The organism is Enterococcus casseliflavus NBRC 100478, from assembly GCF_001544095.1.
GTDB classification, from domain to species: domain Bacteria; phylum Bacillota; class Bacilli; order Lactobacillales; family Enterococcaceae; genus Enterococcus_D; species Enterococcus_D casseliflavus.
The window spans coordinates 1-113,710 of sequence record NZ_BCPT01000009.1; the positions used below are offsets into that span (position 1 = coordinate 1).

Annotated in this window: 134 protein-coding genes, 1 riboswitch and 1 other annotated feature; of the genes, 25 read left to right on the forward strand and 109 right to left on the reverse strand. The window is 41.6% G+C overall.

The features are described 5' to 3' along the window. Positions 1-48 precede the first annotated feature (48 nt). The 9 genes from ECA1_RS08850 to rpsB all read right to left on the reverse strand — a co-directional run bounded on the left by ECA1_RS08850 (position 49) and on the right by rpsB (position 12,718). The gene (locus ECA1_RS08850) at positions 49-4,398 is read right to left on the reverse strand and encodes a PolC-type DNA polymerase III (protein WP_060792266.1); all 4,350 of its coding nucleotides are present in this window, start codon (positions 4,396-4,398) and stop codon (positions 49-51) included. Between the two features lie 118 nt (positions 4,399-4,516). Next, positions 4,517-6,226 carry a proline--tRNA ligase gene (locus tag ECA1_RS08855; RefSeq protein WP_005229438.1) on the reverse strand — a complete coding sequence of 570 codons (1,710 nt, stop codon included), beginning with the start codon at positions 6,224-6,226 and terminating at the stop codon, positions 4,517-4,519. 69 nt (positions 6,227-6,295) lie between these two features. Further along, positions 6,296-7,564, reverse strand: coding sequence for an RIP metalloprotease RseP (gene rseP / locus ECA1_RS08860; RefSeq protein WP_060792267.1), 1,269 nt, complete (start codon positions 7,562-7,564; stop codon positions 6,296-6,298). A gap of 149 nt (positions 7,565-7,713) precedes the next feature. Continuing rightward, a complete protein-coding gene (locus tag ECA1_RS08865) occupies positions 7,714-8,520 on the reverse strand; it encodes a phosphatidate cytidylyltransferase (RefSeq protein ID WP_010749318.1) in 807 nt (268 codons plus the stop codon). Next, a complete protein-coding gene (gene uppS, locus ECA1_RS08870) occupies positions 8,517-9,317 on the reverse strand; it encodes an undecaprenyl pyrophosphate synthase (RefSeq protein WP_015510051.1) in 801 nt (266 codons plus the stop codon). The genes ECA1_RS08865 and uppS overlap by 4 nt, the downstream gene beginning before the upstream one ends. Positions 9,318-9,508: 191 nt before the next feature. Beyond that, entirely contained in the window at positions 9,509-10,066 is a 558-nt protein-coding gene (frr, locus tag ECA1_RS08875) for a ribosome recycling factor (protein ID WP_005229434.1), read from the reverse strand. A 1-nt stretch (position 10,067) separates the two neighbouring features. Next, positions 10,068-10,790 carry a UMP kinase gene (gene pyrH, locus ECA1_RS08880; protein ID WP_005229433.1) on the reverse strand — a complete coding sequence of 241 codons (723 nt, stop codon included), beginning with the start codon at positions 10,788-10,790 and terminating at the stop codon, positions 10,068-10,070. A 147-nt stretch (positions 10,791-10,937) separates the two neighbouring features. Beyond that, positions 10,938-11,819 (reverse strand): translation elongation factor Ts, encoded by an 882-nt coding sequence (tsf, locus tag ECA1_RS08885; RefSeq protein ID WP_005229432.1) that lies wholly within the window; start codon positions 11,817-11,819, stop codon positions 10,938-10,940. A 110-nt stretch (positions 11,820-11,929) separates the two neighbouring features. Beyond that, positions 11,930-12,718 carry a 30S ribosomal protein S2 gene (rpsB, locus tag ECA1_RS08890; protein ID WP_005229426.1) on the reverse strand — a complete coding sequence of 263 codons (789 nt, stop codon included), beginning with the start codon at positions 12,716-12,718 and terminating at the stop codon, positions 11,930-11,932. A 302-nt stretch (positions 12,719-13,020) separates the two neighbouring features. Between rpsB and ECA1_RS08895 the strand changes: the two genes are divergently transcribed. Further along, entirely contained in the window at positions 13,021-13,491 is a 471-nt protein-coding gene (locus tag ECA1_RS08895) for an arginine repressor (protein WP_060792268.1), read from the forward strand. Between the two features lie 78 nt (positions 13,492-13,569). Here ECA1_RS08895 and argS read toward each other — a convergent pair whose 3' ends face one another. From argS to ECA1_RS08945, 10 genes are all read right to left on the reverse strand, one after another. Then, positions 13,570-15,261 carry an arginine--tRNA ligase gene (gene argS, locus ECA1_RS08900; RefSeq protein WP_005229423.1) on the reverse strand — a complete coding sequence of 564 codons (1,692 nt, stop codon included), beginning with the start codon at positions 15,259-15,261 and terminating at the stop codon, positions 13,570-13,572. A 127-nt stretch (positions 15,262-15,388) separates the two neighbouring features. Further along, positions 15,389-15,582, reverse strand: a binding site (T-box leader). Positions 15,583-15,662: 80 nt separating this feature from the next. After that, the gene (gene argF / locus ECA1_RS08905; RefSeq protein WP_060792269.1) at positions 15,663-16,676 is read right to left on the reverse strand and encodes an ornithine carbamoyltransferase; all 1,014 of its coding nucleotides are present in this window, start codon (positions 16,674-16,676) and stop codon (positions 15,663-15,665) included. A 136-nt stretch (positions 16,677-16,812) separates the two neighbouring features. After that, complete coding sequence (gene tsaD / locus ECA1_RS08910; protein ID WP_060792270.1) at positions 16,813-17,832, reverse strand: tRNA (adenosine(37)-N6)-threonylcarbamoyltransferase complex transferase subunit TsaD; 1,020 nt, start codon at positions 17,830-17,832, stop codon at positions 16,813-16,815. Then, positions 17,825-18,298, reverse strand: coding sequence for a ribosomal protein S18-alanine N-acetyltransferase (rimI, locus tag ECA1_RS08915; protein ID WP_005229417.1), 474 nt, complete (start codon positions 18,296-18,298; stop codon positions 17,825-17,827). The genes tsaD and rimI (ECA1_RS08915) overlap by 8 nt, the downstream gene beginning before the upstream one ends. Then, on the reverse strand, positions 18,291-18,833 hold the full coding sequence (gene rimI / locus ECA1_RS08920; RefSeq protein WP_060792271.1) for a ribosomal protein S18-alanine N-acetyltransferase: 543 nt from the start codon (positions 18,831-18,833) through the stop codon (positions 18,291-18,293). Before rimI (ECA1_RS08920) ends, rimI (ECA1_RS08915) begins: the two co-directional genes overlap by 8 nt. After that, positions 18,817-19,542, reverse strand: a complete 726-nt coding sequence (gene tsaB, locus ECA1_RS08925; RefSeq protein WP_060792272.1) for a tRNA (adenosine(37)-N6)-threonylcarbamoyltransferase complex dimerization subunit type 1 TsaB — start codon at positions 19,540-19,542, stop codon at positions 18,817-18,819. Before tsaB ends, rimI (ECA1_RS08920) begins: the two co-directional genes overlap by 17 nt. A gap of 263 nt (positions 19,543-19,805) precedes the next feature. After that, a complete protein-coding gene (locus ECA1_RS08930) occupies positions 19,806-20,786 on the reverse strand; it encodes a LacI family DNA-binding transcriptional regulator (protein ID WP_060792273.1) in 981 nt (326 codons plus the stop codon). A 32-nt stretch (positions 20,787-20,818) separates the two neighbouring features. Next, complete coding sequence (gene galT / locus ECA1_RS08935; protein WP_060792274.1) at positions 20,819-22,303, reverse strand: UDP-glucose--hexose-1-phosphate uridylyltransferase; 1,485 nt, start codon at positions 22,301-22,303, stop codon at positions 20,819-20,821. A 3-nt stretch (positions 22,304-22,306) separates the two neighbouring features. After that, complete coding sequence (galE, locus tag ECA1_RS08940) at positions 22,307-23,305, reverse strand: UDP-glucose 4-epimerase GalE (RefSeq protein WP_005229400.1); 999 nt, start codon at positions 23,303-23,305, stop codon at positions 22,307-22,309. Between the two features lie 41 nt (positions 23,306-23,346). Further along, a complete protein-coding gene (locus ECA1_RS08945) occupies positions 23,347-24,504 on the reverse strand; it encodes a galactokinase (RefSeq protein WP_060792275.1) in 1,158 nt (385 codons plus the stop codon). 150 nt (positions 24,505-24,654) lie between these two features. On the opposite strand from ECA1_RS08945, the gene ECA1_RS17115 reads away from it, so the two are divergent. After that, complete coding sequence (locus ECA1_RS17115; protein WP_017144401.1) at positions 24,655-24,822, forward strand: DUF3042 family protein; 168 nt, start codon at positions 24,655-24,657, stop codon at positions 24,820-24,822. Positions 24,823-24,877: 55 nt separating this feature from the next. Here the strand turns inward: ECA1_RS17115 and ECA1_RS08950 are convergent, their stop codons facing one another. From ECA1_RS08950 to ECA1_RS08990, 9 genes are all read right to left on the reverse strand, one after another. Next, complete coding sequence (locus ECA1_RS08950; protein WP_016610725.1) at positions 24,878-25,234, reverse strand: DUF488 domain-containing protein; 357 nt, start codon at positions 25,232-25,234, stop codon at positions 24,878-24,880. A gap of 148 nt (positions 25,235-25,382) precedes the next feature. Next, positions 25,383-25,784 (reverse strand): rhodanese-like domain-containing protein, encoded by a 402-nt coding sequence (locus ECA1_RS08955; protein WP_005229396.1) that lies wholly within the window; start codon positions 25,782-25,784, stop codon positions 25,383-25,385. A gap of 83 nt (positions 25,785-25,867) precedes the next feature. After that, positions 25,868-26,839 carry an ROK family glucokinase gene (locus tag ECA1_RS08960; RefSeq protein WP_005229395.1) on the reverse strand — a complete coding sequence of 324 codons (972 nt, stop codon included), beginning with the start codon at positions 26,837-26,839 and terminating at the stop codon, positions 25,868-25,870. After that, positions 26,839-27,048 carry a YqgQ family protein gene (locus ECA1_RS08965; protein ID WP_005229394.1) on the reverse strand — a complete coding sequence of 70 codons (210 nt, stop codon included), beginning with the start codon at positions 27,046-27,048 and terminating at the stop codon, positions 26,839-26,841. The genes ECA1_RS08960 and ECA1_RS08965 overlap by 1 nt, the downstream gene beginning before the upstream one ends. 30 nt (positions 27,049-27,078) lie before the next feature. Continuing rightward, complete coding sequence (locus ECA1_RS08970) at positions 27,079-27,747, reverse strand: rhomboid family intramembrane serine protease (protein WP_060792276.1); 669 nt, start codon at positions 27,745-27,747, stop codon at positions 27,079-27,081. Between the two features lie 12 nt (positions 27,748-27,759). Then, positions 27,760-28,299 carry a 5-formyltetrahydrofolate cyclo-ligase gene (locus ECA1_RS08975; RefSeq protein WP_010749307.1) on the reverse strand — a complete coding sequence of 180 codons (540 nt, stop codon included), beginning with the start codon at positions 28,297-28,299 and terminating at the stop codon, positions 27,760-27,762. 90 nt (positions 28,300-28,389) lie between these two features. Next, the gene (locus ECA1_RS08980; RefSeq protein WP_060792277.1) at positions 28,390-29,367 is read right to left on the reverse strand and encodes a FecCD family ABC transporter permease; all 978 of its coding nucleotides are present in this window, start codon (positions 29,365-29,367) and stop codon (positions 28,390-28,392) included. Continuing rightward, positions 29,367-30,347: a FecCD family ABC transporter permease gene (locus ECA1_RS08985; protein WP_060792278.1), complete on the reverse strand. Its 981-nt coding sequence runs from the start codon at positions 30,345-30,347 to the stop codon at positions 29,367-29,369. Before ECA1_RS08985 ends, ECA1_RS08980 begins: the two co-directional genes overlap by 1 nt. After that, positions 30,344-31,135, reverse strand: a complete 792-nt coding sequence (locus tag ECA1_RS08990; protein WP_060792279.1) for an ABC transporter ATP-binding protein — start codon at positions 31,133-31,135, stop codon at positions 30,344-30,346. Before ECA1_RS08990 ends, ECA1_RS08985 begins: the two co-directional genes overlap by 4 nt. A 202-nt stretch (positions 31,136-31,337) precedes the next feature. Between ECA1_RS08990 and ECA1_RS08995 the strand changes: the two genes are divergently transcribed. From ECA1_RS08995 to ECA1_RS09030, 8 genes are all read left to right on the forward strand, one after another. Continuing rightward, a complete protein-coding gene (locus ECA1_RS08995) occupies positions 31,338-32,297 on the forward strand; it encodes an ABC transporter substrate-binding protein (protein ID WP_060792280.1) in 960 nt (319 codons plus the stop codon). Between the two features lie 137 nt (positions 32,298-32,434). Next, entirely contained in the window at positions 32,435-32,584 is a 150-nt protein-coding gene (gene rpmG, locus ECA1_RS09000) for a 50S ribosomal protein L33 (protein WP_005229384.1), read from the forward strand. A gap of 342 nt (positions 32,585-32,926) precedes the next feature. Next, the gene (locus ECA1_RS17695; protein WP_172462577.1) at positions 32,927-33,133 is read left to right on the forward strand and encodes a hypothetical protein; all 207 of its coding nucleotides are present in this window, start codon (positions 32,927-32,929) and stop codon (positions 33,131-33,133) included. 246 nt (positions 33,134-33,379) lie between these two features. Next, on the forward strand, positions 33,380-33,631 hold the full coding sequence (locus ECA1_RS09010; RefSeq protein WP_005229381.1) for a hypothetical protein: 252 nt from the start codon (positions 33,380-33,382) through the stop codon (positions 33,629-33,631). Between the two features lie 70 nt (positions 33,632-33,701). Continuing rightward, on the forward strand, positions 33,702-34,112 hold the full coding sequence (gene fosX / locus ECA1_RS09015; protein ID WP_060792282.1) for a FosX/FosE/FosI family fosfomycin resistance hydrolase: 411 nt from the start codon (positions 33,702-33,704) through the stop codon (positions 34,110-34,112). Between the two features lie 64 nt (positions 34,113-34,176). Further along, a complete protein-coding gene (locus ECA1_RS09020; RefSeq protein WP_060792283.1) occupies positions 34,177-34,563 on the forward strand; it encodes a VOC family protein in 387 nt (128 codons plus the stop codon). A 254-nt stretch (positions 34,564-34,817) separates the two neighbouring features. Next, positions 34,818-36,212: a Y-family DNA polymerase gene (locus ECA1_RS09025; RefSeq protein ID WP_060792284.1), complete on the forward strand. Its 1,395-nt coding sequence runs from the start codon at positions 34,818-34,820 to the stop codon at positions 36,210-36,212. 143 nt (positions 36,213-36,355) lie between these two features. Next, positions 36,356-36,631 (forward strand): hypothetical protein, encoded by a 276-nt coding sequence (locus tag ECA1_RS09030; protein WP_005229370.1) that lies wholly within the window; start codon positions 36,356-36,358, stop codon positions 36,629-36,631. A gap of 35 nt (positions 36,632-36,666) precedes the next feature. Here ECA1_RS09030 and ECA1_RS09035 read toward each other — a convergent pair whose 3' ends face one another. From ECA1_RS09035 to ECA1_RS09050, 4 genes are all read right to left on the reverse strand, one after another. Further along, the gene (locus ECA1_RS09035; RefSeq protein WP_005229368.1) at positions 36,667-37,125 is read right to left on the reverse strand and encodes a hypothetical protein; all 459 of its coding nucleotides are present in this window, start codon (positions 37,123-37,125) and stop codon (positions 36,667-36,669) included. 67 nt (positions 37,126-37,192) lie between these two features. Then, positions 37,193-37,561: a thioesterase family protein gene (locus ECA1_RS09040; RefSeq protein WP_005229366.1), complete on the reverse strand. Its 369-nt coding sequence runs from the start codon at positions 37,559-37,561 to the stop codon at positions 37,193-37,195. Positions 37,562-37,568: 7 nt separating this feature from the next. Continuing rightward, positions 37,569-38,783 carry a CCA tRNA nucleotidyltransferase gene (locus tag ECA1_RS09045; RefSeq protein ID WP_005229364.1) on the reverse strand — a complete coding sequence of 405 codons (1,215 nt, stop codon included), beginning with the start codon at positions 38,781-38,783 and terminating at the stop codon, positions 37,569-37,571. Continuing rightward, positions 38,770-39,120 carry a nucleotide pyrophosphohydrolase gene (locus ECA1_RS09050; RefSeq protein WP_005231912.1) on the reverse strand — a complete coding sequence of 117 codons (351 nt, stop codon included), beginning with the start codon at positions 39,118-39,120 and terminating at the stop codon, positions 38,770-38,772. The genes ECA1_RS09045 and ECA1_RS09050 overlap by 14 nt, the downstream gene beginning before the upstream one ends. Before the next feature lie 137 nt (positions 39,121-39,257). Here ECA1_RS09050 and ECA1_RS09055 point away from each other — a divergent pair, with 137 nt between their 5' ends. Beyond that, positions 39,258-40,163: a YitT family protein gene (locus ECA1_RS09055; RefSeq protein ID WP_060792285.1), complete on the forward strand. Its 906-nt coding sequence runs from the start codon at positions 39,258-39,260 to the stop codon at positions 40,161-40,163. A gap of 44 nt (positions 40,164-40,207) precedes the next feature. Here the strand turns inward: ECA1_RS09055 and ECA1_RS09060 are convergent, their stop codons facing one another. The 8 genes from ECA1_RS09060 to ilvD form a co-directional block, all read right to left on the reverse strand. Next, positions 40,208-40,765, reverse strand: coding sequence for a YpiB family protein (locus ECA1_RS09060; protein WP_005229358.1), 558 nt, complete (start codon positions 40,763-40,765; stop codon positions 40,208-40,210). Between the two features lie 9 nt (positions 40,766-40,774). After that, positions 40,775-42,034 (reverse strand): tetratricopeptide repeat protein, encoded by a 1,260-nt coding sequence (locus ECA1_RS09065; protein WP_060792286.1) that lies wholly within the window; start codon positions 42,032-42,034, stop codon positions 40,775-40,777. Next, on the reverse strand, positions 42,035-43,084 hold the full coding sequence (locus tag ECA1_RS09070; protein ID WP_005229354.1) for a hypothetical protein: 1,050 nt from the start codon (positions 43,082-43,084) through the stop codon (positions 42,035-42,037). A gap of 163 nt (positions 43,085-43,247) precedes the next feature. After that, the gene (ilvA, locus tag ECA1_RS09075) at positions 43,248-44,501 is read right to left on the reverse strand and encodes a threonine ammonia-lyase IlvA (protein WP_034695989.1); all 1,254 of its coding nucleotides are present in this window, start codon (positions 44,499-44,501) and stop codon (positions 43,248-43,250) included. An 11-nt stretch (positions 44,502-44,512) separates the two neighbouring features. Further along, positions 44,513-45,502 (reverse strand): ketol-acid reductoisomerase, encoded by a 990-nt coding sequence (ilvC, locus tag ECA1_RS09080; RefSeq protein ID WP_005229350.1) that lies wholly within the window; start codon positions 45,500-45,502, stop codon positions 44,513-44,515. A 50-nt stretch (positions 45,503-45,552) separates the two neighbouring features. Beyond that, positions 45,553-46,029, reverse strand: coding sequence for an acetolactate synthase small subunit (ilvN, locus tag ECA1_RS09085; protein ID WP_005229349.1), 477 nt, complete (start codon positions 46,027-46,029; stop codon positions 45,553-45,555). A 4-nt stretch (positions 46,030-46,033) separates the two neighbouring features. Continuing rightward, positions 46,034-47,734 carry a biosynthetic-type acetolactate synthase large subunit gene (gene ilvB / locus ECA1_RS09090; RefSeq protein WP_010749292.1) on the reverse strand — a complete coding sequence of 567 codons (1,701 nt, stop codon included), beginning with the start codon at positions 47,732-47,734 and terminating at the stop codon, positions 46,034-46,036. A 2-nt stretch (positions 47,735-47,736) separates the two neighbouring features. Continuing rightward, a complete protein-coding gene (ilvD, locus tag ECA1_RS09095; RefSeq protein WP_010749291.1) occupies positions 47,737-49,425 on the reverse strand; it encodes a dihydroxy-acid dehydratase in 1,689 nt (562 codons plus the stop codon). Positions 49,426-50,234: 809 nt separating this feature from the next. Here ilvD and ECA1_RS09100 point away from each other — a divergent pair. The 6 genes from ECA1_RS09100 (at position 50,235) to ECA1_RS09120 (ending at position 52,362) form a co-directional block, all read left to right on the forward strand. Continuing rightward, positions 50,235-50,525, forward strand: a complete 291-nt coding sequence (locus ECA1_RS09100; RefSeq protein WP_060792287.1) for a DUF5960 family protein — start codon at positions 50,235-50,237, stop codon at positions 50,523-50,525. A gap of 1 nt (position 50,526) precedes the next feature. Continuing rightward, on the forward strand, positions 50,527-50,793 hold the full coding sequence (locus ECA1_RS18075) for a hypothetical protein (protein WP_370447895.1): 267 nt from the start codon (positions 50,527-50,529) through the stop codon (positions 50,791-50,793). Then, a complete protein-coding gene (locus tag ECA1_RS09105) occupies positions 50,714-50,986 on the forward strand; it encodes a hypothetical protein (protein WP_060792288.1) in 273 nt (90 codons plus the stop codon). Before ECA1_RS18075 ends, ECA1_RS09105 begins: the two co-directional genes overlap by 80 nt. A 118-nt stretch (positions 50,987-51,104) precedes the next feature. Next, the gene (locus ECA1_RS09110) at positions 51,105-51,518 is read left to right on the forward strand and encodes a DUF6941 family protein (RefSeq protein ID WP_060792289.1); all 414 of its coding nucleotides are present in this window, start codon (positions 51,105-51,107) and stop codon (positions 51,516-51,518) included. 9 nt (positions 51,519-51,527) lie between these two features. Beyond that, positions 51,528-52,079, forward strand: coding sequence for a hypothetical protein (locus ECA1_RS09115; RefSeq protein ID WP_060792290.1), 552 nt, complete (start codon positions 51,528-51,530; stop codon positions 52,077-52,079). Further along, positions 52,060-52,362 (forward strand): hypothetical protein, encoded by a 303-nt coding sequence (locus ECA1_RS09120; protein WP_060792291.1) that lies wholly within the window; start codon positions 52,060-52,062, stop codon positions 52,360-52,362. Before ECA1_RS09115 ends, ECA1_RS09120 begins: the two co-directional genes overlap by 20 nt. A gap of 575 nt (positions 52,363-52,937) precedes the next feature. Here ECA1_RS09120 and ECA1_RS09125 read toward each other — a convergent pair. The 32 genes from ECA1_RS09125 to ECA1_RS09265 form a co-directional block, all read right to left on the reverse strand. Next, the gene (locus tag ECA1_RS09125; RefSeq protein WP_081091725.1) at positions 52,938-53,717 is read right to left on the reverse strand and encodes a peptidoglycan recognition protein family protein; all 780 of its coding nucleotides are present in this window, start codon (positions 53,715-53,717) and stop codon (positions 52,938-52,940) included. A gap of 38 nt (positions 53,718-53,755) precedes the next feature. Then, positions 53,756-54,001, reverse strand: a complete 246-nt coding sequence (locus tag ECA1_RS09130; protein WP_010749286.1) for a phage holin — start codon at positions 53,999-54,001, stop codon at positions 53,756-53,758. Position 54,002: 1 nt separating this feature from the next. Then, on the reverse strand, positions 54,003-54,296 hold the full coding sequence (locus ECA1_RS09135) for a hypothetical protein (RefSeq protein WP_010749285.1): 294 nt from the start codon (positions 54,294-54,296) through the stop codon (positions 54,003-54,005). Positions 54,297-54,332: 36 nt separating this feature from the next. After that, the gene (locus ECA1_RS09140; RefSeq protein WP_060792292.1) at positions 54,333-54,533 is read right to left on the reverse strand and encodes a hypothetical protein; all 201 of its coding nucleotides are present in this window, start codon (positions 54,531-54,533) and stop codon (positions 54,333-54,335) included. 15 nt (positions 54,534-54,548) lie between these two features. Next, positions 54,549-56,840 (reverse strand): hypothetical protein, encoded by a 2,292-nt coding sequence (locus ECA1_RS09145; protein ID WP_060792293.1) that lies wholly within the window; start codon positions 56,838-56,840, stop codon positions 54,549-54,551. After that, positions 56,841-56,993: a hypothetical protein gene (locus tag ECA1_RS17465; protein ID WP_155642943.1), complete on the reverse strand. Its 153-nt coding sequence runs from the start codon at positions 56,991-56,993 to the stop codon at positions 56,841-56,843. Further along, positions 56,990-58,105, reverse strand: coding sequence for a hypothetical protein (locus tag ECA1_RS09150; RefSeq protein WP_060792294.1), 1,116 nt, complete (start codon positions 58,103-58,105; stop codon positions 56,990-56,992). Before ECA1_RS09150 ends, ECA1_RS17465 begins: the two co-directional genes overlap by 4 nt. A gap of 13 nt (positions 58,106-58,118) precedes the next feature. Continuing rightward, positions 58,119-59,876 (reverse strand): phage tail family protein, encoded by a 1,758-nt coding sequence (locus ECA1_RS09155; protein WP_060792295.1) that lies wholly within the window; start codon positions 59,874-59,876, stop codon positions 58,119-58,121. Next, entirely contained in the window at positions 59,873-61,330 is a 1,458-nt protein-coding gene (locus tag ECA1_RS09160) for a phage tail family protein (RefSeq protein WP_060792296.1), read from the reverse strand. Before ECA1_RS09160 ends, ECA1_RS09155 begins: the two co-directional genes overlap by 4 nt. Beyond that, complete coding sequence (locus ECA1_RS09165) at positions 61,327-65,652, reverse strand: phage tail tape measure protein (RefSeq protein ID WP_060792297.1); 4,326 nt, start codon at positions 65,650-65,652, stop codon at positions 61,327-61,329. The genes ECA1_RS09160 and ECA1_RS09165 overlap by 4 nt, the downstream gene beginning before the upstream one ends. Before the next feature lie 204 nt (positions 65,653-65,856). Next, complete coding sequence (gene gpG / locus ECA1_RS09170) at positions 65,857-66,234, reverse strand: phage tail assembly chaperone G (protein WP_060792298.1); 378 nt, start codon at positions 66,232-66,234, stop codon at positions 65,857-65,859. A 61-nt stretch (positions 66,235-66,295) separates the two neighbouring features. Beyond that, on the reverse strand, positions 66,296-66,907 hold the full coding sequence (locus ECA1_RS09175) for a phage tail protein (RefSeq protein WP_060792299.1): 612 nt from the start codon (positions 66,905-66,907) through the stop codon (positions 66,296-66,298). Between the two features lie 32 nt (positions 66,908-66,939). Further along, complete coding sequence (locus ECA1_RS09180) at positions 66,940-67,359, reverse strand: hypothetical protein (RefSeq protein WP_060792300.1); 420 nt, start codon at positions 67,357-67,359, stop codon at positions 66,940-66,942. Beyond that, positions 67,356-67,754 carry an HK97 gp10 family phage protein gene (locus tag ECA1_RS09185; protein WP_060792301.1) on the reverse strand — a complete coding sequence of 133 codons (399 nt, stop codon included), beginning with the start codon at positions 67,752-67,754 and terminating at the stop codon, positions 67,356-67,358. The genes ECA1_RS09180 and ECA1_RS09185 overlap by 4 nt, the downstream gene beginning before the upstream one ends. Then, complete coding sequence (locus ECA1_RS09190; protein WP_060792302.1) at positions 67,751-68,122, reverse strand: hypothetical protein; 372 nt, start codon at positions 68,120-68,122, stop codon at positions 67,751-67,753. The genes ECA1_RS09185 and ECA1_RS09190 overlap by 4 nt, the downstream gene beginning before the upstream one ends. Further along, entirely contained in the window at positions 68,112-68,390 is a 279-nt protein-coding gene (locus ECA1_RS09195; RefSeq protein ID WP_060792303.1) for a hypothetical protein, read from the reverse strand. Before ECA1_RS09195 ends, ECA1_RS09190 begins: the two co-directional genes overlap by 11 nt. 3 nt (positions 68,391-68,393) lie before the next feature. Continuing rightward, on the reverse strand, positions 68,394-68,516 hold the full coding sequence (locus ECA1_RS17125) for a HeH/LEM domain-containing protein (RefSeq protein ID WP_071859285.1): 123 nt from the start codon (positions 68,514-68,516) through the stop codon (positions 68,394-68,396). 17 nt (positions 68,517-68,533) lie between these two features. Further along, positions 68,534-69,712, reverse strand: a complete 1,179-nt coding sequence (locus tag ECA1_RS09200) for a phage major capsid protein (protein WP_060792304.1) — start codon at positions 69,710-69,712, stop codon at positions 68,534-68,536. A gap of 3 nt (positions 69,713-69,715) precedes the next feature. Then, positions 69,716-70,420, reverse strand: coding sequence for a head maturation protease, ClpP-related (locus tag ECA1_RS09205; protein WP_060792305.1), 705 nt, complete (start codon positions 70,418-70,420; stop codon positions 69,716-69,718). Next, entirely contained in the window at positions 70,407-71,579 is a 1,173-nt protein-coding gene (locus ECA1_RS09210) for a phage portal protein (RefSeq protein WP_060792306.1), read from the reverse strand. Before ECA1_RS09210 ends, ECA1_RS09205 begins: the two co-directional genes overlap by 14 nt. A gap of 361 nt (positions 71,580-71,940) precedes the next feature. Continuing rightward, positions 71,941-73,623 (reverse strand): terminase TerL endonuclease subunit, encoded by a 1,683-nt coding sequence (locus ECA1_RS09215; protein ID WP_060792307.1) that lies wholly within the window; start codon positions 73,621-73,623, stop codon positions 71,941-71,943. Beyond that, positions 73,620-73,931 carry a P27 family phage terminase small subunit gene (locus ECA1_RS09220; RefSeq protein ID WP_010736761.1) on the reverse strand — a complete coding sequence of 104 codons (312 nt, stop codon included), beginning with the start codon at positions 73,929-73,931 and terminating at the stop codon, positions 73,620-73,622. Before ECA1_RS09220 ends, ECA1_RS09215 begins: the two co-directional genes overlap by 4 nt. A 138-nt stretch (positions 73,932-74,069) precedes the next feature. After that, positions 74,070-74,336 carry a hypothetical protein gene (locus tag ECA1_RS09225; protein ID WP_081091727.1) on the reverse strand — a complete coding sequence of 89 codons (267 nt, stop codon included), beginning with the start codon at positions 74,334-74,336 and terminating at the stop codon, positions 74,070-74,072. Next, positions 74,333-75,112 (reverse strand): hypothetical protein, encoded by a 780-nt coding sequence (locus ECA1_RS17700; RefSeq protein ID WP_249023859.1) that lies wholly within the window; start codon positions 75,110-75,112, stop codon positions 74,333-74,335. Before ECA1_RS17700 ends, ECA1_RS09225 begins: the two co-directional genes overlap by 4 nt. After that, complete coding sequence (locus tag ECA1_RS09235) at positions 75,063-75,383, reverse strand: HNH endonuclease (RefSeq protein ID WP_060792308.1); 321 nt, start codon at positions 75,381-75,383, stop codon at positions 75,063-75,065. Before ECA1_RS09235 ends, ECA1_RS17700 begins: the two co-directional genes overlap by 50 nt. After that, positions 75,380-75,709: a hypothetical protein gene (locus ECA1_RS09240; protein ID WP_060792309.1), complete on the reverse strand. Its 330-nt coding sequence runs from the start codon at positions 75,707-75,709 to the stop codon at positions 75,380-75,382. The genes ECA1_RS09235 and ECA1_RS09240 overlap by 4 nt, the downstream gene beginning before the upstream one ends. A 70-nt stretch (positions 75,710-75,779) precedes the next feature. Then, complete coding sequence (locus ECA1_RS09245) at positions 75,780-76,529, reverse strand: hypothetical protein (protein WP_060792310.1); 750 nt, start codon at positions 76,527-76,529, stop codon at positions 75,780-75,782. Positions 76,530-76,820: 291 nt separating this feature from the next. After that, positions 76,821-77,291: a hypothetical protein gene (locus ECA1_RS09250; RefSeq protein ID WP_060792311.1), complete on the reverse strand. Its 471-nt coding sequence runs from the start codon at positions 77,289-77,291 to the stop codon at positions 76,821-76,823. A gap of 181 nt (positions 77,292-77,472) precedes the next feature. Next, positions 77,473-77,610: a hypothetical protein gene (locus ECA1_RS17470; protein ID WP_155642944.1), complete on the reverse strand. Its 138-nt coding sequence runs from the start codon at positions 77,608-77,610 to the stop codon at positions 77,473-77,475. A 3-nt stretch (positions 77,611-77,613) separates the two neighbouring features. After that, positions 77,614-77,814 (reverse strand): hypothetical protein, encoded by a 201-nt coding sequence (locus tag ECA1_RS09255; RefSeq protein WP_060792312.1) that lies wholly within the window; start codon positions 77,812-77,814, stop codon positions 77,614-77,616. Beyond that, positions 77,804-78,253 carry a YopX family protein gene (locus ECA1_RS09260; RefSeq protein WP_060792313.1) on the reverse strand — a complete coding sequence of 150 codons (450 nt, stop codon included), beginning with the start codon at positions 78,251-78,253 and terminating at the stop codon, positions 77,804-77,806. Before ECA1_RS09260 ends, ECA1_RS09255 begins: the two co-directional genes overlap by 11 nt. 154 nt (positions 78,254-78,407) lie before the next feature. Further along, the gene (locus ECA1_RS09265; RefSeq protein WP_060792314.1) at positions 78,408-78,968 is read right to left on the reverse strand and encodes a DUF1642 domain-containing protein; all 561 of its coding nucleotides are present in this window, start codon (positions 78,966-78,968) and stop codon (positions 78,408-78,410) included. 49 nt (positions 78,969-79,017) lie between these two features. Between ECA1_RS09265 and ECA1_RS09270 the strand changes: the two genes are divergently transcribed. Both ECA1_RS09270 and ECA1_RS09275 read left to right on the forward strand, forming a co-directional pair. Then, positions 79,018-79,278, forward strand: coding sequence for a hypothetical protein (locus tag ECA1_RS09270; RefSeq protein ID WP_029487098.1), 261 nt, complete (start codon positions 79,018-79,020; stop codon positions 79,276-79,278). 402 nt (positions 79,279-79,680) lie between these two features. Next, on the forward strand, positions 79,681-80,154 hold the full coding sequence (locus ECA1_RS09275) for a lipoprotein (RefSeq protein ID WP_060792315.1): 474 nt from the start codon (positions 79,681-79,683) through the stop codon (positions 80,152-80,154). A gap of 71 nt (positions 80,155-80,225) precedes the next feature. Here ECA1_RS09275 and ECA1_RS09280 read toward each other — a convergent pair whose 3' ends face one another. The 16 genes from ECA1_RS09280 to ECA1_RS09360 form a co-directional block, all read right to left on the reverse strand. Next, positions 80,226-80,678 (reverse strand): class I SAM-dependent methyltransferase, encoded by a 453-nt coding sequence (locus ECA1_RS09280; RefSeq protein ID WP_060792316.1) that lies wholly within the window; start codon positions 80,676-80,678, stop codon positions 80,226-80,228. Positions 80,679-80,713: 35 nt separating this feature from the next. Further along, positions 80,714-80,905 (reverse strand): hypothetical protein, encoded by a 192-nt coding sequence (locus ECA1_RS09285; protein WP_060792317.1) that lies wholly within the window; start codon positions 80,903-80,905, stop codon positions 80,714-80,716. A gap of 141 nt (positions 80,906-81,046) precedes the next feature. Beyond that, complete coding sequence (locus tag ECA1_RS09290; protein WP_255209322.1) at positions 81,047-81,178, reverse strand: hypothetical protein; 132 nt, start codon at positions 81,176-81,178, stop codon at positions 81,047-81,049. A 49-nt stretch (positions 81,179-81,227) separates the two neighbouring features. After that, positions 81,228-81,824 (reverse strand): hypothetical protein, encoded by a 597-nt coding sequence (locus ECA1_RS09295; protein ID WP_060792319.1) that lies wholly within the window; start codon positions 81,822-81,824, stop codon positions 81,228-81,230. After that, positions 81,817-82,161 (reverse strand): hypothetical protein, encoded by a 345-nt coding sequence (locus ECA1_RS09300; RefSeq protein WP_060792320.1) that lies wholly within the window; start codon positions 82,159-82,161, stop codon positions 81,817-81,819. Before ECA1_RS09300 ends, ECA1_RS09295 begins: the two co-directional genes overlap by 8 nt. Before the next feature lie 16 nt (positions 82,162-82,177). Next, positions 82,178-82,381 (reverse strand): hypothetical protein, encoded by a 204-nt coding sequence (locus ECA1_RS09305; protein ID WP_060792321.1) that lies wholly within the window; start codon positions 82,379-82,381, stop codon positions 82,178-82,180. Then, positions 82,381-82,842 carry a DUF1064 domain-containing protein gene (locus ECA1_RS09310; protein ID WP_060792322.1) on the reverse strand — a complete coding sequence of 154 codons (462 nt, stop codon included), beginning with the start codon at positions 82,840-82,842 and terminating at the stop codon, positions 82,381-82,383. The genes ECA1_RS09305 and ECA1_RS09310 overlap by 1 nt, the downstream gene beginning before the upstream one ends. Positions 82,843-82,845: 3 nt before the next feature. After that, positions 82,846-83,685, reverse strand: a complete 840-nt coding sequence (locus ECA1_RS09315) for a DnaA ATPase domain-containing protein (RefSeq protein WP_060792323.1) — start codon at positions 83,683-83,685, stop codon at positions 82,846-82,848. A 12-nt stretch (positions 83,686-83,697) separates the two neighbouring features. Next, positions 83,698-84,492, reverse strand: a complete 795-nt coding sequence (locus ECA1_RS09320) for a phage replication protein O (RefSeq protein ID WP_060792324.1) — start codon at positions 84,490-84,492, stop codon at positions 83,698-83,700. Positions 84,493-84,505: 13 nt separating this feature from the next. Beyond that, positions 84,506-85,336 (reverse strand): PD-(D/E)XK nuclease-like domain-containing protein, encoded by an 831-nt coding sequence (locus ECA1_RS09325; protein ID WP_060792325.1) that lies wholly within the window; start codon positions 85,334-85,336, stop codon positions 84,506-84,508. Continuing rightward, positions 85,299-86,315 (reverse strand): recombinase RecT, encoded by a 1,017-nt coding sequence (locus tag ECA1_RS09330; RefSeq protein ID WP_060792326.1) that lies wholly within the window; start codon positions 86,313-86,315, stop codon positions 85,299-85,301. The genes ECA1_RS09325 and ECA1_RS09330 overlap by 38 nt, the downstream gene beginning before the upstream one ends. A gap of 2 nt (positions 86,316-86,317) precedes the next feature. Beyond that, positions 86,318-86,512: a hypothetical protein gene (locus ECA1_RS09335; RefSeq protein WP_060792327.1), complete on the reverse strand. Its 195-nt coding sequence runs from the start codon at positions 86,510-86,512 to the stop codon at positions 86,318-86,320. Beyond that, the gene (locus tag ECA1_RS09340; protein WP_060792328.1) at positions 86,505-86,861 is read right to left on the reverse strand and encodes a hypothetical protein; all 357 of its coding nucleotides are present in this window, start codon (positions 86,859-86,861) and stop codon (positions 86,505-86,507) included. Before ECA1_RS09340 ends, ECA1_RS09335 begins: the two co-directional genes overlap by 8 nt. Positions 86,862-86,872: 11 nt before the next feature. Continuing rightward, complete coding sequence (locus ECA1_RS09345; protein ID WP_060792329.1) at positions 86,873-87,097, reverse strand: hypothetical protein; 225 nt, start codon at positions 87,095-87,097, stop codon at positions 86,873-86,875. A 614-nt stretch (positions 87,098-87,711) separates the two neighbouring features. After that, positions 87,712-88,014, reverse strand: a complete 303-nt coding sequence (locus ECA1_RS09355; RefSeq protein ID WP_060792330.1) for a hypothetical protein — start codon at positions 88,012-88,014, stop codon at positions 87,712-87,714. Positions 88,015-88,025: 11 nt separating this feature from the next. Next, positions 88,026-88,208 carry a hypothetical protein gene (locus ECA1_RS09360; RefSeq protein WP_060792331.1) on the reverse strand — a complete coding sequence of 61 codons (183 nt, stop codon included), beginning with the start codon at positions 88,206-88,208 and terminating at the stop codon, positions 88,026-88,028. 290 nt (positions 88,209-88,498) lie between these two features. On the opposite strand from ECA1_RS09360, the gene ECA1_RS09365 reads away from it, so the two are divergent. The 4 genes from ECA1_RS09365 to ECA1_RS09380 all read left to right on the forward strand — a co-directional run bounded on the left by ECA1_RS09365 (position 88,499) and on the right by ECA1_RS09380 (position 91,237). Continuing rightward, a complete protein-coding gene (locus tag ECA1_RS09365; RefSeq protein ID WP_060792332.1) occupies positions 88,499-88,819 on the forward strand; it encodes a helix-turn-helix domain-containing protein in 321 nt (106 codons plus the stop codon). Between the two features lie 18 nt (positions 88,820-88,837). Further along, positions 88,838-89,305 carry an ImmA/IrrE family metallo-endopeptidase gene (locus tag ECA1_RS09370; protein WP_060792333.1) on the forward strand — a complete coding sequence of 156 codons (468 nt, stop codon included), beginning with the start codon at positions 88,838-88,840 and terminating at the stop codon, positions 89,303-89,305. An 88-nt stretch (positions 89,306-89,393) separates the two neighbouring features. After that, the gene (locus ECA1_RS09375) at positions 89,394-89,990 is read left to right on the forward strand and encodes a DUF4352 domain-containing protein (protein WP_060792334.1); all 597 of its coding nucleotides are present in this window, start codon (positions 89,394-89,396) and stop codon (positions 89,988-89,990) included. A 101-nt stretch (positions 89,991-90,091) separates the two neighbouring features. Further along, positions 90,092-91,237, forward strand: a complete 1,146-nt coding sequence (locus ECA1_RS09380) for a tyrosine-type recombinase/integrase (RefSeq protein WP_060792335.1) — start codon at positions 90,092-90,094, stop codon at positions 91,235-91,237. 94 nt (positions 91,238-91,331) lie between these two features. On the opposite strand, the gene hbs is transcribed toward ECA1_RS09380, so the two are convergent. The 7 genes from hbs to ECA1_RS09415 all read right to left on the reverse strand — a co-directional run bounded on the left by hbs (position 91,332) and on the right by ECA1_RS09415 (position 98,582). Further along, entirely contained in the window at positions 91,332-91,607 is a 276-nt protein-coding gene (hbs, locus tag ECA1_RS09385; RefSeq protein ID WP_003126821.1) for a non-specific DNA-binding protein Hbs, read from the reverse strand. Positions 91,608-91,842: 235 nt separating this feature from the next. Further along, the gene (der, locus tag ECA1_RS09390) at positions 91,843-93,153 is read right to left on the reverse strand and encodes a ribosome biogenesis GTPase Der (protein WP_005231911.1); all 1,311 of its coding nucleotides are present in this window, start codon (positions 93,151-93,153) and stop codon (positions 91,843-91,845) included. Between the two features lie 163 nt (positions 93,154-93,316). Further along, positions 93,317-94,531, reverse strand: coding sequence for a 30S ribosomal protein S1 (gene rpsA, locus ECA1_RS09395; protein WP_060792336.1), 1,215 nt, complete (start codon positions 94,529-94,531; stop codon positions 93,317-93,319). A gap of 212 nt (positions 94,532-94,743) precedes the next feature. After that, positions 94,744-95,415: a (d)CMP kinase gene (cmk, locus tag ECA1_RS09400; protein ID WP_010749236.1), complete on the reverse strand. Its 672-nt coding sequence runs from the start codon at positions 95,413-95,415 to the stop codon at positions 94,744-94,746. Positions 95,416-95,520: 105 nt separating this feature from the next. After that, on the reverse strand, positions 95,521-96,138 hold the full coding sequence (locus ECA1_RS09405) for a LysM peptidoglycan-binding domain-containing protein (RefSeq protein WP_010749235.1): 618 nt from the start codon (positions 96,136-96,138) through the stop codon (positions 95,521-95,523). 72 nt (positions 96,139-96,210) lie between these two features. Next, a complete protein-coding gene (locus ECA1_RS09410; RefSeq protein ID WP_010749234.1) occupies positions 96,211-97,593 on the reverse strand; it encodes a RecQ family ATP-dependent DNA helicase in 1,383 nt (460 codons plus the stop codon). Continuing rightward, the gene (locus tag ECA1_RS09415; RefSeq protein WP_060792337.1) at positions 97,587-98,582 is read right to left on the reverse strand and encodes a helix-turn-helix domain-containing protein; all 996 of its coding nucleotides are present in this window, start codon (positions 98,580-98,582) and stop codon (positions 97,587-97,589) included. Before ECA1_RS09415 ends, ECA1_RS09410 begins: the two co-directional genes overlap by 7 nt. A 26-nt stretch (positions 98,583-98,608) precedes the next feature. Between ECA1_RS09415 and ECA1_RS09420 the strand changes: the two genes are divergently transcribed. Further along, positions 98,609-98,824: a ferredoxin gene (locus ECA1_RS09420; RefSeq protein WP_005229322.1), complete on the forward strand. Its 216-nt coding sequence runs from the start codon at positions 98,609-98,611 to the stop codon at positions 98,822-98,824. 59 nt (positions 98,825-98,883) lie between these two features. Here the strand turns inward: ECA1_RS09420 and ECA1_RS09425 are convergent, their stop codons facing one another. The 14 genes from ECA1_RS09425 to tuf form a co-directional block, all read right to left on the reverse strand. After that, positions 98,884-99,477, reverse strand: coding sequence for an ECF transporter S component (locus tag ECA1_RS09425; RefSeq protein WP_081091729.1), 594 nt, complete (start codon positions 99,475-99,477; stop codon positions 98,884-98,886). 150 nt (positions 99,478-99,627) lie between these two features. Beyond that, positions 99,628-99,752: riboswitch (FMN riboswitch) on the reverse strand. Between the two features lie 79 nt (positions 99,753-99,831). Beyond that, positions 99,832-100,548 carry a pseudouridine synthase gene (locus ECA1_RS09430; protein WP_060792339.1) on the reverse strand — a complete coding sequence of 239 codons (717 nt, stop codon included), beginning with the start codon at positions 100,546-100,548 and terminating at the stop codon, positions 99,832-99,834. A 2-nt stretch (positions 100,549-100,550) separates the two neighbouring features. Beyond that, positions 100,551-101,135: an SMC-Scp complex subunit ScpB gene (gene scpB / locus ECA1_RS09435; protein WP_005229316.1), complete on the reverse strand. Its 585-nt coding sequence runs from the start codon at positions 101,133-101,135 to the stop codon at positions 100,551-100,553. Next, positions 101,128-101,877 carry a segregation/condensation protein A gene (locus ECA1_RS09440; RefSeq protein ID WP_010749229.1) on the reverse strand — a complete coding sequence of 250 codons (750 nt, stop codon included), beginning with the start codon at positions 101,875-101,877 and terminating at the stop codon, positions 101,128-101,130. Before ECA1_RS09440 ends, scpB begins: the two co-directional genes overlap by 8 nt. 14 nt (positions 101,878-101,891) lie before the next feature. Continuing rightward, the gene (gene xerD / locus ECA1_RS09445) at positions 101,892-102,782 is read right to left on the reverse strand and encodes a site-specific tyrosine recombinase XerD (protein WP_015510075.1); all 891 of its coding nucleotides are present in this window, start codon (positions 102,780-102,782) and stop codon (positions 101,892-101,894) included. A 234-nt stretch (positions 102,783-103,016) separates the two neighbouring features. Next, entirely contained in the window at positions 103,017-103,466 is a 450-nt protein-coding gene (fur, locus tag ECA1_RS09450; RefSeq protein WP_010749227.1) for a ferric iron uptake transcriptional regulator, read from the reverse strand. Positions 103,467-103,575: 109 nt separating this feature from the next. Beyond that, positions 103,576-104,439 (reverse strand): CvfB family protein, encoded by an 864-nt coding sequence (locus ECA1_RS09455; protein WP_060792340.1) that lies wholly within the window; start codon positions 104,437-104,439, stop codon positions 103,576-103,578. 34 nt (positions 104,440-104,473) lie between these two features. Beyond that, the gene (locus tag ECA1_RS09460; protein WP_015510078.1) at positions 104,474-104,791 is read right to left on the reverse strand and encodes an AzlD domain-containing protein; all 318 of its coding nucleotides are present in this window, start codon (positions 104,789-104,791) and stop codon (positions 104,474-104,476) included. Beyond that, on the reverse strand, positions 104,784-105,491 hold the full coding sequence (locus tag ECA1_RS09465) for an AzlC family ABC transporter permease (RefSeq protein WP_060792341.1): 708 nt from the start codon (positions 105,489-105,491) through the stop codon (positions 104,784-104,786). Before ECA1_RS09465 ends, ECA1_RS09460 begins: the two co-directional genes overlap by 8 nt. 118 nt (positions 105,492-105,609) lie before the next feature. Next, positions 105,610-107,505 (reverse strand): cell division site-positioning protein MapZ family protein, encoded by a 1,896-nt coding sequence (locus ECA1_RS09470; protein ID WP_060792342.1) that lies wholly within the window; start codon positions 107,503-107,505, stop codon positions 105,610-105,612. A 308-nt stretch (positions 107,506-107,813) separates the two neighbouring features. Then, on the reverse strand, positions 107,814-108,920 hold the full coding sequence (gene rpoD / locus ECA1_RS09475; protein ID WP_005229298.1) for an RNA polymerase sigma factor RpoD: 1,107 nt from the start codon (positions 108,918-108,920) through the stop codon (positions 107,814-107,816). 23 nt (positions 108,921-108,943) lie between these two features. Then, entirely contained in the window at positions 108,944-110,779 is a 1,836-nt protein-coding gene (dnaG, locus tag ECA1_RS09480) for a DNA primase (RefSeq protein WP_060792343.1), read from the reverse strand. A gap of 158 nt (positions 110,780-110,937) precedes the next feature. Further along, positions 110,938-111,567, reverse strand: coding sequence for a lysozyme family protein (locus ECA1_RS09485; protein ID WP_005229291.1), 630 nt, complete (start codon positions 111,565-111,567; stop codon positions 110,938-110,940). 212 nt (positions 111,568-111,779) lie between these two features. Continuing rightward, entirely contained in the window at positions 111,780-112,967 is a 1,188-nt protein-coding gene (gene tuf, locus ECA1_RS09490) for an elongation factor Tu (RefSeq protein WP_005229289.1), read from the reverse strand. 246 nt (positions 112,968-113,213) lie between these two features. Between tuf and ECA1_RS09495 the strand changes: the two genes are divergently transcribed. Beyond that, positions 113,214-113,573, forward strand: coding sequence for a YxeA family protein (locus tag ECA1_RS09495; RefSeq protein WP_060792344.1), 360 nt, complete (start codon positions 113,214-113,216; stop codon positions 113,571-113,573). The last annotated feature ends 137 nt before the right edge of the window (positions 113,574-113,710 follow it).

Genomic DNA, 113,710 nt, shown 5'->3' on the forward strand with positions numbered 1-113,710 from the left:
AAGATGCTGCGATGATGGGCTTATTTTTTTAAGTGAACAGCCGTTGGCTTACAACATATCGAACAACGACAACTGATTTTCATCTGGTAGATCTTTTAGAACACCGTTATCCGTCATGTATTCAATCAAGGTCTTAGAAACTTTCCCGCGATTGGCGAGGTCTTCTTTCGATAAGAAGGGACCATCTTTTCGTGCTTCCACGATTTGTTTCGCTACGTTCAGCCCTAAACTCGGTACTGCTCGGAACGGTGCGATCAATTTTTTCCCATCGATCACGAAATTTTCTGCATCGGATTTATACAGATCGATCATCCCGAATTCATAGCCGCGCTCCAGCATTTCATTGGCTAATTCCAGAACTGTCAACAGATTTTTTTCTTTCGTTGACGCATCCATTCCTTTGTCATTGATTTCTTGCATCCGTTCTTTTACGGCATCTTTTCCTTTTGACATAGCAATCAAATCAAAGTCATCCGCCCGGACAGAGAAATAAGCACAGTAATAGAGAATTGGGAAGTACACTTTAAAGTAAGCCACCCGCAACGCCATCAAGACATACGCCGCCGCATGGGCTTTCGGGAACATGTACTTGATCTTCGAACAAGAATCGATATACCATTCAGGGACATTGTTTTCCCGCATCGCTTGCAAGTAAGTATCTCGCAAGTCGTCAGGGATCTTGTTCCATTGTCCTTTACGGACCGTCTCCATGATTTTAAAGGCCATCCCGTCATCTAAACCAGCATGGATCAAATACACCATGATATCATCCCGACAGCCGATTACTTCCGCTAGGCTGGCATCTCCACGACGGATCAATTCTTCCGCATTGCCCAACCATACATCGGTACCATGGGAAAGACCAGAGATCTGCAGGAGTTCAGCAAAGGTTGATGGATGGGTTTGATCCAGCATCCCCCGCACAAAACGGGTACCAAATTCTGGGATGCCTAATGTGCCGGTTTTCGAATAGATCTGCTCTTCGGTCACACCTAACACATCCGTGCCGCCAAAAATACGCATCACTTCTGGATCATCGGTAGGGATCGTTTTAGGATCGATGCCTGATAGATCCTGCAGCATCCGAATGACCGTCGGATCATCGTGTCCGAGGATATCCAGCTTCAAGATATTGTCATGAATCGAATGGAAATCAAAGTGGGTCGTTTTCCACTCCGCATTTTGATCATCCGCTGGGTATTGGATCGGGGTGAAATCATAAACATCCATATAGTCGGGAATAACGATAATCCCCCCCGGGTGCTGACCAGTCGTTCGTTTGACGCCTGTGGCACCTTTTGCCAGGCGATCGACTTCGGCTGCTCGATAATGAAGATTATGATCGCGCTCAAAGCCTTTTACGAAACCAAAGGCTGTTTTATCGGCTACGGTACCGATCGTTCCTGCACGATAGACGTATTCTTCACCGAAGAGTACTTTCGTATAGTTATGGGCTTCTGGCTGATATTCCCCTGAGAAGTTCAAATCGATATCGGGTACTTTATCGCCGTGGAAACCAAGGAACGTTTCAAAGGGAATATCGTGGCCATCTTTGTTCAGACGGGTGCCGCATTTTGGACATTTTTTCTCTGGCATATCATAACCAGAACCATACGAACCGTCTTCGTAAAACTCCGAATACTGGCAATCGGGACAATAATAATGAGGAGCTAATGGATTGACCTCAGTGATCCCCGTCATGGTTGCCACGAAACTAGAACCGACTGATCCCCGTGACCCTACTAGATAGCCGTCTTCATTGCTTTTATGAACGAGTTTTTGTGAGATCAAATAGATCACGGAAAAGCCGTTCCCAATGATCGAATCAAGCTCTTTTTTCAAACGTTTTTCCACGATCTCTGGTAATGGATCGCCGTATAACTCTTTGGCACGGTTGTAACTTAAGTCGGTGATCTCTTGTTCTGATCCGGGAATCTTTGGTGTATACAGATCATCTTTTACCGGAATGACTTTTTCACAAAGATCGGCGATTTTATTCGGGTTCGTCACCACGATTTCTTTCGCTGCTTCTGGACCTAAAAATTGAAAAGCGGTCAGCATCTCATCCGTAGTACGGAAGTGCACGTCTGGTAGGCTATGACGATTCAACGGATTGGCGCCTCCCATTGAATTGATCAAGACCTTGCGATAAATGGCGTCTTCTTCGTTTAGGTAATGGGCATTCCCAGTAGCCACAACGATTTTCCCTAACTCTTCCCCCATTTTTACCAGATTCCGAATGATGTCTTCTAGGTCTTTTTCACTTTTCACGAGTTCCGTTTCCAAAAGATGGGCATAAACTGCTTTGGGCATGACTTCGATGTAGTCATAAAACTTGGCAAGTTCTCGTGCTGCATCGACCCCTTTTTGCATCATTGCGACAAAGACTTCTCCTTTATCACAGGCGGTTCCGACTAACAATCCTTCCCGCAATTTCACCAATTCTGAACGTGGGATTCGTGGGACTTTATCATGGAAGTACTTCACATTCGACATCGAGATCAACTTGAATAAATTCTTCAATCCTGCCTGTGTTCGAGCCAAGATCGTGGCATGGAAAGGTCGAGCTGCTTTGTAGGAGTTCTCGCCCCCCACGTGTCGGTTCAACTCTTCGTGCAGCAGCATCTCATGTTTTTCCATTGCTTCTTTGACAAAGATCCATGCTAAATGACCGGTTGCCTCCGCATCGTAGATCGCTCGGTGATGTTGTTCTAAGCTGACACCGAATTTTTTGGAAAGGACACCTAAACCGAATCGCTTAAACTCTGGATACAAATAACGAGCGAGTTCCAATGTATCAATGACGGGATTTTCCGCTTCTGGAATACCGTATTTTCGATAACTGGTATTTAAGAAGCCCATATCAAATGACGCATTGTGGGCAACTAAAATGGCTCCTTCAGAAAACTCACGGAACAAACGTAAGACTTCTTCTTCTGATTTTGATCCGCGAACCATTTCATCGGTGATTCCCGTCAGTTCTACGGTCGTTCGCGATAACGGATGACCTGGATCGATAAATTCATCAAAGGATGCCTCCACGTTGCCTTTATGCATCCGCACAGCGGCCAACTCAATGATGGTGTCGTATACTGCAGACAACCCAGTGGTCTCCACGTCAAACACGATATAAGTAGCATCGGTCAGTGGAACAGGCTGAGGATTGTAGGCAACCGCTACGCCGTCATCCACGATATTGGCTTCCACACCGTAAAGAATTTTAACACCAGCCTTTTCTCCTGCATGATGGGCATCAGGGAACCCTTGCGCTCCACCATGATCGGTGATCGCAATCGCCTTATGGCCCCATTTGCCTGCTTGAGCGACAAAATCCGCCACGTTGTTGGTGGCATCCATCGTACTCATATTGGAATGCAGGTGGAGTTCGACCCGTTTCTCGCCTTCAGGTGCATAGTCTTTGCGGGCTTCGTGTTTGACTTCCAGCAAATCTTGCGCATTCATAACGAGATCTCGCATGAAGGTATCTTCTTGGACGCTACCGCGTACTTTGACCCAACTACCTTTGGCGATGGCATCAAAAACTTGTTCATCTTTTTCATTGTTGGAGAATTTTTTCACACTAAACGATGACGTATAGTCGGTGATTTTCAAGATCAAAATCTTCCGTTTTGAACGCAATTCGCGGACTTCTTTATCAAAGACATACCCTTGGATCGTAACTCGGCGTTCTTCCTCGATGATATTGATCATCGGTGTCACAGGTTCATCGGCAGGAATATTACGTCCCAAGGCGATTGGTCCGTCAAATTCGACTGTTTTGACTTCTTTTTTGCGTTGCTCGTGCGCCATTAAGTTCTCAGCAGCTTGTTGTTGGAACGCTGCTGTTTGCTCTTCCTTGCGTGCTTCAAGTTCTTTTAAGGCCGCCTCCGCTTGCTCTTGGTCTAGCCGCGGCAAGATCCGAAATTTTTGAAAGCCGAAGGTACTATAATTTTCCTCAATGATCGGCAAGTACTGCTGCTGCAAAATCGTGATGACCGCATCATTGTTGACTGGCAAAATCACTTTGTTCTCTTGCAGCACAGGCATTTGGTTTTTGATCACTTGATGAACCAATGGTCGATCACAATTTTGATTGGCTAACGCTAATGGCCAATATTCTTGAATGAATTGCTCATCAAAGGAACCATCTTGAGCTTCAATGATGATACGAACTTCCGCAATCTCTTTAAACGCCAATTCAATATGTTGTTTAAAGGACTGATACACCATCACCGGTAATAAACGTTCAAATTGGAAATAAAACGTCCACGCTTTTGATTGTCGATGCACGGTCACTTGTTTGATTTGGGCAGTCTGCATCAACGGATGCTGCCGAAGATTTGGGGCAGCTGCAATTTGGTCTAATAATATCTCAAAGGTCTCTCTTTCTTTTGACAATTGAAGATCCTCCTTTTCTCAGTACTCACTAGTATACCTCTTTTTGCCCTCATTTTCATTAAAAAATCGAGAAAGGATTTCCTCTCTCGATCTGCTATTCATTCTTGTTCGTTCCTGTTTATTCCTGATTGGCTAACAAAATCGTCAGGGTCGAAGCGACTTCTTCTTTTCTCACTTCAACGGTCGCACCAGTATGCTTGATTTTGATCTCTACGATGCCTTCTACGGCTTTTTTACCGATAGTCAAGCGAATCGGACAGCCAATCAAATCGGCATCTGCAAATTTGACCCCTGCACGTTCATTGCGGTCATCTACCAGCACTTGATAGCCGACTTGGTTCATCATTTCTTCTACTTCTTCACTTAAGGCATTTTGATAGCTATCTTCAATCGACGTTTGAATGATATGCACATCAAATGGGGCAATTTCTTGGGGCCAATCGATCCCAAATTCATTGCCGTATTGTTCGACGATCGTTGAAAGCAGCCGAGAAACCCCCAGCCCATAACAGCCCATGATGATTGGTTGCTCATCGCCGTTTTCATCGACAACCGTCGCTTCTTGCGCCTCACTGTACTTGGTTCCTAACTTGAAGATATGGCCAACTTCGATTCCTCGCGTAAAGGTTAAGGTTCCTTTTCCATCTGGGGAAGGATCACCTTCTTGAACCAAGCGAAAATCGGCAAAGGCTAATGGTTGAAAATCACGCCCCACATTCGCATTGAGATAATAGCTTTGTTTTTCTGCCGCTGGAACGATCAGATTCGCCATATCTTGGACATGCTGATCGGCGTACAACTGGATCGAATCAGCAAGCGCAATGGGACTGCGCAGCTGCGTCTCACTCGTCAGATAAGACTCCGCTTCCTCAACAGTCAGCACCTTCACTTGATCAGCGGCTAAGTAATGCTTGACCTTTGTTTCATTGAGGCTGTGATCGCCTCGTAATAACACCATAATGACTTGCTCGTCAACGAGTAATAAAGATACTTGAACGATTTTTTGCAAGTCTGTTTCGTATGCCTGCGCCAGCTCCTCTAACGTTAAAGGCTCATCCTGAACGACTTTTTGTAATTCTAAATAGGTCTCGTGAGATTTTTTGGCGATGTATTGACTGGTTGCTAATTTCCAATTGGCGACATAATCGCTTTCGGTCGAGTAGCAGATCAGCTCTTCGCCGATCCCCGACAATGCCAAAAATTCTTTCGAATCTCTGCCACCCATCAAGCCATTGTCCCCGACCACTGCCCGATACTCGATACCACAGCGTTTCAATATTGCATGATAAGCCATTTCGTAACGATTATAGGTTTGATCTAAGCTGGCTTCATCGGCATGAAAGGAATAGCCATCTTGCATGATAAATTCGCGGCTGCGGATCAATCCAAAGCGCGGCCGCTGTTCGTCCCGATATTTCGTTTGGATCTGATACAAGCTCAATGGCAGCCGTTTATAAGACGTGATCTCGTTTTTGATCAATGTCGTAAACGGCTCTTCATGAGTAGGTCCTAAAACGATCTCTCGTTCGTTTCGATCTGTTAATCGATACAAGGATTCACCATACAATGAGGCACGTCCTGACTCCTTCCATGGCTCATACGGAAGCAAAGAAGGCATCGCCATCTCTACGGCATCGATTTGTGCCAATTCTTCACGGATGACCCGCTTGATCTTTTCTAACACCCTTTGTGCTAGCGGCAAGTAAACATAAATGCCTGCCGCCACTTGTCGAATATACCCTGCCCTAACTAACAGTTGATGACTTAACGTCTCCGCATCGCTGGGGGTTTCCCGCAATGTCGGAATCAAACATTTTGACTGTTTCATTTTTTTCTCCTTTGCTACAAAAAATCATGTTCACCCGATCAACAATTGATTTGCTTGTGCGTCTTATTTTTAAAAGAAGAAACGTTGGATATCATTCCAGGTAACGAGAACCATCAGCAGCATCAAAAACCCAAACCCAATCAGAGTAATGATGCCTTCTTTTTCTTGGCTGATTGGCTTGCCTCGCAAACCTTCTAAAATATTTAAAACCAGCTTACCGCCATCCAATCCAGGAATCGGTAATAAATTAAAGATCCCCAAGTTGATAGAAATCATCGCCATCATCGCGATCACCGTTGTTACCCCTTGCGATGCAGCTTGAGAAGACAGTTGGAAAATCGCTACCGGTCCACCCAATTTATTGATATCTGGTTGGGCAATCAAGTTGCCGACTGCTCTAAAAATCACCAGTGAATTGTCAATGGTCGTTTGCAAGCCGCCCAGTAAGATATCTCCGATCCCAGTTTTTAAGGAAGCGGTGATCCCTAAGAAACCAATCGTGGTCTCCCCTGATTCTTGACTCGCAGGAGTTGCCGTCAAATCAAGTGTTTCTGATCCTCGTTTGACTGCTAGAGCAATCTGAGTATCCGGGTACTTTTGGATCTCAGTCGTTAATTCTGACCAGTTAGAAACATCGACACCTTCGACAGCTAAGATTTCATCGCCATTTTGCAGCCCTGCTTCAGCTGCCGGTGTTCCTGCTTCGATTCCTGTCACGATGGTTGCATCTTGATTCGCAACACCACCTTGTGCAAACACCAACCCAGTGAATAAGACCAAGGATAAAATAAAGTTGTTCATCGGTCCAGCAAAATTCGTCAGCATTCGCTGCCAAAGCTTTGCGGACTGGAATTGAACGTCTTTAGGTGCGATCCGAACTTCAACGCCATCTTCATGGATGATCGTTGCATCATGATCCACAGCGTACGTCATCGCTTCTTGTTCATTGCCATTGATGAACCCTGTGATCGTCAACTTCTCCTCCAAGTCAAAGTCGGTCACTTCCATAGGGATCGCTTGCGGCAATTGGATCTTTTTGCTCGTATTGATTTTGATAACTTTGCCAGTTGCATCTTGAACCAAGGAGACTGGCATACCTGGTGTTAATTCTGTTTCATCTTCACCCCAGCCCGCCATTTGGACATACCCGCCTAATGGAAGCATCCGAATCGTGTAGGTCGTCCCATCTTTCGCTTGATGCGCGAACAATTTAGGCCCCATACCGATGGCAAACTCTCTTACTAAAATACCTGCCCGTTTTGCAAAGAAGTAGTGTCCAAACTCGTGAATCACTACCACTACGGAAAAGATAATGATAAATACAAGTATCGTTTTCATGCTCGTTCCTCTCTTTCACAGCATCCCTCTCATTCAGGGCAGCCTTTCCTTATTTTATCACACCGATTCCCGTTGAGGAACTCACATTCCCGTTGTAACAAGAATTTAAAAAAAGAAGCGCAAGCCAAGCCTGCACTTCTAAATAATTTCTAAAAAACACCGAATAAATACATGATTGGAAACACAAACAGCATGCTATCGAAGCGATCCAAGATCCCGCCATGTCCTGGCAAAAGATTGCCTGAATCCTTCACGCCATAATGACGTTTGATTGCCGATTCCACTAAATCCCCGAATTGACCAGCGATCGAAAAGAGGACCGTCAATAAGATCATGATGGCACTACCATGTCCAAAATAATCTTTCCCTGGAAATGCTAGCAGATACAGACCGGCTACGACCACCGCAGCAGCAATCCCACCTAGCGCACCTTCGATCGTTTTATTAGGGGAAATCTCTGGCCATAATTTTCGTTGACCGTAACGCCGTCCCACCATGTAAGCCCCAATATCTGTTGCCCACACGATAAACAGACCGAAAACTAAAACGACTAAGCCATCTGTTGCTGAACGTGCCGTCAAGAAACGTTCAAACCCGACACCCGTATATAAGCTGACGATCACTGGAAAACCAGCTTCATCGATAGTATACGTATTTTTAGAAATAACCGCGATCCCTAGTAATAAAAGGACGATTACATAATACAAGGCACTTTTATCTGTGCCCTCTGGCAAAAAGAAAAACCAGCGTTCTTGAGGTAAAACTAAAATCACCGCACCGATGATTGAAAGAATTCCTTCAAAACTGAAAACAGCTAGTCCTTTCATCCGAAATAATTCATAAACACCAATCCCTGCCATCGCTGCTGCCAGCAATTCGACGGCAATGCCGCCAACGTAAATAATTGGCAGGAAAAAGGCTAATGCGACGACCGCAGTGATTACACGTTGTCTCACTCTTCTTCCTCCTTCGTTTTCAAACCGCCAAAACGCCGGTTTCGTTGTTGAAAGCTCCCGATCGCATCTTCTAGTAAAGCAGCATCGAAATCAGGCCAGAGCGCTTTCGTAAAGAATAATTCGCTGTAAGCAATCTGCCATAACAAGAAGTTGCTGATACGTTCTTCGCCACTCGTGCGAATCACCAATTCAGGATCACGTAACGCGTTTGGCAAAAAACCAGTCATCAAATGTGTCGCCAGCATGTCTTCCGTGAGCTTGGGCAGGGCTTCCTCCGAAGCTGCAAGCTCTTCATAAAGGGCTTGGACCGCAGTCAAAATTTCTGCGCGGCTGCCGTAATTTAAAGCAAAATTCAAGATCATCCCAGTATTATCTTTGGTTTGGTCAATCGCTCGCTTGACCGCTTCTTGTGTGTGTTCGGGTAAAGATTCCGTGAACCCCATCACTTTGACTTGAACATTTTCTTTGATCAGCTCAGGAACAAACGTGTCGAAAAAGTCGACGGGCAGTTGCATCAAAAAGTCCACTTCTTCGTTTGGCCGTTTCCAATTCTCTGTTGAAAACGCATAAAGAGTCAATACTTTCACACCAAGGTGTGAAGCATGTTTCGTGATCTTTTTTACCGTCTCCATGCCTTCTTTGTGACCAGCTACTCTTGGCAAGCGCCGGTTTTGCGCCCATCTGCCATTGCCATCCATAATGATCGCGATGTGTTGGGGAATCGGCAGTGATGGATCAAATTCATGTTCAGCCGCTTCTTTGATATATTTGTCTTTTTGTGGAAAAAAACGCAGCATCGTATTCGCTCCTCTTCCAATTCTTGAAATTCATCTTTTACATTATAACAATAATCAGATTTCTTGCCTATGAAAACCAAGAAAAGATTTCCATATTAAGAAAAAACAAAAAAACAGTCGTGATATTCAAGTACATACGGCACTTTCGACCATAAAAAAAGAGCCGCTGAAGCGACTCTTCGTCATTCCTTTTAAACCTCAAGTAGCTCTTGCTCTTTTTCAGCTGCGATCGCATCGATTTCTTTGATGCTGTTATCTGTAGCAGTTTGCACTTCTTTTTCAGATTCACGCAAATCATCTTCTGTAATATCGCCAGCTTTTTCTTGTTTCTTGTAAGCTTCCATCGCATCACGGCGAATGTTACGGACCGCGATTTTCGCATTTTCAGCTTCTTTTTTCACGTCTTTGGCTAATTCTTTACGACGTTCTTCCGTTAATTGAGGAATCACCAAACGAATGACGGTTCCGTCATTGGCAGGCGTGATACCAATATCACTTTGCATGATAGCTTTTTCTACTTCTTGGATCATTGTTTTGTCAAAAGGTGTGATCATCAAAATTCTTGCTTCTGGAATCGTAATTGAAGCCATTTGGTTCAAGGGTGTTGGTACACCATAGTAAGTAACCATTACGCGGTCTAAGATGCTCGCGTTCGCGCGGCCAGCACGGATTTGTCCTAATTCCCGCTGCAAGTTTTCTGCTGCTTTTTTCATTTTGTCTTTTGCTTCTGTTAAAATTTTGTCAGCCATGTTATTTCCCCCTTACTGTCGTTCCAATATGTTCACCTAAAATGGCGCGGCGAATGTTTCCATGCTCATTCAAGTTGAATACGACTAATGGAATATCGTTGTCCATACTTAATGAACTTGCGGTTGAATCCATTACTTGCAATCCTTTAGAAATGACTTCTAAATGGGTCAATTCTTCAAATTTCACAGCACTTTGGTCCGTTTTAGGATCTGCTGAGTAGACGCCATCAACATTGTTTTTCGCCATCAAAATGACATCAGCGTTGATTTCAGCTGCCCGTAAGGCTGCGGTCGTATCAGTTGAGAAATAAGGGTTTCCGGTTCCGCCTGCAAAAATGACGACCCGCCCTTTTTCTAAGTGACGTTCTGCTCTGCGACGAATATAAGGCTCTGCGATTTGACGCATTTCGATCGAAGTTTGGACACGCGTTGGTACACCAGCATTTTCTAGCGTGTCTTGTAATGCTAAAGCATTCATCACAGTCGCTAACATGCCCATGTAATCAGCTTGTGCTCTTTCCATCCCCATTTGCGCGCCGATTTGTCCACGCCAAATGTTTCCGCCGCCGACCACGATCGCCATCTGTACGCCTAATTCGTGGACTTCCTTGATCTCTTTAACGATCTCTTGGATCGTCGGTGGTTTGATCCCAAAGCCTTCGTCACCCGCTAATGCTTCACCACTTAATTTTAATACAACACGTTGATATTTTGGTTTGCCCATCATGATTCCTCCGTACATTCTCCAATACTATTGTAGCATATTGGTGCTCTTTCGTTGAAAATTATCTACACTATTTCTTTAAAAACCGTTTTTGCTTAAAAAAAGGGAGCGCACTTCCATGCGTTCCCATCTGTTCGAGGAACAGAATTATTTTTTCACTTGGCTCATTACTTCTTCAACGAAGTTGTCTTCGCGTTTTTCGATACCTTCGCCGACTTCAAAGCGGACAAAAGATTTCACAGTTGCGCCTTTTGATGCAACATATTTTTCAACCGTCATATCTGGGTCTTTAACGAATGGTTGGTCAACCAAAGCGATTTCTGCTTTAAATTTCTTCAAGCGTCCTTCAACCATTTTTTCAACGATGTTCGCTGGTTTGCCTTCGTTCAATGCTTGTTCTGTCAAGACTTGTTTTTCATGATCCAATTCTTCTTGAGAGATTTGTGCTTCGTTCACGTAGCGAGGGTTGATCGCTGCAACGTGCATTGCAACATCTTTCGCAACTGATTCGTCAGTTGTTCCTTCAAGAACAGTCAATACAGCAATACGTCCGCCCATGTGTAGGTAACCGCCGAAAGCAGCATTGTCATCTTTTTCAACAACTTCAAAACGACGGAAGCTGATTTTTTCTCCGATTACTTGTGTTGCTTCGATCAACGCAGCATCCATTGTGCCTTTAGAAGTTTCTAATTTTAAAGCAGCATCCATATCAGCTGGTTTGTTTGCTGCGATTACTTCAGCGATTTCTTTTACTAAGTCTTGGAACATTTCGTTTTTAGAAACGAAGTCAGTTTCTGAGTTCACTTCAACGATTGCTGCTGTGTTGCCGTTGATCGCTACAGATGCTAAACCTTCAGCAGCAATACGGTCGTTTTTCTTCGCAGCTTTTGCCATACCTTTTTCACGTAATAAGTCTACGGCTTTTTCGATGTCGCCTTCTACTTCAACTAATGCACGTTTTGCGTCCATCATTCCTACACCAGTCATATCGCGTAATTCTTTTACTAATTTAGCTGTTACTTCTGCCATTTTTTGTTTCCTCCTAAATGTTTTTAAACAAGATTGCTTGTCTTTAAAAAAAGCTGTTTCAAAGGAGAGTGAGGCTTGGCGCCTAGCCTTTGAAACAGCTCCATCATTTATTATTCAGCTGATGCGTTGTCGCCTTCGACAACATCAACGATTTCTTCGATTGAAGTTGCGTTTTCTGTTGATTCAGCAGCAAAATCTTCTTCTGCTACTTGGTCTTCGCCTTGGTTACCTTCGATGAAAGCATCTGCCATTTTCGCAGTGATCAATTTAACGGCACGAATAGCGTCATCATTTGATGGGATAACAACATCGATTTCGTCTGGATCACAGTTTGTATCGACCATCGCTACGATCGGGATATTTAATTTGCGTGCTTCTTGGATCGCGATACGTTCTTTACGTGGGTCAACAACGTACATTACATCTGGAATTCTTGGCATATCAGCGATACCGCCTAAGAATTTTTCAAGACGTTCGCGCTCTTTGTTCAAGCCAACGACTTCTTTTTTAGGAAGAACAGCAAATGTGCCATCTTCTTCCATTTTGTTGATTTGTTTCAAACGAGCAACACGTTTTTGGATTGTTTCCCAGTTTGTCAAAGTTCCACCTAACCAACGATGGTTAACATAGTATTGACCTGAACGGATTGCTTCTTCTTTGATTGCTTCTTGTGCTTGTTTTTTAGTACCTACGAACAATGCAACGCCGCCTTCTTCAGCAACATTTTTCATGTAGTCGTAAGCTGCGTCTACTAATTTCACTGTTTTTTGCAAATCAATGATGTAGATGCCGTTTCTTTCTGTGAAGATATATTTCTTCATTTTTGGGTTCCAGCGACGAGTTTGGTGACCAAAGTGTACGCCGGCTTCTAGTAATTGTTTCATTGAGATTACTGCCATGTTGTGTTTCCTCCAATTTGGTTTTTTTGTTTTCCTCTCTTGCTCTTTTACTCCTTGAAGAACTGAATCGATCAGCACCGCTTCGCAGATGGAACAAGATGTGGGATTGACGTGAAAAACTCACGCCTTAAACAGTATACAGTAGCTAAAAAAGAAATGCAACTGATTCAAATGAAAAACTACGATTCGTGGTCCAGCTTTTTTTTAACGTTCTAATTCTTTTCTTATTATATCTAGGTTTTTTCGGCTTTATCTGCTATGATAAGGCTGACTTAATCAATCATGCTTAAAGGAGTTTACCTATGCGAAAAGCTGATCGCCATTTACTTATTAGACAAATCATTACTGAACATACTGTACGCACGCAAGAAGAATTATTGCAGCAATTGGAAGCCCAAGGCGTCTCCGCCACGCAAGCGACCATCTCTCGCGATATTCGTGATTTGAAAATCGTGAAAGTGCCCGATGAAACAGGTCAGACGAAGTTTGTCATTTTTCAAGGAATGCAATCGTCAGAAGATGAAAAAGAAGAAGAGCAGCGTTTGATACAGATGATCGAAGACGTTGTCACTAAAGTAGATCGTGTGCAATTCATGACGTTGATCCATACCGTTGCGGACAATGCGCCTTTGCTTTCGGCTGCGATCGATGAAGTGACTATGCCAGAAAAAGTTTGCTCGTTGGCGGGCTTTGATACAGTAGCGGTGATTTCCCGCAGCGACGAAGATGCCGAAATTTTTTATCAATTTATCAGAAACCACGCGGTCTTATAAGACACCGAACATGACCTATCTGTATTTTTACTACAAAAAAGCTGTGTCCTTGTCGAAACAAGGACACAGCTTTTTTTGTTACATTTTGTCGGGTGCATGTAAACCAAGCAACCGTAAATCTTCTTTTAATAAGGTCGTTACTGCATAAACTAGAGCCAGACGTGCGTCTTTTTCCGCATCTTCAGCCAAGATTTTCACATTGGCGTAATACTTATTAAAGGCCTGTGCCAATTTGATGGCATGTTTAGCAATGACGGATGGTTCATATTTTTCTGCTGCTTGCAGCACGGTTTCTGGGTAGCGCTGAATCAATTTGATGACTTCCCAGCTCTCAGTATCTGCCAATGACAAACTGCTGACAGCAGCAGGATCAAAGTCGGCTTTTTCAAGAATGCTCATGGCACGGGCATGAGAATATTGCACATAGGGTCCGGTCTCTCCTTCAAAACGGACAACTTCTTCTAGCGTAAAGTCGAAATTATTCAAACGGTCATTTTTCAAGTCGTGGAAAACGACTGCCCCGACACCGACTTGTTTTGCAACTTCTTCTTTGTTTTCAAGCGTTGGGTTCTTTTCAGTGATTTGTTCTTTCGCTGAATCGATCGCTTCATTCAATACTTCTTCTAAAAGAACGATCTTCCCTTTTCTCGTAGATAATTTTTTCCCATCTTTGGTGATCAATCCAAATGGTACGTGGGTCATATCATCTGCCCACTCAAAGCCCATTTCCTTCAAAACAGCTTTTAATTGCTTGAAGTGATAACTTTGCTCATTTCCTACCACGTACAATGATTTAGCAAAATTGTAGGTCCGTTTGCGGTACAATGCAGCAGCCATGTCCCGGGTGATGTAAAGGGTCGCACCATCGGATTTGCGGATCAAGGCTGGATTTAAGTCATACGCAGCCAAATCAACGATTTCTGCCCCTTGGTCTTCTTTCAGCAAGTGTTTTTCCTCTAATAATTCCACGACTTCTGTCATTTTATCATTATAGAAAGCTTCGCCATTCAATGAATCAAAGGAAACTTCCAACATATCATAGATTTTATTGAATTCTTTTAATGATTCATCACGGAACCATTGCCATAAATCCATTGCTTCTTGGTCACCATCTTCTAGTTTCTTGAACCAAGCTCTCGCATCATCTTCTAATTGTTTATCTGTCTCGGCAGCTTCATGAAAATCAACATACAAACGCAACAGTTCGTTGATTGGTTCCGCTTTGACCGCTTCTTCTGACCCCCATTTTTTATAGGCCACGATCAATTTCCCAAATTGTGTGCCCCAGTCGCCTAAATGGTTGATGCGAATTGGCTGGTAACCGATTTTTTCTAAAATAAAGCCGATCGAGTTACCGATCACAGTGGAACGCAAATGCCCCATTGAGATGGGTTTGGCAATATTGGGTGAAGACATATCGATGGGTACTGCTTGCTGATTGCCGATGGTTTGATCGCCAAAATGATTTTTTTCTTTGAGAACCATCTCTAAGACGTGGGCAGAGATTGCTTTTTTATCCATAAAGAAGTTTAAATATGGACCCACCACTTCAATTTTTTCAAAAGACGCTTGATCGATTTTTTCTGCTAAGTCTGCGGCAATTTGCTGCGGCGCTTTCCGATAGACTTTTGCTAGCGAGAAGGCTGGGAATGCCACATCCCCATGGTCGGCTGACTTTGGATTTTCCAGTAATTGCTGAACTTGTTCGATCGATAGATCTTCTTTTACTACTTGATGGATCGCTTGTGCGACGATTTCTTTGTTATTCATAGTATCCCTCCTATAATGACTGAACCCATTTTTTGATGAAACGTTGTTTGAAGCAAGCAAACAGTTGTATGTTTTTCATGCAAGAAATGATTGATAAAAACAAAAAAGCCTCTAGCGCATAACATGCACTAGAGACGAGATTTCCCGCGGTACCACTCTGATTGTCCTTTTCGGACCTACTTTTTTCTGATAACGGCAGAATTCCGTTTGCTTGGCAAATTCTCACAAGTGCGTTTCACAATCTGATCAATTCGGCTTCCACCACCCCGAACTCGCTAACTGATACTCGAATCGCTACTTCTCTTGTTTCATCAAATCAAGGCTATTTACTTCCCAGAAAGTATAGCAAAGAAATGTTTGTTTGGCTAGCGAGATTTTGGCATTTTCAAAAAAAAATTATTTTATACTTTAGGAATAAATAGATCTCCAGCAGTCACTGCCATGATCGCTTTGATTGAGTGCAAACGATTTTCGGCTTGATCAAATTGACGGGCATACTTGCTACGAAAGACCTCATCAGTGACTTCCATCTCAGAAATTCCATACGCCTGCGCTGCTTTTTTGCCATACGTGGTCTGATCATCATGAAATGCTGGCAAACAATGCATAAAAATCACTTGATCGTTTTGTGTTTTTTTCATCAACGATTGGTTGACTTGATACGGCAGCAGCTGTTCAATCCGCTCTTGGAATTTTTCTTCTTCACCCATTGATACCCAAACATCGGTATACACGACATCAGCGCCTAGAACACCTTGATCCACATCATCAGTCACCAAAATCTTTGCGCCCGATTGCTTGGCATAGGCTTGTGCCTGTGCGATGATGGTTGCTTCTGGCTGCAAGACTTTCGGAGTGACGACATGAATATTGACCCCTAAAATCGCACTGGTCACTAATAAAGAATTAGCGACATTGTTGCGCCCATCCCCACAGTATGCGATGGTCAAGCCAGTCAGCTCACCGAAGTTTTCTTGAATGGTTAAAAAGTCAGCGATCATTTGCGTTGGATGCCATTCATCCGTTAAACCATTCCAAACAGGTACGCCTGAATAGTTGGCCAGATCTTCGACAACCTGTTGGCTAAAGCCGCGAAACTCGATCCCGTCAAACATACGGCCGAATACTTTGGCGGTATCTTCAACGGATTCTTTAGACCCCAACTGAATATCATTGGCCCCTAAAAATTCCGGATGTGCCCCCAGATCCACCGCTGCAACCGTAAAGGCTGCTCGCGTCCGTGTCGAATTCTTTTCAAACAAAAGTGCAATATTTTTTCCTTCTAAGTAGCGATGTGGTTGATTGTTGGCCTTCATCTCTTTCAAGTGCTGGGAAAAATCAATCAAATATTGTAGTTCTTCTTTTGTAAAATCCTTTTCTGCTAAAAAACTGCGTCCTTTAAAAACCGATGTCATTGCATACCCGCCCTTCAATTAACTAATAATTATACATGATAATATCAAATTATGAAATAAAATACAACAAGATCTTCTATTTGCTCATAAAGAAACCAAAAAAAACACCTAAGAACGGATCTTAGGTGCAATCATCTTAAGAAATCGTATGGGCAAAGCTGACACTTGGATCAGCATTCAATGAAAGATCTGCTAAGCGCTGCTTTTTCAACGCAACATGGGCATAAGCTCCAATCATGGCCGCATTATCTCCGCAAAGACGCAACGGTGGAATCAACAATTCCACTTCCGGCAATTCCTGCATCGCTTTTTGTAAAGCGTCACGCAAGCCTTGATTCGCCGCGACTCCCCCAGCAACGATCAGCTGGTTTACAGGATAAGCTTGGCATGCCCGCAACGTTTTGTGAACCAATACTTCGACAACGCTGGCTTGGAAACTAGCTGCTAGATTTTCTACTGACAAAGCTTCCTCTCTTTGCTGTGCATTATGCACAAAATTGATAAAGGAACTCTTTAAGCCGCTGAAACTAAAATCAAAATTATCTTCTTGTATCATTGCTCGAGGAAAGTGATACGTATCACTGCCTAGATGCGCAAGGCGATCAATTTCTTTCCCACTAGGATAAGGCAACCCCAGAACACGACCGACTTTGTCATAGGCTTCACCAGCGGCATCATCTCTCGTTTCACCGATGATCTCAAAAGAGCCATCTTCTGCCATATACACCAATTCGGTGTGGCCACCGCTGACCAATAATGCCATTAAAGGAAAAACCAATTGCTTCACTAGGCGAGCTGCATAAATATGTCCTGCCATGTGATTGACCGGAATCAGCGGTAAGCTGTGGGCCCAGGCAAAGGCTTTTGCTGCAGAAAGCCCAATCAACAGTGCCCCAACCAACCCTGGACCATAGGTAACAGCAACAGCTGACAACTCTTCAGGTTGGGTGTCGGCCTGTGTCAATGCTTCCTCGATGCATAAAGTAATCTGTTCGACATGGTGACGACTAGCGACTTCTGGTACGACACCGCCGAAGCGCTGGTGGCTCTTGATCTGCGAAGCAACAATGTTACTTAAAATGGTGTCGCCGTTTTTAATCACTGCCACACTGGTTTCATCACAACTGCTTTCAATGGCTAAAATCAATTCATTCATTTGATTTTTGTCCGCCTACTTTCTTTTCCATAATCAACGCATCCTCTTCTGGATGACTGTAATATTTTTTTCTACGACCGATGACTGTATAGCCCATACGTAAATAAAGAGCTTGTGCTTGCAAATTCGATACACGCACTTCAAGATAGATCCGCCGACCATCGGTTTGTTCCACGAGCGATTCCATTTGTTTCAACAATTCTTTCGCCAAACCACGACCTTGATACGCTGGTAAAACCGCTACATTAAACAGCTCTGCTTCATCCAGCACTTGCTGAAAACAGAGAAACCCAATCAGCTCTTGATTGGTTTTTCCATAACGGAACAAATAGCGACTGTTGCTGTTTTGCAAATCTTGTTGAAATTGCTGCACATTCCAAGGCGAGCCAAAGGGATAGCTCTGATCTGCCAATGACCAGAGCATTTGCGGTGTCGGGATCGTTTGATCTGCTTGTTCGTTAGTCATTTAAAAATTTCACCATATCCAATGCGTCTTCATTGCCTTCGGTGTAGTACGCCGTTTTGATCGCCTGTGAAACAAACCCGAGGGTCCGATACAAACGTTGCGCATCACGATTGCCCAGGCGAACTTCTAATGTCAAACGGTCGCATTTGTTTTTCCGTGCATAACGTTCGATTTCTCCTAGCAAGAAAGAACCGATCCCTTTTCCTTGATAATCAGGAATGATCGCGATATTGGTGATATGGGCATCAGCGCCTAAAATCCGCACCCCGATAAACCCGATCATCCGCTCATTATGCAAGATGCCCAAATAAAGATGTTTGACCCGTGAATAAAGCTCTGACAAAAAGGCGCTCTTGGTCCAAGGCAGTTCCCCCGCATACACGAGACGCTCCACCTGCAGCAGCTCTTTAATGTCTTCACCGACTAATTCACGAACAACGTACGTTTCCCCTCGTATCTCTTTTTTACGCTCTGGGTATTGAATCTGACGGAAAAGAGCCAGCTTTCCCGTCATCGTTTTAAATTTTTTCAACATAGGCATCCACTCCCGGTTCATGCGAGGCTAACCATTTTTCTTCGGCTTCAACTAATTTTAAATAGTCTGGTACAAAATCATGGATCGAAGCGACCGGCGCTTCTTCTTTCGCAATAGCAGCTAAAACAACGCCATTGGGGTAATTCCATAACGACACTTGATTGATACGGGCTGTCGGCAGTTCCGCCTCGATCATGTCTTTAAATTTGACGGTATCGGCGCCGACAAATAGCACTTCTTGACCATCGACTGCTTTTAGCTGGGCCAATAACTCAGACAGTGAGATATGCTGATCTTTGATCCTTGTTTCTAAGGTCCCATTATGCCATTGGTAGGCACCTGCGTAGACATTTTGACGGCGAGCGTCAAACAACGGCACGACCACTTGCGATACGCCCACACAATTGGCAGCGACTGCTTTCAAACTAGAAACACCAATCAGCGGGATGTTCAATGTTTGCGCCAGCGTTTTTGCTGTTGTGACGCCGATTCGCAAACCTGTATACGAACCAGGACCTTTCGCAACAACGATTTGCTCCAGCTCTTTAGGTGCCATCCCCACCGCTTGCATCAATCCATCAATGGCAGGCATCAATGCTGTGCTGTGGTTTTTGATCGCCATCGTCTGGCTTTGTCCCAACACTTCTTGACCATCGACCACCGCAACCGCCAGTGTCTGGTTTGAGGTATCAATCGCTAATGTTTTCATCTATCTTCTCCCCATTCAAAAAACTCTCTCATATTCTACCATATTCTAATCAAATGCCCAACCAAGTCTCCAAAAAGATGCCTGCGTTTAGAAAAAAACAATAGGACAACAATACCCGAACCTTTGAAAAAAGCAAGCACGGCTGCAGCTGCAAACCGACGAGGCTGTTTAAAGGTTCGGGTAAGACGATAGTCATTTTTTTGTTATTCCATTAAAACTCAGTTGACGTGTGTAACGACATCCTTCGGTGATTCAACTGGTTGCTAAGAGGATTGGCGCGTAATCAGTTCCGTTGCGATCGTAACTTTGCGAGGAACGGGTGCTGCATTCGTAATGATATCCAGCAAGGTCGTCACTGCCAGCTCCCCCAACCATTCCGTATGAACTTTGATGGTTGACAGCGTCGGAAAGACGTACTTTGCAACACTGACATCGTTGAAGCCGATAATTGCGATCTCCTCAGGAATCTTGATGTTTTTTTCTTGCAAAGCACGCATAGCGCCAATCGCTAAGGCATCACTGGAAGCAAATAAAGCACTTGGCAACTCTTTGTTTTGCTGCAAATACTCTTTCATCGCCTCATAACCGCCCTCTACTGTAAACGGTGCGCTGAGATGATATTGTGGGTGGTGCAGCTTCAACCGACGGAGCCGTTCCTCAAAAATTCGGCGCCGAGGGTCTTCGATTTCTTGGTGATGATCCTTGGTAAACTCAACGCCTGATAACAGGCCGATCCTTTGGTGGCCTTTTGCAATAAAGTCATCGATCACTAAATCCACCGCTTGTTGAAAGTCCACCACCAGAGAATTGACGCCCTGAGCCAATGCGTCAAAATCGACCATCAACAAATTGGATTGGCTTTTTTTCAATTGTCGAATCTGGTGATCATCAAATTTCCCTAGTGCAATCGTTCCATCGACTGCGGTATCAGTCAATCCTTCGTAGGGTTCTTTCAGCAAACGAATCCCTAATTCTTCGGTTTTGTTTTCAATCCCGATACGGATCGCTAAATAGTAAAGATCCGCTAATTCTTCCTCGGTATCAAACCATTGGATCAAGCGCATACTACTGGTTTCTGGCTGACTCTTTTTTTTATGTTTTGTGTAATTGAGTGCTTCTGCGGCTTTAAAAATTTTCTCTTTGGTTTCAGAACTGACCGATAATTCTGAATCGTAATTCAGCACCCGTGATACAGTGGCTGGCGAGACGCCAGCCTGTTGTGCAATATCTTTAATCGTTGCCATCTTCCAGCCTCCTTTTTTTGCGGGGAACTTTTTTATAAAGTAGCTATAAAGCGAGCAAAGGCCGCTTGCCCTGTCTGGTCTCGCTTGAAGACGCCTGCATGCGTCAATACTTGTGTAAAGACTTCCCCTAATGCATTACGTAAAATCTGCGACACGTTTTCGGCATTGCATTCTGGGTGCTGGGCTTTGATCGCATCTGCCCAAGGAATATGGTATGCCGCGATCTGATTGGGCTGATTCAATAGATAAGCAGTCACTTCTTCTAGTTCCGGAGCTAAACGCGGCGGGAGAACTGCCAAGCCCATGACTTCAATCAATCCGATATTTTCTTTTTTGATATGCTGCACTTCTTGATGCGGATGAAAAATGCCGTCAGGATGTTCTTTGGAAACATTATTATCCCGCAAGACTAAGTCCATTTCAAACAGCTCTCCTTGCTTGCGTGCGATCGGTGTCACCGTATGATGAGGCGTTCCATCTTCTGAAAAGGCATTGATCGAAACACTTGGATCTGAGTACTGTTGCCATTGGGCGAACACATATTGGCAAGCGGCGGCTAATTTTTGTTTGTTTTTCGCTTGTAGTCGTATCACCGACATTGGCCACTTCACGATCCCCGCAGCGACATCAGGAAAACCAGTTAAAGAAAAGCGTTGCTCGATCGGCGCTTTTGCCATGGCAAACGTGTGCCGTCCCCCTTGATAATGGTCATGAGACAAGATCGAACCCCCAACGATCGGCAGATCGGCATTGGACCCGACAAAATAATGCGGCATCACTTCAATGATCTGCAACAAGCGAGCGAAGGTTTGCAAATTGATTTTCATAGGACGATGGTCTAAAGAGAGAAAAATCGAATGCTCATTGTAGTAGGCATAGGGCGAATATTGAAAGCCCCATGCTTCATTATCCAAATTCATACGGATGATCCGATGGTTGGTCCGCGCTGGATAATTGACTCGTCCTTGGTAGCCTTCATTTTCCAAACACAACAGACATTTCGGATAATCTACAGAAGCAGCAGCTCCTTCTTTCGCTATTTGCTTGGGATCTTTTTCAGGTTTTGATAAATTGATCGTGATCTCGATCTCCCCATATTCGGTATCAACTGGGAACACGATATTCTTTGCGATGGCCCGAGTCTTGATGTAATCATTTTGACGGCACAGCTCAAAGAAATAATCCGTCGCTTCTTTAGGATCATTGGCATAATGCTGCGCAAAAAAAGCATTGACTACTGAAGGCGGTGGCGTCAAAAAGTCCATCAACTGTGCTTCAAAGATTTCTCTTTCTGCGTGAGAATCGCCAATTTGCTGATTGCTTAAAGCGCATGCCACCAGCTCGTCCATCAAATCAATGGAGGACCGATCGACAGAACGAATTTCGCTGGGCTCAAAAACAGCTTCCCCGATCATGGCTAGTACTCGGTTTTGCAAATAAATACGATCCATTTCCATCCAGCCGCCAGCCTTGATTGCTAAAGTGACGAAATCGCTGATTGTTTGGCTGATCGTCATTGGTTATTCCTCCTGCCCTTGATACCCATTTGGATGGCTGACATGCCAATTCCAAGCAGTCTCGATGATTGCTTCGACGTCGGTATAGACTGGTTTCCAGCCTAAAACCTTTCGTGCTTTTTCACTCGATGCCACTAAGGTACTTGGATCACCGGCACGGCGAGGCGCCACTCTGGCTGGGATCTCTTTTTTCGTTACATTGCGAGCAGCTTCCACCATTTCTTTCACAGAGTACCCATGATTGCTGCCTAGATTGAAGACATTGCTCTCATTGCCTTTTTGTAAATATTCTAATGCCAACAGGTGAGCAGCGATCAGATCTTCGACATGGACATAATCGCGAACACAAGTACCATCTGGAGTATCGTAATCCTCCCCAAAAATCGCTACCTCTTTACGTTGTCCTAAAGCAGCTTGCAAGATGATCGGTACTAAGTGTGTTTCTGGATCATGGTCTTCACCGATCGAAGCATCCGACTTCGCGCCAGCCACATTGAAATAACGCAATGCGACATACTTCATTCCATAAGCTTCATCGCACCAACGCATCATTTTTTCCATGATCAACTTGCTTTCGCCATATGGATTTTTAGGATTTGTTGGGGTTTCTTCTGTGATTGGACTATGGTCAGGTTCCCCATAAGTTGCTGCTGTAGAGGAAAAGACGATATGTTTCACTTGATGTTCCTTCATCACTTCTAAGAGGACCTGCATCCCATACACATTATTGTTGAAATACTTCAATGGTTTTTCCACAGATTCTCCCACCAAAGAGCTGGCAGCAAAGTGAATCACGCCATCGATCGTTTCTTTTTCAAATACCGATTGTAAAAATGCTTTGTCGCGAATATCTCCTTCATAAAAGGTTGCTGCTGGATGGATCGCTTGGCGATGTCCTGTCAGCAAATTGTCAACGACAACGACTTGTTTTCCTTGTTCGATCAATTGATCGACTGCATGAGAACCGATATAGCCGGCTCCTCCTAATACTAAAATCGCCATATTTTCAGCCTTCTTTCTTCATTCCTTCATCGTTTCTTATTCTACAGTTTTCGTGCACCATCATCAATACTTGCTTGATAAATGTCGGTTGCGTAGCCGATTTCTGCTAAATAGGCTGCTTTGACTGACGCTTCGAAATCAGCCCATTCACTTGCTTTGACCAATGCGATCCCGCAACCGCCAAAGCCCGCACCAGTCATCCGCGCACCTAGAACAGCAGGGTGCGCTTGAGCGGCTGCGACTAGTGTATCTAGTTCATGCCCTGTCACTTCATAATCATCTCGCAATGAAGCATGGGAGGCATTTAATAACTGGCCGAATTCTTCAAGATCACCAGCAGTCAAACCAGCTTTTGCTTTCAATGTCCGTTGGTTTTCCGTCACCGCATGTTTCGCCCGTTTGATCAAGCGTGGATCATCGATCAATGCTGTATTTGCAAAAAAGGTTGCTTCGTCTAATGCGCCCAATGAATCAATGGCTAATGATTTTTGCAAACGAGCCAATGCTTCTTCACATTCTGCACGTCGTTCATTGTACTTAGAATCAGCCAATTCGCGGCGCTTATTGGTATTCATGATCGCTACGACATAATCGCCAAATGCCGCTGGTACGACTTCATAATTTAACGTGTTCGTATCTAAAAGCAATGCATGGTCTTTTTGACCCATTCCGATCGCAAATTGATCCATGATCCCTGAGTTAACGCCAATAAACTCATTTTCGACTTTCTTGCCGATTTTAACTAAGTCCAAGGTCGTCAGGGTTAAATCAAAGAGATCTTTTAGACAAACCCCCGTCAGCAATTCAATCGATGCCGAAGAAGAAAGACCTGCGCCATTCGGAATGTTGCCATAAAAAGCGATGTCAAAGCCTCGATCGATCACTTGCCCCGCTTCTTTTAGGAAACGAACGACTCCTTTCGGATAGTTTGTCCAATCATCTTCTTTTCGGTAATCCAGCTCATCTAACGAAAAGGAGATCACGCCTTTTTCTGGAAAGTTCTCTGAATAGAGTTGGATCAACTGGTCTTCACGTTTTCGTGCTACTGCATACGTCCCTAATGTGATCGCCGCCGGGAAAACATAACCGCCATTGTAATCCGTGTGTTCACCGATCAAGTTGATTCTCCCTGGTGCAAAATACATGCCTGTGCCTTCTGTTCCAAATTTATCAATAAATATCTGTTGCAATTGCTCCATTTCTCTCACTCCCACTTTCTTTTTAGTAAACTTATTGTAAAATATTTACTAAATAATTTCAAGCGTTTTCAATCCCAAAAGTGATTTTTTTTGATATTTTTTCCGTTTTCATTCATAATGAACCTATAACTAAAGGCGAGGTGTTTAATGATGAAACGATTTCTTTCAGGATTTTTAGTAGGAACAGTCGCAACGGTTGCTGCAGCTGCAAGTGTTGTTATGACGGTCAAGAAACAAGTGATTGATCCAATTGATGAACAACAAGCGGATCATGATGAAAAACGGAAACGTGCGATGCGTAAAAGCGTTGCCCGTTAATCATTTGCTACAAAAGAGCCGTCAGCCTTCAATAGGCTGGCGGCTCTTTTAGGTATCATTCTTCCTTCTCCAGTAAGTCCTGCAAAATCACGGCTTGATTTTGTTCTTCATTTTTCGCTCCGTATAGTAAGGTCACGGTCTCTTGTTCAGCAACCAACGCGTTTAACTGTGCCAAGGCAACTTTTGCGGGCGCTTTCTCTAATTCTTGTAGATAGCGGTCTTTAAACGCATCAAAACGTTCAGGATCATGCCCAAACCATTTGCGCAATTCAGTACTTGGTGCGACTGCTTTGAGCCATAGATCGATCTGAGCTGTTTCCTTTTTCATCCCTCTAGGCCAGATGCGATCCACCAATACCCGATAGCCATCTGTCGTTTCCGCCGCTTCATAAATTCTTTTTCGCTTGATCAACGCACACTCTCCTTATTGATAGACCTAAGTTCAAATAAAGGCAAAAGCCCACAATGTAAATTGAACAATGACTTACTTGAAACACTCCGTTTGGTGTTTCGTCACTCATTCAAATTTGCTTGTGTTCTTTTGCCTTGAGTTCTCTGTTTTATAAACTATTTTTCTTTTTCGTCTTGCCGCTCCAGCCTTCATATCCTTCTTTTAGGATATAGACATTGGTAAAGCCTTCTTTACGTAATTTATTCGCTGCGCGAATACTCAACGATTTACGCGTGTCATATAAGTAGATCGGTTGATCTTTACGAAATGCGCTGAAGGAATTGGTTAAAACAGTAAAAGGAATATTACGCGCCCCTAAAATATGTCCACTGTCAAACTCATTTTTTTCCCGAACATCGATCACTTGGGCTTTCTTCATTCCTGCTTTGAATTCATCTTCTGAGATGATCGTTGCTGAACGGCGTCCCATGATTTGAAAATACGCCCAGTTCAAAGCGATTGCTAAGATGATTAATCCCAAAACCAAGTTTAGCCACATAATTGGTGTCATTTCTTCTATTCCTCTCTATTGTAACAATCATTCTTTTTTTGATTTATGCTGCTTGAATGTATCATTGCCTAGCAGCTTGGCATCTAAGCTTTTGCTGCAAATTGCAAAGCTAATGATGCTGCCCCGATCACACCGGCATCATTCCCAAGTTCTGCCAATTTGATTTCGGTACTTTCCGTTACCTGTGGGAAGGTAAACTGAGCAAAGTAGGCAGCAACCCGTTCACGTAAAAATTCACCGGCTGCTGATACGCCTCCACCTAAAACGATACTTGATGGATTTAATGTGTTTCCTAAATTTCCGCATGCCAACCCAAGGTAGAAGCACACTTTATCAACGACCATCAAGCCAAATGGATCGTTTGCTTGAGCCGCTTCAAAAATATCTTTACTTGAAACATCTTCCCCATTGTCCAGCTGCTGTTTCAATGCCGAATCGCCAGCATATTCTTCTGCCAACTGTCGAGCAACTCGCACAACACCCGTCGCACTAGAAACCGTTTCTAAACAACCACGTTTGCCGCAAGTACATTCAAACCCTTCAGGATCAACAGTGATATGACCGATTTCTCCAGCACAACCAGCAACCCCATGAAGCAATTGCCCTTCCATGATGATACCGCCGCCAACACCTGTACCTAGTGTGATAAAGATGACATCAGGATTGTTATCCCCTGCCCCTTTCCAGCGCTCACCTAAAGCTGCTACATTGGCATCGTTATCGATGGCAAAGGGGATTTTTGTGCCTTTTTCAATCAGTTCTTTGACTGGCTGAAGTGTTTTCCAGTTCAGATTGTAGGCACCGATGACGGTTCCTTTGTCACGATCGACACTTCCTGGTGTCCCCATACCAATACCGATAAATGCTTCTGGCTGTAAGCCATATAATTCTAGGCGATGATTGATCGATGCCACGATTTCTGGCACAATATGTGAGCCTTCATCAAGAATATTGGTGTCAATACTCCATTTTTGCTGAATCTCGCCTTCGCTCGTTAAAATAGCGAATTTCACCGTTGTTCCGCCTAAATCAATTCCGATGATTTTTTTGTCCATCACTTGTTTTCCTCCCGGCTTTCTTCAATTCGATGCTCCCGCGTAAGAATTCGCCGGGCAGTCAGATATACATCCCGATCTATCAAGCGACTGTCATAAAAGTTTTTCAGCTCGATTTGCATCAGTTCTATATCGTAGATCCGCTTGCCGACATATACGTAAACACCAAATTGTTTCAGTAATTGTTGTACGTCATATAACGTTTCCATTTAACCACTTCCTGCTTATTATACAAGTAATTAATATTTTTTAAAACCATATATCACAAAAATAGCCAATAAGAAAACAAAGAGTACGCCAGAGAGGATTCTGGTGTGGATCGAATATTTTCCATAGTTCTTTGGCAATGCCAAAAGATTCCCTAGCAATAAACCACCGAGGATCCCGCCAATGTGTCCCCACATATCGATCGTTTGATCAAACACCCCAAAAACCAGGTTCAATCCAACGAATAGGGAAAATTGCCGTACCATTGCTTGGATGCGGTAATCATTTCTAAAATGCCAACCTAAAATCAAAAATGCCCCGAAAAGTCCGAATAAAGAAGTACTAGCGCCTGCTGATTGAACCCCTATTTGGTTGAAGGCAAAACTCATGGTATTGCCCATGATGCCGCTTAGCAAATACAAGGCAAAAAAACGGCTATGACCATAGATGGCTTCTACTTGCTGCCCCATATAATACAGAATCACAGAATTGATCGCAAAATGAGCCAAACCGAAATGTAGAAAGATCGGGGTAACGAAACGCCAATATTCATTTAAATAAACGACAAACGGACCAAACATCACCCCGCCTGATTGAATAGAGGGACTAAAATAACCTAAGATAAACACAATTGTTTGGATAGCTAAAAACAGATACGTGAAGACCGGCTGATTCAGCCATCTTTTCATTTGAGAATTCATTGACGTGCTCCTTTACGTGCGAATAAGCGAATCCGTATAGATTTTATCGATTGGAATGTCGAATACATCTGGTGTCCATTGATCGTTGAATTGCTCTCCGAAGACCAAAGAAACGGTCTTGCCATCGAAAGCTGACAAGAAACGATCATAATAGCCACCGCCAAAGCCGATGCGATAGCCGTTTTTAGAAAACGCCAAACCGGGAACAATCAGCAAATCCAAGTGATGGGCTTCTTGCTCACTGATCGGCTCTTCAACTCCAAATGCCGACGCTTCATAACGCGTTGTCGGCTCCACATGATAAAACTGCAATTTTTTCTGTTGTGCTTTCGGCACTGCGATTCGTTTGTTTTGTTCAAATCCTTTAGCAAAAATAGCCGCTGTATCAAATTCAAATGGCAACGAACGGATCACACCTACTGACTCAGCTGTTTGCCAAATCTGAGAAGAAAACAGCAACTGCAAAATCAGCGTTTCTTTCTGCTGCTTTTGTTTGATTGGCATTTGTTTTAATGTTTGGATCATGTGCTCTCTAATGACTGGTTTTTCCATTGGATCACTCCTCTCAGAAATAGTACCAAAAACTGTGTCCAAATAGCAAACTAGAATCGCAGATTTCTTGGCAAGATCATGACTAGTTGCTCATTCTTCTTTACGTCGGATCAGCAAAAAGACAAAGTACGGTGCCCCCACGATAGAAATGATGATACCAGCTGGGATCTCGCCGCTTGTCAATAGCAAACGACCGATCGTATCACTGACTAAGACTAGCAGACTGCCGATCATTCCCGCTAAGAAAAAGGCACTGCGAGATTCTCTGCCGATGAGTCCCTTAGCGATATGAGGCGCCAATAAGCCCACAAAGGCTAAATTACCAGTATAGCCAACCGTACTGGCAGCCAAACCAACCGCGATCACTAAAAACCACGTCCGCAAACGGGTCAAAGAAACCCCTAAGCTAATTGCCTGCTCCTCGCCAAAGCCAAGTAAGTTAAACCTTGGTACGGTCCAGAAAGCTGCGGCAGACAATACGATGACCCAAGGAAGCAGACTGGTGATTTGCTGCCAAGAAGTTCCCCAAATCGAACCAGAAAGCCACGCTGTTACAAAGCGATAGCGGTCTTTTGATAATTCCACCGTAAAGAGTAAGGTAGCCGCCGCCAGCCCTGCATTGACGGCGATTCCCGCCAGCAGTACTCGCTCCATCGATAACAATTGGCGGTGCTTATAGGCAATCAAATAGACCAGTACAGCAGCTAATAAACCACCGATGATCCCAACGACAGGCAAAAGCTGCGATCCTTGGGTATAAAAACCTAAGTAGATCAACACAAAGAGCCCTGCCCCATTGTTGATTCCTACGATACTTGCATCAGCCAACTCATTTCTCGTTACTCCTTGCAAGACAAACCCAGAAAAACCAAAGGCACCACCAGCGATCAGCGCTAGACAAGCCCGTGGTAGTCGAAACTCAGTAAAAGTCAGTACTTGACTCGAAGATGCCGTTCCTTGAAAGATTGCCCCTAATGTCTGAAAGGATAAAATTGTTTTTCCCACCATGACACTTCCTAAAAAAGCGACCATCAGCAGTAGGAAAAAAACAGAGAGTGTTTTTTTCATCAGCCTTCCCTCCGTATCTTGATCAATAGAAAAGGCACACCAATCAATGCCATCAGTATCCCAAAGGGTGTCTCAAAGGGCGGATTGATCAGGCGGCCAGCCAGATCAGCGGCCATCACCAGTGTTCCCCCTCCAAGGATCGTCAAAGGCAAAATCAGTTGATAGTTTTTGCCCACCATTCCCCGCACGACATGAGGAACCATTAAGCCGACAAAACTGACCGGTCCAACAAGCGAAACTGCCATTCCCGCCAAAACTACGACTAACAGTAAGGCAGATGCCCGAATCAGATGCGGGTGCTTGCCTAATGAAATGACGGTGTCATCTCCTAGCGCTAACAGATTCAACGCTTTTCCTAGACGTAGCACAAAAACGATGGCAATCAGATAGATGGGGCCCACAAAACGCAGTTGCTGCCAAGTCACATTTGCGGCACCACCGATAAACCAAAAGGCTAACTCTTGATTTAAATCAAATTGCAGTGACAGGGTCTGACTGATGGCTGAGAAAAAAGAACTTAGTGCCACACCAGCCAAAATCAAACCTGTAGGTGACATACCCAATTTGGCATAGCGAGTCAATAAAAAAAGCAGCGCAGTTGCCGCAAAGGCACCAAAAAACGAAAATAGCGCCGCTTGACTCGGTTGAATACTAGGAAATAGGATAAATGCGATCGCTAATCCCATCGCAGCCCCACTGTTGACACCTAAAAGACCGCCATCTGCCAGAGCGTTTTTCGTAATTCCCTGCATGATAGCTCCCGTAACAGCAAAACAACTTCCTACTAGAAAAGCAGCCAACACACGGGGCAATCGAATATTGCGCAAGACTTGATGCAGCTGATTCTCATAATCAAAAGCAAAGATAGCATTCCAGATCGTTTCAAAGGAAAGGTCTGCAGCGCCTTGGGTGATCGCCAAAAAGAAACAGATAATAAAGCAGCCGCTAAAAAGCAGCAGCAACCAAGAAAACTTTTTCATGCTTGGGCTCCTAACTCATAGGTCAAGACCAATGGCTTTGTGCTATTAGGAAAGGTTCCTAACATGGCGTCGATCTCAAACAAACGCTGTAGCCACTCTTTGGTCAGCACTGTTTCTGGTGTACCAGAGACCAACAGTTCTCCACCTTTTAATGCATAAATATAATCAGAAAAACGAGAGGCATGATTCAGGTCATGAATCGACATAATGATCGTTTTTCCGTAGGTTTTATTGATTTGCTGTAATAAGAGCAAAATTTCTAATTGATGCGCTGGATCTAAAAAGGTCGTTGGTTCATCTAAAATCACGATATCCGTATCTTGCGCAAGTGCCATGGCGATCCAAACGCGCTGTTTTTGTCCCCCTGACAGCGTGCTGATCGTTTCATCTGCTAGTGCCGTCAAACCCGTTGCCTGCAAAGACCATTCGATCGCCGCAAGATCTTGTTCCGATAAACTATTTAGTCCTTTTTGATAGGGAAAACGACCATAAGAAACAATTTCGCGAATCGTCAAGCCAATCGATGAATCGCTAACTTGTGAGAGCAGCGCAATCTTTTTCGCCACTTCTTTGGTTTTGATGTTTTGCAGGTTTTGTGCATCTAAGAGGACCTCACCAGACAATGGCTGTAAAATTCGGGCAAGTGCCTTTAAAAACGTCGATTTCCCACTGCCGTTCGGACCAATCAAGCCGATGATTTTCCCTTCTGGCATCTCAATTGTTAGATTTTGCACAATTTTTTGTTTTTGATAGCCGACACTCAAGTCAACTGTTCGTAATTTCGCCATATTCGTCCCCAAAATAAATGATTGATAATGCTTATCAATTATGAATGTAATCCTACTATTCGTCAATAGTTCTAAAAAAAGGAAATAAAAAAATAAGATTGACAAAGAAGCGTTTCTTCGTGATAATAGCTATCAGCAAATGAGAACTATTCTCAATTAAAACAATAAGTGCTCAACATGTAACAAAGGAGGAAGTGTTTTTATGAAACAATGGTCAAAAAGAAGTACTTGGCTTACCCTGCTAGCTGCCTGCTCCCTTACCCTACTGGGTGCTTGCAGCACGAATAATGACTCAACGGATAGCAGTGGATCAGCCACTACTTCTTCAGAAATAGCAACAACCTTTACCGATGCGATGGGAAATGAAGTCACTGTTCCCGAAAACCCACAGCGGGTGATTGGTAGTTATTTGGAAGATTATTTGGTCGCTTTAGAGGTAACACCGGTTGCTCAATGGACCGTCGGCAATGACAGTGATCAAGCATACTTGCAAGACAAACTGGCGGAGGTTCCAAGGATCAACTACGATCTGCCCTTTGAAGATGTCTTGAGCTTTGAGCCAGACCTGCTACTGATGGATAGCAATTCCATGGTGGAAGGTGACAAATATGATCAATACAGTAAAATCGCGCCGACCTATGTGGTCACAAATGGCGAAGACGTGACCTGGCGGGAACGTCTGACAGATATTGCAAAGGTGTTACACAAAGAAGAGCAAGCTGCCCAAGTAGAAGCTGATTATGATGACTTAGTCGCTGCTACCAAGGAAACGTACGCTGATCAAATCCAAGGCAAGTCGATCGCTGCTTTATGGGTGGTCAATAACTCTGTCTTCATGGTTTCAGAAACAAAATCAAGCGGTCAGCTGCTGTATCACGAACTCGGGTTTGAAGTTCCCGCACTGGTTTCGGAAATCAGTGAAAGTGCCACTGCTGATTGGTCTGCCGTTTCTCTGGAAAAATTAGCAGAATTGGATGCCGATTACCTGATTTTAGTGAATAGTGATAAAGGCGCTGATTTTTTCAGTGAACAAGTCTGGCAAAATCTTGATGCAGTCAAAAACAATCATTTATGGGAATTCGGCCCTGAATCAAGCTGGCTCTACAACGGTCCGATCGCCTACACCAAAATGATCGAAGATATCCAGAGCAAATTGGACTAATGCGTTTCAAGAAATTCGTCAAGTAAAACTACTTAACAAATTTCAGGAAAAAGCTAGCATTCCCTCACGAAACATGCTATTATATTTTAGTCTGAGAGATTTCTTAGAGGATTCTTGTATCGTTAGGGGGGAAAATCATGCGCGTAAACATCACATTAGAGTGCACTTCTTGTAAAGAACGCAACTACTTATCAAACAAAAACAAACGTAACAATCCTGATCGTTTGGAAAAGAAAAAATATTGCCCACGCGAAAGAAAAGTTACTTTACACCGCGAAACAAAATAATGCTATTTAAGAAGTTCGCAAACGCTGATAACCAAGGCGTTTGCGAACTTCTTTTTTTGTAAAAACTAGCTTTGAGGTGATGGTTTTGAATGGAACTCCCCTTCTATTAGCCCTTGTTCTTTCAAACTTAGATAGTAATTGCATCGTCTCCTTGATTACTCTTTGTTTTAGCTGCTTCTTGACTTCTCTTCTTTGGACTTTTAAGCCAATTCTTTGTAAAGTCACAAAAATAAATTTTAATGTATAATGTATAGAAAAAAGGAGAAATTAAATGTTTAACAAAGAAGGAAATGAGTTTCGTTGCAACCATTGCAAAAAAGTGATCGACACAGGGGAAGTCGTTTGGACAAAATGGCCGTTTCCGCCGAAAGCTTCTGCTTACCAACTAAAACCCAGAAAAGAATTAGCACTGATAAACGCGCCGATCCTTTGCCTAAATTGCTCAGAAAAGCTTCTCCTGGAACACCTCGAGTAACTATTCTTTTCATCGTTTTATTGTCTCTCTTTGTCCATCATAAAAAAGAGCAGGCAGTAGCCAAATTCACTTAGTGAATGTATTGCTGCTTTTTTGAATAAGCATCAGGAGAACGCATGAGCAGCAACAAAGATTTCAGGGGCGATTAAGCGGCAGCTTTATTTTCCGAAATTTTTTGCAGTATCTCTCCCGCGATTATGCGCGAGATGATTTTGGCAATAACCATAATATGAAGCCGCTCTCTCCCGTTGCCACCTTTTCTGTATACTTTGATCTCCGATCGACCCTTTCATGCTATACTGCCTATAGGAGGTGAACCCATGCTTGGCAATTTTGCGTATCTACCTAGTAACTATCGTCTGTTTTATGGCGCTTTTCTTTTTGCACTTATTGGAAATATGCTTTTCATTTTCATCAAACACCCTGCTTGGACCTTTAGCCTACCGACGGTGATTGTCCTCTTCTTAATAAATGTCTTCTTTTGGACAAAATACACGAAGAAACTTATTCCTTGCGCAACAGATGCACTGTTTTATGTTCTGCTCTTCCTATTGGTATTTCACAATCACTAACATAATGCTTCTTTTGATACTGATTGTTTCTCTTTCCCCTATTTCGTCATAACAAAGGAGTGTTGATGCGATGGAGATTTCCCATATCACGTTGATCGTACAGAATTTAGCAAAGACAACAACGATGCTGGAAACATTGTTTGATGCAGAGGAAGTTTATGATAGTCAAGACCAGGCCCATTCTTACTTCCCAGAAAAATTCTTTTTGATCGATGGCTTATGGCTTGCTGTCATGGAGGATGCCTCCCAGAAGCTGCCGAAAACGTATAACCATATTGCCTTTAAAATCGATCAAGCTCAAATCGATTCCTTGATTACGCGCATCCAAGGACTAGGATTGAAGATCGAAAAAGATCGTTCCCGCATCAAAGGCGAAGGTGCTTCTATTTATTTTTATGACGATGACAACCATTTATTTGAATTGCATACTGGTACGTTGGCTGAACGGTTGCACCATTACCGTCTGACAGAAACGAGGTGATCTTCATTGCGAGCAGCTGCATTGACTGTTATGTAAAGAACGCCCACATGAAAGGAAGTAAACAATGAAACTAGATATGGTCGGTATTATCACAAAAAACATGGAACAGGCACTGGCTTTTTATCAAGTACTTGGCTTCACGCCATTAGGTCAGCACTCAGAAGATTATATGGAATTAGCAAACGACGGGGTTCGTATCTCCTTGAATAGCCGCCAGATGGTTGCTGGGATCTACGGACATGCACCAATGACTGTGGGTGATACGATTGAATTAGCCTTTTTATATGATTCTCCTGAAGAAGTTGATGCCCTTCATGCAAAAGTCGTTGCTGCTGGGTATCAGTCTTTCAAAGAACCTTGGTCTGCCTTTTGGGGGCAACGCTATGCCATTGTCAAAGACATAGACGGCAATCTCTTAAGTTTGTTTGCAACCCTACCTGCCGAAAATTGATTTAAGCTACGACAGTCGGTCCAATGGAGCGGCTGTTTTTTTATCCGTTTTTCGGGTAAAAAGACAAAACCCCGTATTTATGTCCAATCGAATTCTGATAATCTGAAATGAATGTATTCCTTATAAACCAACGTTTCCCATCATTATAAAACAAAAATAACTTCTCTATAAAAAAACAAATCCCCCTCATCCGCTCCTGTTCGCTTGACAAAAAAGAACAAACGTTCGTATAATTTCGGTAAGGAGTGATAAAAATGGGTGGTTTTAATTATGCGCTCGAGCCAAAACGCGATATCTTATTTATTGATGTCAAAAGTTTTTATGCTTCTGTCGAATGCATCTCTCGTGGATTAGATCCTATCCAAGCGATGCTGGTCGTCATGTCACATTCTGACAATACTGGTAACGGCTTAGTCTTAGCAGCTTCCCCAAAGGCAAAATCGGTATTGGGGATTTCAAATGTGACTCGCAATGACAACCTGCCGACACATCCCGATTTGTACAAAGCATCGCCGCGTATGAGTTTTTATATCAAAGAAAACACCAAAGTCAATAATGTCTTTCGCAAATATGTTGGACAAGACGACTTGCTGCTCTATTCGATCGACGAAACGATGATGGATCTGACCCGTACATTGGATCTTTTCATTCCCGATAAAACGATCTCTCGCGAAGAAAAACGTTGGTTGATTGCCCAGCAAATTCAAAAAGACATTTACGAAACAACGAAATTGTATGTCACCATCGGCATTGGCGACAATCCATTGTTAGCAAAACTAGCTTTAGATAACGAATCCAAACACAATCGTTCCTTGATCGCTGAATGGACCTATGACGATGTACCGACAAAAGTTTGGCAGATCGCCCCTATGACAGAGTTTTGGGGGATCGGTCGGCGCACAGAAAAACGACTTCACTTGATGGGGATTGAAACGATCGAGCAATTGGCTCACGCCAGTCCTGATCTTTTACGCAGTCGCATGGGGATCATTGGCGAGCAGCTCTATCATCACGCCCATGGCATTGATCGCACGATTTTATCTGAACCGACACCACAAGTGATGGAAAAAAGCTACGGCAATAGCCAAGTCCTACATCGCAATTATTATTTACAAGAAGAAATCGAGATCGTCATCAAGGAAATGGCGGAGCAAGTTGCCGCTCGGATTCGCCGTCATCATTGTCAGACCGCTTGTATCAATGTTTACATCGGCGTAGCCTTTGGTGAAACTGCCTCTGGTTTTTCCCGACAAATGAAGATCCCGCCAACTGACAATACCCGCAAACTTGTGGCTCATTGCCTGTTTCTCTTTCGAAAATTTTATACGGGGCAAGTCGTTCGCCACATTGGTATTACCTATTCAAAATTGTTCTATACAGAAAATGTCCAGTTGGATCTTTTTGAGCAAGCAGAAACGCAGTTGCGCCAGCGTAAATTAGATTTGATCATCGATAAGATTCGTGAGAAATATGGCTTCACTTCGATCGTTCATGCCACAAGCCGAATGGAAGGCGCTCGCGCCATTGCTCGCAGCAAATTAGTCGGCGGACATGCCGGTGGTCTAGATGGGATCGCTAATATAGGACCCGTCCATCAGCAAAAGGAAAAAGAACCGTTTGCTGATGGTTCGAAAAATACTGGCACTTGATTCGTTTTTCTTTCCTTTTTGCTGACAAATCTTAAGATAACATTAACAAACGGTCCATTTTTTAAAGATTTATGTAATTTCGATTCGCCCACCTCCCCCTTTGTTCTTTTCTAAGGTACTTTAATAGCAAGGAGTGTGAGCAGATGAAAATTGACAAAATCGAATACAAACGAGTCATCAACGGTGCGGGACACCTTGAGTACGATTTGCTGCAATATTTAGAAAAGAATCGGGCGACTGCTGCACAAAACCTGAAACAGTCTGAGATCGATTACCTTTTAGAAAAAGATATTCAGCATCGTATCATCCAACATGCGCGTAAGAGTTTCTTTGGCGATACGATCGTTTTAAAAGATGAATATGCCGAAGATTATCTTTTATTAAAAAAGTATACGGATATGTTCCAAGAATCATTCTAAAAAAAAACGCAGAACCAACTGGTTCTGCGTTTTTCTTATTCTTCGAAATGTTCTTTATAAACATCATCGACTGTCTGGTTCGGGTCGATCACGATATAAAGGCTCTTCGTTTTCTCACTGATTTTTGTTGATTGGTATACGTTATCCAATCCTTCCGTATCTTTGTCCTTATATGGGAAATACACAAGATCCGGTGTACCGTTACGGTAAAGAATTTCCATCCGTTCGATATCTTCATATTTCAACGCACGGGCAAACATCCCTAATTCAAGCCCACCTAAGTTGATGTCATGCGTTGCCACATGATCGCCTTCTTGGAAGATTTCAATTTTGAACCCAGCACATGGATGAATCTCAACAAATTCGCTTCCGTGGATGCGGCCAAAACTGGTCGTGATTTGTTTGATCCACAAGTCACCGATGTAACGGCGCTCAATCGTCCATGTTTCTCCATTACGGAAATAAAATTTTAAAGCTTTCATTTCTCTAGCCATGACAAAACGCTCCTTTTTATTAGTAATACACTTTAATTCTAACACATAGTCGCCATCGGGACACAAATTAACTTTGTTTTTCGTTGACTTTTTTCATGAACCGAGAGATTTCCACTGCTGCTCGTTGATGCGTCCCATTGGCAATGATCTGTTGTTTCGCGTCTATTACCTGATAATGAAATTGGAGCCCCTGTTCTTTTTCCCACTGCACAAGAACTGTGATTGTCGCTCCAACTGGTGAAGGCTTCAAATGATTGATCGAAAACTTTGTACCGACGGTAGTAAACCCTTTATCTAAAGTAGGCTCAAGGGCTTCCCAACAGGTGTTTTCCACCATTGCTACCAATCGTGGGGTTGCTAAAACGTCTAATCCCCCAGAACCCAAAACAGCCGCAGTGTCTTGCTGTCCCACGATAAATTCTTTTTTGCTTTCCATTTTTCAGTTATCCCTCCTTTGCTAAATACGCTTGGACAAACGCTAATAGTGCTTCTTTTTCATTAGGGATTTTTCGTGTGATGACTGCAGCTTCGGCAGCGGTCAAGACTTCTTTGAGCCACGGACCAGAAGAACGATCGATCGTTTGTAGTAAATCACGTCCATTGATCGCCAACTCCTTCAGTGAATGGATCGGCAGCTGCTGATAGCGCTGACTGATTTTTGCTGGATCGTTGGGCTGATTGTCATAACGCAATAATCCTTCGGCTAAACAGGTTGCTTCTAGACCGAACTGATACAACACTAGGTCATTCCATTCGCCATTTCGACGCGCGAGCAGTGCTTGATAAGCCGTGTGTACTTGGCGGATGCAGTCATTGGAACATTTCCAAGCTTTTAAAAAGCTGCGGACTGCCTCTGGCGCTAAACCCATTTGGTCAATGAGCAAAACCCAGGCCGCCGTTTCGTTTTCTAATGGGATCGCTGGCAGGTCTGCCATCCGCAGTAACGCCTCACCGTATTCCCGCAAGCCTGGGCAATAGATATAGCATTCGGTTTCTACTAGCGCCCGTAGTGCTTGGTTCCGATGATTGCCTAACAGCAATTTCACGAATTCAATCATGATCCGTTCAACAGAGATTTTTCCCAACAAGGCATGATTCGCATGGATAGCAGCCAATGTTTCTGTTTCTAAAACAAAGCCCAATTGACTGACAAAACGCAGCCCCCGCATCATTCGTAGGGCGTCCTCATGGAAACGTTCCTGGGGGTGACCCACTGCTCGTAAGATTTGATTATCGATATCTGCCAGACCATCGAAAAGATCAATGATGACACCATCTTCTTGAAGTGCCAACGCATTGATGGTAAAGTCCCGCCGTTTTAGATCTTCTTTCAGGGAACGGACAAAATCCACTTTGTCGGGTCTGCGGTAATCTTGATAGGCTGCTTCCGTTCGAAACGTAGTGATCTCATACTGCGCCTGCTCCCACAAAACCAACACCGTTCCATGCTCGATGCCAATGTCAATGGTTCGAGGAAAAAGCGCCTTGATTTCGGCTGGAAATGCACTGGTAGCAATATCGACATCATGAATCGGCTGGCCTAAGATCGTGTCTCGCACGCTGCCGCCGACAAAGTATGCTTCATAGCCTGCGGCTTCGATTTTTTTTAAAAGCGGTGCAGCTTCTGCAAATTCTTTTGGTAGTTTAGTCAGTTTCATTTACTTTCCCATCTTTTCTTTCAAAACGATACGCATCCCGCTGATTGAATTTTGCCATATTTTCCTCAAACACTTCAGTCAGGTCGATGTCTAGTGAATTGGCCATGATCATCGTCACAAAGAGTACATCACCGAGCTCTTCTGCCACTGTTTTTTCAACTTCATCGCTTTTTTTATTTTTTTCCCCGTAATAGTGATTCACTTCTCGCGCCAATTCGCCGACTTCTTCGGTCAAACGAGCCATTTGGGCGAGGGGGCTGAAATAGCCAGTTTTGAATTGCTGAATATACGCATCGACTTCTTCTTGCATCGATGCCAAAGAACGTTTTTCTGTCATTTTCTCCACCCTTTCTCGTTTATCTTACCAAAAGAATGGCTGCCTGCCTAGATAGATCCCCCTTCAGGATTTGTTGTGCATTCAATGATTTCGTGCTACATTGATACTTGTGGAAGTTGAATAACGGAGGAAACAGGATGCGGGCATTTTTTTCATGGCGAACGATTCGCGATATTGTTTTGATTATTTTTGGTACAAGTATCTATGGCTTCGGTCTAGTCTATCTAAATATCCCAAATGACTTAGCAGAAGGCGGTGTGACGGGGATCACCTTGATCATGCGAGCCTTATGGGGAATCAATCCTGCCATCAGTACACTGATCTTAAATATTCCGATCATTTTGATCGGTGGCAAAATTCTTGGTCGACGCTCATTAGTGTATACGATTTTAGGAACTTTTGGTTTGTCTTTTTGGTTGGCATTTTGGCAGAGTGTTCCCCTGTTGATCGATCTGCAGCACGATCTGCTGATCGTTGCGCTCTTGGCTGGTTTGATTGCAGGGATCGGTAGTGGGATCGTCTACAAAGTCGGGGGAACGACTGGTGGAGTCGATGTATTGGCACGTATTTTAGAGAAAAACTTTGGGGTGACAATCGGTCGTTCCCTTTTGATCTTTGATGTGTTCGTCCTGTTGCTTTCTTTGACTTATATAGATTTGAACCGCATGATGTATACCTTGATTTTTTCTTATGTCTTCACGCGCGTGATCGATTCGATCCTAGATGGCGGCTATTCAGCCAAAGGGATCTTAGTGATCAGCAATCACAGCGAAGAGATGGCTCCTGTTTTAATGGATGAATTAGAACGAGGCGTCACGTTTTTACAGGGCGAAGGGGCTTACTCAAGAGTGTCGAAACAAATCATTTATATGGTGGTCAGCGGGCGGGAGATTTCTGAAGTCAAGCGCATCGTTCATGACTTTGATCCGCAAGCGTTTGTTTCTGTCATTAATGTCCATGAAGTCGAAGGTGAAGGCTTTACCTACTTAAGACCTAAGTCGCGGTTCTTACAGCGCAAAACCGCTGTTTCTAAAACAAAATAGAGACTGAAAAAAGCAGCCCCGGTTAAAGGGCTGCTTTTTGCTTGTTAACGGCTTTCTTCTTTTTGCTGGAGCAAGTGTCTATTTACTTCATCCGAAAGTTCTAAGAAGGCATCACGATCCCCATTTTCCAAGGCTAGATCGATTTGCCGATACAAGGTATCGATTTTGGTTTTTGTTTCTTCTTTTTCAAGATACTGGGTAACATGTTGGGTCATTTCTTGATCCAAGTGGTCGTTCCAACGTTCATAAGGATTGTCTTCTAAAACTGCTAAATAAAAGGATTGCGACCAAGAATCTGGGAAGAGACATTCAAGATACAAAGGTTGTTTCCAATTCATGCGAATCTCATGAAAAATCTGATCAATGTCATAAAAGGTCTGCCCTTCGATGCTCAAGACAAACGGTTCGCCCCCAATTTCTGTACTGCGGACACTCAAGCCCCGTTTGGCTGCGGCTGCCCCTTCTACAAAATGAACATTGGTCAAGATCGCTTCATGGTTCGCCAGATAGTTTAACACCCAAGAGACTTCTCGGCGGCTGAAGGAAACGGTCGAAACTAACCAATTAAGAAACTTTTTCTTTTCTTGTACATTGATGTTCATTTCTCTCACCTATCTTTCTAATAAGTCCTCCACGATCGACTGTACTTCTAAATCACCTGGCTCATGCGCCAAATAATGCTGCAGCAAATGAAGTGCTTCAGGCAAACGCCCTTCTTCACGTAAGAAAATGCCATATTCTTTCATAAATGCTGGCTCATGGTGCAAATCAGCATTGGCTTCTTCGTAATAGTTTGCTGCTTTGTCAAAATCTTCCAGCGCATTATACGCTTGCGCCAAATTCCAAAGGGCATGCGGCTGTTCATTGTCTTCCATTCGTTCGATGGTCCAGATCGCTTCTTGCCAACGCTCTTCATTCAAGTATAAATTACTTAAGGTCAGTAACGTATCATCTTCTTTGTCACCAGTCTCCAGTGCTTTCAGTAAAAATGATTCTGCTGCTTCACTGTCATGAAGTCGGTAAGCATTCTCGGCAGCAAAATGATAGAAATCCACTTGATATGGATCTTCATGAATCCCTTCTTCGATCACACGCTGCGCTTCTTCCAGCTGCTCTTCTTCTTGCAATGCTTCTGCAAGATAAAGATACAAGGCACGGTATTGCGGATTCATGACCCGCAACTGCTGCAAGTAGCGAATCGCTTGTTCATTTTCTTTTAGCTGCAAATAGACTAAAGCTGTTTGAAAGAGACGCTCATCGGTCTGTTCGTCTTCTAGGCTTGCTTCAAAATATTCCAATGCCTCTTCAAACTTGCCCGCCATACTCAATGATGTACCAGTCCGTTCAACGATCGAGATCCCCGAAATATCCGTGATTTCTTCTTCCAGCAATCCTTGATAAAGGTCAACGGCTTCTTGATAGCGATCAGTCGAAAAGGCTAACTCAGCTAAGGCAAACCGTATCAAAGGTTCATCTGGCACAATGCTTTGCGCTTCTTTTAGTTTGGCTTCACTAACTTCAGGGATACCGATCAATTGGTAAAGATCCGCACTCAATAGCAAGGCTTGCAAATACGCTTCACTGGTCGGTGGTATTTGATCAATATAGGCAAAAGCCGTTTCGATCTGGTCTTCTTCCATCGCAATTTCTGCTAAAGGAAGCAGCAAAGCTTCATTATCAGGATGTCGTTGCTGCAAGGTTTCAAACAACGTTTTCGCCTCTTCCAAAAAGCCGATCTGCAATAGTTCATCACCTAAAGCGCCTAATGTCTCATCATCATCTTTTTGCAGAGCTTCGGTAAAATTTAATTGTGCTTCAGCCAGTTCTTCCGCGGCTAATGCTTTTAACATTTTTTCACTATATGTTTCCATTTAAACCCCTCGAATCTCATTGATTAATCGCTGATAAGTCTCCATCGTCTGGACGAGATCTTTTTCCTCGATTTTCGTTCTGCCCCCTATTGTACCAACTTTTGCCAAAAATAACAGTTTTTTTTCTTTTTGCTGCAATTCCAGTACATGACTGAAATATTCGCTTAATGAAAAAGACTCGGGCAATTCGATAGGAAAACCCAATCGGGCAAGCCATTGGCAGAACACGGGCAGATCGACAGTCAATTGCTGCTGCTGGACGGTCCACATAAAATGAAACAAAAAGCCAAAGAATAATTTCATCGCATCAGACAACAAGTGCCCATTTTCCGTTCGATAAGCAGCATCGGCAAAGAGTTGGCCAAACTCTTCCAATTCGCTGCCTGATTGCTGGTATAGTTGGATCAACCGATCGGTATACGCAGCCAACGAATGTCTCATCAACGCCTGATGACTGGGATAGGTTCGATAAAGCTCTTTTAAAAACTCACTATCGGCAAGCACGCCACAACGAATCAGAGTCAAAAAATCGACCAATTTCCCATCGATCTGTTTTTCTGCGATCGTCTGATCGTAAATAACAAATTCGGGTGTATTAGGATTTTCCAGCATCGGGATATCTGGCTTTTTCACAACGATCGCTGTTTCTTTCACACTTTTAGCTAAGGCCCGCAAGGAAACGGGAATCAGCCAAAGCTGTGTCGTCAGAACCGACGTCGCGTGGATAAAACTGCTCAATGCCAACACGCCTTCATTCCCAAAACCGACGATCAACAGCGGCTCTTGTTTTGAAAAGCGACCGAAGAAATCCATTGCAGCTTTAAACTCGCTAAAGTTGTTGCAATACATTTGATTGGTACAAATATACCAATTGACCTCTCGTGGCAAAAACAGGCGGGTCAATTTTTCTGAAAAGCGGTCATAATAGCGCTGATTCGTCAAAATGATCACCTGCTGCGGCTCGATCGACTGTTCTCTCATGACCGATGCTAGTGTTTCACCATAAGAAATTTGGGTTTCTTGTTCATTTCGGAAAAAAACAGCTTCCATCGGCTCACTCCTTTGCTACTACTTTCTATTATAACAAGAAGCCGCTTAAACACCTACTAAATCGCTAATGATTAGGAAGTATTTTCCTGTGATTGGTTCAACGATCCGATAAAAAGCAAAAAACATGATTTCCTCTTCTTCCAAAGGAAAATCATGTTTTTTCTTAAACCAAAAGTGAGTAGAGTGATTGATTTTGCTGAAGGTTGATATAGTTTTGGTCAAACTGTTCAATTCGTGACAGTAATGCGGGGAGATCTTTTTTGTGTTTCAACAAGATTCCCAGCATTACTGGTCCTGTTCCACGATTGATTTTTTTTGTATATTCAAACCTAGTGATATCATCATCGGGACCTAATACATGGCTAACAAATTCCTTCAACGCACCGGGACGTTGTGGGAAATTGACGATAAAATAATGTTTCAATCCTTGATAGATCAGTGATTTCTCTTCGATCTCTGCCATACGGGAACTATCATTGTTACCACCACTCACAATACAGACGACTGTTTTGCCTTTGATTTGCTCTTTGATCAGATCCAAAGCTGCCACACTCAAGGCACCAGCTGGTTCAGCGACGATCGCTTGCTTGCTGTACAATTCCAGAATCGTTTGACAGATTGCGCCTTCTTCCACAGCTACCAATTGATCCACGTAGCGTTTGGCATGGGCATAGGTTTGAGCTCCGACTTGTTTGACCGCTGCACCATCCACAAAGGTTTCAATATGCTCCAGCGCCACTGGTCCTTGATGATCAAAGGCGGCTTGCATCGAGGCGGCCCCTACAGGTTCTGCTCCAACAACTTTTATCTTCGGTTGCTTTTCTTTCAAATAGGCTGCGGTTCCGCTGATCAAGCCGCCCCCGCCAATCGCTGCCACGACCAGATCGATCGTTACTTGTTTTTTTTCAGCATCCGCCAGCATCTCCACAGCAACGGTTCCTTGTCCTGCGATAATATTAGGATCGTCAAAGGGAGCAATGAAGGCCATTTGCTGTTCTTTTGCAAAGTGTTTAGCCGCTTGGGCTGCCGCATCAAACGTATCTCCCACCAATTCGATTTTGACATAATCTCCACCGAAAAAGAGGACTTGCGCGATTTTTTGCTGTGGCGTCGTTGTCGGCATGAAAATAACCGCTCGGATCTGCTGTTCTTGACAGGTATAAGCAACACCTTGCGCATGGTTTCCGGCACTGGCACAGACGACGCCACGACGAGTCAGTTCAGGATCTGCCTGGGTGATCGCATAGTAGGCACCGCGTAATTTGAAGGAGCGGACTTTTTGCAAGTCCTCTCGCTTCAACAAGACCGTCGCTTGATACTTCTCAGATAAAAAGCGATCATACTGCAGCGGCGTATGACTAACTGCTCCCCGCAGTCGCTCGTAGGCTTGTTCGATTGCAGAAACTGTCACCAACAAACGCGTCCCTCCTAATCTTTCGCAACAAACGGCATCATTTTCCGTAACTCGCTGCCGACTTTTTCAATTTGATGATTGCCGTTTTCCTCACGCATTTTATGGAATTCAGGGAAGCCGTTTTGATTGTCTTCAATGAATCCTTTCGCAAATTGGCCGTTTTGGATGTCTGTCAATACGGCTTTCATGTTTTCTTTGGCTTGTGCAGTGATCACCCGAGCACCAGAAACGTAGTCACCATACTCAGCCGTATTCGAGATCGAATGGCGCATTTTTTTGAAGCCTCCTTCATAAATCAAGTCAACGATCAGTTTCAATTCATGACAAACTTCAAAATAAGCCAATTCCGGTTGGTACCCCGCTTCTACCAATGTTTCAAAGCCCGCTTCGATCATACTGGTCAAACCGCCACAAAGTACGGCTTGCTCACCGAAAAGATCGGTTTCGGTCTCTTCTTTAAAGGTCGTTTCCAAAACGCCGACCCTTGTGGCACCAATGCCTTTTGCATAGGATAAAGCCGTTGCTTGTGCGTTACCAGTCGCATCTTGATAAACTGCAAACAAGGCTGGTACCGCAAACCCTTCGGTAAAGGTTCGACGCACCAAATGACCTGGTCCTTTTGGCGCAACTAGAAAAACATCCACCTCTTTTGGTGGCGCGATCACATCAAAATGAATATTGAAACCATGAGCAAATGCTAATGCATTGCCCGCAGAAAGATTCGGTTCGATCTCATTTTTATACAACGATCCTTGGATCTCATCGGGTGCCAAGATCATGACTACATCCGCTTTTTGAACGGCTTCGGCTACTGGGAAAACCTCAAATCCATCGTTTCTTGCGGCTTCCGCTGATTTTCCTTCACGAATGCCGATAAAGACTTCATGACCTGTGTCCCGTAAATTTTGCGCATGAGCGTGCCCTTGAGAGCCGTAGCCGACGATCGCAATCTTCTTGTCTCCTAGATTATCTGTAACTTCCTCGTTGTAATATACTTTTACCATACTTGTTTCCTCCGAATTCTTTCTTTATTTTAAGCAATTCAAAATTGCACTTACCCTCTTGTAAAGCCAGTGACACCCGTCCGTGCCAATTGTTTGATGCCGTATGGACGTAAAACTTCGATGCATGCTTCTACCTTTTTCGTATCGCCGGCAACTTGCACAACGATCGTTTTCAGTGCCACATCGACAATGTGTGCTCGAAATGGATCGATCACTGCTTGGATCTCCGAACGGCTTGTGGTTGGCGCATTGACTTTGATCAGCACCAGCTCCCGTTCGATATGAGGAACTTCTGTAATATCAGAAACCTTCAAGACATCGATCTGCTTGTTCAAATGCTTAGTCACTTGTTCTGTTTCTGCCAAATCGTTCACGTTGACAATGATCGTCATTCGTGAAAATTCTGGCCGTTCCGTTGTGCCGACAGAGATACTCTCGATATTGACCTGCCGGCGGTTTAAGACACTCGTGATACGGCTCAAAACACCTGCTTCATTATGGACGATTGCTGCTAATACCCGTTTCATCCCCTTAGACCCCCATCATTTCATGATTGGCTTTCCCCGGTGGGATCATCGGTAGCACATGCTCAGATGGCGAGACCATTACTTCGATCAGCTGCGGCCCTGCTTGAGAAAAAGCTGCTGCCAATTGATCAGCCAGTTGCTCTGGGGCATCGATCCGACAGCCTTCAATGCCATAAGCCTGTGCCAGTTTGACAAAATCAGGCTGCTGCGCAAAAACGGAGGCAGAGCGCCGCTTGCCATGGAATGTTTCTTGCCATTGGCGAACCATTCCTAAAGAGCAGTTGTTCAATAACACAAATTTGACATTCAAGCCATACTCATTCAAAATCGCAAATTCTTGGTTCGTCATTTGAAATCCACCATCGCCAACGAACACCACGACCATTTTTTCTGGATGAGCAAATTGAACGCCGATTCCTGCAGGGATGCCATAGCCCATCGTCCCTAGTCCGCCACTGGTGATCAATTGTTTGGGAAAGCGAAAAGGATAATACTGCGCGACCCACATTTGATGCTGACCAACATCGGTGATGACGTAAGCCTCTCCTTTGGTCAAACGCCCTACTTCTTCGATGACTTTTTGTGGTTTGATTTCTTGTGTCTGAGTGCGATCATAGCGATAAGGTTTTTCCTTTTTCCGTTTTTGGCATAGATCCAACCAAGTCGTCCAGGTTCCTCTTGTTGGTGGGTACCGCAGCATTTGCTGCAAAGCAGCCTTGGCATCGCCGACGATTGGGATCTTTGTTTCTACGATCTTGCCGATCTCCACTGGGTCAATATCGATATGAGCAACGATGGCCTGCTTGCCGAACTGACTGCCGGCCGTTGCTAAGCGATCATCGAAGCGAGAGCCGATATTGATAATCAAATCGGCTTCTGATAAAGCCATGTTCGCCGCATAGGTGCCATGCATACCGCCCATGCCTAAGAAAAATTGATGATCACTTGGCAGTAAGCCTAAGCCAAGCAACGTTGTCACTGTCGGCAACTTGTACTTGGCAATAAATGCATTTAGTTCAGCCGCAGCTTCGGCAGCGATCACGCCTGCACCCGCCAATACCACTGGTCGCTGAGCTTTTTCCAAGACTTGCATCAGTTTTTCGATTTGCAGACGGGAAGGCTCTGCCGTTGGTTGATAGCTTTTCCTTGTGATTGGCAACGAGCAGGTTTCAGCGGTTTCTTGTAAGGTAATATCTTTCGGAAGGTCGATGACAACCGGTCCTTTTCGCCCTGTGGAAGCGATATGAAAGGCTTCAGCGATCACTTTTGGCAGCTCATCGACACAGCGGACTTGGTAGTTGTGCTTCGTGATCGGCAACGTGATACCCAGAATATCCGCCTCTTGGAAGGCATCTTTGCCAATTCCTGGTACCGCCACTTGTCCCGTGATAACTACCAATGGTACGGAATCACTCATAGCATCGGCAATGCCCGTGACGACATTTGTAGCACCTGGTCCGCTCGTCACTAAAACGACCCCAACATTGCCAGTAGCTTTGGCATAGCCTTCAGCGGCGTGGATCGCGCCTTGCTCGTGACGCGTCAAAATATTCGGAATCGCTGCATCATATAATTGATCATATAACGGCAGGACGGCGCCGCCCGGATAGCCAAAGATCATTTCGACGCCTTGCTCTTGTAAGCTGTCCACTAATACTTGTGCGCCAGTCCTTAGATGCGATGCTTGATACTCGATATTTTCCATTGCTACTCCTCCTCATCAGGTACTCGCATAATCCCGCCCGTATTGGCAGAAGTCACTAAAGCGGTATAACGTGCAAGCCATCCTTTTTTCACTTTTGAACGAAACTTCGGTCGTTCTTGCGCACGCTCGGCAAGCTCTTCATCGGATACTTGCAGATTCAGCGTTCGATTTGGTAAATCTATAATGATTTCATCGCCATCGTTGACAAGGCCTAATGGACCCCCTGCAGCGGCTTCTGGCGAAATATGCCCCACGGCGATTCCTCGGGTCGCTCCTGAAAAGCGGCCATCGGTGATCAAGGCGACATCTTTGCCTAACCCACGTCCAACGATACTTGAGGTAGGCGCCAACATTTCTGGCATACCTGGTCCTCCTTTTGGTCCCTCATAGCGGATCACTACAACATGTCCTTTTTGTACGGTATGATTGTCGATGGCAGCAACTGCTTCATCATGTGAATCAAAACAGATCGCTTTGCCTTTGAACACTTGGACACTTGGATCGACCCCACCGACCTTGATGACACTGCCTTCTGGGGCGATATTACCGTACAAGATCGATAGACCACCCACAGGACTATACGGGTTTTCTTTGGGATGAATAACTTCTTCGTTGTGGATCTTCGCTTCAGCGACATTTTCTCGTAACGTCTTGCCTGTGACAGTCGGTCGATCAGGATGAATCGCTCCCTCGATATCACAAAGCTCCCTTATGATTGCCGAAACGCCGCCAGCTTCATGAACATCGTGCATCGAATAGGCTGATGATGGCGCGATTTTTGAGAGATAAGGCACTCTTTTAGCGATTTCATTGACCCGTCTTAAGTCATAATCGATCTCAGCTTCATTGGCGATCGCTAAGGTATGCAGCACTGTGTTGGTGGAACCCCCCATCGCCATGTCTAAAGCGAAGGCATCATCAATAGCTTCTTTGGTCACGATGTCTCGAGGTTTCACTTGTTTTTCAACAAGATCCATCAACTTAAAGGCGGCTTGTCTAACTAGTTCTCGTCGTTCTTCAGACACGGCAAGAATCGTACCATTGCCTGGCATTGCCAATCCTAAGATCTCTAAGAGACAGTTCATTGAATTGGCAGTAAACATCCCTGCACAGGAACCGCAAGTCGGACAGGCATTTTGCTCCATAAATTCAAAGTCTTCTTTCGTCATGTTGCCAGTCTTGTAAGTCCCCACGGCTTCAAACATGGAAGACAAGGTTATCTGGTGGCCCCGTGGATCAATACCGGCTTTCATCGGACCGCCAGAACAAAAGATCCCCGGTACGTTCGTCCGCATCGCTGCTAAAATCATGCCAGGAGTGATCTTGTCGCAATTCGGGATATAAAATACGCCGTCAAACCAGTGAGCATTGATCACGGTTTCTGCGGAATCAGCGATCAATTCTCGGCTGGGTAGCGAATAACGCATGCCAATATGGCCCATCGCAATGCCATCATCCACACCGATCGTATTGAACTCAAAAGGGATGCCGCCAGCTTCACGAATCGCTTCCTTAGCGATATCTGCTAACTCCCGTAAATGCACATGTCCAGGCACAATATCGATATAGGAATTACATATCGCAATAAATGGCTTGTTCATGTCATGGATATTTTTTACTTGTCCTGTGGCATAGAGCAGACTCCTAGCTGGCGCTGCATCGATCCCTTTTTTAATCTGATCACTTCTCACACTCATCATCTCCTGCATTTTGGAATAAAAAAAAGCATCCCGGTTATAAAAAACTGGGATGCTTTGCCAGAATCCCATTTTACTTACGCAAATAGGACTCAAACAAACGGATAATTTTTGCTTCCGTGTTCTAAGTCCTGGTATCAATAATAATGACTAATAAATATTGATTAAAATTGCGCATAGAAAATGGCTCCTTCATTAGAAATAGTAACGTTCTTGTAATTGTTTACCAATATACCCTTTGCAAAAACACTTGTCAACGAATTTTCTGAATTTTTTTTCAATAATGACAATTTCAAGGAACCCTTCCTCACATTAGATGTCATTTAATCGCTTGCTTCTTTTGATAAAAATGACTTTTAAATCACCTTTATTCTTGCTTGAGAATTTAGGGTGTGCCCGCAACCCTTGTTTTTTTTAGATCAAAAGAAAAACAAAAAATATTTTTGAATTTTCTGACAATAATAACCGTTTCTTTTCCCATTCGATCCGCCTGCATGGTGGCAGTTCCTAGTTAGACAAAAGAAAAAACCCTTGATTACTCAAGGGTTTCTACAAGACTCAATTATTTCACTGCGTCTTTTAATTAAATCATTTTCCTACTACTATACACTGGTGCTTTTCCGCATCAAATAAGGCGGATTTAGCATCGCATACTGTTATAAATATTTGACTGGTATGGACTAGTGGACAGTTTATGCCCCTTTTTTGCCCCTTTAAATAGCATAAACAACTAAATAATTAATCTGGTGTTCGCTTTACAACGAGAACGTTCGTTCGTATAATTCTTGCAAGGAGTGATTGATATGCAAATACCATTAGCACACCAACGGACGTATGCTTTTGAACGCTACTATTATGAATTCATCGAACGAATGGGCCCAGCGCACTTACTTTACGATCAGTTTGTTCGGACGATGGAGAACTTTGGCAAACCCTATTTTAGCGTACCATCAAGCTATAGTGGTTACCCAGAAGAATTAGCCTATGTATTTAAGAAAGACGGAGATAACTATCTATTTGATCACGTTAGAACGCAAGACAAGATTCTCCGTAAATACGATCCAAACACAAAGTTTAAGCCCGGCGGCAACTAATATGAACATAATCAGTCAATATGAGCAAGGCTACCTGCCTTTTTCTGAGTTTAGAAATGAATTTCCTGACTCCATTTCTGAATCTCAGGAAGCTTTGTACGGTTCAAAATGTGTCAAGTTTTACGTTGCTGTCACTTTAGGTAAAACGGATTGTCGCTATTATGTACAACGCTATGGAGGCGATTGTTATGAAATCGATGAAAGGCTATGTATCGAAAATACGTGTGTTGAAGATGAGCAAGACCCCTTTGGTCCGGTTCTCGCTTGATGGAGTGAATTGTTTGATTGCGGCGCATAGTTTGAACTTCCTAGCTGATGTGGATGAGGAAATGCAAATTGTGGTTGCTGGTGAGTATAATAGTAGGAAACAATTTGTTGTGAAAAAGTATACGGTGATTGGCAAAACGAAGATTATGATTGAATTCGAAGCAATGAAAAAAGCTCCCTACTCAAATGAGTAAGGAGCTTCTGTTATAACATAAAATTGTCAATCCGTCTTATACAAACATTAGTTCCTCTTGTTTTCCGTTTAATTTAATAAGTATAATGTAAGTAAATTTTTAAAAAGGAGTTTTTAAAATGTACGGCAATATGATTTTAGCTCAAAATGTAAACGCTGATCAAAATGGAAATGGTTTTTTCATTAATAATCCTACAAATAGCTTTTCTGTATTAAGTACTCCTACACTTCACAATTTAGCGTTGCTATTTAATATTTCTGGGATCGACCCTAAGCAAAGCCACAATTTGAAATTAGTTCTAAGGAGTGAATCAATAGAAAGAATAGTTTTAAATGAAAATATTCCGGTACAAATTAATAATTTTAATTCTCAAGACGATGATCCCAATACAGTTTTTTCCATGAATGCAAACATTGTATTAAATTCACTTCAAATTGACCACTTAGGAAGATTTGATCTGATTTTGTATGTAGATGATAATGAAATCTGCTCATCACCATTGGTATTCACTCAAGCAAAAGCTTTACAATAGGTGGATTCAATGACTGATTGTAAAAAAGAAGAGAGTACTAAAGTTGTAAGTGATAGCTCTAAAATAATCAATCCTAAAATACTTGTAACGCCACCTGCTAAAATCGAAACTGTTAAAATAAACTTTAATAGTAAACCTACAATTGACCATTTTAAATTTGAAACTATCAACCCTTTAGGGCATAGAGTCGTTTTGAAAGAAAGTACTTGGACGGAACATGTAATTAATGACCATCCAGATAGATCTTTTTACAATGATGAATTCAATTTTGGACAAATATTAAGCGTTATAACTACTCCCACTATAATAGTTGAAGATAAAGACTTTTCCGAAGAAAATGTTAGGATTAATTATTTCGGAAGTGCGATGATTAAAAATAATGGGCAATTTAAAATGAAAAGTGTTAAAATAGTAACAGAGGTATATGAATCAGAAATTTCCTTTAATATTAAAGACGGTTCAACTTGGAATTACCAAGAAATGGTTACTTGTTTCGTCCAAAGTACAATGAATGAGGATTTAAACGATAGGGGGGTGCATTATGTACAAAATTCTTTATAAAGATTTTATTGCTGATGCATCACTTTCGGTAAATTATAATATTGACTATGATTATCTTACGTTTTACAACAAATCGATTGGGGAAATTGACTATATTCAATCTACAGATCATATTTATCTGATAGTAGACTTAGATAACTCTTCAATTGTTGGAGCCAAGATCATGGGCTTGATGAATTACTTCTCGTTAGAAGAACTAAATGAATTAGAATATCCCTTTGTGGCTGACTCTATAAAAAAAATATATCATAGGATAGCAAATACCCCCTACTCAAACGAGTAAGGGGTTTTTGTTTACCATGAAAGTTTATTCTTGTTCAATGCTGTTTGCAATGCTTTTACCATATTAGAAGTCGGGCTGATTAAGCCATCTTGTGTGGTACCCAAAGCTTTTGCATTGCCTTAATTGTATTCTTTCCACACAATCCATCAACTGCACCATTGTAGTAATCTTTTGCTTAAAAATAACCCACCTTCGGGTAGAGTGGGCACAGAAATGATAAAAAAGATAGCCTTTAAAAAGGCTATCACTATTTTACAATTTATCTTAGTTTAATTCAAATAAAAATATTATATAATTTTGAGAGACAGATTTATATATTTTTGTCATGAAGTGAATACTATAATATGCTGAAAAACATAAAAATTTTTTGGACGATATTCTGAACAATAATATCTATTAAATAAAAATAATGATAAAATAAACAAGAAGAGTATTAGGCACACTTCCCCAAGCTACCACCGCCTAATTACTCTTCATAAAATATTGCACGCACTTAACAATGTATAGCATAAACTAAATTACTGCAAGTAAAACGAATATTAAATATTTACAAGCCCGCCGAAGCGGGCTATTTTTTATGCTTCTGTTGCTACTTTGCGGAGATACGCAACTTGAACTGGATCTGTGTGAATCCAAGTGTCGTATCCTGCTTTTTCCATCATCGCTTGGATTTTTTTCAAATCGCCTTCTGATTTAACGTGAGTAAATTTGTTTCCTGTCAAAAAGTAAACTTTCGGATCATTTTGATTTCTAAATAGTAACATGGTTTCCCCTACTTTCTTTGGTTGAATTTGTGGTGGGTTCGCTTGTGTGTTGTTGCTTGTATTGCTGAAAACTGTGTTCTTGAATCGCTCGAATTCGCTTGGTTTTGCCACCCAAGGAGCTGGACAGTTCTTGCCTGTTACGTCAAAGTGGCGCCAAATCTTCTCTCTCGTAATATGAGGATAATTGACGATCAATTCTTTGACAGCCTTCACAGCATTTTGGAATGTCTTTTCCGTAATGTTTCCATTCTTGTCTAGGCACATTTCAACACCGATCGTTGAATAGTTGGCGTTGCCTATCTTAGAATACAGTGGACGATAGCGTGAACCATCTGCATTGTATTTGCTAATTTCGTTGGCGTGATACGCAACTTCATTCAAGGGAATGATACAGAGTGCTTCAATATCATCTACAAATAGTTGAGCAGAAGCATAGATTCCTTTTAGATTATTAAAATAGTTCTTGTGATTGCGTGCGGTGCCACCATTGTTGGCGGTGTAGTGCATAACGATACCATCAATACCGTTATTCCTGATACCTGGTCTTGAGTATTCGTTAATATCGATATACTCGTATTTGATGAAACTCATATCAATCATCCTTTCTAAAAAAAGAAGCAGCCGATCGGCTACTCCTTCTTGTCGGTAAACTCTTGTCCATCACCATAATCTGATTTTTGTTCATCTTGATACTGGCTGCTAGCGATATTCAAGAACACACCAGCTAATGTTGCAGCAGCCGTGATCGTTCCAACAATAATTTCTGTCGAGAAGCCATATAAACCACCTAGAGTTACGATAAACGCCGTGATACCTGGCACCCCAACGGTTAAAACTTTTTTTGCTAAATCATATTGCTTGTTCGTCAATTTCATATTATTTCCCTCTTTCTTTCCATAAAGACTTTAATTGTTCCCCATGCTCAATCAATCGATCATTGTGTTTATCCAAGCGCTCATCATGTCGCTTTAATTCATCATGAATTGCAACACGATCTGATTTACTTGCTTCTAAATCTCTGGTTAATAAATCAAGATTATGAGCGAGTTTGGTCAGATTATCTGCAATCTTTGTAAAGTTAGACATTACTGGTTTGATTACAAATGCCAGCATTCCCACGATTGTCATGATCCAACCTGCCCAAGTTGCTAACTCCCCTACGTTTAACATATGCCACCTACTTTCCAATAAAATAAAAGAGCAACCTTATTCTGGCTGCTCTTGTTCTATCATTTGTAACATTTTTGTTTTGACTGCTTCATTTACGAAGCTGAGATCTAAATCCTCTTTCCCTAACGTCACTTCAGACTGAAAAGACATGTCTTTCTTCTTGCTCGACACTGAAACCGAATAACCAGAAACACTGCCCGCATTGTCGTAAATAAACGAGATTGATGAAATAACCATCTGTTTCCCTCCTTCCTAGATATATACCTCACCTACTGCTGTGATCCGACTGTTTCCGCTGTTATTCGATAGCTTATACAAACGACCGTTTTCAACTTGGAATTTTTCAGTCGCATTCCCTTCAATCCAGACTGGAACGGTAAACATTTGTGGAAACCCTTCTCTTACCTTGTCTGGAAGAATGGCAACAGCGTTGCTGGTGCTTGCGCCATTGGCTGAACCATTCCAAACAAATTGATCAAATCGAATTAGAATCCTGTTCATGTAACGTTTTAAATAGATATCACCAGCAGTCCCTTTCAATCTGGTCACTTTAAGCCATCCAGTATCATAGAGCATTTCAGCAGACAAAGATCCAGCAAACCCTGCCTCTCGATTGTTCAATTGAATCAAATCAAAAGTCATGGAAGCTGATGCGATAAGTTTTGTTTGGTCTCCAATTGAATTTCCTTCATATCTGGACATATGGATAAATTGATCACTGATCACTTGTTCGTATGATTGAATGATTACACCAGATGAATTACGAATGACTCCAGCATTTCTGGTTTCTGCGTCTTTGATGGTTAGTTCACCAATTTTTATTGTTCCATCATCGTATCTCCGTGTGTAGGGATTTGAAAACTCTGAACCAACAATCAGCGCACCTTCCACACGTTTAAACACGCCATTTTCAATTTGCACATTACTTGCAATCAAGTTATCAATTGAAATCCCCCAATGTATCCATTTTGTGCCGTCCCATTTGTACACTGTACTTGTTGTGTCATTTGGATCTTGCCACAAGTCTTCTTTTGCTGGATTAGTTGGTGCTGTGGCAGAAATGATGATCGCATCTTTCCCTTGTTGAGCGACAAGATAGAAATAAGCACTGTAGGTATTATCCGTATATTTGAACCTTGTTCTTGTCCACATATACCAGCCCGCTTTAGGTGTGGGTCTTGTCCCTGACCATCCAGACGTTGGCGGAGTTGTTCCATCTTGAGAAATAGCATAGCTGATTTCTTCGACAGAAACCCCTTTACCAGTATCTCCTGTATCACCTTTATCGCCTTTATCCCCTGTGTTTCCCTTGTCTCCTTTGTCACCTTTTCCACCTTGAAAAGAAATCGAATAGGCAAACTGCTTCGTGAATGTTTTACCATCTGCTGTGATTGTGATCGGCACAGTTCCGCTCTTCGATACTAGTGCAGTTGTAGCTGATAATGTGATTATTGATCCACTCACACTAGAGGAGAGTCCTGTCGGCTTAGTTCCTACAGTAATGCTACTAGGCGTAATTTTATTGATGCCTTTATATACGATCACTTCTGTTGTTGTTGATCCAGCTAATGCTGAAGTTGTTGATCCCGCAAATGTGTAGGATTCGTTTGTAAGGAAAATAGTATAAGCATCTGCACCAGGGGTCCCTTCTACACCGTCTTTGATTCTAGAAATGGTAAATACATCGCTCACAGTCGCATCTGCCGCCTTGATGGTGAATGTATCAAATGTCGCAGTAACTGGATTAATCGTAACCGTATTACCTGATCGAGTAACACCAGTCGGCACAGCTGAACCAAAATTACCACCGTTTAGACTATACGTCCAAGTTGAAATCGTGGTGTTTACCGCTGTGCCTGTGACTTGGAAACTAGATGACGGTGTAACTGTTCCTGTTTTTGATACTGTAATTGCCTGCGTCGCACCAGATAACGAAACCAATGGCGCTGACTCTCCATCTTTTCCATCTCCCCCACCTTGGCCAAGTATCCTCTGCCACGTATATGCTGCTGGGTCAGTGCTTGCTGTAGGTTGGTCGTCGACGTAGGTTCCGGCAAATTTGTAATTTACTACTGCGGTGGCATTACGGAACTCAAAGTTCACGCCGACCGTATAAAGATAAAAACTCAAGGCTCCCGATTTTTGAGGGTTATGCGTAAATGTTTGCCATTCCGTGGTCACTTTATTATTTTCAGATATGTCTGTCCATGGACCAAAAGTAAAAAATCCCTCTTTGTCACCTCTTGCCTCTACGCTTATGGTTTGCGGTAGTTCTTTCAGATTGGCGGTACCACCTAGATAGAATCTTTTACCCCAAACCGTTGTCGAGGCTTGTAAGATGTCGTTATCCCAACTTGATATAGTTACCTCTGAATCTCTAATAAAGTTCCCTATAACTCGACTGGACCACTTTGTGAAGTCGCCCCCGTCGGTACTGAAATTATTTTTACCTAACGCGTCCATTGCGTATGCCCAATGCGTATATGACGGTTTACCATCGTCTACATTCGTTATAGTGATTTCGCCACGTGAAACTGTAGCCATCTAATCACCCTCTTCTTTAATTTCCTCGAAGGATTCGATATACGTATCCATGCCATACTTAGTCCACAAATATTCAATTGGATTTCCATCTGTACTAAATTCAACTTTTGTCCGTTCAGTGTTCAAAATGATATAAGCAGTGTAGTTCGTCATTTGTTTTCTACCTCCACTTTAAACGTTGTTGTATTGTCTACATCAGCACTTCCAACTGACAACGATTTTCCAGTTTTATATGGATTGCTCGTGCCGCCGAAGTTTGGCACCATTGCGTTGTTCTGCCATTTAGACCATTTATAGGTATAACCTGTACCGCCCGAATCGATTTCATCCCCATTTTGATACAATCGTGCTGTCAAAGTGGTAGAACCTATGCCATTCTTTAGAATATTCCCACCGGTGGATTCGATAATCACCATAATCGGGTCATCCATATCCATCAAAGTTGCATACTGCTTCATTTTAGTTCCAGAAGTTCCCCCAGCATTATCTGTGACGACACACAAGAATGTTTGCCCATTTGTCACCGCATCTGGATAGACCGTTAGAACTCCTTGAGTTGTGACTGCAACATCAAATCCCGAACTTGCTACAGCACCCGATGTTCCGGTTGTCGCTGTAATTTTTCGCCAACCAACTCCAGCATCAGAATCTTGAGATGTTGTAACGCTTGAATCTGCCGCGAACCATTTATATTTTCGAGATCCACTACTTAAATCACCATCTTTATAAACATCAGCTGTCAGCTTCAAACTCGCAGGCATATTGTTCCGAAAGTAATCCCCATTAGGCGCACTCAAAACCGCTACCACTGCAGCTTTAGCTAACTGAATAAGATTGATATCGATCGTCGCTTGGAAAGTAATTGGCAGCGAAGTATCTGGGTCTGTGTATGTTCCTTCGACTGTCCAACGTACAGCATTATTTGTTGTTGGAACGTTTACTTTTGTTGTTAACACACTGTTTGATGTGCCGCTCTTATACTCACTATCAGTATTTGTTGTAGAAGTTATTTCGGTAGTTGTTGCTCCTACTGTCTTTTTCCATTTAACGCCTGATACAGCAGAACCAATCAAGCTTCCTGTGCTTCCTGCTTTTGTTAAGTTAAGCGTTAAAACTTGTGCAGATGATCCGAAATTGGGTGAATATGCGTTAGTCGTATTATTGTATGTCTGAGTTGTTGTTTGACTTGCTGAGATCCACGCATTTAGTGCAGGCGCATCATATAAATCAATAATTGTAATTTGACCACTTGAAATTGTTGCCATTATTTCATCTCCTTTATATTTCGACGATATCACAGCTAAAGGTTGCGCGCTTATTGACATCGTCTGTTCCAATCGTTACGCTTTTTACACCACCAGCGTGTAGTGCATTCCATGCTTCGTCTGGTGTTCCATCGCCATTTGTTTTTTTCCATTTAAATTGATTCGCATCTAATAAATCAGTAACGTCCTCATCACCTTGAAAAACAACTGCTTGAATGGCAGTTGACACCACCCCATTTTTAAAAAGAAGACCGTTGGAAGATATGAGGACAACGTTATATGGACTCTTTCCTGGTTCCCCTTTCTTACCATCATCAATATTGGTAGCTGTCACCTCAGCGCCACCACGCACATTCCCCGAATCGTCTGCTACTTCAAAACGAAAGACTGCTTTTTCTTCGATATCTGCAGCATTGATCGTCACTGTCTTGGTATTTGAAAACAAAGTGCCATCTTTATACCATTTCAGACTAAAGGTATCTGTTACATCCTTGATACCATCTCTAACACGAGCAGTTAATGTGGTACTGCCGAATCCATTTTTGAAAGTAACTCCATCACTAGTAATGATTTCATACGTAAAGACTTTATTTGCTTCTATCAATGCTTGAACACGGGCAAGTAATGAGGAATCTATTTCTGAGGTTTTTTCAACAAAGTTGGAAAAGGTTGTTTTGTCACTTGAAAAATCCCCCAACACCAAAGACTCAGTTTGTTCGTATACCCTCGCCTCAAGATAAAGCGGTGGACTATAGTAAACTGAATCTTCCAGTGAGAAGGTATCCCCCGGATCACTATCAAAATGCCCCTCTGTTTCATAATCAACATACACGCTGCTATTTTTTTTAAGCTCTGAGAGCAGATAGCCTTTTAACGCTTCTACAGTGGTATATTCAGTCTCGCCTTTTTTCTCGACTAGATAGCCATCATTGCCCGGATTATTTTTTGATGGAAAAGCATCCCTTGCTTGAGGAGCCCAAATCACATCTTGACCTTTTTTGCTAAAGTAAAGCACATTTCCGTTTGCATCAAGTTCTTCAAATTCTATATCATTGATACTAATTCCATCTTTACCGGTTCCTCGAATAGCGGAATAGAAATTTTCAAGGGACGCACTACGATTGATCACTTTTAAATCCTTACCAACTCTAAGAGTAGTAGCAGTTTTATCTTGACCAATCCCTTGATTACTCTCGTCATGCTTTTTGTAAATATTAATGATTTGTTGCTTCAAAGAATAATCGTCATTCAGAATAGTTTCAAATGAAATCTCTGCATCAAATTTATTTGCTAACGAATAGAGACGACCGAGTTTCGATTGATCCCCATCCCAATCAAGCTTGAGTTTCTTGTCTGCAATCTCATTGATACCGATCGTTAATGTTTGTTCAAAATCAATACTCTTCAGATATTCCACAAAAGCCATAGCAGTATTTGCAGCATAAAAACCAACTTTTTCTTTGTTCAGCTCAAGCGATAAAGAAAAAGCCATCAACTCTCGCTGATGACTAACATCTTTTGCTGTAATAATATTGAGCCAATAGTCTTTTCCTTTGTAGACAAAAGCTAATTTTGACCCTTCTCGAATGACGTTGGCTCGATCGTGTTTTTTATTAAACCGCATTTGTAAGACAGTCGAGTCCCCTTCAAAGAAACGGGTTAGATCCGCCTGGTCGAAGTGAATCGCATTAGGTGCGGAATTATCCATAAACGCCAAGGTTTGAGAATCCTGCGCATCTCGAACAGCAATCCGTACATTTTCAGTTGTCACAAGTATTCCCTCCTTAATTCTGCAGTTGCGGTTTCGACTTCCGAAAAATCGGATAATATTAATTGAACAGTCGTGAGTCCCGGAGGAACCTTAAACCAAGTCGAACCTCTGATTTCATCGTCTGGTCTGGGCATTTCATTCAAGTACAGTAATGTCTCTGATCCACTGATGAATATTTCTGAATTATTGGGAAATCGATTCGGATCATCACGCCATGTCTCAACATTTAACTTAGTAAAGGCTAAATTGTTAATATACATATGTGTGACCTTTTGCGTTGATGTGTTCCTTCCTTTGAACTGACCTGCAAAGAATTGAACTTTACTTGCCTTGACATTTTCTATTGCTGAATCCGTATAGTAGTAATATGATCCTCGCCAGAAAAACCGAACACGATTTCCTTCTTTTCGAATATCGAAAGGATTTCTGCGAGCGTTTTTTGATTCTGATCCATACGGATTATCCTTCTCCCAATAAGAAGCAGTAAAATCAAACGTTTTTACAATCTTACCATTCAGCCAAAAATAGCACTGTGCTTTGTTTCCTGTGGTATCCCCTTTTCTCAAAATGTAAGCAGCAATCGGTTTGTTTTGTTCATCGACAATCGCAAGTGTCCACATACCTGTCTGGCCCATTCTTCCGGTTTCAAACCACGCTTGCGCCCACAAATACCAGTTTCTTGCGGATTCACTTAATGGAATCTCTTTGATTGCTCCAAAGAAGTTACTGTTGGCCGTATTTGAAAAACTAGCTGGTAATATGCCTAAACCATATGTAGCATTTGCACTCATTGTTGTTACAGACTTTTTATTCTGATCTTGATAGAAAGTCGTCCCATTAGTCCAATTGTTAAAATTACCATTTATATTATTGGTCAATTGTTTGCTTTTATCACTTTCAACCATCGTCCCATCTGCTTCATTCACTAAGCCGAATTGCATTGCGCCGTATTCTGAAACCAAACCGATAAAGCCGCTCTCTTTTTTTAATTTAATCCGATAGTCAACAGGCACAGGTACTGTCCCTGAATTATTAATTTCAAATTCGAGAACATTTTCTGAATTTAATTTAGCCGAAAATGTTTCAATTACTGTGGAAAAGGAGCGGTTCTTGCTCAGCTTAAATTCTATTTCAACATCAATCGTATCTCTTGAATCCATACTGCGAACAAATGATGTGCTATCTTCCACACTCATTAACCAATATCTATTCTCAAAGATAGAGATGGTCAATTTGTTTTCTTTTTTACCATACAATGCTAAAGCTAATTCATCTCTGGATTGTACAAAATCATCAGACTCCATTTGAAACTTCAGCGATAGCTTTTTATCGTTTTCCGATTCTTCCAATTCGGTATCTGATAGAGGAAGAATAGAGAAATCCGGCGACTCTATTAAGTCCATATTTTTTGTGAGTTCATACGAACCAAACATTATAAGCACATCTGACTTCATCTAGCTTCCCCCCTAACTGTTTTGATCACCATTTCTCTTAGATTTTGTTGCTCATTTGCAACTGTACCCATTATTTTTTTATCTACTACAAGTTGAAGATTTTTAAGGCTGTTATCAAAATTCTTCATAATTTTAATTAATTGATCCAATCGATCCGTATAGTCTTGCGTATTAACAATCGTAGTTGATGTTGGCTCTACAGATGAACTCATACTTCTCAAGTTCCGAACCAATGAGGAATCTTCCGGAATACCCACACCGTCAGCATACTTTGGAATGCCCAAGCGCCGCATGATCGATTTGGTGATACTAGCTCGAGCAACTTTCGTTCCTGCAGGAGCATTGGGAATATACACATTTCGACCTTGAGGTATAAATGGAGCCTGACCAGGGAACTGAACCAACTCTTTGTATAATGGTCCTGATTGATCATTTACGATCATATCTCCACCCGGGTGGTAATTTGTTCCTTTGGCATTTGGAATAGCTGTCTGTCCTGTTCTTCTCCCACGATACTCAACATCAATTACCACATTTTTGCTATATACTTGAGCAATTTCACTCTTCGCTCTTAGTACTTCAGAATAATCTGCTGTTGCATGTAAATGTTTCGCACCAACACCAGTAGCATTGTAATCATTGATTTTGCTCTTAGAGTTTGCCAATATGCTATTTACATTCGTATTGTCTCCCAATAATCTTTTTAGTTCTGGAGAAACACTGTTATATGTTTCTAGCATTTTCTTAGATTGACTAACTGTTAAGGTTGCTGGATCTTCTGCTATCAATCTTTTAACTTCTGGATCTAATGCGTTATACTCGTTCAATGAAGTTTTCGAAAAGCTTAATGCATTTAAGAGATCATAATTTTCAGCATTCAAATTTTTAATCTGGGGTTGAAATTGCTCCCACATCCCCAAATTAAGCATTGTTTCTGCCATGACTTCAGGAGTATTAGAGTAAAGGAATGCTTTTTTCTCATCAAATGACATCTCTGCCCATTTTCCCGAGTCTTCTAATGCTTTGTACATTGTTATCGAAAATTCGTCTTGTAGTATTGCTTTTTTATCGGACCAAGCCATACCGTCCCACCAACCATTAACAATTGCAGCTTCACCGATAACGTCTTTTGCATTACTATCTAAGTCGGCATCATGGACTACTAGCTTCAAATTATTCCACGTTAGAGAATCTTTAGTAGCTTCTGTAACGACCTCTGCAACATTGGATTTAACTTCTCCGGTCTTTTCATCAAAAACTAAATCATTCCAAGTTTGAGCTGCTTTCTTACCAGCCTTACTTGATTCTGATGCAGTCCAAGAGATTTTTTCCGCATTCTTTTCTGCATTTGATGCCAATTCTCTTGATAAGTCAGAAGCGCTCTTTAGGATTTTTTCGTTTTCTGCAATTGCACTATCAGCATAATCACCCATACTCGAAATTAGTTGACCGTTTGCAAGAGAGACCTCATTTTGCAATTCAGGATATTTTTTAAGAATCGTTTCCATTTGAGAATCAAAACCTTTTACAGTCGTTGAATTTATCTCATCCCAAGCCGCCAGAAATTTCTTAGCGAACTCGCCATCTAAGTTGTATCCCAAATCTTGTAGGTACTTTTCTTTTTCTTGTCTACTTAAAGTTGCATTTTGCTGAGCTATCTGCCTTTGCTTACCTAAAGATTGCAACCACAATTTTGCTTCTTCCTCTGTTGCATTTGCTACATCTGCGTTCATGGCTGCAAGTATTTTTTTCTTCTCGTTTGCAGAAACATCTAAAGTTTCAACATATGCTTGAGTTGTATTTTTCGCCAGATCCTGAATAATTTTCGCTTCAGATACACTAATCTCTCGATTGCTATTACTAGCTGCTTTCTTTATCTCTGTGATTCTTGCGGTATTCTCTTGGACTGTTTGTAATGCAGATTCCGCCTTAACTTTTTCGTCTTCTACCATTTCACTGACAGAAGAATTAACAGATTCAGGAAGCTCTTTTATTAATTTATCCAAGCCCTCGACTTTCTTCACAAGGCTGTCTTCAATGGTCTGACCTATTTTCTCAAAATTTGAGATCATAGAATCAGAGTTAGTGGCAAATCCATCTGCCATTAAACCGAATTGCCCTGATGCTTTTTGCGTATTATCCTGCACTTTTGTTAAGGTACCATCAACGGCTTCTCCAACATCAGTTCCCCAACGTTGGACACGTTGACTAGAATTCCAAGCTTCTTCACCGAATAATTTCCATGCACCATACCCGACTGCAAGAGCACCACCAACACCCACGATACCAAGAATAAGTGGGCCTAATGGACCGAGCGCAGCCGACATGGCTCCTATGCCGCCAGATCCTGCCGCCCCACTGGCTGCTGCACCGAACTTCGTCATTGTTCCTGATCCACCAGATAGAGTTTTTAGAAAGTCATTTGCAGAAATATCCCCATCGACAAATGATTTTTTTACCTCATCAATGGCTTTTTTCTTAGCCATGCTTGCACTCAAATCAATGAACGATTTCCCGAGACTTCCAATGCCACCACTCAACTTACCAGTTATTGATAGCAATGGACCTGCTGCAGCTGTTGCTGCCAGCAATTTAACAATCATTTGTTGGGTTTTAGGATCCGCATTGCTAAACGACTCAGCTAGATTACCGATTTGTTTGATTAGAGGTTTGCTCGATTCTAATCCATCTCTCAATGCATCAACAAAAGGACCACCCAAATCAATAGCAGCGTTCACTGCCTCATTCCTAAGCATTTTTAGTTTGGATTCCGTTGTTTCGTAACGCTTGCCAGCTTCTTCAGCAAGTGCAGTATTTTCTCCGAACGCTTTGTTACCCATTTCTACCGCCCCAGCAAATACTCCGCTGGCATTAGCTGCACGCAGCAAACTGTCTCTTAACCGAACTTCAGTTATACCCATGTCATCCAACACACTAATTGCAGACGACCCCTGTTCTTCGGCTTTTCCTAACCCTTCGACAAATTTCATAATTGCCTCAGATGGATTAGATTTGAACATTTCAGCAAATTTGTCACCTGTCATTCCGGCAACATCAGCAAACTGTTCCAAGCTAGTTTTCGAATTGTCAGCTTCTTTATACATCTTTTTAAGTTCTGCAGATGTAAATCCCATTTCTTTGGAAACACCAGTTAGTTCTTTGCCACCATTTCGCACCGCTGTTACTAATCTTTCCCAAGAAACACCTTGATCCTCGGCATGTGCTTTCAACTCGTCAAATGAGCCCGCTCCTTTTTCAACAGCTAATTGCATATTAACCATCACTTTAGAGAAAGCAGACCCACCAGCTTCCGCTTCAATACCAACAGAACTTAATGCTGCTGCAAATCCCAAAATGTCGCCTTCGGACATACCAATTTGAGCACCGGCACCTGCTAGCCGTAATGCCATCGCCGATATTTCAGATTCTGTTGTTGCAAAGTTATTACCTAAGTCTACCAACGCAGATCCAAGGTTACTAAATTTATCTTGCGACATTTGAGTAATATTAGCAAAACGAGCCAACTCAGTAGCAGCTGTTTCAGCGCTCATGTTTGTTGACTCGCCTAGATCGATCATTACTTTAGTAAATGCAGAAACATTGTCTGTTTGAATCCCCAACTGCCCTGCAGCTTCGGCAACAGCAGCTATTTCACTATGGGTTGATGGTAGTTCATTTGCAAGATTTCTTAAACTTGCTTCAAGATCATCATATGAATAAACAACATTACCATTGCTATCCACCACTTCGTCTGATGTTTTCTTTACACCAGCAAATGCTGATTCCCAACTAATAGCAGCGGCAGTCACAGCAGTCACGCCAGCCGCAATAGGTACAGTTAAGCCTTTAGTCAAACTAGATCCTATGTCCCCTAGTCTTTTGCCGTTGTTTATTAAAACATCGCTTGCTTTATTGATTGAACCAGTTAAACCTTCGTTTCTGATTTGATAGTCAGCAATCGCTCCTGCGGTATTTTGTAACTGTAATTTATAATTTGCCAGTTTACCGTTAGCATCTTGTAATTGATTAGCTAGCCGCTTAGTGGAGTCTGTAGCTTTACCGTCAACAAATGAACCATCATAAGCTTTCTTGAGGGCGGTCACTTGATTTTCTTGTGCTTTGATAATCTGTGTTAAACCATCGTATCGAGTGCCTAATTTGCCAAGTTTGTTCCCTGCCAAATCAGCTACTTTCATATTTGCTTGCATTTCTTTTGCTAGGTATTGTATTTTCTTTTTAGAATTAGCAACGCCTTTCCCAAAATCGGCATCATCCAAACCTAGCTTTATGACCATATTTCCTAATGGAGTTGCACCAGCCAAATCATCCGCCCCCTTTCACTAAATCAGCCAACGGCTTGATTTCTTTTCGTTTCTTGTTTTTCTTTCCTTTTGGCGTTTGTTTAAACATAATTTCATAAAGGTACAGCGTATCTGTATTTAGAACGTCATTGATTGTCCAACTGGGATAAATCTTCAATATAGATCTCACAACGTCTACCTGCAACTCATGATGATCGGACGGACTTATTTTCCGTCCTTTTTTCCTTTTGGGTCTTTCTTATCTGTTGGATCTGATTCTTCCACATCTTTTTCGTAACCTAAGACACGGTACATAATGATTTCCATGATCAAATCTCTGTCCCATGCATCGATACCATCTAAAAGGACAGTTCCGGTTAAATCTTTATCATCAAACAAGCCGGCTACAAACTCAGCACGGAATTCAGTAAGCACTCTGGATGGAGGAGCAACATCATTGCCTTCTTCATCCTTTTTAAAAAGTTTTGCTTCACCATCCGTGTAATCCAAAGCTTTTGAATAAGGCACGTGACTTTGCGTGAAGGTCTTTCTTGTTCCATTGATCATTAGATCCAATCTGATTTCTTTTCCAATTTCTGACATGTATAATTCCTCCTATTAATCAAAAATAAAAAGGCTAGTCCGAAGACTAACCTTTGTCATATTACTGTCCGCCACCACTTGGAGGTGTAACAGCACCACCAAGAACGGCAGTTTTTAGTTGAGCGACTGCAGCCGTCCCAAATGCACGTAAGACTTTAACAGTTTTATCATTTTCACCAATAGTAATTTTTCGAGAGATTGCGTTGTAAACATATTCGCCCGCTTCAGGTGTAAAATCTTCATCGTTTTTCGTAGCCAATGAAAAACCATCACGATTAAACGAACCTGCTACCATTGCAAAAGCTACTGGTTCACCATATAGGTCTTCTGCTTCAGCTACCGCCGCCATATAAGGAGGATCCGTTTCATCACCGAAACCGTCGATACCTTCCGCCATTTTGATCAAGCCTAAAATTTCCTGTTCAACTTCTACAGGCACATCCAGTAAACCAAAGTTTGCAGCTACTGATCCGGTACCTTTTTTGGACAAGTAATATTCAACGTTACCAGCAAATACTTTCACCGCTTCTTTGGATAGTCCTGTTAAGTCGAAGGCAGTAGGTCCACCTTCTTTTTGTTTACCTTCTAAAATGTGAATTTTCGCTGTTGTATCTGGTTCTAAAGCTGTAGTAAGTTTTCGAACCGATAATTTATCAAAGCCATAAGTTTCCATTTATAAATTCCTCCTAATAAAATAGACACCGATTAATAATCAGTGTCATGAATTTGTGTGTTTTTTCGATAACGCCTTGCATCCACAAAGCGTTTTGTTTCAGGGAAATATTCGTCAAGTCCACCATTTAACTGAGCATAACCAAATTCCCACATCGCAGCTTTCACTGCTTTAGCAATTTCTTTCGTCAAAATCCTTGATTGAGTTTCGACATTGATTTGATAGCTGAACGTTTGAGACATCTCTTTGTTGGCAGCATAGTAAGCACTAGTCGGCGGTCCAAGTGGTGTATCGATGATAATAAAAGGTTTGGTCGAATCCAAAGATTCTGGTACTTCGTAAAACTTAATACGATAATCAGTTTTGCCATCAGCATTGACAAAACTGGTTTTTGCTTGAATCAGAGGATTTCCGATTAATTGATTATAGACTTCCATCATCATATCTTTCATCGTGCTAACTCCTCCAATTCTGACCGCATCTCTTCAAATGCAGATCCTTCTGTTTTATCAACCACACCTTGTAATTTTCCCATCCCTCTGGGGCTAATGTACTTACCGAACCGAGTATAGCCAAACTCATTTAAATGGACTAAGCGCCACCTTGAACCTTGTCCCCAACCAACTTCGATCGTTTTAGGCGGCCCTTTTTTCACTCCGGAAACAATTACTGTGTCATGCGTTTCCCCAGTATCCATGTAACTGGATACCGCCTCTTGCACATCTTGTTGCAATTTTTTTCCGTAGTTTCTAAGCGACTTATTCACGATCCTGTTGGTTCTTGCCGGACCCAACTTGGCTTCGAGATTCTTTAGTATCTCGTCCACACCTTCAACTGCAACGCTCATGAGGTCACCCCCAAGATGATTTTAAGAAAATCATTATTCTCCACATCTGGCGCAAAATCTACAATATCCCACACATCATCTTTATATCGGAAATCATCCAAGACTACTTTATGAGCATTGTTTGGCAAATAGTCTGTGAATGGATCTCGAATCTTGATTGTGACAGCTTTCTTTGTTCCTTTGCCGCTAAGAATATCCCTATCCTTAGAAGAAGGATTGTAGACTAAGCAAGTGCAGTAATACAATTTCTTGTTTTCGTGTTCACCCGGTTCAGGTCCATCGTTTGGTTTTACTTCAAAAAAAGTAACCGGCGTATTCAAATCACCGGATACAATTTCAGGCCTTTCATATTTTGTTTTAATCGGCAACTTGATCACCTACCAAGTCAATTGAAGCGTCCATGATCATCATCTGAAAGTTGTCGTAAAAGTATTCGAGCGCCTCGTTCCTTAAATAACGAGTGCGCTCATAGACTAATTCTTTGCCCTTTTCATACTTCGTAGGATCGAATTCTCCAATAATTGATTTGATATCGGCAAACCCACTTTCCAGTTGTTTGCCAATACTTTCATCTTCGGATGAATGAAAAATACGAAAACGTTCCTTAAATTCATCAATAAACACTTGATCTTTCATTCGTCACCCCTCCAATAGATCAATTAAATCTTGCTTCTTAGCGTTGCTTGCATAATCAATTGCACGCTCGTCTAACAACGCTTTTAGTTCTGGAACCGTAAGGCTAGAATAGTCTACAGTCGCCATACGAGCGTTAGGCGTTGTTACTCCCCCGAGCCACCGCTAGTTGGAATAGCAATGTCGTAGACTTGCGCTGCGTAATTATCAACAGGTTTACCATTGCCCAACATGTCAATTGCATAAAGGGTTGCACGTTTCATCGCAAACGTTTCTTTGTATTCAGAAATTTTTTCAGGCTGAGACTGAGTAGCATCATAGCCATTTTCGATAAATACAATTAGTTTGTTCACAGGAACATCAACCGATTGGATAATGTGATCAGGGGAAATGAATGGCATGTTCGTCACGAATACCCCATTTGCATTTTGGATCGTTAGGCGTGCAACAATATCGTAGTAGTTGACTGGGTTGATAATTAAGTAAATCTTACCGTCAACCACACGTGTTTCATCAGTAGCATTTGTGTCACCATTACCAATTGAATGTTTGTAAGAAGCCATTTTTTTCATAACAGCTGCAAATTCAGTAACCATTGAAGGTGCGTCTTTGAACGTCAAAGTACCAACGCTGGCTTTATCAGGATAAACCCCGCCAACAACGGCTCCATCTAAATCTTTCAACAAACCAATCGGTTCGTCTTTACCGGTACCAGTAACAATTTTAGTTGCCCAAGCATCTTTAACCGCTTCTGTTAAGCAAAGGCGTACATAACGGTTAATCCATCGAGCGCCTAAGTGCAATGTATCATTTGAAATTAAGAAGAAAGCAGTTAAGGCGATCTGTGTTGCTTCTTCCACTCCGAATTCAGCATCTAATTGCCCTTCAAGATCTTTATGCAATGGACCGAAAACGGCAACCCCTTTGCGGCGAGAACTAATTGTTTTAGTTAAACCAACAGTAGGCGTGAAATTCACCAGACGTAAAATAGGATGTTCCTTTTGAAGATCTTCAAATACACGTTCAAAAATGGTTACTGGCCATGTAATGTCCTTGTCGAAGCCACCGGCTTTTTCTACTTCATTGTAGAATTTTGTTTCTTCTGCTGTTAAAACTGGAATGCCACGTGATTGAAGGATTTGGTTGTCAGTGACGTTCTTCAATTCTTCATATTCAGCACGTACTTGCGAGCCTGCATCTTCTGCGATCGCAGTGACGTAGGCCTCTAAAGCATCATTTACTTGTTCAGGTGTTGCATCTTCTTTTGCAGAAATAGCGTTAAAGATTTTCTTCGCATCTGCAGTTTTGTCTGTAATTTTTAACATAATTTATTCTCCTTTTCGCAATCGTGCGATTAATGATTTTGGTTTTGGTTCTTGTTCCACTTGATTCGTTACGGGTTGTTGCAAACTAGCCATTGCCACTGCAACGGCATCTTGAATCATTGATGCAATGTCCTGCGGTTCTTCTTGAGGTTCGACACGTTTTACAGAATCGGCAAATCCGAATTCGACCGCTTCATCTGCCGTGAACCATTTTTCTTCATTCATCCATTCACGCAACTGATCAGCTGATTGACCGGTCTTGTCTGAATAAATTGCTAAAATTGAATCATCGATGGTCTCCAATGCATTCAAAGTTTTTTGGATTTCCTGTTTGTTTCCCCAAGCAAATGTTGAAGCTTCGTGAATCATCAATGAAGTGCCAATATTCATGATCACTTCGTCAGCGCCAGCAATGATGAAAGTTGCGGCACTGGCTGCCAAACCAGTTACTTCGACAGTGATGTTCGACGGATGATCTTTCAGATAGTTGTAAATTTCAATCCCTTCAAACACATCGCCGCCAGGACTATTTAGTTTGATCACAATATCATCTGTGACTTTATCCAGTGATTCTCGGATATCTTTCGCATTAATGACATCATCATCACGCCAGTATTTCTTTTGGACATTGCCACTCAAGGTGAGAATGTGCTTACCATTTTGAATCTCGTTGGTAAATTGAAACGGTACTTTTTTAACTTTCGGCATTTTCGTTCTCACCCCCTTTCGATGTTTCTTCATAGTTCTTGGTCATGTTAATTTTCTTGCCTTCACCGTTTGGTAATTCATCGTAGTCAAATACGTCACGGACTTCATCCACATAGAACGCTCCTGAAGAAGCGACTTTATCTAATTGCGTTGCTTTCTCTATGATGCTGACTGGCAATACTTTAGAAACTTTGATGCGCTCCCCTTTTTGATATTCTTTTTTTGTAATGATTTTGGCCATCAACTCATCCTGAAGCTTCTTCATCAGCGGAACGATACAAAGTTTACGAAAAGCATCTAGATTAGAATCAAGGTCAGCTTTTTCACCATAAATAAGCGCCGTAGGAACTCCTATGGCGTTGGCTACATCATCGATCAACGATGTTTTCATTTTGTTTAACTCATCAAGTGATTGATTGGAAACCCCTTGTTTATTGGTGTATTCCTCATAATCAATGTTCTTCACCTTTGCCACGATTGCAACTGATTTTGTCTTAAAGGCTTGATAGATTTTATCGACATATTCTTGAAGTTTTTCTGTCCGAGTCTTGCCGTTTTCATCTTTCTTTTCGTTGGCAGTAGCAGTTGCATTGATAGACACCGATCCACGAATTTGATTGTTTCTCATTGCAATTTCAATGATTCGCCCAAATAACTCAGAATAGTCCTCGAACAAGCCCTTTGTAAAACGATCAAGTTTATCATTGTTGTATTCAATGTAGATCACATCTGACATATTGAAGCTTTTTTGAAATACATAGTTCTTCACTGTTACACCTGTGAACACATCATCATAAACAGCGTATTCAGTACGAGAAAAATCATCCGCAATCAATAGTTGATTATCTTCTGTAAAAATGACCAGCACTTCGTTGTCGTCCATTAAGCGATAGAAAAACTTTTCCCAGAACGTTGCAGCCGACATATCATTGTTGGGTCGAACATTCAAAATGTATTCCCAATCAGCAGTACCATCTTTGTTTTTGAACTTTACTTCTAGTGTGGACATTGTTCTTGCTACAAAATCTAGCACTGTATTCTTTGCCATAATTTTCAGGTATGCTCGAGCGGACTCATCATCACCGTAGACGAGATCAGGAATCCAGTCCGAAGGTTCTTCATTACGTATGGACTGCTTAAAGACATCAAATAAACTCACATATTTTCACCACCTTTCAATTGGATTAGATATATGGATCACCTTCACTTTCCGGCAAATCGCCTGCATGACTTATTTGGAATCTGTTCAGGTGGTTTCTTCTTGTAACCCAAAGGCGTTGTAGTTACTTTAGTGAAATAAACTGTGTTGCCAGCCATTACGTTTTTTGTTTTTCGCTCAACGTTTAAATATTGTGGCTTATACATAATGATCACTCACTTTCTGCGTGAAACCCATTCGATCAATATTGCAATAAATAAAATAAACAAAAAGATCGGTATCAGAATATACCAGTATTTAATAAAAAATTCCCTTTCGGTTAAATGAATCCAATCACTGAACATAACCTAGCCCTCGCTTTCTAAAATTCAATTTCATCTAACATATCAAAGGCATCATCGTAGTCGTAATCGATAATCTCATCTGCACGCCATAGACAGTATTCAAACGCCTTGAATCCGTCTGTCTTACGACGAACCTCTTCTTTCTTCTTGTATGATTTGTTGCCGTCGCCATTCGTTTTTACTAGTACATTATTCGTGTACCAGCGCATCAATGGATTGTCACCAAAGATAATGTGATTATTTGCGAATGCATCTTCAATTCTAGGGGCTAGTAAATTATCTGCAGCAGTTGGGTTTCTGATCACTTCAATTTCAAATCCTTCCTCCAAAAACAATGGTCGCAATAAATCCATCCGGAAATTATCGGCTACTATTTTCGTTATGCCGTATTTTTCCCGTTGCTCAACAAACCAGCCGACAACTGTTTTCGGATCGATTGTGGGCCCATCTATGACCGTCAGCAATCCTTCTTCTTCCCATTCCCTTATGGGTGCAAATTTTTCTTTTGTAGTTTCAGACGCTTTACGAGAATACCCGTAGTAAATGTCCACAAATTGCTTTCTAACAAACGAATGGGTCTTGAATACATAATCATCCCCATCGCGAAACAAAAGCCCACAGGCGGCGAAATCACGCAGACTGGCATAATCTAAACCTCCAATGGCTTGTTTGCCGATTAGGTTTGCTGGGAATGGTCTGTTTGTTGCAAGAATCTCTTCACGACTAGCCACCGATCGTTCTAAGTCTGTGACAGGTAAATTCATACGTTTAGTCATGAACTCTTCTCGGTTGCTTGGATCGTCTTCCAAATCCTCGTATTCTTCCATAACAGTTTCGTAAAGATTGTCCGCATACTCAGATAGTGGCTGATGAAACATAGGATTGGCTAACTCCCAGTTGTCAGGATCATTGACCTGCTCCTCTGAGTCCAGTTTGCAAATGAAAGGAAAAAGAGCATTGAAACGGACTGAACCGCTCAACACTCTTTTCGCTTTTTCTTTCATATTGTCCAAGAATCCCTCACGAACATAACCGTCAGTACCCACATAAAACTCCCTCGGGTTCGGGCGTTTACCAAGACCACTAATATGGACTTTTACATCTTTGTTCGATTCGTATCGATGGATTTCATCAAAAGCTACTGCTCCATCACGCAATCCATCTTTTGTATCGCCATTACTAGTACGGAATTTTATTTTACTTCCAGTCTTTTTGCTGGTGATCACTGACTTCCCATATTCGAAAGCTTTTTGTAATGTCTTATTCCGTTTGATTGTATTGTATATCTCTTCGAATGATGTTTTCGCTTGATCCTCACTATTGGCAACGATCGAAACGTTGTAGTCCATGATGCCGTGCATTTCAGTCTGAAGGAAATTCAGCACAACTGATAACAATCCATTTTTACCTCCACCACGACCAAACATCCAAAGGAACTTACGGTAAACATTCCGGTCATTCTTTTTGAAATAAAGAAAGATAAATGCGATTAAGAACTTCTGGAATGGCTGCATTGGGAAATACCATTTCTCACCATAAGCAATGCACTTATCAATCATCACATCATCGAAGTAAACATCATCCCGACTAAGAACATAACGTTCTAAATACTCAATTAAATTTGCTCGCTCTTTGTTAAACTTTATTTTCCCTGATTTGAATTGTTCGATATAGTAATCAACGTGTTTTTGATGAATCATGTTAGATCACTCTCATCGTAATCATCTTGATTATCAGTGACTACTTTACCGTTCAAATCATCAAGGTTAAGGTCTTTACCAAGAGCAATAATTGCACGAGAAATCGTAACTTTTTGAGCGATTGCTGGGTTAGTTTTAAGATACGTTTGAGTGCCGTTAAAGCCTTCGACAATTGGTCCGTATTGCTTAACAGCTTTATCCATTTTTCGATAAAGCCTAACTAAATCAAGGTATCTCTCAACTTTTTCAAGTTCCATCTGATCGTTTACGTCAATCTGTCTTAGCAACTGTTTCTTTAAATCTGACATCTTCAAAGGCTCTCACCCCCCTAGCAAAAAAATTTTTGTCATAAATTTGGACAGTTGACCCCTCCCACCGGTTCCCTAGATTGGGATTTGACCCCGAAATAATTCGACCGGGGGTGTATTAGTCCCCACTTTCATGTTCTATTCGGTCTGATTTTGGGATTTGGTTTTCACGAAATCGATTGACAATGAGATGTAATCGTACGTTACCTGTTCTCTGTCTGGTGCTGGATGAGTTTCATTGTAGTCCCCACCCATTATGATCACATGACCATCATCAACTCGCTGCTTAAATGAATTCAACTTATCAATTGTATCTTGAATCCAAGCGCTGGCATCATGTCTTGATTCATTTAGATTTTGAATTGTTGATCCTTCTTTTATAAATGTTCTTTCATCATTACTCATTGATTAAACACCCTTCCGTTATTACGATCGATCGACAAGACTTTGTTTCTAGGATCATCATTAGTCACATAAATAAATGTAATCACATTGGTTCCTTCACCCCAGTCGTGTTTTGTTACATAGTGATTCGTCATTGATACAACTCCGACTTCTCGACCTTTGATGTAAAGCTTTGGAACTTTCCCGTTTAAATCAAAGCTTACATCTTCTTTGGTTAATGGTTTCTTCGAATCCAAGATATCCTGTCGCTTTTGTTTCCAAATATCACCTTCGAAAAACAGCCTGAAATAATCCATGTATCCTTCATCACCTTGTTCTTTGTAAGGATGAGCATGAATGCCTGCTGCATATCCAATAAAAGAACTCCTTAAACTTTCACTAGTAGTTTGTTTAATTTGATTAAATGCCTTCTCCCATCCCTCATGTAACTTCGAAGAAAAGTTAACAGTCACATTGTCGCCTTCAACGAATTGCTTAGTGAAGTTTTCATACACTACATCTACGATTTTGTACTTAGGCAATGCTGACTTAAGACCTAATCCATCCGCTGCCAATTTATCAACCAATAGTTTTTTACCACCAATACCATCAGCATTAGAAGTTGTTACTACTGCTTCGGGATATAGTTCCTTAATTCTAGTCATCAAAGATTTATTCCTTGGACCGACAATTCTTTGACCAACAATAATAGTGTACCTTCCGTCTTCAACGTATTCCTTTAGTGTATTATAAGATGTCAAACTCATCATCCCACTTTCTTTTCTTTGGTTGCCCACGATAGTTCATTCGATCGTGTCGCTTATTGTGACAGTCCTTGCATAACGTTCTTAGATTGTCTGGATCAAACGCAAGCTCTGGATTTGTTTCCAATTCTTTTATGTGATCAACCTCCAGTATCGAATCATACTGTGTAGTCAGTCTGCCTTCTGCTTTACACCATAAACATTCGTAGTGATCTCTCTCAAGTATTGCCTGCCTTAGATTTCTCCACTTAGTCGATCCATAAAATCTAGCTCGATCTGCTTTGGTTTTGACAACAGGTATCATTGTTCTTTGGCTAATTGCTCTGTGTAGATAGTGATCAATGCACGCTGAACTTGTAAGATACCATCTACCCCAAGCTTAGTAGCATCCAACTTCATTCGCTCTTTCAATAGTGTTGCATTAACAGGTGCCTCAAGCGATCGCTTCATCGTGTAGTAATTCAGTGCTGCAAGTTCGTCTACCTTTAGTCCGTATGCCGTAATGATTTTCCAAAAAATTTCAGCAATAGCATCCATGTCCTTCTCTTCATGTAACTGAGTTAGCATCTTGATAAAGTCGTCTTGTTTTTCTGGAACAGATTTCTTTTTATGGTCCTGCGGTTTCTTCATACCCATCTCTCCTTATACAAAATAAAAAGCCACTCGCACGGAGTGACTACATTATTAAAATATTCAACTCTTATTTACCTGCTTTAACCTTTTCCCATTCCTTTTTGTAGTAATCTCTTAACATGACAATTAACTTATTTACTTCTATTGCTACATCATCTCTCATTTTCCTAGATTGTTGAATATTACTGTCAACTACGTTAGCAGAATCAAATTGCATCCAGCTACTTTTCAATGAATATTTACGAAGGTTCTCGTGTATCTCCTCGGCTAGTTTTACTATTTTGTTATTTTCTTCATTGTTACTAAAGTTTAATTTTATTAACATAAATTCTTTTTTTAGAATTTCCAAAGTATTATTTAAATCATCGACTCTACTTTTCATATCTAAATCAAAATTCACTTTGTCTTGTATTTCCCATTGTTCATAAATATCTTTGTATTTTTTTCGATCTGTATGAGATATTTTTTTATCATTACTTAAAGCTTTAAAATTGGCTGCCCTTATATTGTATTCATTGTATTGCTTAATTTTCTCTGAGAACATAACGTACGAACTAGATAATTTCAAAGAAGCGTTTAGAAATGATGTTACAATTTCTTTTGTACTATCGATCCAATGCATTCTTGATTTAGAAATAATATCGGCATCAATCTTTTTTTGTTCTAATATATTTTGCTTTATTCCCATTTTTCTTGTATTTAAAAAACTCAGCAAAGAAAAAACAAATGATATCACAGCACCAACAGCAGCTACAATCGCAGCAACACTAGACCAAATGAAATCTCCATGGACATCATAAAAAATATTCCCTATCATATATTTACTCAACACCTTTTTTATATATAGTATCATCTATTACAGAATATCTTTCAATATTAAAAGACAGCACTAACGAATTTCGAAATGAGGAGTTCCACCTCTTTCAAAAAATTGTGCTGTCTTTCGTATCCGTCAAAGAAGTAAAGCGATGAGGGATTAGCCCCCTTTCGGTATTTGGATTAGTGTGAGTAGTCCAATAACCGGCTCTCCGTTTCTTCTACGCTATTACTATAACCCGTTTAAATCAAGAAATATACACAGGCTTTGAGGTCGCATTTTGTGACAATGTCAAAACAAGCTTAATTGATCTTGGTCTGCTGAATAATAATCAATTTCTTCTTGCTTCTTCAAGCGTTCCTCTCGCCGTGCCTCATACTCATCCACGAATGATAATGTCTTGCGAATCTCTGTATGCCGCTTTCTGATATAGGATACGCTGTAACCTGTCTCATCTGCTATATCATAAACATCCATGTCATCAATATACTTTAACTTTACAATTTGGACATCTGCTCCACTGAATGAATCTATCAATTCCATCAGTTCAACTTTTTCTTTTTCAAGCAGCTCTAGTTCATTCTCTATAATCCTGATGTTTTCTTCCAACGATGATGATCTTGAATTCTTTTCAAGGCGCACGTTTGCTAAATCACCGTTGACCCATCGATCTAATTCCAACCTACTCTTGTTAAGATTCCATTTCATGAAGAGTATTTGTTCTTCTAAGTCTTGGTAGTTTTTAAGCCATTGAAATCTCACAAACGCCACCCCTTTATGGTAAAATAGTCTTGTCACAGGTCACTTACCCAAAAGGTAGTGGCTTTTTTATTTATCAAAATGTGAACCATGTTGATGTTCTTCATCAATGATCAAATTCTTCAAGGTCTTTCCAAGGACCCTTTTATTCAATGTTCCGTTCGCCTTGGATTTTTCTAGCAACTTACGCTTCTTCTTTTTTACTTTCGATTTTTTCTTTGGCAATGGCTTGCTTCTCCTTTTCATCTAGTTCTTTGCCGAAAAACACACTTGCGAATACTGCTGCAAAAAGTGCTACGGCTACTAACACTGCAAAGTCCATCATTTATCCACCCGCTTCCATCGCATCTCGCACTAGCGGATCATTGATAATAATCCTGTACTTCATCTGCTCGTGCTGTAGTTGTTCTTGTAACTGCTCAATTTGTTTTTGTTGATCCACAATTGTATAGGATAGCCAACTTAGACCAGCGATCGTCAACAGTATTGATACAACAGCCAGTACCGTATAATGATTAACTTTCATTGGATTGATCCAATAGTTCTGGGTTCTCGTAGATGTTGCCTACCACTTCCATATGCTCTACCATAGACATACTATTTTGATCTAGCACTAAGCTAGGTTCACCTTTAAAAGTTGTCTTAAAACAAGCACCGTCACGCACAATTGAGGTTGTACCGTAGGTTGGCTCAATGTCTTCAGCAAAATCATCTGTAAACTTGTTGATATTGGAGAATTTCTTTACCATATCCCCCTCGAAAATTTCCACGCCGTTCTTGTCTTTCAAACCAGTGGATTGCATGAGGAATGAATCAATTGCTGGAAAAGTATGATCTTCTGGATAATCTCCGCTTACATCAAGTATGTTTATACCGTCATCATCTAACTCAAAACAAACGCCTTCTGTACTTGGATAAATCATTCTGTCATTTTCTTTATCCCAACATCTAAATTTTGGTTCCATCTTATCCCTCCATTCATGATATAATCGCCATAGGAGGCGATCATATGAAAAATAAAACATTCAGAAATGTAATTATTTTTATATTAGGTATTCTTGCTGGTATTCTATTGAGTTCTATATTCAGATTTTTTTGATTTCAAACCCTTTACAATAATTAATTATCTACTCCTCTATCGCAATTGTTAGTGGATTTCATCACTGTTCCGTTAACAATTTTTGCAAAGGCTTCTGCTATTTCGATGTCATTGAAGGTAGTTGCCTCTATTCGGTTTTCTGTATAACTGGCAAGCCAGTTATTCCGTTTTGCGGCTCCACTTATAGATATATCTTCCAAAAAAGTATTCTCTGTTTGCGACGCTACACAATAGACTGTATCTTTTTCGATTTCATACCCAAATAGCTTCATTCTTACCAATGTTTCAATTGGATAATTAGTGGTGTCGACAAGCCAATCTTGAAAATCATCTCTCTCTTCTCTGCCCACTTTGAAAGCTTCTGTTAAAGCACCGCTAAGGTCCCAATCTAACTCCTCGAATAAGCCCTCTTCGAACCAATCCGCTACAAACTGTGGAACAATTTCTTTTGACTGTTCAAATGCTTTTTCCACACAACTTATGGCAATTCTTAGCCCTTCATTGATGCCTCCAGTGTATTCAGACTCAATTCGATCCTTAATTTGATTTTGCTTTATTTTTTCAATCAATTCTTGTTTCATCAAAATTATCCCCTCCGTTCATGATATAATCGCCATAGGAGGCGATCGTATGAAAATTACTGTTGATGCACGTGCTGCTATGAAATCTGCTGCGGAATACGTTTTAAATGATTTGGAGTGTCTACCAGTCGAGCTTGAACTGACAGACGATCCAAACGACTTATTAAAAACTGCGTCCGATATTACTAGTGAATATCAAGACGAGTTCTTTCGTTGTCTTGAAATGGAATTCAATTTTAGATTATTCCATAGTATTAGCGAACAACTTGCTGATAACGGAATTCATATTGTTCGCAAAGAAGACTCATAGTGGGTCTTGAATTACCTCCGACTTTTGCTTTAGAATATTTGTAATGCTTTTATATTCTTTTAACTAACTCTTTTAAATTTTTAGGTATCACCAGCAACTTTATAGTTGTTGGGTTTTTATTTGCTGAAAATGATTAATTAAAGTACTATTTAAAAAAAGGCACACTCCTAATCAAAAGTATTGAGGCCCAATCAATTTTAAACGTAGCCTTTCCAGTACCTATGCTCCAATGGTGCTGGTTTTTTATTGTGATTATTCCGTTATAGCTGACTATTCTTTACGGTGTTTAATGAAATGACAATTCACTTCATTTACCATTTCTAGCGCTAATTATTTACCAAGTTATTTCGTTATGCTATCCTTAATTCAACATAAAAGCTTTTATATGAGGAGAATAAACTTATGAAAAAGTCATTTTTTATTTTAGGCTGTGTTCTGGTACTATCTGGATGTTCTAACAAAAAGTCCGTCAGCACTGCTTCCGATTCGTCTGATACTTTACAAACATCTTCGACAACAATGGTTTCTTCTGCAACAGAATCACACGAAAATACTACTGAATATTCTCTCGATAAATATCAATCTATATCGGAATCACAAGATAACACTCTAGAAAGTAGTTTTATTGAAAACTCTAGCAACCAAGAAACTTCAGTCCCTATGACAAATAAAGAAGATGAATACTATCAACAAATTAAAGATGCTTGGCAAAAAGAGAAAGATTATATAGACTCTGTCACTGACCCAAAAGTAAAACAATCTTTACAAACTCCTTTTGCTGCTGCTAATGCCAAAGCAACTGAATTGGTAATGAATAATCCATCAGATGAAACAATTATTATGAACGCTTTGAAAAAAGTTGTAGATGATCAATAACGTTGTAAATAGTCCTTATGAAACTTAAACTAGTTTTCGAACTAGTTTTTTTATTTCGTCGGATAGCTGACTTACTTCATAAATACTAACCAATGTGTCTTGCTCCGTTTGTTACCAAACAATGGTTGCTCACCAATCGCTGCCAATACCTCTTGTAAAGAAATTTGGTTTTCATTCCATTTGAAAATCAAGCTGCCGTTTGGTTTTAAGACTCTCATGCATTCTGCGAATCCTTGACGAATATCTTCTGGCCAAAGTTCATCTAATCTGCCGTATTTTTTAGCTAACCAAGAATTTTCGCCAGCGTGTATTAGATGCGGTGGATCAAATACAACCATGTCAAATGTGTCGGATTCAAAAGGCATATCTCGGAAATCTCCGACAATATCTGGATTAACATTCACTACATGCCCTGTTTCAAGTTCCTCATAGTGCTGTCTAATATCCATAAAAGTTACATTGGGATTCTGCTTATCGAACCAGAACATTCGGCTACCACAACACGCATCCAGTATTTTGAGCATTTGAATTACCTCCTTCAGTTGGTTATTTTGGTGGATTACTGACTCTCAACCTTTTCAAAAAGTATCGAATAATCATCAATCTTTAAAGATTTGGCTATATCTTCGACAGTCCGTAATTGAATTCCAGCTCTTTTCTTTCTTGCGTTTTCATGAGTTTTTCTCAAAGCTACTTTCTTAGCTTTTAAGTGCCAGTCAACGTTTGTCCAAAATACTTCGAGAATGTCCATTTCCCCACTCCTTCGTTTCTTTACGAACAGCAGCACCATCTTTATTGCAGACCGGACAGTTGATTGCTACTGCCCGGCCAAACGTGTCTTTTCCCCAAATAATCCTTTCGCCTTTACATCGATTGCATTTCATGGGATCACCTACTTAATCTGGTTACTTTCCAACAAGTGAAGGTACAATAATCCAACATCGATCAATTTCTCATTCATGATTTGAGCAACTTCGCTAGGCTTAAACCCTTTACCAAAGAGATCTTTTGCTTGGTTAATCACACCAACGCTCCAATAGAATTTTGCATCTTCCAGAATAATTATTTTGCCGTCATTCATTCCCATCCGAATCACCTGATGACTCTTTGAAGATTACTTCATCTTTTTTCTTGCTCCAAGTATCAGCGAATGGCGCGAAGTACTGACGAGAGATTTCAATCTGATCAATTAATGCATCTTCAGACATTTCATAAACAGCAGCTACTTCGGAAATTTTTTCGCCTTCTTCGATTTGAATTAAAACGTCACGAGGATTGATAGTGATGCTGTCTGGTAACGGCAACGAGGTAGCGGTTTTGATGAACTCATCAATAGTATCTTTGGAAACTTGAATCTCAACCATTTCAATTTCTTCAACGCCATCACCGACATCCAATGAAGTTTGTTCTTCTTTCAAGACTTCAATTGTTCCATCGCTATTTACTGCATAATTGACGTTCGGACGTTTAGTCTGTTTATTGATAGGAAGCGTATAGCCCACTGTTTCAGGTTGGATCGTAACTGATACCGTCTTTCCTAAAAAGTCGCTCAGATCGTCATAGCGGCCTTTCAGTGATCCATTATTTACCACTAGTAGCACTTCTACGTTTCCGTTAGATTTTGATGTAGCCTTTTTTACCTCTGGTCGAAAGTTTACTTGCTTAGTCATTTTTGTTTTCCTCCAATTTGTTTTTTATTAAGACAAAGTAACGTCCTTTGCTGTCTTTGATTCCTGATTTAAGTCTGCATGTCACTTCATACTTCGATATGTCACAAAACTCCGCTACGGCTCTCTTATTGCCCTCAAAAGCGATTTTGTTATCTTCTATGACTTGGATTGTTAAACCTTTACGCCCTGATTTTGTGACAGCTGTTTCACTTCTGAGTCGTTTCAATTCTTGCTGTACTGCTTTATTGGTGTCAAAGTCGTCACGCTCGGCAAGGTAAACCATTCGGGCAAGCTTGGCACGCTTTAGCGCTCGACGTCCTTGTTTGCTCGTAACCATCTTTGTACCCTCCTTGTCATAAGTGCCTCATTGATCGAACAGCAATCGGCGTTGCATTTTTCTTGCTGCTCCGTTCATTTGCTGGTCGTGTTCGCCACATCTGTTCCAGCTTTCTAACAAGTGTTACTGCTTTCGATTCTGTACAGGTTTGGTTGATTTGATATTTGACATCGCCATTTACGTCCAGAAATTGAACATTCCATTCTTTAGACTTCTCCATCACTTGATTCCCTCCAACTTTCTCTTGCGGCGATCGCTTGCTCTTTTGCGCTGCTGACGAGCTGATTCAAAGCAACTCATTTCCTCGAATCTATTGGTTTTAGAATTGAACTTTGCGAATGTCACTGGGAACCCGTATCGGTTAGCAAACATCTTCATTTTCAACATTGAGATTGCATCTTGATATCCTTTGACATCGACTACCTTAACCAGCTTGCCTTCTTCATAAATGACGAAATCCGCTCGATAATGTATTGGAGCTACCTTCAAACCATCACTATAAAATCCCTCTTGCAAGATCATATTTTTTTGCATTTCGCAAAAATTGTCAGATATTGGCAGAAAGCTCATCCCTTTTTGTTTCAAGATTTTGTAGTATCTGGCTTCAGCTTTTGAATCAAAGAGAATGCCGTCTACTTCATGTTTAGTATTTCCGTACTTACTTCTAGGTTTTGTAACCAATAACTACACCGCCCTTAATCGTTTATCTGCTGTTTTCTCAAATTTGAAGGTACATCCTTGTGAATTTTTAAAAACCCGTGATGTGATGCGTTGACCATAAGCTTCAGCAATTTCTTTCCCTGCAAGATTTGTAGTAATAATGGTCGCTTGATTTTGACGGGCTTCCATAATCGAGTTGATAATGTCGTTTGTGAATACTTTGCTATCGTTAAAATTCGCACCACCTAATTCAGCGCCTAGATCATCGACAACTACTAAATCAGCAGTTTTAATGTCTTTCATTAACGATCCTTGTATGTGTTTGCGAAGTTCCTTATCGTTAAAAGAGTATTTAATTTGTTCCAAGAATTCCCGGTAACCAATGAATAAACATTTTTTTGTGTAATCCGACTGTTCAATAATTGCCCAAGTTGCAGCCATAGATAAATGGCTCTTTCCACTTCCGGATTTACCATTCAATGCCATATGTTTGGGTTCCCCATTTAATACTGCTTTAACAAAATTGTTAGCAATCGCTACTGCTGTTCTGGTTTCTTCGTCAATTACTTTATAGTTATCAAAAGTACAATCGAACAAAGATGTATCTGTAACCACTGAACCATGGCGAAAGAAATCGATTGCTTTCTTTTTTAGGCTTTCATTGTAGATTCGTTCGGTTTCTCGATCTTCTTTTCGGCACATATCATAGTAACCACAAGCCATACATATCGGCGCACATCGGTCAGAACCGTCTTTGTTCTTTGCTTTGTACCCGTATAGCGGTTGTTGACATTTTGGACACTCGCCACGTAACACTAATACCTTGTCAATTAAAGATTTCATTTCAACTGCTAGGCTCTTCATATTTCACCTCCACTAGATTGGTAAATCGTCATAATCATTAAAAGCTTCACTCTCCAGACGTCGCCCTCCATTTTTCTTGGTCGGGTTATTTCTTTGAGCCTTCATCTTGTCGTAATGTTTTCTCAAACTGGATGGTGATAATATCACGCCGCCCCAAAATTCATGTTGCGTTGCCCAGACAATCATTTCTTGAACTTCCTTACCTGATCGTTTGTCTGATTCGATTGTTAAGCGAATTGTATTCGCCCAATCATCCAAGTTCGGTTCTTTGATGTCTTGATTCTTTTTGATTAGTTTGAAAAGAGTTTTTGCAAGAATTTTATTAGGGTCGTCGTCTTCGTAGACACGCTTTTTGCGTGTGTTACGAGGACTATTATTATTCTTTTCATTCTTCTCATTCTTTTCATTCTTGTTTATGTTCAGTTCGTTGTCCTTTTGTTGTTCAGACCGTTGTTCAGTTTGATGTTTTTTTTCTTCTGAAAAACCTTGATAAACGTTGTAGTTATTGATTTTATACGTTGTCCCAGTTTGCCTTGATTTTTGTAAAGAAATCATGTCGTCTTTAACGAGTAAATTTAGAAACTTTCTAACGGTATTTCGACTTACTCCCCAGCGCTCTGATAGTTTTTGTTCTGATGTCACACGTTCCCCTATGCCAACAGTTCTGATTGAATCGTTAAAAAGAATTTTCCTCTCTTTGTGGTTAGCCATTAGAATCAAATCAAGCCACCACTTTAAATAGTGGGGATTATCCCATATCCAATTATCAGTAATTGTTCGGTGAAGCTTGACCCATCCTTCTGCCATTTAAATCACCACCTTACAAGTCGTTCATACTTGTAAAACCGGTTATTCGTTGATTTGCCCGGCAATACTCACAAGTTCCACAAGCTTCTGGTTTTTCTTCACCCATTTTTATCCGTTGAATACGATCGATGTTATCTCTTAAGTTGATTAACTCAAATGACATTTTGTCCTCGTCCAGCGTGATCAACTTCGCTTCGCTTGGTGTCTGCTTAGAAACTGTAGCGATTATAGGAACGAAATCTTTACCGTATTGTTGTTTGAGTAATTCGCAATAAACAGCCATCTGCAAGACGTACCCAAAATTCTCAATGAAGGTGCACCGTTGACCGTAAATCTCATTCCATTTTCTTTCATGAATATCTTTACTTGTTTTGATATCTACGAAATAGTCATCTTCAAGATTTAAGCAATCAATTTTCCCCTTCCACTCGACACCAAATAGTTCCCCAGTTACGATCACTTCTTTTTCGCCTTGATATAAATTCAAGAACGCATCTTCGACAATCAGTCGATCAATCATCTGTTCAGCAATCTTGAAATCTTTCAAAAGTCCATAAGGTTTTCTAGAAGAAAACATCCTGTCTTTATTTTCTTCCTTAAATTTTTCATGAACAGCTAGATCCTCAAAATAAGAATGAACGTAGTTTCCAACTAATAAAGCAATTGGATCTGATGAAGGTTGCCAATCACCTTTTAGTTTGGCTAAAGCGGCCGCAGGACATTTGAGGAAATTTTTGTATTGAGATACCGACATGTATTGCCAGTCCGCTTCATTGCTATAGTAATTATCATCAATGAGCTTGATCTTAGAACGGGTAATCTTCTTCTGGGAGGATTCCTTCATCTTTGACACCTTCCTCTCTGTCAAAGTTAGGAATGATACCAAGATCACCTTGAACAGGTTCTGCTTCTTCGGCTGCTTTTTCTAACGATTCCAAATCAATCGGTTGTTCGTCCAACTCCTGTTCAACAGCTTCTTTCGGTTTCATCAATTCTTCGATTGGTGCTGATTCTTCAATCGGCTCTGCTTGCTTAATGCCCATTTTCTGTTTTAGTTTGTTTTCGATTGCTTGAACCTTAACCGGTTCTGCAGGTTTAATTTCACGATCATCAAATTCATTTTCAAGTGTTTCTTTTGCAGCTTGAACGAATAAATCATTGTCATTGCTCGTGTTGATTAAAGCTTTAGCTGCTCGGTTGATTACTGTACGCTTTGCCATTTCTTCCGGAAATTCTTTTTGAGGTCCAGATCCCTTTATTTTTGACTTAGCCCAACTCTGATCAATTTGCTTCTTGGTCATGACCGTTGTGGTTTCTTTGCCATTAGCAAGCTTGATCACTACATAAGCAGCAACAATTTCGTTATCCAGATTTTCAAAACTGGTTTCATGTTTAGTGACTACCATGTTTGGTCCATCCATACCCACTTGAAAATCATCGCCTTTTCGTACGACTACAGGGGTAATATCAGCTCCACCTGTAACACGATCAAGAACTGCCATGGTGCCAAAATATGAACGCATAAGCTGTACTTTGTTTCCATACTTGATGAAGTAGCACTGTTTCTTCGCAGGCGATAATCCTTGGATAACCATATCCAACAAAGCATTAGAAATTGATGTTTTCGTTTCTTGGTTGTTAGCAGCCGCTTGAAGCAAGTTACCTGCTGTGTTATTTGTAAGCTCGAAGAAAGCACTCTTCAATGCATTCTGTGGGCTGTAATTTGGCGGCATTTCTAATCCTTGATCTTTTAACCGATCTAAATTGCCAATTACTTGCTCGTCTAATGAACGTTGCGTTGTTTGAGTTAAATCATTTGCCATTTTTAAATTCCTCCAATATTTATTTTTCTGTAATTTTCGTTTACGTAGTCGATAATCTGATCTTCGTGAACTAAACCCAAATCAGTTGTGTAGACGATGTCGCCTCTGTAAAGTGGTTCGCCTTTCCAATCAACAGCAATCTGATTTGGTTCAATTTCAGGCTGTTGACGAGCGCCTAATGAATCGAAATCATTCATGGCGATCACCAGCGTAAAAGATCATTTTTCGCAATTCGGATTTCAAATCCTCAATTCGTTTTTCACAGGATTCCGTAATCAAATCCCTGATTTGACCTTGAATATCTGTGATTCCTAAATCTTGTTCAATATAAACTCGATGGCATCTAGACTTGGCATCTTCTTTAAAAAAACCACTGCCCATGAAATGAGTAGAAATGCCTATTTCAATATCATTCATTAATTCATTACTGACAGGATGCAACGCAGGTGTTTTTAGACTTATTAGCAAATCTTCCGCCTCGTTGATTTGATCAATAATGTGTTCCATTTTTCTTATCTGTTTTCTCGCTCCTTCTACCACGCCCATTGCAATCCCTCCTAGAATTCCCAAAACAATTTGTAACGTCCGTCTTGTTCTACCAGATTGTCCACACCTTCATTCTGAAGTTGAGACAAGAATCCTGGCGTTAATCCTTTACTAGCAATTGTGATGCTTGTGCGCCCTTGGCTAGCGGCAGTCATGATGCTATCAATTACTCGCTCTTGAGCGTTCCCAAGCATTGCTGTATAGATGTCATCGTTAAGTCCTGTAATAGTAATCATTTGAAAATTTCTCCTCTCGTGCTACAATGTATCCAGATATGTTTCGTATGCGACTCTATGCTTGCTGGCGGAGTCGCTATTTTTTTGTATATAATTTCTTAATCTCCTTGAGATGTCTGCCGCATTTCGTGCAGTAGGGACCTTTCCACGGCTCACATTTTTTTAATTCCGTAGCATTGATAAGCGTCTTTCTATTGCAGCTCTTGCATTGAAACTGATGAAGCTGTTCTTCTAGCATCGTTTTGTACTCCTCTCCTTAACCACTTCTTATAGGCAATCTCGTCATACTTGAAAAACCACCACATGATTGACACTGGTAATGATATGACTGCCCAATCTGGCAATTGACGATGGTTTCCGAACCAAACGCCCAAGAAAAATATAGTGATGATGAATGCTGATCTTCGTAAACCTTTCATAAAATCACCTCAATTCTATTTGCCGATTCAACCGATTCTGATAAATCAACTCTTGATAACTCCTCAATTCCCGAATTGATAAATCTCGTTGTGTTTCAGTCAGTGGTACTTTCCGATCGTTAAGTTGATCGTGTAAGGTTCTCATCTTTTCTTTGATGAGACCGTGGATCATAAGTTCTTGTTGTAAGTTGTAGTTCATGCTGTAGCATCACCAAGCACTTCGTGTGGAGATAATTTCTTGGTTAGATACTTGTTAGTATCTTTCCACTTTAAGAACCATAAGAATGTTTGGTAATGAATAAACGTGGTTGAAGGTCCCGGGCGAAGCAAACCTTCTGCAAATTCAGGAATTTCGTCCATCTCCTTGCAGTATTGCAGCAAAGCCGATTTTGACATTCCATGAAATTTTTCTAGGATAAGTCCTTGACGATACCAATCATCAGGATTTGCTTCTTTTTCAGCAGATATGATCAATTCTTTTAATGTCGGCTTTTTCAATTCGATCCCTCCTACCTGATTTTGTAATGAGCAATAATGTTTGTGATTTGTTTCGGATGTTTTTCTGGATTGTTTAAAACTCTCCGTAGATATTGTTCAGACACATTTAATGCACTTGCTACATCAGGGATAAGCCATCCTTGTGTATCGAAATAGTCCAAGATCTTTTGAACAGTTTCCTTTGAAGTTGCCATTCTATTCACCTCACTTGTCAAAATACGAAACAAGTTTAACAACTGTTTAATAAATTATGTTGACTACTATTAACATGAGTGTTAAAATTAGTCCATAGCTAAATAAGACATATAAACATTGATTTAAAAGCTTTCTTGGCGGTTGGCATTTATTAATCAACGGTGTTTTTGTTGTCTTTATAGTTGTTAAACTTGTTTACAAGAACTATATTAACATTGATGTTTATTATGGTCAACTATTTTTAACATCAAAGTTTATTTTTCTTGTGATTTTTAAGGAGAATATTGATATGACGGTATTTGACAAGATAAAATATTTAGCAAAATTGCGAGGAAAATCTCTAAATCAAGTAGAGGAAGATCTTGGATTATCCAAAAATGTGCTTTACCGAATGAAAAATTCTAATAACCCAACAAAAGAGCGGCTGGAACTTTTAGCAGATTACTTTGACGTGTCTGTGGACTATTTGCTTGATAGATCCAAAGATAGAGATCGTAAATTGGGGGCAAAAGGAGAATTGTTAGCTGCGCACATAGATGACGATGTCCCAGATAAGGATATGCAAGATATATTGAACTACATTGAGTATAGAAAAAATAATCCACTATAAATTAAAGTAGGTGAGCTGATGCAGGTTTATGAGGAATTGATGCTGAAGTTTCCAGAGTTAAATTACAAATTCGATCCACTAATGCCCCTTCATCAAAAAGGGATGATTCACGGTTCGATTGTTTATCTGAATCCCCAACAGAATTACGAAGAATTAAACTCTACTGTTGCCGAAGAAATTGGACATTATTTAACAGGTAGCGGAAATATAATTGAGCAAGATACTCCTGAAAAAAGAAAACAAGAGCAAAAGGCAAGAGACACAGGAGCCACCATTCTTGTTACACCTGGAGATATTCTAGATTGTTTTGAAAGTGGATGCGTTAGTGTTTGGGAGTGTGCTGAACACCTCAGCATAACTGAAAAAACATTTAAAGCCGCTATTAAATATTATGCAAGGAAGTACGATGGTATAAAAACTGAAAATAAATACACTATACTTTTCAATTTAAACGGTACAGTAAGTGTATTTAAAAGCTTCTATTAAAAAAGCCCAATCGAAGGCTCAACTTCGATTGGGCCACTCATTTCTGAGTGATTACAAAATTATTATATCAAAGAAATGAGGAAAAGAAATGAAAAAAGTAGTTTACGGGTTGCTGTTTAGTGTGTTAATTCTTTCTGGGTGCAGTGGTCAAGGTGGTGACGCAGGAGGATCCAATGATTCAGATTTACAGGATACAGTGAATAGTTTAACAACCGAGAATTCAAAACTGAAATCAGAAAACAGTGAGCTATCTGAACGAATAGCAAATTTTGAGAATTTATTCGAAGGTACATCTGCTACCCAAGAAGATGGTAGCTCATCATCATCGACGAGTTCATTTAAATATGGAGAACCTGCTGACTTTACAACTAATGAAAGGATTACTGTTACGGAAGTAAAAGCAGACGATTCAGTATCTTTAAACGATCCTAAAGAGGGTGAGCATCCTGTTGTTGTAACAGCTATAGTAGAAAATACTTCGAACGAACCAATAGACTTTAATGCGCAAACATTCGATCTGTACGATGGAAACTCAGAATTAGCGACTTTCGATGCTTCGACATATTCAAATAATATTCCTAATTCTATTGCAGGTGGTAAAAAAGCAACAGTGGTTATGCACTTTTCTTCCAAAGGGAATGCACCATATTCCGTTACTTACGGTCCTGCTACATGGGATGAATAAATAAAAAAACACGCCCCTCCTTCTTGGCAGACAGGGGGCGTGCAAACAGAAAATAACCAATAGGTTACGCCTATTGTATCAGAAAATAGGAGTTGTTTAAAGTGTGGATTGAGAAACTAGCGGATGGGAAATTCAAGTATGTAGAAAGATATAAAGATCCGTATTCTGAGAAGACCAAAAAGAAGAGTGTTATACTCACAAGCGATTCTGCTCAAGCCTCTAACAAGGCACGTAAGCTATTAGAAATAAAGATTAACGAAGCGATTAATGAGAAGAAAAAAGAGCGGATTATGTTTCATGATGCGATTGATCAATGGTACGAAGGGCATAAAAAGCCGCTTAGAAATAGTTCCAAAATGGCGTATAACGCAACAATAAAATCAGTTAAAGGTATGATTAGTGCCGATGTTTGGGCAGACAACATTGACGCTCCCCTTCTTCAGACTGCATTCAACAAACTTGATTACTCGGATGAGTACCTAAGTACAATAAAATCTATATTCAACATGGTATTTGAATACGCTCGTAGAATGGGCTACGTGGATTTTAATCCAATGGCTGACGTTATTATCAAGAAAAGACCAAAAACCCGTGAGGACTTCAAGAAGCTCGAAAACAAGTACTTAGAACGTGAAGAAGCTGAGAAATTAATTGAGGAACTCTATCGCAGGCCATCAACTTATCGTTTGGCTAGACTGGCTGAATTTATGTTCTTAACTGGTATGCGAGTTGGTGAAGCTACAGCAATGCAGCCAAATGATTTTGACTTAGGTAATCGGCAAGCTCATGTAAATGGATCAATAGACCGAACCGAAGGCTATCGCAAAGGTATTAAAGGACCCGTTAAAACAAACGCATCTTATAGAACGATTGATATTACCAAAAGGACAATTGATCTCGTTCAACGAACCATTGATGAGGTGAATTTTGATGCTATTGAGAATCCTAAATTTGAAAAATTGAACTATCTGTTTGTAACCAAGAATGGCGTTCCCGTTCAAATTAATTCTTTCAACCTCGGATTGAAAAAAGCTGGAGCAAGAGTTGGACTTGAACATAAGAATTTATCCTCACATATTTTTCGTCACACTCATATTTCTTGGCTTGCCGAAAAAGGCTATCCGTTAAAAGCAATCATGGATCGAGTTGGTCATGAGGATTCCAAGATTACAAATCAAATTTATACACACGTCACTAAAAATATGCGTGCAAATATACTGGAAGATTTGGAAAAGGATGGACTTTAAACTACAATTTATTGCCCCTTTCTTGCCCCTTCAAGCTATATGTATAAGACAAAACCCGTTAGAGCCTTAGAGCCCCAACGGGTTTTTAATGAAGTTATTTCACTGCGTCTTTAAGAGCTTTACCTGGTTTGAATGCAGGTACTTTGCTAGCAGGGATCTTGATTTCTTCACCAGTTTGTGGGTTGCGTCCTTTGCGTTCTGCACGAGAACGAACTTCAAAGTTACCAAAGCCGATCAATTGAACTTTTTCACCGTTAGCTAAAGCGTCTTGAATTGTTGAGAATACAGCGTCTACTGCTGCAGTTGCGTCTTTCTTAGTTAAGTCAGTAGCTGCTGCAACTTTTTCGATTAATTCTGCTTTATTTGCCATGGATGGTTTCACCTCCTGATATTTTTTTTGATGTCATGCATCAACAAAAATCTTGAGTGGTCCAAGGTTTTTGTCAAATATTGATTACCATCAATATTCTGATATAACGTTATCATAAGAACCTTGTAATATCAAGGATTTTAACGTTTTTAGGGGGTTTTTTTTTTGGTTTTTTCCCATTTTTCTAGAAAAGGACAGATTTCTTTGTAAAAAGAAACAAAGTATGATAAAATCTCTATTTTCTTCTGCGAGGAATGATCCGAATCGGCGTTCCTTCAAAAGTGAATGCCTTGCGGATTTGATTTTCTAAGAAACGTGCATAAGAGAAATGCATCAGTTCTTCTTCGTTGACAAAAATAACAAAAGTTGGCGGTTTGACAGCTACTTGCGTCGCATAAAAAATCTTCAAACGTTTGCCTTTGTCTGTTGGGGTTGGGTTGATCGCCACAGCGTCCATAATGACGTCATTCAACAACGCAGATGGAATACGCATGTTTTGATTCATGCTGACTTCTTCAATCAATTGCGGCAGCTTATTCAAGCGCTGTTTCGTCACTGCGGAAACAAAAATGATTGGCGCGTAATCCAAATATTGGAATTCATCTCTGATTTCTTCTTCAAAATCACGCATCGTATTCGTTTCTTTTTTCAATGTATCCCATTTATTGACAACAATAATGATTCCACGGCCTGCTTCATGGGCATAGCCAGCGATCCGTTTGTCTTGCTCGCGAATCCCTTCTTCGGCGTTCAAGACCATCAAGACGACGTCTGAGCGTTCAATGGCCCGCATCGCCCGCATCACACTGTATTTTTCAGTAGACTCGTAGACCTTCCCTTTTTTACGCATCCCTGCCGTATCAATCATGGTAAATTCTTGACCGCTTTCGCTGGTAAAATGGGTATCGATCGCATCACGAGTCGTTCCTTCGATATCAGAAACGATCACTCGCTCTTCCCCAAGAATTGCATTGATCAAAGAGGATTTACCGACATTTGGTCGACCAATCAAACTAAACTTGATGATGGAATCATCTTCTTCTTCTGCTTCATTGGTGAAGTGTTTGACAGCTTCATCAAGGACATCCCCGATCCCTAATCCATGACTTCCTGAGATTGGGTATGGATCGCCTAGACCCAAACCATAAAATTCATAGATGTCGGTACGCATCTCGGGATTATCAACTTTGTTGACGGCTAAAATCACGGGTTTATTGCTTTTGTACAGCAAACGAGCCACAAGCTCATCAGCATCGGTTACTCCTTCACGAGCACTCGTAATAAAAACAATGACATCTGCTTCATCGATGGCGATTTCTGCTTGATGCTTGATTTGATCCATAAACGGCTCATCACTTAAATCGATCCCACCTGTATCGATCACGCTAAACTCACGGCCTAGCCATTCACCAGTGGCATAAATACGATCTCTGGTCACTCCTGGAGTATCCTCAACGATCGAAATTCGTTCTCCAGCTATCCGGTTGAAAATGGTCGATTTCCCCACATTCGGACGTCCAACGATCGCTATTGTTGGATTTGACATTTTTTACCCTCCATTTAAAAAAGCAGTCCTTGTACGCTGCTTCTTGTATTCAATCTTACTTAGTTTACCTAAAGCCATGGAAAGTTGCAAGCTTTCCTGACAAACAAAAAACCAGCTTATAACAAATTCAAACATCGAATCGTTATAAGCTGATGGCATACAATTACTCTTCGTCGCTGTCTTTTAAGGCATCGCCTAAGATATCACCCATAGTAAAACCAGTTGATTCTTCTGGCAATTGATAATCATCCTCTGAAACCTCTTGTGTTTCATTGGTGTTTTCGGCTTTTTCTAATGCTTTGATACTTAATGCGATTCGGTGTTCTGAAGGGTTCACTTCAAGCACTTTCACTTGCACTTCATCACCTTCTTGTAAGACTTCATGTGGTGTCGCAATGTGTTTATGGGAGATTTGTGAAATATGGATCAGCCCTTCAACACCTGGGAAGACTTCCACAAACGCACCGAAGCTTGTCAAGCGTTTAATAGTCCCCGTCAAGACACTGCCAACAGCCGCTTGCTCTTCAATATTGGTCCAAGGTCCAGGCAATGTGTCTTTGATCGAAAGTGACACACGTTCTTTGTCTGCATCAACAGATAAGATACGCACATTGACGGTATCGCCAACAGATAAAACATCACTCGGTTTGCCAACATGTCCATGAGAAATTTCAGAGACATGGACAAGTCCATCGATGCCGCCAAGGTCTACGAAGGCACCAAAGTCGGTCAAACGCGCTACTTTTCCTTCTACTTCTTGTCCTTCATATAAATCAGCTAATAAAGCTTCTTTTTGTTTTGCTTTTTCTGCTTCGACAACTGCTTTATGAGAAAGGATCAAACGGTTTTCTGAAGGCTCGATCTCAACGATTTTGAAGGTCAATGTTTTCCCTTTGTAATCTTCGAAATCCGCAACAAAATGGTCTTCGACCATTGATGCTGGGACAAACCCACGAACACCTACATCAACCACTAACCCGCCCTTAACGACGTTGGTGACTGGTGCTTCAATGATTTTTCCTTCTTGGAAATCTTTTTCGATATCTTCCCAAACTTTTTTCGCGTCTAAGCGACGTTTAGAAAGGAGATAGCTGCCGTTTTCTTTGTCTTTACCAATTGCTGAAATCACAACCAATTCTAAGACATCCCCAACTTTGACTGCTTCGTTGATGTCTTCAACAGGTAAAGTTGATAATTCTTTTGCAGGAACAACGCCTTCAACGCCGGCGCCTTCGATCCCTACGATCGCTTGTTTATCCTCAATGGCCAATACCTCACCTTTAACGATATCTCCAACTTTTACTTCTTGGAAATTGTCTAAAGCGGCTTCCATTGATTCATTTCCACTCTCAACCTGATTATTTTCAAATTCTGTCATCTCTCATGTCCTCCTAACCAACAATTCTGCAATAATTGCACTACATCTTTTAGTTTAAAATAGAATGAAAAAAAAATAAAGCGATTTCTCTTATTTTCCTAAAAAACTACGGTTTTTTCGTTAAAAAAGTCTTTTCACCTCTGTTTTCTTACTCACTTTCATCTTTTGGTTTCGAAAAATAAAAAAACAATGGGGAACACCCATTGTTTTTGTTAATCAATTTTTTCTTTGATGGTTTTTTTGATTGCTTCGACGACTTGCTCGATCGTTAAACCAGACGTATCGATTCGAACCGCATCCTCCGCTTGTTTCAAAGGGGAGACTTCTCTGTGAGAATCCAGATAATCTCTTTGCTGGATCTCTTCTTTCAACGTCTCATAATCGGTTTTGATCCCTTTTTGCTGATTTTCTTTAAAACGGCGCTGTGCGCGTTCTTCCACACTTGCTACCAGAAAAATTTTGACTTCTGCTTGTGGTAAAACCGCCGTACCAATATCGCGGCCATCCATCACGACACCGCCATCTTTAGCGATCATCTGCTGTTGTTGGACGAGTTTTTCGCGGATCGCAGGGTATGCCGACACCTTCGAAACTGCGTTGGTTACTTCTGGCTGACGGATCGCTTCTGTGACTTGCTCTCCTCCCGCAAAGACCTCTTGACCGTGTTCAGTCGGTTCAAAAGTGATGGGGTATTGATCGATCAAAGCAGCGATCGCCGCTTCATCTTCAAGTGAACAGCCCGTTTTTAAAGCTAAATACGTGATGCTTCGATACATGGCACCGGTATCCGTATAAATAAATCCCAGGTCATTCGCGATGATTTTTGCCACTGTGCTTTTCCCAGATGACGCAGGACCATCAATAGCGATGTTGATTTTTTTCATTTTTCTTACTCCTCGTTTCCCAACGATGTGTATTCCTTCATCGTTTCTGCTTATCGTCCACCTTGGCTTCTCTCTTTCAAGAAAAAAAACCGCCAAAGCGGTTTTTTATTTAACTCTTAACGTGTCGCCAGGGTAAAGCATGTAGTTGTTCGGATCAATCCCATTTAATTGATATAGGGTTTCAACTGAGATACCTGTACGAGCTGCCACTTGTTCAGGACCTTCACCTGCTTGCACAGTGGTATACTGTTCATTACCAGCAGCGCCTTGCCCTTGGTTATTTTGGGTAGTATCTTGTCCAGCATTGTTTTGTTCTTGTGCCGGCTCACTGCTTGAAGGTGTTGATGAAGCTGGCGCAGAAAAACTGCTAGAAGAACTTGATTCACTTGTTGACGAACTCGTTTCACTTGTCGATTCCGTAGTGGATGATTCCGTCGTTGATGATTCGGTTGTTGAAGACTCTGTCGTACTTTCTACAGTACTGCTCGAACTTGCTGTGGTTGGGGCATCATTGTTATGGTTCAATACCCAAATACCGGCACCAACCGGAATTGCCACGATCAAGAAAAGCAAAACTAAAACGATCGTCAAAAAGAGTGAATTCCCACGCTTTTGTTTTCTTTGTTGGGATCTTGATGCAGAATCATCGTATTCTGTATCATAGATTGGTTGTTCCCACGGTTCTTGATTTTCTGAATTGTAGTCATTGTCTTTCTTGCTCACTCGTATTCCCTCCTAGTTTCCTTCCGATGTATTATACCATAGGTAAATAAAAACTGTCCTACAAAATACGATTCAATTTATATCTTTAAAAATTTTTATTAAACGTTCCTGCCAATGATGGGCTTCCTTTTTCTCGGGCAGCTGTTCTTCACCCGCTATTTCGATCCCGTCATTGTCGCAACAATAAGGATTCTCCTGGGCTTCCTCTCCGAAATGCGCCAGTAAAAATTGTCGGCGACAACCTGTAAAATGAATATAAGCCAACATTTTCTGTAATTGTTCTTGTTTTTGCTGTTCATTGCGTTTTAATGTTTCCAGCCAAAAGGAAGTTCCCAACTCTTTCATTTTTTGCTGCCACTTTTCTTGCAACGGTGTCAAGGGTTCTTTCCTCTTCTCCTGAACCATTCGTTCTAAAGCAAGGCGTTCTTCTTTGTTTTCTCGCTGAAAGAAGTAATGGATCTGCTCATCATGTTCCTGATAAAGCAAAATCGCATTGCTTTGTTTGCCGTCACGACCAGCTCGCCCGATTTCTTGACTGTAATTCTCTAATGAATCAGGTAGATCATAATGGATCACAAAGCGAATATCTTCCTTATTGATCCCCATCCCAAACGCATTGGTAGCAACGAGTAATTTTAATTTATTCTGAGAAAACTGCTGCTGCAACGTTTTTCTTTGATCACTCGCGAGACCACCATGATAATAGCCTACCAAATAGCGCTGACGCAGTTTGTTATAGACTTCTTCGACTTTGCTTCTTGTGGAACAGTAGATGATCCCAGCCCCGCCTAAGCGGCTGAGATAGTCTGCTAATGCCGCATCTTTGTCTGTCGTTTGCTCTACGAACAAGCCGATATTGCTGCGGTTCATCGAATAACGGTAGACATTGGCGTTCTTTGCTAATAATACTTGCCGTATGTCTGCTTCCACTTGTGCTGTTGCTGTAGCCGTCAATGCTAACGTAACGGGTGCCTTCAAGCGTTTCTTTACTTCACCAAGCTGCAAGTACTCTGGTCGAAAATCAATGCCCCATTGCGAAACACAATGGGCTTCATCCACCACGAGCATGGCGATCTTAACCTGTTCCAATTGATGCAAAACAGCTTCTTGTACGATCATTTCTGGACTTAAAAACAAAAACTTGTACTTCTGCAAATGCTGCATCACATACTGGCGATCAGCAAGGTCCAATTGACTATTAAACGCAATCGCGCGTTTTTCCCCTTGCTTTTGTAAGCCGTAGACTTGATCTTCCATCAAAGAGACTAACGGCGAGATAATGATCACGATCCCGTCTACTAGGTACCCTGGCAGCTGATAGCACAGACTTTTGCCATTCCCAGTAGGCAGAATCGCTAACGTATCTTGCTGTGCTAAAACACTTTCGATGACTTCTTTTTGTCCTTGGCGGAATGTTTTGAAACCAAAATACTGATTCAGTGCATCTTCTAACATCGAATCCCCCGCTTCTGAGCAATCTGTAACAAACGAATCGTCAAAAAATCAGTCGTAAGAAGCGCCTGTAATTCTTGATAGCTATTTTTCCAAGAAGCTTCTGGCAGCTTTTTCAACAACGCTGTATCAAAGCGCTGAAAAGGAAACGTTGGATCAAGCAATGCCCACTCAATCAAATGATCATTAACAGTTCCTCGTTTGATCCTTCTTTTTTCCATAATCTGCTCGACAGAATCGCCTCGCAAAAACAATGATCGGCTTTCCACCATGCTTTGGTTTAAATTTCTCTTTAGAAAAGGCGACAATCCTCGAAACAGGATCGTCAGGGGCGTTTTTTCGATCAAGGTTAAAAATTGATGGATCGAAGCTCCTACATAAAGAGTGTCCCAAGGCTTACTTTGAACATTTTCTGGTAAAAGCTGAAAAAACGCCTGCCCTAGAATATCTGGACCCGATAAGGTGCCCGCTAAAAAATCTGCCACTTCTGCGGGAAGCTGGTCAAAAATTGCTGATAGCTCTTGATACAGGCACTTTTTGATGTCAGGATCGTGACGGATCAGCTGACGGACAGGTTCTGTATAGAGTGGCGTGTTTTCAACGGGAATATACTGATTGGTCACGCCTTGATACGCAGCTGCTTGAACCAGCAGCCGAACAAAACGCCAAGCCTCCTCCGTCGTTCGTCCATAACGAAAGTAATTCGCATACCGCAACAATCGTTCACCTGGCTGCTGGCTGTTTATAGCGGTCGTTTTGAGCAGCAGACCATCTGAATCTCGACTTAGAGCCCCTCGTTGGATCAAGTCAGCGAGCGTCTGTTGATACGCTTTCTCATTCAACTGGGGCAACGATTGAAAGAGACCTAAGCGATCATAAAAAAAGGCATAACTCAAGACAGAGCTAGTACGCTTACCAATGAGAATTTGATAAAGTGTTGATGGGCGCAGCTTGTCAGTATCAGAAAACAGCGCTAAAATAAAAGAATCCATATTTCCCCTCCAGAAAGGACTAAAAAATGTCACAACGCTGTAAAATTATTCCTGAGCGCTGCATTGCTTGTGGCCTATGTGCGATCTATGCCCCCGAGATCTTCGATTATGATGAAGACGGGATCGTTTTATTTGCCCAAGAACCGAATGCTCGGCAACAGTTTATCATAGAAGACCAACAAGAAAAAGTCAAAACTGCTTATCGTAAATGCCCTACCCGTGCGATTATCATGGAAAAATAAAAAAAGCCGACCTGCCATTGACAGACCTTTCGTCTGCAACAGCAAGTCGGCTCATTTTTTTATTTTCCTATAGCAGAATGATGGGGCTGCTTACGAGCCAACCATGGCAGCAGTTTGGCGTGAAGTGCTAAAAAGACAGCACTGACGATTGCGCCTTTGACCAAATTGAAAGGTAAGATCCCGATCGCCACATATTGCGGCAAAGACATTCCTAAAAATTGATCGGCTGTGACCCCGAAAAAGCGCAGGTAAAGCGGTGTGATCACAAATAGGTTCGCCACACTCATAAAAATCGTTACCGACAAGATACCGCTGATGACACCAACCATTTTGTTTTTGGTGTGAATACCTTTGCGGAAAAAGTAGTACATTGGCAAAGTAAAGGCACATGATGCTAAAAAGCTTGCCGTATCCCCCACCATATCAGTAGGTGAAAAACCAGATAAGAACAAATGCAGCACCGAACGAATGAAAGCAGTCAATACCCCGCTCCAAGGACCAAATAAAAACATCATGATCATCACGGGAATATCACTAAAATCGATCTTTAAAAAGCTGAATGCTGGGAAAATCGGAAAAGCGATAAATTGCAAAATTGTTCCCATAGCAGCACACATGGCGATCGTCACCATTTTTCTTGTTTTGTTGTTCATCAGTATAAATCCTCCTAAGTTCAGGATTCCTCTTCAAACGAACCTATTAAATTTCCTCGGCTTTCTTGTCGGCGCCAGACAAAAAATGCCCTCTTTTTTCCACAGGGAAAAAAGAGGGCATTCGAAATAGCCATAAGCAAATCAAATACGCTCTATCTTCTTTATCCAGACTGTACTGTCGGTATCGGAATTTCACCGATTCAGCTATTTCCGAAGAAATAGGTCGTGGACTATAACCACCGGTCGGGAATTGCACCCTGCCCCTGAAGACGAACCTTTATTCTATTTATTACATGTTCTATTATACACAAAATCTAAAAATTAACAATAGTTACGTTTTCAGATACTTTTCAACTATTTTGCACTATTTTTCAGCTGACTGACTTCCTTCTTCGACAATTCTCGATATTCCCCTGGACGAAGACCTTTCAAATCTAACGGACCATAATTTTCCCGTTTTAATTTTTGCACAGGCAAACCAACTGCTTTTAACATATTTTTGACTTGATGGTTGCGTCCTTCGTGGATCGTCAATTGCACAATACTAGATTGCGCTGTTTGGTCTGTCGACAAGATCTCAAAGCGAGCAGGTGCCGTCTTACGACCTTCGATCCGAATCCCTTTTGTCAATGGAAGCAGCTGCTTTTTATCCGCAATCCCTTTGACTTTGGCAACGTACACTTTGTCGACTTCGTGTTTCGGATGCATCAGTGTCTGTGACAATTCCCCATCATTTGTCAGCAATAACAAACCAGAGGTATCATAGTCCAAGCGCCCGACGGGATACACCCGTTCAGGAACTTCAGCAAAATAATCCAAAACGACTTTGCGCTTTTTATCATCCGTTACAGCTGAGATCACACCACGAGGTTTGTAGAATAGATAATAGACGTGTTGTTCTTGTTCGATTGGTACACCATCGACTTCAACAACATCTTTTGAGCTAACTTGGACCCCTAATTCTTTGATCACTTGCCCGTTGACACGCACTCGGCCTTCAGTTATCAATCCTTCAGCTTTTCTTCTTGAGGTGATGCCAGCATGGGCAATCACTTTTTGCAAACGTTCCATCTTCATTCTCCTTCTGTTTCTGCTTGTTTGTAGCGGTCGTAAAAAAGATCAAACGGTGCATCTTCTTCAAGTTCATCTTCCATGGATTGGATATCGGGTAATTCAGCCAAACTTTTTAAGCCAAAATAATCCATAAAGTATTCCGTCGTACCATATAGGATCGCTCGTCCTGGTCCGTCAACGCGGCCTTTTTCTTCAATCAGTCGTTTTGCCACCAATTTTTGAACCGATCCGCTAGATTGGACGCCGCGGATCTCTTCTACTTCCATCCGAGTGATCGGCTGCTTGTAAGCAATGATCGACAACGTTTCTAAAGCGGCCTGAGACAACGAGCTGCCCATCGGTGATTCAGCATATTTCTTCAATAAAGGGGCAAATTGTTTCTTGGTGGTCAAAATAAAATGATTGCCCACTTCAAGAATATGCAACGCAGTATGTTCATTTTCTTCATATTGCTGATTTAGTTCCTGCAAATGCTGATAGACACTGGCAGTATTGCTTTTGACTAAGTAACTCAATTCTTCAAGTCCGATCCCCTCATCACCGACGACGAATAAGATCGCTTCTAATTCACTATATTTACTCATCTTCTTTACCTGTTGGATAGAGCAGAATCGACGCATAATTGTCTGATTGCTCTACTCGAATCGTTCCTTTTTTCATTAATTCTAACAGTGCCATAAAGGTCACCACAACTTCTGTTTTATTGTAGGTCGTAAAAAACGAATCAAAGCTGCGGCCTTTTTTAGCACTGACATGTTGCATCTCCAGCTGAATCGCCGCCATCTTTTCATCGATGGTGCTTTCATCAGGAGAAATTTTGGTTTCTAGTACTTGGCGATTTTTCTTTTTCTCGATCATTTTTTGAAAAGCCAAAAAGAGATCGATCGTATTGAATTGATTGGCTCTTAACTGATCTTCTTCCTCTTTGTATTCATCGACATCCATCGGATCTTTCGTATAATACAAACTGCGCTCTTCCGCTTTTTCGGAAAGCTGCTCGGCTGCATACTTAAATTTGCGGTATTCTAGCAGCTGTGCCACCAGCATATCCCGTGGATCTTCTTCGTACTCTTCCACTTCAGCAATCAGCTCTTGTTTCGGTAACAGCATCTGGCTTTTGATCGCCATCAGAGTTGCCGCCATGACTAAATATTCACCAGCGACTTCTAATTCTAAAATTTTCATGGCATGGATATACTGCATGTATTGTTCGGTGATGGTTGCAACTGGAATGTCATAAACATCGATTTCCAGTTTTTTGATCAAATGAAGCAGCAAATCCAACGGTCCTTCAAAGACAGCTAATTTTATTTTGATTTCTTCCATTCCATCCTCGATTTCTAGGCGCGCGGAAAGTGCTGCTTGTACACTTCCGTCATCCGTTTCTTCGTTATATGCGTGTAAATCTGAGTGGTCGAGATATCTGCGTGTCCTAACAGCTCTTGAACCGTTCGCAGATCTGCGCCGTTTTCTAATAGATGAGTCGCAAAACTATGGCGCAGCGTATGGGGAGTCACATTTTTGGTGATCCCAGCTTGTCGAACCAAGGCTTTTAAATTTTTCCAGATCCCTTGACGAGACAGCTGCGTACCGTGGTTGTTTACAAACAGGTGGCTTTCATCCGGTGTTTTTCTCGTCAAATACGGACGTGCATCGCTGAGATATGTTTCGATCCATTGAATCGCTAAATCCCCTAGTGGGACGATCCGTTCTTTGTCGCCTTTCCCGGTTGTTTGCAACAAGCCCATACTTAAATGCAAATCATTCAATTTCAAACCGATCAACTCGCTGACGCGCAAGCCTGTCGCATACATCACTTCCAAAATCGCTCGATCACGAATACCCAACACCGCTCGCGTATCTGGTGTTTCGATCAAGCGCTCCACTTCCTGCAAACTCAAAGTATCAGGTAGCTTCTGCTGTTTTTTCGGCGAATCAATATGCTGCATCGGATCATGATCTGTCAACCGTTCTTGACGCAAATATTGATGGAATCTTCGCAAACTGGAAACCATCCGAATCACGGTTGCCGAGGATTTTCCCGCCTCTTGCAGACTTTGCAAAAAAGACAAAACGATCACTCGGTCGATCTGTTGCCACTGCGTCACTTGTTTTTTTTGTAAAAACGCAAGATACTGTTGCAGATCCCGCTGGTAGCTGGCACGGGTATTTTGGGATAGCCCGCGCTCAATGGTCAAATAATGAAGATAATCAATAATTTGTTCGTTCATGGGGCTTCCTCTACTTTCAGCTTTTTTATCATATCAAATTCTGGCTCGTTTAGATAGTAGCTTGCCAACAAAAAAAGAGGCATCTACCCGTATCTTTTGCCCAAGGAAACACCCGAATCATAGCAGATTTTTTGGTTTCTTTCAAATTGGAAAAAAGAGCACTCTTCCTATTGAAACCATCTGACTATCATTCGGGTGATAACAAAATTTTTTCAAATTGCCCAGCTACAGACACTAGGCTTTGTTTTGGCATTTTTGGCAGACACCATGAAATGTCAACCGATGATCCTTTACTAAAAAATGGTACTTTTGTTCGACGATCTCTTCGACACTGCCCAACAGATCCTCTTCAACCTCTTCGATATTGCCGCATTCCAAACACAACAAGTGATGATGGAAATGTTTGGCGCCTTCTTTACGTAGGTCATAACGAGCGACACCGTCATTAAAACTGACTTTATCGACGATTTTCAAATCCGTCAAAATCTCCAATGTTCGATAGACGGTTGCTAAGCCAATCTCAGAATTTTTTTTGCGCACAAAGAAGAAAATCTCTTCGGCGGATAAATGATCTTTCTCATTTTCTAATAAGACCAACAACGTCGCTTCTCGCTGAGGAGTTAATTTGAACCCCGACTCGTGCAATTGTTTCTTGGTCTTTTTTAACGCTGCTGTTGTGTTCATAGTTGCCTCCGTATGCCGCTAATTTATAACGATTCTAATTTGAGTGAGAATCACTCAAGACAAACATTGTAATCATTATAAATTAGAACAGCAAAAGAAACAAGTATTCTCAATTAGGTTTTTTAACAAGAATCGTAAAGCCATCTTTTTGCTCAATCAAACGCTGTTTCATCAAGGTTCCTAACGCCCGTTTAAATTGGCCTTTACTAATACCAAAAGTTTGTAAAATCTCTTCTGGTGCTGATTTATCGGTAAAAGGAATTTTATTTTCTGATGCTCGTTCTAAAAAGGTTAGGACCATGGCGGCATCATTTGAAATCGCCTCGTGGGCTCTTGGTTTCAACGAAAGGTTCAAGACGCCATCTGGACGAACCCCAATCACTCGTCCTTTGACAACTTCCCCAAGACGCGGCTCTTGATAGCGCTCTGATGGGTGGACGAAGCCAATATAAAAATCATCCGTCAATAAGTAGGTTCCCGCTAGTTTTAAGCGATACACGGTACCTGTAACATCTTGATTCTTCATCTGTTCCGTACCATTCTTACTCAGTGCCTTGAAGATTTTCTCATCTGCTAACGAAGCCCATATACGCTCTTTGTCGTCGACGCGCAAGCTGACCATCAAACGATCGCCTTTTTTGGGCCAAAGTTCCCGCATTGTTGGCAATTCATCTAATGAAACCACCATGTCCTTGTCTTTTAAACCGATATCGACGAAAACGCCTAAGTCGCGACGGCTTCCTGTGACTGTACCAAAGGCATAATGCCCTTTGCGGCTTTTCGGAATATTCGTAGTGAGTACATTTTCTTGCTTTTGGTTTTGATAGCCAAACCCTTCGACGGCTTCACCTAAATGATGTTCGCCTTCTTCCTTGGCTAGTCGGAAGGTAACCCCGCCTTTTTGAACAAAATAATTCTGTTCATTTTCATCAATGATCAATCCGCTAAATACGGATGCTAATAAGTCTTTCATCTATTCTCTCCTTCTTCATAAAAACTGCCCGTTGCTAGAAAAAGAAACGCAGCAGTGCCATAGCAATAACACCTGTGATAACGATCTTCATCAAATCTTTTGTATAATACCCCACCAACAATGCTGGGATACAGGCAATAGTTTCTTTGACTTTCAAGATGGGAAATTGCCCTTCTCGAAAGATCAGCAAATTTTGAACCAACAATGCCGCCAAAATACACAACGGCAAGTAACTCAAAAAGATGGTGAAAGGTTTTGGAAATACGAGCTTTTTAGAAAATAAAAAAGGAACGATCCGCGGAATCCAAGTAACCAACCCACATGCTAGCATTAGTATAACAAAATTAGTCATGATGTGTCACCGTCCCAACCAAACATCCTGCCAAGGTCGCAGCAATTACCGCGATCTCAGCAGTAGAAAAACGCATAAATAAAATCAATGTCCCCACAACTGCCCCGAGTACTAAGAGCGTTTGCTGAGTTTTCTTCTTGAGTGGTCGCTCTACTTGAAATAAAAAAAGACCAACAAACATGGCTACCAAGGCAAAATCTAAGCCTAACGCTTCTGGATCTGGAATAAACGAGCCTAATAGTCCGCCCAAAAAGGTTGCGAAGATCCAACTCAAATACGCCATCACGTTCAACCCATGGGTCCATTTCGCTGTGACTGGTTTGTCTTGTTGCAGTGACGTCGTCAAAACGCCATAGGACTCATCAGTCAAAAGCGTCCCAATCCCAATAGCAGAAAGCAAAGGAGTCTTTTTAAAATAGGAAGCCACTGATAAGCTCATTAAGAAATGTCGTAAATTCACTAAAAAGACGGTTGCGACGATCGTCATGAAAGGTGCTTGAATCGCGAGTAATGCACAAATAATAAATTGAGCACTGCCTGCATAGACAATAATAGACATTATAATAATTTCAAGAATCGACAACCCAACGCCTTTTCCCACGACCCCCATCGCAAAACCAATCCCTAAGTACCCAAGAATCGTTGGTACACAAGCAATGACCCCATCTTCAAAGCGATCATATCTTTCTATTTTCTGCACAAAAAACCCTCCCTGTTTGAACGATTATCTTTCATCATATCGAAAACAGGGAAGGGAAACAAGTGTTTTTCACATGTACATGTAATAACTCTGAAAGTTTTCTAGTGACTCAGGAGACTTAGCGAACGGTGTGATCGTTCCCATTGCCTCTGAAATAGCCAGTTTTGGCGTTTACCGTAAATAAGTATAGCGGGAACGCTGAATCATCCGTTCCTTTAAGCAAGCTGCCTTGGGCATTTGTCGCATAAAAATTGTAATAGCCTTCGCCGTTGACGATCCGCACGCGTTCAAAAGTATACCCACCTTCAACCACGTAACCACGGGCAATCGCTGTGGCGATGATTTTTTCTTGGACACCATCTGCCCATACCCAAGCGCTATTGTTTACATCATTCAAATCACTTTGACGGGCTGGAATGATTGGCTGATTATTGGTGTTTGTCGGCGTATTTGGCGAAAGCACATACTCTTCTTCAGACGTACTTTGTGCTGGCGTCGCAGCGCTTGTAGAACCGCCGCTCGAACCTGAAGCGTTGTTCTCGGAAGCCGCCGCTTGTGCTGCTTCTTGGGCAGCTTGTTGTTGCGCCGCTGCTTCTTGCGTAGCGGTTTCACGCTTCGTCAACGCAGTATCGACTTTACGCAATTCAGTCGTAAGACTTTCCACCAATGAATCAATTGGTAAAGCTTGGACTTTTTTCATCAAGGCATTGTAGTTCTCGCGGGTGACACTTGCAGGTGCTTCACCATCACCACTTAAAGCCACCATGCTCTTCACTGCATTTTGAACTTCCTCGATCGCGCTGAACTCTTTTTGTCCCATGTCGATGGCTTGATTGATCAACTCATCAAAGGCATCCCCGTTCTCACGCTTCGCCATTGTGACAGCAGCTGCTTCTTTCAATGAAACTTCTTCCAACTGATCCTCCACAACGGCAGGACTGCTAAAATAGCTGTTGATCTCGGTCAAAGCTGCTAATTTGTCAGCAATTGTCGCTGCTTCTTGTGACAAGGCATCGTACCGTTCATGGTCTTGAAACTCTGCCAACTGATTCGTCACAGCCGTCAGCTGTTCTGATGTTTTGTCGTTTTTAATGAACACTCGTTCATCATTTGTATAAAAATCATTCAGCTCATTTTCAATTTGATCGAGTGTACGGTTTTCTTGCGCCAGTTGCGTTTGGCGGGCAGTTTCTTGTTGCTGCTGTTGATAGTAGTACGCCCAACCGCCACCAGCTGCCACTAATAAACAAGCCGCTGTAATATAGAGTGCTTTGCGAGGACGCTTCTTTTTTTCGCTAGGCGTCGACGTTTTTTCTTCAGTAGTCGCCTTTTTCGGTGCTTCATCCGCTGCGGTGATCGGCTCAGGAATTGGATCGATCACTGGTTCTGGCTGCTTCTTCACTTCTTCAATGACCGGATCCGTCACTGGTTCATCTTCGCTTATCAGTAGAGGTTCCTCACTGGCTTGTTCCTGACTTTCTTCTTCAGTAGCAGACAAATCATCAGTGGCGGCTTCTGCTTCTAGAGCAGCGGCTTTTTCTTCTTCATCAAGTTTGTGTTGGCGGATATAAGCAGCCAAAATATCAGCGTCATGCTGTTCCTCCGTACTTAATGCATCGGTTTCACTTGCTTCCTCACTGGCTGATGTCGCATGCTCTTGCGTTGCGCTAGAACTTTCTACTTCCGTTTTTTCCTCAGCTTCTTTCTTAGAGGCTGATGTGGGGGTTACATGTTGCTCATCGGAAAAAGTCCCTTGCTGCGCGAGGTCGATCGTTTCTTCATTTGAGGATGGCCGATCACCTAAGTGCTCCTCCATTTTTCCGATCGGGACGTTTTTAAAGTCTGACCAGCGAATATCATCATTTTTATTCTGTGGCTCTTCTGGCGTAACGGAAGAGTCAGATGTTGGTTCCAGTTCATTCTCCTTTGCCTGGTTCCATTGGAACCCGCAATTGGGACAAACGGGTGTTTCTTCTATTGCTTGAAATCCACATTCAGGACATGTCTTCTTCATTGATTCAAACTGACTCCTTTTGTTTTTTGCATTTCCTTTTATGAAGCAGTCGCCTCTTTCATCAGACGCTTGCTGTACCTACTGCTTCTTTTTTTAGACCAGCAAATAATGGGTCTTTTTTGACACTTCGTTGTTTGTTACGTTTTGATGCAGATGCACAAAATTAAATTTATCACATTCTTGGCAATTAGCCAACACTTGCTTGGTTACGTTTTTATTAAGTTCTTTACCAATCTTGTGTCGAGAGGACAGAAACTGAATAAAAAAGACTTTCCAAAGGGTTCCTTTGGAAAGTCGATAAACCTTGATTATTCTAAGAAATCTTTCAATTGTTTTGAACGAGATGGATGGCGTAGTTTCCGTAATGCTTTTGCTTCGATCTGACGAATCCGTTCTCTCGTTACCCCAAAGACTTTGCCGACTTCTTCTAATGTCCGAGTACGACCATCATCGATTCCGAAACGCAAGCGCAGCACGTTTTCTTCACGGTCAGTCAACGTATCCAGTACATCTTCTAGCTGCTCTTTCAACAGCTCATAAGCCGCATGCTCTGCTGGACTTGTGGCATCTTGGTCTTCAATAAAATCACCTAGATGAGAATCGTCTTCTTCACCGATCGGTGTTTCTAATGAAACAGGTTCTTGAGCGATCTTCAAGATTTCACGAACTTTTTCCGTCGGCAGATCCATTTCTGCGCCGATTTCTTCTGGTGTCGGTTCGCGCCCTAAGTCTTGCAGCAATTGCCGTTGAATACGGATCAATTTGTTGATGGTTTCCACCATATGCACAGGAATACGAATGGTTCGCGCTTGGTCAGCGATCGCACGGGTGATCGCTTGACGGATCCACCAGGTCGCATACGTCGAGAATTTGAACCCTTTGCGGTAGTCGAATTTCTCAACGGCTTTCATCAAGCCCATGTTTCCTTCTTGGATCAAATCAAGGAATTGCATTCCTCGACCCACATAACGTTTGGCAATACTAACGACCAAACGTAGGTTGGCTTCTGCCAAACGCTGTTTTGCCTCTTGATCGCCTTCTTCGATTTTCAGTGCGAGCGCCACTTCTTCTTCTGCGGTCAATAACGGCACACGACCGATTTCTTTCAAGTACATCCGAACGGGGTCATTGATTTTCACACCAGTTGGTGCAGACAGATCTTCTTGAGGTTGTGTTTCTTGTCGTTTTTCATTGCTCTTTAGACTATGGACTGAAGGCTCTCCATTTTCATCCACGACACTGATGCCTGAATCCTCCAGTTTTTGAATTAATTTGTCCATTGCATCAGCATCCAAAGTATACGGCGTTGCTAAACGATTCGTAATGTCATCGTAAACAACTTGCCCCTTTGTTTTGTTTTCTCGGATGTATTCGGCAACTGCTTTGTCATACGTTTTTTTTGTTTCTTCTGCCATGAAAGAAAGCCCCTTTCAGTTCGCTATTTAGCTTGTTTCAACCGTTTGGTCAAATCAATGATTTCGATCGCAAGTTCAAGTTCTAATTGCTGGTTTCCTTTTTGTCTTGCTTCTTGCTGCTGGATTCGTTTTTGATTGATTTCTTCAGCAATGCCCGACTTTTGAAATACCTGCAGAATGTCCTGAAATTCTTGTTCAGTCCCTTCCTCAGAAGCTTTAAGATCTGCAATATCGATCACCATTTTTTTCATTGAATCTTCTTTTAAAAAATCTAAGAACTTTGCTAAAACAAAGTGTTCTTCTGTTTCCATATACGCATCAAACAGCAGATAAAGCTGTTGGTAACGATCATGGATAAAGGATATGCCACTCGCTCGAAAGCGATGGTTTAACGTACTGTCATGAAACAAACGGTACAATAATAATTCTTGTGCTTTTTCTACCTGTGTTTTGGGCTGCTGCCGCGTTGGCGGCGTAAAGACCATAGGATTGGTTGTTGGCGCTGGCGGCGGTGCATCTTGCCGCGGCTGCTGCTCTTGCCGGTTTTGCTTGAGCTGCTGCTGCAAGGTCTCACGGCTCAAGTTGAACTCTGTGGACAACTGAGTCAAATAACGGTCTTGCTCCAGCAAAGAATCCACCCGCTGTAATTCCTTTAAAACGACTTGGACATAATCTAGCTGCTCTTTCTCATTGGCCAAATTTCGATTTGCTCGATGGTAATCCATTTTGAAAGCAAAGACGGTTTCTTTCCCATGTACAGCTAATTTATAAAAAGCTTCTGTCCCATATTTGCGCAAATAGTCATCTGGGTCCATCCGTTCCGGCACTCGAACCACAGATAATTTCAAGCGGCTATTGTTTTGCAAAAGATCGATCCCACGGTTCGTGGCTTCAACCCCTGCACTATCTCCATCGTAACAAAGAATCACTTCTTGTGCCACTCGCTCGATGTGAGCGATCTGCTGATTGGTCAGGCTGGTCCCCATCGAGGCGATCCCATTTTCGATCCCTGCTTGCCAAGCGGCGATCACGTCCATAAATCCTTCAAATAAATACACTTGACCATCTTTACGCATCGCTCGTCGCGCTTTGTCAAAGTTGAAAAGAACCTCGCGTTTATTGAAAAGAATCGTTTCAGGACTATTTAAATATTTTGGTTGGTCTTGATCACCGACTTTTTCGCTTGCTAACCACCGACCAGAAAAACCAATCGTTTTCCCCTGAGGATTGCGGATCGGAAACATGATTCTCTGGTAAAAGCGATCCGCCAGTGAGCCATCGTTGCGCTGAACAAAGAGTCCTGTATCAGGAAAAAACTCTGCTTTGGCTTTTTCATTCAAAAAAACTTTCTCCAAAAACGAGCGTTCATTCGGTGCAAAGCCAATATTGAACTCTTCGATCAGTGCCATCGTCAATCCACGATCTAATAAATAATCAAGTGCTTCTTGTCCAGCAGCCGTATTCACCAACATGTGATGATAGACTTCGGCGGCTTTTTCATGTAACGCAATCAATTGACTCGTTTGTGAGGTCGCTTCATTGATGCCTTCAGACTGCTGATATTGCGGATCAAGAGGAATATCATTCATTTCTGCTACTTTGACGACTGCTTCTGGAAAACTGATCCCTTCAAGCTCCTGTAAGAAACCATACACATTTCCACCACGACCACAACCAAAGCAATGAAAAATTTGTTTGTCCTCTGCAACGGAAAAAGAAGGTGATTTTTCATTATGGAACGGACACAAACCAAAATAATTTTTTCCAGACTTCTTTAACTGGACATACTGTCCTACGATATCGACGATATTGCTACGTTCGCGAATGTCGTCAATGACCGTTTGAGGAATTCGTGCCATCCACTCACCTCCATTTGGTAAGTATTCATCGGTTTACTAGGTAAAAAAACGCACTAATAGATATCAGTGCGAAGAATAATTAGACAGAATCACTCATAATGATTTTACCATATTTTATTTGTATTTCAAGCTTTTTTGTTTCACTTATTTTACAACGCTTATGAAAAGAAACGCGCCGTAACATTGATCTTCCATTGATTCATTTTTATTAAATCAGCGTAGAATAAATTGCCGCCGTTATGATACAGGTGACCACCATTATAAAAAACGGATTGGATGCCCCAGTAACGATAGGTTTGTTCAGTATCATTGCCTAACAATGGAGATAAAACCTCTCTGGAATATGTTTCTGCTAACTCTAAGGTGTTTACTCCCCCTCGGGCAGCGACATAATCAATATAATCTGTACCAAAATTATACGCCTGTACGGCGGTCCAAAGATCACAGTTCATTTGCTCGGCTTTTTCAATCAACTCTGCTAAATAGGAAACACCTTGTTCGATGCTTTGTTCTGGCGTATCGAACTGATTTTGTTTTCCATAAACACTTTCAGAACTTTGCATCGGGTCGTTGCCTTGTCCTTTTGACTCCGTCAGCATGATGCTCATGGCTAATGACTGATATTCAGAGATGTCGTGGGCTTGCGTCTGTTGCGCGATTGCTTCTTCATACGCATAGACAGCTTTCAATGCCGTGTAGTTTCGATAGACCCAAACCCCTGCCCCGATCAGTAGCAGCACGAGGGCCAGCTTCAGTATAAATCCTAGGAAACGTCGAATTTTTCTCATCAAATACATCCCATCTTTTCTAAGTCAGAATCTATCGTACTATGAAATGAACGGGCTGACTAGAATTTTTTCTCTCCTAAAAAATCCTTAATAAAATCACAAGATTATTTAGAAAAAAACAAGCAATCCTAAGCTGACTGAGGGATTGGCGATCTTTTGACAAGAAAAAGGAAACAGCGCTTCTTCAAAAGGAAGCACTGTTTCACTCATCATTATTTTTCGATCGTGGTGACAATACCAGAACCGACTGTTCGTCCACCTTCACGAATCGAGAAGGTCGTTCCATTTTCTACAGCGATCGGATGGATCAATTCCACATCGATCGTTACGTTGTCACCAGGCATCACCATTTCCGTTCCTTCTGGTAAAACGATATTCCCAGTTACGTCCGTTGTACGGAAGTAAAATTGTGGGCGATAATTATTAAAGAATGGGGTATGGCGACCGCCTTCTTCTTTTGTCAACACATAGACTTCCGCTTGGAATTTCGTATGCGGTGTGATAGAACCTGGTTTTGCTAACACTTGGCCACGTTCAATTTCATCACGGGTGATGCCCCGTAACAATACCCCTACGTTATCGCCAGCTTCTCCGAAGTCCATCGTTTTGCGGAACATTTCTACCCCTGTCACGACTGCTTTTTGTGTTTCAGGTTTGATTCCGACGATTTCTACTTCATCCCCGACTTTTACCATGCCGCGATCGATCCGACCAGAAGCAACGGTCCCCCGTCCTGTGATCGAAAAGACATCTTCGATCGGTAACAACAATGGTTTGTCAGTATCACGTTCTGGCGTTGGGATATATTCATCTACTGTATCCATCAGCGTTAAGATCGCTGCTTCAGCATCTGGGTCCCCTTCCAAGGCTTTTAACGCAGAGCCCTTGATCACAGGAATGTCGTCGCCAGGAAAATCATATTCAGTCAGCAATTCTCTGACTTCCATTTCAACTAAATCGATCAACTCGTCATCATCGACAAGGTCCGTCTTATTCAAAAAGACGATCAAATGTTTCACACCCACTTGACGAGAAAGCAAAATATGCTCCCGTGTTTGTGGCATTGGGCCATCTGTCGCTGATACGACCAAGATTGCACCGTCCATTTGAGCAGCCCCTGTAATCATATTTTTCACATAATCCGCGTGTCCAGGTGCATCGATATGGGCATAGTGCCGTTTTTCCGTTTCATATTCCACATGAGCAGTATTGATTGTGATACCACGTTCGCGTTCCTCAGGAGCCGCGTCGATACTTGCGTAATCTTGCGGATTGGCAAGCCCTTTTTTCCCAAGAACTGTGGTAATTGCAGCAGTCAAGGTGGTTTTCCCATGGTCGACGTGTCCAATCGTTCCGATGTTGACATGGGGTTTGCTACGATCATAATGTTGTTTTGCCATATTGTTTCCCTCCTAGAGAAAGTTGAGTCGTTGGTTGACTCGAATCATATTTTTGCGATTTACGCTTCCAAAGAGATAAGGATTAACTTATTTTTTGTAAGTTTAAATCTACCCTTATTATAGGTCAAAATTAGTCAAAGTCAAGCAAGAGGTCTCGGCAGCTAATCCCTAAGAATTTCTTTGCTTTTTGTGATCCATTGGACGCAAGCCTAGTTTTTATGAATAATAGAAGATGAGGTGAGAAATGTGAAGAAAATCATTGCAGCGCTGGTTTTTACAGCAATTTTCCTTGGCGGCTGCTTCCTTACTTATGACTATTACTATGGTGGAAGTGACTACTATACAGTTATCAACGGTGAAGGCGAACACGATACCGAAGTCAGTGACGAGGGGGTCGTTGAAAACATCTATCGTTATACACAAACAGCCTACAGCGCCTCTGGTGACGTCAAAACGGTCAAAATGAATGAACACCGTTCCGCTCCTTTGAAAGAAGGTGCCTATTTGAAACTACTGGTCAATCCAAACAAAGGCGTTATAAGCTGGGAAGAAGTTTCTGAAGAAGACGTTCCTCAAGCAGCTCTTGAAAAGTTGACCCCTCAATAATTGCTGCTGTCGATCAAGCAAGCGTCTGTAAAAAAGCAGGCCGTCCTCTTTCTAAATGAGGACGCCCTGCTTTTTGTGCTCTATAATTTATGGGCCTGATGAATCAGAATTGATTCTTCAGCTCCATTTTCATTATT

Bases quoted from the DNA above. Each gene is read 5' to 3' on its own strand.
- ECA1_RS08855 (WP_005229438.1), bottom strand. From the start codon at position 6,226: ATGAAACAGTCAAAATGTTTGATTCCGACATTGCGGGAAACCCCCAGC.
- rseP (WP_060792267.1), bottom strand. From the start codon at position 7,564: ATGAAAACGATACTTGTATTTATCATTATCTTTTCCGTAGTGGTAGTG.
- uppS (WP_015510051.1), bottom strand. From the start codon at position 9,317: ATGCTGCGTTTTTTTCCACAAAAAGACAAATATATCAAAGAAGCGGCT.
- frr (WP_005229434.1), bottom strand. From the start codon at position 10,066: ATGGCTGACAAAATTTTAACAGAAGCAAAAGACAAAATGAAAAAAGCA.
- pyrH (WP_005229433.1), bottom strand. From the start codon at position 10,790: ATGGGCAAACCAAAATATCAACGTGTTGTATTAAAATTAAGTGGTGAA.
- tsf (WP_005229432.1), bottom strand. From the start codon at position 11,819: ATGGCAGAAGTAACAGCTAAATTAGTAAAAGAATTACGCGATATGACT.
- rpsB (WP_005229426.1), bottom strand. From the start codon at position 12,718: ATGGCAGTAATCTCAATGAAACAATTACTAGAAGCCGGCGTACACTTT.
- ECA1_RS08895 (WP_060792268.1), top strand. From the start codon at position 13,021: ATGCGAAAAGCTGATCGCCATTTACTTATTAGACAAATCATTACTGAA.
- argS (WP_005229423.1), bottom strand. From the start codon at position 15,261: ATGAATAACAAAGAAATCGTCGCACAAGCGATCCATCAAGTAGTAAAA.
- argF (WP_060792269.1), bottom strand. From the start codon at position 16,676: ATGACATCGGTTTTTAAAGGACGCAGTTTTTTAGCAGAAAAGGATTTT.
- tsaD (WP_060792270.1), bottom strand. From the start codon at position 17,832: ATGAATGAATTGATTTTAGCCATTGAAAGCAGTTGTGATGAAACCAGT.
- rimI (WP_005229417.1), bottom strand. From the start codon at position 18,298: ATGACTAACGAACAAGCAGATCAAACGATCCCGACACCGCAAATGCTC.
- rimI (WP_060792271.1), bottom strand. From the start codon at position 18,833: ATGTTGAAAAAATTTAAAACGATGACGGGAAAGCTGGCTCTTTTCCGT.
- tsaB (WP_060792272.1), bottom strand. From the start codon at position 19,542: ATGAAAACATTAGCGATTGATACCTCAAACCAGACACTGGCGGTTGCG.
- ECA1_RS08930 (WP_060792273.1), bottom strand. From the start codon at position 20,786: ATGGCAACGATTAAAGATATTGCACAACAGGCTGGCGTCTCGCCAGCC.
- galT (WP_060792274.1), bottom strand. From the start codon at position 22,303: ATGACGATCAGCCAAACAATCAGCGATTTCGTCACTTTAGCAATCAAG.
- galE (WP_005229400.1), bottom strand. From the start codon at position 23,305: ATGGCGATTTTAGTATTAGGAGGAGCCGGCTATATCGGTTCTCATGCA.
- ECA1_RS08945 (WP_060792275.1), bottom strand. From the start codon at position 24,504: ATGGAGCAATTGCAACAGATATTTATTGATAAATTTGGAACAGAAGGC.
- ECA1_RS17115 (WP_017144401.1), top strand. From the start codon at position 24,655: ATGAAACGATTTCTTTCAGGATTTTTAGTAGGAACAGTCGCAACGGTT.
- ECA1_RS08955 (WP_005229396.1), bottom strand. From the start codon at position 25,784: ATGACACCAATTATGTGGCTAAACTTGGTTTTGGGATTAATCATCTTA.
- ECA1_RS08960 (WP_005229395.1), bottom strand. From the start codon at position 26,839: ATGGACAAAAAAATCATCGGAATTGATTTAGGCGGAACAACGGTGAAA.
- ECA1_RS08965 (WP_005229394.1), bottom strand. From the start codon at position 27,048: ATGGAAACGTTATATGACGTACAACAATTACTGAAACAATTTGGTGTT.
- ECA1_RS08970 (WP_060792276.1), bottom strand. From the start codon at position 27,747: ATGAATTCTCAAATGAAAAGATGGCTGAATCAGCCGGTCTTCACGTAT.
- ECA1_RS08975 (WP_010749307.1), bottom strand. From the start codon at position 28,299: ATGGAAAAACCAGTCATTAGAGAGCACATGATCCAAACATTAAAACAA.
- ECA1_RS08980 (WP_060792277.1), bottom strand. From the start codon at position 29,367: ATGAAAAAAACACTCTCTGTTTTTTTCCTACTGCTGATGGTCGCTTTT.
- ECA1_RS08985 (WP_060792278.1), bottom strand. From the start codon at position 30,347: ATGAAAAAGTTTTCTTGGTTGCTGCTGCTTTTTAGCGGCTGCTTTATT.
- ECA1_RS08990 (WP_060792279.1), bottom strand. From the start codon at position 31,135: ATGGCGAAATTACGAACAGTTGACTTGAGTGTCGGCTATCAAAAACAA.
- ECA1_RS08995 (WP_060792280.1), top strand. From the start codon at position 31,338: ATGAAACAATGGTCAAAAAGAAGTACTTGGCTTACCCTGCTAGCTGCC.
- rpmG (WP_005229384.1), top strand. From the start codon at position 32,435: ATGCGCGTAAACATCACATTAGAGTGCACTTCTTGTAAAGAACGCAAC.
- ECA1_RS09010 (WP_005229381.1), top strand. From the start codon at position 33,380: ATGCTTGGCAATTTTGCGTATCTACCTAGTAACTATCGTCTGTTTTAT.
- fosX (WP_060792282.1), top strand. From the start codon at position 33,702: ATGGAGATTTCCCATATCACGTTGATCGTACAGAATTTAGCAAAGACA.
- ECA1_RS09020 (WP_060792283.1), top strand. From the start codon at position 34,177: ATGAAACTAGATATGGTCGGTATTATCACAAAAAACATGGAACAGGCA.
- ECA1_RS09025 (WP_060792284.1), top strand. From the start codon at position 34,818: ATGGGTGGTTTTAATTATGCGCTCGAGCCAAAACGCGATATCTTATTT.
- ECA1_RS09030 (WP_005229370.1), top strand. From the start codon at position 36,356: ATGAAAATTGACAAAATCGAATACAAACGAGTCATCAACGGTGCGGGA.
- ECA1_RS09035 (WP_005229368.1), bottom strand. From the start codon at position 37,125: ATGGCTAGAGAAATGAAAGCTTTAAAATTTTATTTCCGTAATGGAGAA.
- ECA1_RS09040 (WP_005229366.1), bottom strand. From the start codon at position 37,561: ATGGAAAGCAAAAAAGAATTTATCGTGGGACAGCAAGACACTGCGGCT.
- ECA1_RS09045 (WP_005229364.1), bottom strand. From the start codon at position 38,783: ATGAAACTGACTAAACTACCAAAAGAATTTGCAGAAGCTGCACCGCTT.
- ECA1_RS09050 (WP_005231912.1), bottom strand. From the start codon at position 39,120: ATGACAGAAAAACGTTCTTTGGCATCGATGCAAGAAGAAGTCGATGCG.
- ECA1_RS09055 (WP_060792285.1), top strand. From the start codon at position 39,258: ATGCGGGCATTTTTTTCATGGCGAACGATTCGCGATATTGTTTTGATT.
- ECA1_RS09060 (WP_005229358.1), bottom strand. From the start codon at position 40,765: ATGAACATCAATGTACAAGAAAAGAAAAAGTTTCTTAATTGGTTAGTT.
- ECA1_RS09065 (WP_060792286.1), bottom strand. From the start codon at position 42,034: ATGGAAACATATAGTGAAAAAATGTTAAAAGCATTAGCCGCGGAAGAA.
- ECA1_RS09070 (WP_005229354.1), bottom strand. From the start codon at position 43,084: ATGGAAGCTGTTTTTTTCCGAAATGAACAAGAAACCCAAATTTCTTAT.
- ilvC (WP_005229350.1), bottom strand. From the start codon at position 45,502: ATGGTAAAAGTATATTACAACGAGGAAGTTACAGATAATCTAGGAGAC.
- ilvN (WP_005229349.1), bottom strand. From the start codon at position 46,029: ATGAAACGGGTATTAGCAGCAATCGTCCATAATGAAGCAGGTGTTTTG.
- ilvB (WP_010749292.1), bottom strand. From the start codon at position 47,734: ATGGAAAATATCGAGTATCAAGCATCGCATCTAAGGACTGGCGCACAA.
- ECA1_RS09100 (WP_060792287.1), top strand. From the start codon at position 50,235: ATGCAAATACCATTAGCACACCAACGGACGTATGCTTTTGAACGCTAC.
- ECA1_RS18075 (WP_370447895.1), top strand. From the start codon at position 50,527: ATGAACATAATCAGTCAATATGAGCAAGGCTACCTGCCTTTTTCTGAG.
- ECA1_RS09105 (WP_060792288.1), top strand. From the start codon at position 50,714: ATGAAATCGATGAAAGGCTATGTATCGAAAATACGTGTGTTGAAGATG.
- ECA1_RS09110 (WP_060792289.1), top strand. From the start codon at position 51,105: ATGTACGGCAATATGATTTTAGCTCAAAATGTAAACGCTGATCAAAAT.
- ECA1_RS09115 (WP_060792290.1), top strand. From the start codon at position 51,528: ATGACTGATTGTAAAAAAGAAGAGAGTACTAAAGTTGTAAGTGATAGC.
- ECA1_RS09120 (WP_060792291.1), top strand. From the start codon at position 52,060: ATGTACAAAATTCTTTATAAAGATTTTATTGCTGATGCATCACTTTCG.
- ECA1_RS09125 (WP_081091725.1), bottom strand. From the start codon at position 53,717: ATGAGTTTCATCAAATACGAGTATATCGATATTAACGAATACTCAAGA.
- ECA1_RS09130 (WP_010749286.1), bottom strand. From the start codon at position 54,001: ATGAAATTGACGAACAAGCAATATGATTTAGCAAAAAAAGTTTTAACC.
- ECA1_RS09135 (WP_010749285.1), bottom strand. From the start codon at position 54,296: ATGTTAAACGTAGGGGAGTTAGCAACTTGGGCAGGTTGGATCATGACA.
- ECA1_RS09140 (WP_060792292.1), bottom strand. From the start codon at position 54,533: ATGGTTATTTCATCAATCTCGTTTATTTACGACAATGCGGGCAGTGTT.
- ECA1_RS09145 (WP_060792293.1), bottom strand. From the start codon at position 56,840: ATGGCTACAGTTTCACGTGGCGAAATCACTATAACGAATGTAGACGAT.
- ECA1_RS17465 (WP_155642943.1), bottom strand. From the start codon at position 56,993: ATGACGAACTACACTGCTTATATCATTTTGAACACTGAACGGACAAAA.
- ECA1_RS09150 (WP_060792294.1), bottom strand. From the start codon at position 58,105: ATGGCAACAATTTCAAGTGGTCAAATTACAATTATTGATTTATATGAT.
- ECA1_RS09160 (WP_060792296.1), bottom strand. From the start codon at position 61,330: ATGAAGTCAGATGTGCTTATAATGTTTGGTTCGTATGAACTCACAAAA.
- gpG (WP_060792298.1), bottom strand. From the start codon at position 66,234: ATGTCAGAAATTGGAAAAGAAATCAGATTGGATCTAATGATCAATGGA.
- ECA1_RS09175 (WP_060792299.1), bottom strand. From the start codon at position 66,907: ATGGAAACTTATGGCTTTGATAAATTATCGGTTCGAAAACTTACTACA.
- ECA1_RS09180 (WP_060792300.1), bottom strand. From the start codon at position 67,359: ATGAAAGATATGATGATGGAAGTCTATAATCAATTAATCGGAAATCCT.
- ECA1_RS09185 (WP_060792301.1), bottom strand. From the start codon at position 67,754: ATGAGCGTTGCAGTTGAAGGTGTGGACGAGATACTAAAGAATCTCGAA.
- ECA1_RS09195 (WP_060792303.1), bottom strand. From the start codon at position 68,390: ATGAAAGATCAAGTGTTTATTGATGAATTTAAGGAACGTTTTCGTATT.
- ECA1_RS17125 (WP_071859285.1), bottom strand. From the start codon at position 68,516: ATGGCGACTGTAGACTATTCTAGCCTTACGGTTCCAGAACTAAAAGCG.
- ECA1_RS09200 (WP_060792304.1), bottom strand. From the start codon at position 69,712: ATGTTAAAAATTACAGACAAAACTGCAGATGCGAAGAAAATCTTTAAC.
- ECA1_RS09205 (WP_060792305.1), bottom strand. From the start codon at position 70,420: ATGCCGAAAGTTAAAAAAGTACCGTTTCAATTTACCAACGAGATTCAA.
- ECA1_RS09215 (WP_060792307.1), bottom strand. From the start codon at position 73,623: ATGATTCATCAAAAACACGTTGATTACTATATCGAACAATTCAAATCA.
- ECA1_RS09220 (WP_010736761.1), bottom strand. From the start codon at position 73,931: ATGTCAGATTTAAAGAAACAGTTGCTAAGACAGATTGACGTAAACGAT.
- ECA1_RS09225 (WP_081091727.1), bottom strand. From the start codon at position 74,336: ATGAGTAATGATGAAAGAACATTTATAAAAGAAGGATCAACAATTCAA.
- ECA1_RS09235 (WP_060792308.1), bottom strand. From the start codon at position 75,383: ATGATACCTGTTGTCAAAACCAAAGCAGATCGAGCTAGATTTTATGGA.
- ECA1_RS09240 (WP_060792309.1), bottom strand. From the start codon at position 75,709: ATGAAGAAACCGCAGGACCATAAAAAGAAATCTGTTCCAGAAAAACAA.
- ECA1_RS09245 (WP_060792310.1), bottom strand. From the start codon at position 76,529: ATGATAGGGAATATTTTTTATGATGTCCATGGAGATTTCATTTGGTCT.
- ECA1_RS17470 (WP_155642944.1), bottom strand. From the start codon at position 77,610: ATGGACTTTGCAGTGTTAGTAGCCGTAGCACTTTTTGCAGCAGTATTC.
- ECA1_RS09255 (WP_060792312.1), bottom strand. From the start codon at position 77,814: ATGAAAGTTAATCATTATACGGTACTGGCTGTTGTATCAATACTGTTG.
- ECA1_RS09260 (WP_060792313.1), bottom strand. From the start codon at position 78,253: ATGGAACCAAAATTTAGATGTTGGGATAAAGAAAATGACAGAATGATT.
- ECA1_RS09265 (WP_060792314.1), bottom strand. From the start codon at position 78,968: ATGAAACAAGAATTGATTGAAAAAATAAAGCAAAATCAAATTAAGGAT.
- ECA1_RS09270 (WP_029487098.1), top strand. From the start codon at position 79,018: ATGAAAATTACTGTTGATGCACGTGCTGCTATGAAATCTGCTGCGGAA.
- ECA1_RS09275 (WP_060792315.1), top strand. From the start codon at position 79,681: ATGAAAAAGTCATTTTTTATTTTAGGCTGTGTTCTGGTACTATCTGGA.
- ECA1_RS09280 (WP_060792316.1), bottom strand. From the start codon at position 80,678: ATGCTCAAAATACTGGATGCGTGTTGTGGTAGCCGAATGTTCTGGTTC.
- ECA1_RS09285 (WP_060792317.1), bottom strand. From the start codon at position 80,905: ATGGACATTCTCGAAGTATTTTGGACAAACGTTGACTGGCACTTAAAA.
- ECA1_RS09295 (WP_060792319.1), bottom strand. From the start codon at position 81,824: ATGACTAAGCAAGTAAACTTTCGACCAGAGGTAAAAAAGGCTACATCA.
- ECA1_RS09300 (WP_060792320.1), bottom strand. From the start codon at position 82,161: ATGGTTACGAGCAAACAAGGACGTCGAGCGCTAAAGCGTGCCAAGCTT.
- ECA1_RS09305 (WP_060792321.1), bottom strand. From the start codon at position 82,381: ATGGAGAAGTCTAAAGAATGGAATGTTCAATTTCTGGACGTAAATGGC.
- ECA1_RS09315 (WP_060792323.1), bottom strand. From the start codon at position 83,685: ATGAAGAGCCTAGCAGTTGAAATGAAATCTTTAATTGACAAGGTATTA.
- ECA1_RS09320 (WP_060792324.1), bottom strand. From the start codon at position 84,492: ATGGCAGAAGGATGGGTCAAGCTTCACCGAACAATTACTGATAATTGG.
- ECA1_RS09325 (WP_060792325.1), bottom strand. From the start codon at position 85,336: ATGAAGGAATCCTCCCAGAAGAAGATTACCCGTTCTAAGATCAAGCTC.
- ECA1_RS09330 (WP_060792326.1), bottom strand. From the start codon at position 86,315: ATGGCAAATGATTTAACTCAAACAACGCAACGTTCATTAGACGAGCAA.
- ECA1_RS09335 (WP_060792327.1), bottom strand. From the start codon at position 86,512: ATGAATGATTTCGATTCATTAGGCGCTCGTCAACAGCCTGAAATTGAA.
- ECA1_RS09340 (WP_060792328.1), bottom strand. From the start codon at position 86,861: ATGGGCGTGGTAGAAGGAGCGAGAAAACAGATAAGAAAAATGGAACAC.
- ECA1_RS09345 (WP_060792329.1), bottom strand. From the start codon at position 87,097: ATGATTACTATTACAGGACTTAACGATGACATCTATACAGCAATGCTT.
- ECA1_RS09360 (WP_060792331.1), bottom strand. From the start codon at position 88,208: ATGGCAACTTCAAAGGAAACTGTTCAAAAGATCTTGGACTATTTCGAT.
- ECA1_RS09365 (WP_060792332.1), top strand. From the start codon at position 88,499: ATGACGGTATTTGACAAGATAAAATATTTAGCAAAATTGCGAGGAAAA.
- ECA1_RS09370 (WP_060792333.1), top strand. From the start codon at position 88,838: ATGCAGGTTTATGAGGAATTGATGCTGAAGTTTCCAGAGTTAAATTAC.
- ECA1_RS09375 (WP_060792334.1), top strand. From the start codon at position 89,394: ATGAAAAAAGTAGTTTACGGGTTGCTGTTTAGTGTGTTAATTCTTTCT.
- hbs (WP_003126821.1), bottom strand. From the start codon at position 91,607: ATGGCAAATAAAGCAGAATTAATCGAAAAAGTTGCAGCAGCTACTGAC.
- der (WP_005231911.1), bottom strand. From the start codon at position 93,153: ATGTCAAATCCAACAATAGCGATCGTTGGACGTCCGAATGTGGGGAAA.
- rpsA (WP_060792336.1), bottom strand. From the start codon at position 94,531: ATGACAGAATTTGAAAATAATCAGGTTGAGAGTGGAAATGAATCAATG.
- cmk (WP_010749236.1), bottom strand. From the start codon at position 95,415: ATGAAAAAAATCAACATCGCTATTGATGGTCCTGCGTCATCTGGGAAA.
- ECA1_RS09410 (WP_010749234.1), bottom strand. From the start codon at position 97,593: ATGTTAGAAGATGCACTGAATCAGTATTTTGGTTTCAAAACATTCCGC.
- ECA1_RS09415 (WP_060792337.1), bottom strand. From the start codon at position 98,582: ATGGATTCTTTTATTTTAGCGCTGTTTTCTGATACTGACAAGCTGCGC.
- ECA1_RS09420 (WP_005229322.1), top strand. From the start codon at position 98,609: ATGTCACAACGCTGTAAAATTATTCCTGAGCGCTGCATTGCTTGTGGC.
- ECA1_RS09425 (WP_081091729.1), bottom strand. From the start codon at position 99,477: ATGAACAACAAAACAAGAAAAATGGTGACGATCGCCATGTGTGCTGCT.
- ECA1_RS09430 (WP_060792339.1), bottom strand. From the start codon at position 100,548: ATGGAACGTTTGCAAAAAGTGATTGCCCATGCTGGCATCACCTCAAGA.
- scpB (WP_005229316.1), bottom strand. From the start codon at position 101,135: ATGAGTAAATATAGTGAATTAGAAGCGATCTTATTCGTCGTCGGTGAT.
- ECA1_RS09440 (WP_010749229.1), bottom strand. From the start codon at position 101,877: ATGGAAGAAATCAAAATAAAATTAGCTGTCTTTGAAGGACCGTTGGAT.
- xerD (WP_015510075.1), bottom strand. From the start codon at position 102,782: ATGAACGAACAAATTATTGATTATCTTCATTATTTGACCATTGAGCGC.
- fur (WP_010749227.1), bottom strand. From the start codon at position 103,466: ATGAACACAACAGCAGCGTTAAAAAAGACCAAGAAACAATTGCACGAG.
- ECA1_RS09455 (WP_060792340.1), bottom strand. From the start codon at position 104,439: ATGAAAGACTTATTAGCATCCGTATTTAGCGGATTGATCATTGATGAA.
- ECA1_RS09460 (WP_015510078.1), bottom strand. From the start codon at position 104,791: ATGACTAATTTTGTTATACTAATGCTAGCATGTGGGTTGGTTACTTGG.
- ECA1_RS09470 (WP_060792342.1), bottom strand. From the start codon at position 107,505: ATGAAGAAGACATGTCCTGAATGTGGATTTCAAGCAATAGAAGAAACA.
- rpoD (WP_005229298.1), bottom strand. From the start codon at position 108,920: ATGGCAGAAGAAACAAAAAAAACGTATGACAAAGCAGTTGCCGAATAC.
- dnaG (WP_060792343.1), bottom strand. From the start codon at position 110,779: ATGGCACGAATTCCTCAAACGGTCATTGACGACATTCGCGAACGTAGC.
- ECA1_RS09485 (WP_005229291.1), bottom strand. From the start codon at position 111,567: ATGAGAAAAATTCGACGTTTCCTAGGATTTATACTGAAGCTGGCCCTC.
- tuf (WP_005229289.1), bottom strand. From the start codon at position 112,967: ATGGCAAAACAACATTATGATCGTAGCAAACCCCATGTCAACATCGGA.